111 protein-coding genes and 1 riboswitch (2 of these 112 running past the window's edge) are annotated in these 111,682 nt (G+C 72.1%); of the genes, 56 read left to right on the top strand and 55 right to left on the bottom strand.

Features of this window, described 5'->3' with window-relative positions; all coding sequences use genetic code 11:
* The 3 genes from HD593_RS14555 to HD593_RS14545 all read right to left on the bottom strand — a co-directional run.
* Nucleotides 1-797, bottom strand: partial view of a uracil-xanthine permease family protein gene (locus HD593_RS14555; RefSeq protein WP_312903472.1) — the 5' portion only. The gene continues 511 nt to the left of window position 1, outside the view; the window shows 797 of its 1,308 coding nt (coding positions 1-797); it begins with the start codon at nt 795-797; its stop codon lies beyond the left edge, outside the window.
* Between the two features lie 95 nt (nt 798-892).
* Nucleotides 893-1,105 carry an RNA-binding S4 domain-containing protein gene (locus HD593_RS14550; protein WP_185102679.1) on the bottom strand — a complete coding sequence of 71 codons (213 nt, stop codon included), beginning with the start codon at nt 1,103-1,105 and terminating at the stop codon, nt 893-895.
* 11 nt (nt 1,106-1,116) lie between these two features.
* Nucleotides 1,117-2,727 carry a PucR family transcriptional regulator gene (locus tag HD593_RS14545; protein WP_185102678.1) on the bottom strand — a complete coding sequence of 537 codons (1,611 nt, stop codon included), beginning with the start codon at nt 2,725-2,727 and terminating at the stop codon, nt 1,117-1,119.
* A 130-nt stretch (nt 2,728-2,857) separates the two neighbouring features.
* On the opposite strand from HD593_RS14545, the gene HD593_RS64305 reads away from it, so the two are divergent.
* The 8 genes from HD593_RS64305 (at nt 2,858) to HD593_RS14505 (ending at nt 12,929) form a co-directional block, all read left to right on the top strand.
* Nucleotides 2,858-3,706, top strand: a complete 849-nt coding sequence (locus tag HD593_RS64305; protein ID WP_312903471.1) for an oxamate carbamoyltransferase subunit AllH family protein — start codon at nt 2,858-2,860, stop codon at nt 3,704-3,706.
* The gene (locus HD593_RS14535) at nt 3,703-5,082 is read left to right on the top strand and encodes an FdrA family protein (RefSeq protein WP_185102676.1); all 1,380 of its coding nucleotides are present in this window, start codon (nt 3,703-3,705) and stop codon (nt 5,080-5,082) included. Before HD593_RS64305 ends, HD593_RS14535 begins: the two co-directional genes overlap by 4 nt.
* Nucleotides 5,079-6,458, top strand: a complete 1,380-nt coding sequence (locus HD593_RS14530; protein WP_185102675.1) for a YlbE family protein — start codon at nt 5,079-5,081, stop codon at nt 6,456-6,458. Before HD593_RS14535 ends, HD593_RS14530 begins: the two co-directional genes overlap by 4 nt.
* Nucleotides 6,459-6,588: 130 nt before the next feature.
* Nucleotides 6,589-8,838, top strand: a complete 2,250-nt coding sequence (locus tag HD593_RS14525; protein WP_312903470.1) for a serine/threonine-protein kinase — start codon at nt 6,589-6,591, stop codon at nt 8,836-8,838.
* Between the two features lie 43 nt (nt 8,839-8,881).
* Nucleotides 8,882-9,454, top strand: a complete 573-nt coding sequence (locus HD593_RS14520; RefSeq protein WP_185102673.1) for a TetR/AcrR family transcriptional regulator — start codon at nt 8,882-8,884, stop codon at nt 9,452-9,454.
* 62 nt (nt 9,455-9,516) lie between these two features.
* Nucleotides 9,517-10,716 (top strand): Cmx/CmrA family chloramphenicol efflux MFS transporter, encoded by a 1,200-nt coding sequence (locus tag HD593_RS14515; protein ID WP_185102672.1) that lies wholly within the window; start codon nt 9,517-9,519, stop codon nt 10,714-10,716.
* Nucleotides 10,713-11,582 carry an MOSC domain-containing protein gene (locus tag HD593_RS14510; RefSeq protein ID WP_185102671.1) on the top strand — a complete coding sequence of 290 codons (870 nt, stop codon included), beginning with the start codon at nt 10,713-10,715 and terminating at the stop codon, nt 11,580-11,582. Before HD593_RS14515 ends, HD593_RS14510 begins: the two co-directional genes overlap by 4 nt.
* A gap of 87 nt (nt 11,583-11,669) precedes the next feature.
* On the top strand, nt 11,670-12,929 hold the full coding sequence (locus HD593_RS14505) for an MFS transporter (RefSeq protein WP_312903469.1): 1,260 nt from the start codon (nt 11,670-11,672) through the stop codon (nt 12,927-12,929).
* A 97-nt stretch (nt 12,930-13,026) separates the two neighbouring features.
* On the opposite strand, the gene HD593_RS14500 is transcribed toward HD593_RS14505, so the two are convergent.
* Together HD593_RS14500 and HD593_RS14495 are read right to left on the bottom strand one after the other, a co-directional pair.
* A complete protein-coding gene (locus HD593_RS14500) occupies nt 13,027-14,595 on the bottom strand; it encodes a bifunctional 3'-5' exonuclease/DNA polymerase (RefSeq protein WP_185102670.1) in 1,569 nt (522 codons plus the stop codon).
* Nucleotides 14,596-14,649: 54 nt separating this feature from the next.
* Nucleotides 14,650-15,921: a metallophosphoesterase family protein gene (locus HD593_RS14495; protein ID WP_341850711.1), complete on the bottom strand. Its 1,272-nt coding sequence runs from the start codon at nt 15,919-15,921 to the stop codon at nt 14,650-14,652.
* Between the two features lie 344 nt (nt 15,922-16,265).
* Between HD593_RS14495 and HD593_RS14490 the strand changes: the two genes are divergently transcribed.
* On the top strand, nt 16,266-16,682 hold the full coding sequence (locus HD593_RS14490; RefSeq protein WP_185102668.1) for a hypothetical protein: 417 nt from the start codon (nt 16,266-16,268) through the stop codon (nt 16,680-16,682).
* An 8-nt stretch (nt 16,683-16,690) separates the two neighbouring features.
* Here HD593_RS14490 and HD593_RS14485 read toward each other — a convergent pair whose 3' ends face one another.
* A complete protein-coding gene (locus tag HD593_RS14485; protein WP_185111843.1) occupies nt 16,691-18,313 on the bottom strand; it encodes an FAD-binding oxidoreductase in 1,623 nt (540 codons plus the stop codon).
* Nucleotides 18,314-18,344: 31 nt separating this feature from the next.
* Between HD593_RS14485 and HD593_RS14480 the strand changes: the two genes are divergently transcribed.
* From HD593_RS14480 to HD593_RS14455, 6 genes are all read left to right on the top strand, one after another.
* A complete protein-coding gene (locus HD593_RS14480) occupies nt 18,345-18,854 on the top strand; it encodes a TetR/AcrR family transcriptional regulator (RefSeq protein ID WP_185102667.1) in 510 nt (169 codons plus the stop codon).
* Entirely contained in the window at nt 18,847-20,379 is a 1,533-nt protein-coding gene (locus HD593_RS14475; protein ID WP_185102666.1) for a glycerol-3-phosphate dehydrogenase/oxidase, read from the top strand. Before HD593_RS14480 ends, HD593_RS14475 begins: the two co-directional genes overlap by 8 nt.
* A 103-nt stretch (nt 20,380-20,482) precedes the next feature.
* Nucleotides 20,483-21,352: a sucrase ferredoxin gene (locus HD593_RS14470; RefSeq protein ID WP_312903468.1), complete on the top strand. Its 870-nt coding sequence runs from the start codon at nt 20,483-20,485 to the stop codon at nt 21,350-21,352.
* A 100-nt stretch (nt 21,353-21,452) separates the two neighbouring features.
* Nucleotides 21,453-21,764: a WhiB family transcriptional regulator gene (locus HD593_RS14465; protein WP_080036407.1), complete on the top strand. Its 312-nt coding sequence runs from the start codon at nt 21,453-21,455 to the stop codon at nt 21,762-21,764.
* Between the two features lie 301 nt (nt 21,765-22,065).
* Nucleotides 22,066-23,265: an esterase-like activity of phytase family protein gene (locus HD593_RS14460; RefSeq protein ID WP_185102664.1), complete on the top strand. Its 1,200-nt coding sequence runs from the start codon at nt 22,066-22,068 to the stop codon at nt 23,263-23,265.
* A 122-nt stretch (nt 23,266-23,387) separates the two neighbouring features.
* Nucleotides 23,388-24,041: a hypothetical protein gene (locus HD593_RS14455; RefSeq protein ID WP_185102663.1), complete on the top strand. Its 654-nt coding sequence runs from the start codon at nt 23,388-23,390 to the stop codon at nt 24,039-24,041.
* 99 nt (nt 24,042-24,140) lie between these two features.
* Here HD593_RS14455 and HD593_RS14450 read toward each other — a convergent pair whose 3' ends face one another.
* Entirely contained in the window at nt 24,141-24,374 is a 234-nt protein-coding gene (locus tag HD593_RS14450) for a DUF397 domain-containing protein (protein ID WP_080036405.1), read from the bottom strand.
* Nucleotides 24,375-24,539: 165 nt separating this feature from the next.
* The gene (locus HD593_RS14445) at nt 24,540-25,421 is read right to left on the bottom strand and encodes a helix-turn-helix domain-containing protein (protein ID WP_312903467.1); all 882 of its coding nucleotides are present in this window, start codon (nt 25,419-25,421) and stop codon (nt 24,540-24,542) included.
* 195 nt (nt 25,422-25,616) lie between these two features.
* Between HD593_RS14445 and HD593_RS14440 the strand changes: the two genes are divergently transcribed.
* Nucleotides 25,617-26,024: an ATP-binding protein gene (locus HD593_RS14440; RefSeq protein WP_185102662.1), complete on the top strand. Its 408-nt coding sequence runs from the start codon at nt 25,617-25,619 to the stop codon at nt 26,022-26,024.
* Nucleotides 26,025-26,041: 17 nt separating this feature from the next.
* Here the strand turns inward: HD593_RS14440 and HD593_RS14435 are convergent, their stop codons facing one another.
* Entirely contained in the window at nt 26,042-26,668 is a 627-nt protein-coding gene (locus tag HD593_RS14435) for a phosphoribosyltransferase (RefSeq protein ID WP_185102661.1), read from the bottom strand.
* A gap of 416 nt (nt 26,669-27,084) precedes the next feature.
* Entirely contained in the window at nt 27,085-28,182 is a 1,098-nt protein-coding gene (rsgA, locus tag HD593_RS14430; RefSeq protein ID WP_185102660.1) for a ribosome small subunit-dependent GTPase A, read from the bottom strand.
* Between the two features lie 284 nt (nt 28,183-28,466).
* Here rsgA and HD593_RS14425 point away from each other — a divergent pair, with 284 nt between their 5' ends.
* The 3 genes from HD593_RS14425 to HD593_RS14415 all read left to right on the top strand — a co-directional run bounded on the left by HD593_RS14425 (nt 28,467) and on the right by HD593_RS14415 (nt 31,170).
* The gene (locus HD593_RS14425) at nt 28,467-29,015 is read left to right on the top strand and encodes a sigma-70 family RNA polymerase sigma factor (protein WP_185102659.1); all 549 of its coding nucleotides are present in this window, start codon (nt 28,467-28,469) and stop codon (nt 29,013-29,015) included.
* On the top strand, nt 29,012-29,743 hold the full coding sequence (locus tag HD593_RS14420; protein WP_185102658.1) for an anti-sigma factor family protein: 732 nt from the start codon (nt 29,012-29,014) through the stop codon (nt 29,741-29,743). Before HD593_RS14425 ends, HD593_RS14420 begins: the two co-directional genes overlap by 4 nt.
* Before the next feature lie 206 nt (nt 29,744-29,949).
* Nucleotides 29,950-31,170, top strand: a complete 1,221-nt coding sequence (locus HD593_RS14415) for a CHRD domain-containing protein (RefSeq protein ID WP_185102657.1) — start codon at nt 29,950-29,952, stop codon at nt 31,168-31,170.
* Nucleotides 31,171-31,371: 201 nt separating this feature from the next.
* Here HD593_RS14415 and glyA read toward each other — a convergent pair whose 3' ends face one another.
* The 6 genes from glyA to HD593_RS14385 all read right to left on the bottom strand — a co-directional run bounded on the left by glyA (nt 31,372) and on the right by HD593_RS14385 (nt 37,888).
* Nucleotides 31,372-32,646 carry a serine hydroxymethyltransferase gene (gene glyA, locus HD593_RS14410; protein WP_434094543.1) on the bottom strand — a complete coding sequence of 425 codons (1,275 nt, stop codon included), beginning with the start codon at nt 32,644-32,646 and terminating at the stop codon, nt 31,372-31,374.
* A 1-nt stretch (nt 32,647) separates the two neighbouring features.
* Nucleotides 32,648-32,730: riboswitch (ZMP/ZTP riboswitch) on the bottom strand.
* Between the two features lie 26 nt (nt 32,731-32,756).
* On the bottom strand, nt 32,757-34,274 hold the full coding sequence (locus tag HD593_RS14405; RefSeq protein ID WP_185102655.1) for a serine/threonine-protein kinase: 1,518 nt from the start codon (nt 34,272-34,274) through the stop codon (nt 32,757-32,759).
* Nucleotides 34,275-34,297: 23 nt separating this feature from the next.
* Nucleotides 34,298-35,665 (bottom strand): serine/threonine-protein kinase, encoded by a 1,368-nt coding sequence (locus tag HD593_RS14400; RefSeq protein WP_312903466.1) that lies wholly within the window; start codon nt 35,663-35,665, stop codon nt 34,298-34,300.
* A 39-nt stretch (nt 35,666-35,704) separates the two neighbouring features.
* Nucleotides 35,705-36,637 carry a YihY/virulence factor BrkB family protein gene (locus HD593_RS14395; RefSeq protein ID WP_221524759.1) on the bottom strand — a complete coding sequence of 311 codons (933 nt, stop codon included), beginning with the start codon at nt 36,635-36,637 and terminating at the stop codon, nt 35,705-35,707.
* A 57-nt stretch (nt 36,638-36,694) separates the two neighbouring features.
* Nucleotides 36,695-37,069, bottom strand: coding sequence for a YccF domain-containing protein (locus tag HD593_RS14390; RefSeq protein ID WP_185102653.1), 375 nt, complete (start codon nt 37,067-37,069; stop codon nt 36,695-36,697).
* A 33-nt stretch (nt 37,070-37,102) separates the two neighbouring features.
* A complete protein-coding gene (locus HD593_RS14385) occupies nt 37,103-37,888 on the bottom strand; it encodes a TIGR03084 family metal-binding protein (protein ID WP_185111840.1) in 786 nt (261 codons plus the stop codon).
* A 57-nt stretch (nt 37,889-37,945) separates the two neighbouring features.
* Here HD593_RS14385 and HD593_RS63355 point away from each other — a divergent pair, with 57 nt between their 5' ends.
* The 5 genes from HD593_RS63355 to HD593_RS14370 all read left to right on the top strand — a co-directional run bounded on the left by HD593_RS63355 (nt 37,946) and on the right by HD593_RS14370 (nt 41,679).
* The gene (locus HD593_RS63355) at nt 37,946-38,071 is read left to right on the top strand and encodes a hypothetical protein (RefSeq protein ID WP_281402457.1); all 126 of its coding nucleotides are present in this window, start codon (nt 37,946-37,948) and stop codon (nt 38,069-38,071) included.
* Nucleotides 38,072-38,171: 100 nt separating this feature from the next.
* Complete coding sequence (locus HD593_RS65105) at nt 38,172-38,255, top strand: putative leader peptide (protein ID WP_311132608.1); 84 nt, start codon at nt 38,172-38,174, stop codon at nt 38,253-38,255.
* A 112-nt stretch (nt 38,256-38,367) separates the two neighbouring features.
* Nucleotides 38,368-40,056 carry a nitrite/sulfite reductase gene (locus tag HD593_RS14380; RefSeq protein ID WP_185102652.1) on the top strand — a complete coding sequence of 563 codons (1,689 nt, stop codon included), beginning with the start codon at nt 38,368-38,370 and terminating at the stop codon, nt 40,054-40,056.
* Between the two features lie 136 nt (nt 40,057-40,192).
* Entirely contained in the window at nt 40,193-40,921 is a 729-nt protein-coding gene (locus HD593_RS14375) for a phosphoadenylyl-sulfate reductase (RefSeq protein ID WP_185102651.1), read from the top strand.
* Complete coding sequence (locus HD593_RS14370; RefSeq protein ID WP_185102650.1) at nt 40,903-41,679, top strand: sirohydrochlorin chelatase; 777 nt, start codon at nt 40,903-40,905, stop codon at nt 41,677-41,679. The genes HD593_RS14375 and HD593_RS14370 overlap by 19 nt, the downstream gene beginning before the upstream one ends.
* A 47-nt stretch (nt 41,680-41,726) precedes the next feature.
* Here the strand turns inward: HD593_RS14370 and HD593_RS14365 are convergent, their stop codons facing one another.
* Nucleotides 41,727-42,443: a DUF1707 SHOCT-like domain-containing protein gene (locus tag HD593_RS14365; RefSeq protein ID WP_185102649.1), complete on the bottom strand. Its 717-nt coding sequence runs from the start codon at nt 42,441-42,443 to the stop codon at nt 41,727-41,729.
* A gap of 186 nt (nt 42,444-42,629) precedes the next feature.
* Between HD593_RS14365 and HD593_RS14360 the strand changes: the two genes are divergently transcribed.
* On the top strand, nt 42,630-43,994 hold the full coding sequence (locus HD593_RS14360) for an ankyrin repeat domain-containing protein (protein WP_246546511.1): 1,365 nt from the start codon (nt 42,630-42,632) through the stop codon (nt 43,992-43,994).
* Between the two features lie 76 nt (nt 43,995-44,070).
* Here HD593_RS14360 and HD593_RS14355 read toward each other — a convergent pair whose 3' ends face one another.
* The 3 genes from HD593_RS14355 to HD593_RS14345 form a co-directional block, all read right to left on the bottom strand.
* Nucleotides 44,071-44,646, bottom strand: a complete 576-nt coding sequence (locus HD593_RS14355; protein ID WP_185102648.1) for an HD domain-containing protein — start codon at nt 44,644-44,646, stop codon at nt 44,071-44,073.
* A 141-nt stretch (nt 44,647-44,787) separates the two neighbouring features.
* Nucleotides 44,788-45,678, bottom strand: a complete 891-nt coding sequence (locus tag HD593_RS14350) for a maleylpyruvate isomerase family mycothiol-dependent enzyme (RefSeq protein WP_185102647.1) — start codon at nt 45,676-45,678, stop codon at nt 44,788-44,790.
* 100 nt (nt 45,679-45,778) lie between these two features.
* Nucleotides 45,779-46,336, bottom strand: a complete 558-nt coding sequence (locus HD593_RS14345) for a sigma-70 family RNA polymerase sigma factor (protein ID WP_221524758.1) — start codon at nt 46,334-46,336, stop codon at nt 45,779-45,781.
* 151 nt (nt 46,337-46,487) lie between these two features.
* Between HD593_RS14345 and HD593_RS14340 the strand changes: the two genes are divergently transcribed.
* Both HD593_RS14340 and glgX read left to right on the top strand, forming a co-directional pair.
* On the top strand, nt 46,488-46,913 hold the full coding sequence (locus tag HD593_RS14340) for an OsmC family protein (protein ID WP_185102645.1): 426 nt from the start codon (nt 46,488-46,490) through the stop codon (nt 46,911-46,913).
* Between the two features lie 76 nt (nt 46,914-46,989).
* Nucleotides 46,990-49,116 carry a glycogen debranching protein GlgX gene (glgX, locus tag HD593_RS14335; protein WP_185102644.1) on the top strand — a complete coding sequence of 709 codons (2,127 nt, stop codon included), beginning with the start codon at nt 46,990-46,992 and terminating at the stop codon, nt 49,114-49,116.
* 56 nt (nt 49,117-49,172) lie between these two features.
* Here glgX and HD593_RS14330 read toward each other — a convergent pair whose 3' ends face one another.
* Nucleotides 49,173-49,568, bottom strand: coding sequence for a hypothetical protein (locus HD593_RS14330; protein WP_185102643.1), 396 nt, complete (start codon nt 49,566-49,568; stop codon nt 49,173-49,175).
* A 141-nt stretch (nt 49,569-49,709) separates the two neighbouring features.
* On the opposite strand from HD593_RS14330, the gene HD593_RS14325 reads away from it, so the two are divergent.
* Genes HD593_RS14325 through HD593_RS14315 form a run of 3 tightly spaced genes read left to right on the top strand, consistent with a single transcriptional unit; the run spans nt 49,710 to nt 51,966 of the window.
* The gene (locus HD593_RS14325) at nt 49,710-50,450 is read left to right on the top strand and encodes a pyrimidine reductase family protein (RefSeq protein ID WP_185102642.1); all 741 of its coding nucleotides are present in this window, start codon (nt 49,710-49,712) and stop codon (nt 50,448-50,450) included.
* Entirely contained in the window at nt 50,447-51,598 is a 1,152-nt protein-coding gene (locus tag HD593_RS14320) for an ATP-dependent DNA ligase (protein ID WP_185102641.1), read from the top strand. Before HD593_RS14325 ends, HD593_RS14320 begins: the two co-directional genes overlap by 4 nt.
* A gap of 26 nt (nt 51,599-51,624) precedes the next feature.
* The gene (locus tag HD593_RS14315) at nt 51,625-51,966 is read left to right on the top strand and encodes a hypothetical protein (RefSeq protein WP_185102640.1); all 342 of its coding nucleotides are present in this window, start codon (nt 51,625-51,627) and stop codon (nt 51,964-51,966) included.
* Here HD593_RS14315 and pgeF read toward each other — a convergent pair.
* From pgeF to HD593_RS14280, 7 genes are read right to left on the bottom strand one after another with little or no spacing between them, the layout of a single operon-like run.
* Entirely contained in the window at nt 51,963-52,670 is a 708-nt protein-coding gene (gene pgeF / locus HD593_RS14310; RefSeq protein WP_185102639.1) for a peptidoglycan editing factor PgeF, read from the bottom strand. The genes HD593_RS14315 and pgeF overlap by 4 nt on opposite strands.
* Nucleotides 52,671-52,680: 10 nt before the next feature.
* Nucleotides 52,681-53,451, bottom strand: coding sequence for an enoyl-CoA hydratase/isomerase family protein (locus HD593_RS14305; RefSeq protein WP_185102638.1), 771 nt, complete (start codon nt 53,449-53,451; stop codon nt 52,681-52,683).
* Complete coding sequence (locus HD593_RS14300; protein WP_185102637.1) at nt 53,448-54,938, bottom strand: tripartite tricarboxylate transporter permease; 1,491 nt, start codon at nt 54,936-54,938, stop codon at nt 53,448-53,450. The genes HD593_RS14305 and HD593_RS14300 overlap by 4 nt, the downstream gene beginning before the upstream one ends.
* On the bottom strand, nt 54,938-55,411 hold the full coding sequence (locus HD593_RS14295) for a tripartite tricarboxylate transporter TctB family protein (RefSeq protein WP_185102636.1): 474 nt from the start codon (nt 55,409-55,411) through the stop codon (nt 54,938-54,940). Before HD593_RS14295 ends, HD593_RS14300 begins: the two co-directional genes overlap by 1 nt.
* Nucleotides 55,408-56,364 carry a tripartite tricarboxylate transporter substrate binding protein gene (locus HD593_RS14290; protein ID WP_185102635.1) on the bottom strand — a complete coding sequence of 319 codons (957 nt, stop codon included), beginning with the start codon at nt 56,362-56,364 and terminating at the stop codon, nt 55,408-55,410. The genes HD593_RS14295 and HD593_RS14290 overlap by 4 nt, the downstream gene beginning before the upstream one ends.
* On the bottom strand, nt 56,361-56,747 hold the full coding sequence (locus tag HD593_RS14285) for a thioesterase family protein (protein WP_185102634.1): 387 nt from the start codon (nt 56,745-56,747) through the stop codon (nt 56,361-56,363). The genes HD593_RS14290 and HD593_RS14285 overlap by 4 nt, the downstream gene beginning before the upstream one ends.
* Nucleotides 56,744-57,955 carry a CaiB/BaiF CoA transferase family protein gene (locus tag HD593_RS14280; protein WP_185102633.1) on the bottom strand — a complete coding sequence of 404 codons (1,212 nt, stop codon included), beginning with the start codon at nt 57,953-57,955 and terminating at the stop codon, nt 56,744-56,746. The genes HD593_RS14285 and HD593_RS14280 overlap by 4 nt, the downstream gene beginning before the upstream one ends.
* 135 nt (nt 57,956-58,090) lie before the next feature.
* Between HD593_RS14280 and HD593_RS14275 the strand changes: the two genes are divergently transcribed.
* From HD593_RS14275 to HD593_RS14260, 4 genes are read left to right on the top strand one after another with little or no spacing between them, the layout of a single operon-like run.
* Nucleotides 58,091-58,804: a GntR family transcriptional regulator gene (locus HD593_RS14275; protein WP_185102632.1), complete on the top strand. Its 714-nt coding sequence runs from the start codon at nt 58,091-58,093 to the stop codon at nt 58,802-58,804.
* The gene (locus HD593_RS14270) at nt 58,801-59,190 is read left to right on the top strand and encodes an FAS1-like dehydratase domain-containing protein (RefSeq protein WP_185102631.1); all 390 of its coding nucleotides are present in this window, start codon (nt 58,801-58,803) and stop codon (nt 59,188-59,190) included. Before HD593_RS14275 ends, HD593_RS14270 begins: the two co-directional genes overlap by 4 nt.
* On the top strand, nt 59,187-59,561 hold the full coding sequence (locus HD593_RS14265; RefSeq protein ID WP_185102630.1) for a MaoC/PaaZ C-terminal domain-containing protein: 375 nt from the start codon (nt 59,187-59,189) through the stop codon (nt 59,559-59,561). Before HD593_RS14270 ends, HD593_RS14265 begins: the two co-directional genes overlap by 4 nt.
* Entirely contained in the window at nt 59,561-60,484 is a 924-nt protein-coding gene (locus HD593_RS14260) for a U32 family peptidase (protein WP_221524757.1), read from the top strand. Before HD593_RS14265 ends, HD593_RS14260 begins: the two co-directional genes overlap by 1 nt.
* A gap of 1 nt (nt 60,485) precedes the next feature.
* Here the strand turns inward: HD593_RS14260 and HD593_RS14255 are convergent, their stop codons facing one another.
* Complete coding sequence (locus HD593_RS14255) at nt 60,486-61,559, bottom strand: class I SAM-dependent methyltransferase (protein WP_185102629.1); 1,074 nt, start codon at nt 61,557-61,559, stop codon at nt 60,486-60,488.
* A gap of 116 nt (nt 61,560-61,675) precedes the next feature.
* Here HD593_RS14255 and HD593_RS14250 point away from each other — a divergent pair, with 116 nt between their 5' ends.
* Together HD593_RS14250 and HD593_RS14245 are read left to right on the top strand one after the other, a co-directional pair.
* Complete coding sequence (locus HD593_RS14250; protein ID WP_185102628.1) at nt 61,676-63,109, top strand: aldehyde dehydrogenase family protein; 1,434 nt, start codon at nt 61,676-61,678, stop codon at nt 63,107-63,109.
* A gap of 19 nt (nt 63,110-63,128) precedes the next feature.
* Entirely contained in the window at nt 63,129-64,004 is an 876-nt protein-coding gene (locus HD593_RS14245) for a tetratricopeptide repeat protein (RefSeq protein WP_185102627.1), read from the top strand.
* A 6-nt stretch (nt 64,005-64,010) separates the two neighbouring features.
* On the opposite strand, the gene HD593_RS14240 is transcribed toward HD593_RS14245, so the two are convergent.
* The 3 genes from HD593_RS14240 to HD593_RS14230 form a co-directional block, all read right to left on the bottom strand.
* Nucleotides 64,011-64,877 carry an alpha/beta fold hydrolase gene (locus HD593_RS14240; protein ID WP_185102626.1) on the bottom strand — a complete coding sequence of 289 codons (867 nt, stop codon included), beginning with the start codon at nt 64,875-64,877 and terminating at the stop codon, nt 64,011-64,013.
* A gap of 93 nt (nt 64,878-64,970) precedes the next feature.
* A complete protein-coding gene (locus HD593_RS14235) occupies nt 64,971-65,372 on the bottom strand; it encodes an RNHCP domain-containing protein (protein WP_185102625.1) in 402 nt (133 codons plus the stop codon).
* A gap of 1 nt (nt 65,373) precedes the next feature.
* Nucleotides 65,374-65,721: an RNHCP domain-containing protein gene (locus tag HD593_RS14230; RefSeq protein ID WP_185102624.1), complete on the bottom strand. Its 348-nt coding sequence runs from the start codon at nt 65,719-65,721 to the stop codon at nt 65,374-65,376.
* 323 nt (nt 65,722-66,044) lie between these two features.
* On the opposite strand from HD593_RS14230, the gene HD593_RS14225 reads away from it, so the two are divergent.
* Nucleotides 66,045-68,180 carry an acyl-CoA dehydrogenase family protein gene (locus HD593_RS14225; protein WP_185102623.1) on the top strand — a complete coding sequence of 712 codons (2,136 nt, stop codon included), beginning with the start codon at nt 66,045-66,047 and terminating at the stop codon, nt 68,178-68,180.
* Here the strand turns inward: HD593_RS14225 and HD593_RS14220 are convergent, their stop codons facing one another.
* Nucleotides 68,181-68,882: a class F sortase gene (locus HD593_RS14220; protein WP_185102622.1), complete on the bottom strand. Its 702-nt coding sequence runs from the start codon at nt 68,880-68,882 to the stop codon at nt 68,181-68,183.
* Nucleotides 68,872-69,390, bottom strand: coding sequence for a hypothetical protein (locus tag HD593_RS14215; protein WP_185102621.1), 519 nt, complete (start codon nt 69,388-69,390; stop codon nt 68,872-68,874). Before HD593_RS14215 ends, HD593_RS14220 begins: the two co-directional genes overlap by 11 nt.
* A gap of 164 nt (nt 69,391-69,554) precedes the next feature.
* On the opposite strand from HD593_RS14215, the gene HD593_RS14210 reads away from it, so the two are divergent.
* Nucleotides 69,555-69,749 carry a hypothetical protein gene (locus HD593_RS14210; protein ID WP_185102620.1) on the top strand — a complete coding sequence of 65 codons (195 nt, stop codon included), beginning with the start codon at nt 69,555-69,557 and terminating at the stop codon, nt 69,747-69,749.
* Nucleotides 69,750-69,755: 6 nt separating this feature from the next.
* Complete coding sequence (locus HD593_RS14205) at nt 69,756-70,568, top strand: MBL fold metallo-hydrolase (protein WP_185102619.1); 813 nt, start codon at nt 69,756-69,758, stop codon at nt 70,566-70,568.
* A gap of 20 nt (nt 70,569-70,588) precedes the next feature.
* Here the strand turns inward: HD593_RS14205 and ligD are convergent, their stop codons facing one another.
* Nucleotides 70,589-71,590 carry a non-homologous end-joining DNA ligase gene (gene ligD, locus HD593_RS14200; RefSeq protein WP_185102618.1) on the bottom strand — a complete coding sequence of 334 codons (1,002 nt, stop codon included), beginning with the start codon at nt 71,588-71,590 and terminating at the stop codon, nt 70,589-70,591.
* A 312-nt stretch (nt 71,591-71,902) separates the two neighbouring features.
* Here ligD and msrB point away from each other — a divergent pair, with 312 nt between their 5' ends.
* The gene (gene msrB, locus HD593_RS14195) at nt 71,903-72,304 is read left to right on the top strand and encodes a peptide-methionine (R)-S-oxide reductase MsrB (RefSeq protein WP_185102617.1); all 402 of its coding nucleotides are present in this window, start codon (nt 71,903-71,905) and stop codon (nt 72,302-72,304) included.
* A 174-nt stretch (nt 72,305-72,478) separates the two neighbouring features.
* Here msrB and HD593_RS14190 read toward each other — a convergent pair whose 3' ends face one another.
* From HD593_RS14190 to hemG, 3 genes are all read right to left on the bottom strand, one after another.
* Nucleotides 72,479-73,663 carry a hypothetical protein gene (locus HD593_RS14190; protein WP_185102616.1) on the bottom strand — a complete coding sequence of 395 codons (1,185 nt, stop codon included), beginning with the start codon at nt 73,661-73,663 and terminating at the stop codon, nt 72,479-72,481.
* Nucleotides 73,664-73,819: 156 nt separating this feature from the next.
* Nucleotides 73,820-74,521 carry a hydrogen peroxide-dependent heme synthase gene (hemQ, locus tag HD593_RS14185; RefSeq protein WP_185102615.1) on the bottom strand — a complete coding sequence of 234 codons (702 nt, stop codon included), beginning with the start codon at nt 74,519-74,521 and terminating at the stop codon, nt 73,820-73,822.
* A gap of 5 nt (nt 74,522-74,526) precedes the next feature.
* On the bottom strand, nt 74,527-75,930 hold the full coding sequence (hemG, locus tag HD593_RS14180) for a protoporphyrinogen oxidase (protein WP_312903465.1): 1,404 nt from the start codon (nt 75,928-75,930) through the stop codon (nt 74,527-74,529).
* A gap of 108 nt (nt 75,931-76,038) precedes the next feature.
* On the opposite strand from hemG, the gene HD593_RS14175 reads away from it, so the two are divergent.
* On the top strand, nt 76,039-76,980 hold the full coding sequence (locus HD593_RS14175; RefSeq protein WP_185102614.1) for a DUF4349 domain-containing protein: 942 nt from the start codon (nt 76,039-76,041) through the stop codon (nt 76,978-76,980).
* Between the two features lie 224 nt (nt 76,981-77,204).
* On the opposite strand, the gene hemE is transcribed toward HD593_RS14175, so the two are convergent.
* Complete coding sequence (hemE, locus tag HD593_RS14170; RefSeq protein WP_185102613.1) at nt 77,205-78,221, bottom strand: uroporphyrinogen decarboxylase; 1,017 nt, start codon at nt 78,219-78,221, stop codon at nt 77,205-77,207.
* Between the two features lie 304 nt (nt 78,222-78,525).
* Here hemE and HD593_RS14165 point away from each other — a divergent pair, with 304 nt between their 5' ends.
* The 6 genes from HD593_RS14165 (at nt 78,526) to HD593_RS14140 (ending at nt 83,978) form a co-directional block, all read left to right on the top strand.
* Nucleotides 78,526-78,747, top strand: a complete 222-nt coding sequence (locus HD593_RS14165; RefSeq protein WP_221524756.1) for a hypothetical protein — start codon at nt 78,526-78,528, stop codon at nt 78,745-78,747.
* A 60-nt stretch (nt 78,748-78,807) separates the two neighbouring features.
* The gene (locus HD593_RS14160) at nt 78,808-79,404 is read left to right on the top strand and encodes a DUF3000 domain-containing protein (RefSeq protein WP_185102612.1); all 597 of its coding nucleotides are present in this window, start codon (nt 78,808-78,810) and stop codon (nt 79,402-79,404) included.
* A gap of 45 nt (nt 79,405-79,449) precedes the next feature.
* On the top strand, nt 79,450-80,676 hold the full coding sequence (locus HD593_RS14155) for a ribonuclease D (protein ID WP_185102611.1): 1,227 nt from the start codon (nt 79,450-79,452) through the stop codon (nt 80,674-80,676).
* Between the two features lie 130 nt (nt 80,677-80,806).
* A complete protein-coding gene (locus HD593_RS14150; RefSeq protein WP_185102610.1) occupies nt 80,807-81,952 on the top strand; it encodes a Gfo/Idh/MocA family protein in 1,146 nt (381 codons plus the stop codon).
* The gene (locus tag HD593_RS14145; RefSeq protein WP_185102609.1) at nt 81,949-83,115 is read left to right on the top strand and encodes a dihydrodipicolinate synthase family protein; all 1,167 of its coding nucleotides are present in this window, start codon (nt 81,949-81,951) and stop codon (nt 83,113-83,115) included. The genes HD593_RS14150 and HD593_RS14145 overlap by 4 nt, the downstream gene beginning before the upstream one ends.
* Nucleotides 83,112-83,978, top strand: a complete 867-nt coding sequence (locus HD593_RS14140) for a sugar phosphate isomerase/epimerase family protein (protein WP_185102608.1) — start codon at nt 83,112-83,114, stop codon at nt 83,976-83,978. Before HD593_RS14145 ends, HD593_RS14140 begins: the two co-directional genes overlap by 4 nt.
* Nucleotides 83,979-84,089: 111 nt before the next feature.
* On the opposite strand, the gene HD593_RS14135 is transcribed toward HD593_RS14140, so the two are convergent.
* The 11 genes from HD593_RS14135 to HD593_RS14085 form a co-directional block, all read right to left on the bottom strand.
* Complete coding sequence (locus HD593_RS14135; RefSeq protein ID WP_312903464.1) at nt 84,090-84,719, bottom strand: response regulator; 630 nt, start codon at nt 84,717-84,719, stop codon at nt 84,090-84,092.
* A complete protein-coding gene (locus HD593_RS14130; protein WP_185102607.1) occupies nt 84,695-85,783 on the bottom strand; it encodes a sensor histidine kinase in 1,089 nt (362 codons plus the stop codon). The genes HD593_RS14135 and HD593_RS14130 overlap by 25 nt, the downstream gene beginning before the upstream one ends.
* A gap of 7 nt (nt 85,784-85,790) precedes the next feature.
* The gene (locus HD593_RS14125) at nt 85,791-86,489 is read right to left on the bottom strand and encodes an ABC transporter permease (RefSeq protein ID WP_185102606.1); all 699 of its coding nucleotides are present in this window, start codon (nt 86,487-86,489) and stop codon (nt 85,791-85,793) included.
* Nucleotides 86,486-87,199 carry an ABC transporter ATP-binding protein gene (locus HD593_RS14120; RefSeq protein WP_185102605.1) on the bottom strand — a complete coding sequence of 238 codons (714 nt, stop codon included), beginning with the start codon at nt 87,197-87,199 and terminating at the stop codon, nt 86,486-86,488. Before HD593_RS14120 ends, HD593_RS14125 begins: the two co-directional genes overlap by 4 nt.
* 83 nt (nt 87,200-87,282) lie before the next feature.
* Nucleotides 87,283-87,897, bottom strand: a complete 615-nt coding sequence (locus HD593_RS14115; protein WP_312903463.1) for a class I SAM-dependent methyltransferase — start codon at nt 87,895-87,897, stop codon at nt 87,283-87,285.
* 52 nt (nt 87,898-87,949) lie between these two features.
* On the bottom strand, nt 87,950-90,535 hold the full coding sequence (locus HD593_RS63350; RefSeq protein WP_185102604.1) for a PEP/pyruvate-binding domain-containing protein: 2,586 nt from the start codon (nt 90,533-90,535) through the stop codon (nt 87,950-87,952).
* Between the two features lie 75 nt (nt 90,536-90,610).
* The gene (locus tag HD593_RS14105; protein ID WP_185102603.1) at nt 90,611-91,531 is read right to left on the bottom strand and encodes an alkaline phosphatase family protein; all 921 of its coding nucleotides are present in this window, start codon (nt 91,529-91,531) and stop codon (nt 90,611-90,613) included.
* 49 nt (nt 91,532-91,580) lie between these two features.
* Nucleotides 91,581-92,354 carry a sugar phosphate isomerase/epimerase family protein gene (locus tag HD593_RS14100; protein WP_185102602.1) on the bottom strand — a complete coding sequence of 258 codons (774 nt, stop codon included), beginning with the start codon at nt 92,352-92,354 and terminating at the stop codon, nt 91,581-91,583.
* 60 nt (nt 92,355-92,414) lie between these two features.
* Nucleotides 92,415-93,407, bottom strand: a complete 993-nt coding sequence (locus HD593_RS14095; RefSeq protein ID WP_185102601.1) for a LacI family DNA-binding transcriptional regulator — start codon at nt 93,405-93,407, stop codon at nt 92,415-92,417.
* Between the two features lie 237 nt (nt 93,408-93,644).
* Nucleotides 93,645-94,910 (bottom strand): hypothetical protein, encoded by a 1,266-nt coding sequence (locus HD593_RS14090; protein ID WP_185102600.1) that lies wholly within the window; start codon nt 94,908-94,910, stop codon nt 93,645-93,647.
* 110 nt (nt 94,911-95,020) lie between these two features.
* Complete coding sequence (locus tag HD593_RS14085; RefSeq protein ID WP_185102599.1) at nt 95,021-95,596, bottom strand: TetR family transcriptional regulator; 576 nt, start codon at nt 95,594-95,596, stop codon at nt 95,021-95,023.
* 75 nt (nt 95,597-95,671) lie between these two features.
* On the opposite strand from HD593_RS14085, the gene HD593_RS14080 reads away from it, so the two are divergent.
* The gene (locus HD593_RS14080) at nt 95,672-96,403 is read left to right on the top strand and encodes an SDR family NAD(P)-dependent oxidoreductase (protein ID WP_185111833.1); all 732 of its coding nucleotides are present in this window, start codon (nt 95,672-95,674) and stop codon (nt 96,401-96,403) included.
* A gap of 75 nt (nt 96,404-96,478) precedes the next feature.
* Here HD593_RS14080 and HD593_RS14075 read toward each other — a convergent pair whose 3' ends face one another.
* Nucleotides 96,479-98,011, bottom strand: a complete 1,533-nt coding sequence (locus HD593_RS14075) for an LCP family protein (RefSeq protein WP_312903461.1) — start codon at nt 98,009-98,011, stop codon at nt 96,479-96,481.
* Nucleotides 98,012-98,217: 206 nt separating this feature from the next.
* Between HD593_RS14075 and HD593_RS14070 the strand changes: the two genes are divergently transcribed.
* The 4 genes from HD593_RS14070 to HD593_RS14055 all read left to right on the top strand — a co-directional run bounded on the left by HD593_RS14070 (nt 98,218) and on the right by HD593_RS14055 (nt 102,760).
* A complete protein-coding gene (locus tag HD593_RS14070) occupies nt 98,218-98,946 on the top strand; it encodes a hypothetical protein (RefSeq protein WP_185102598.1) in 729 nt (242 codons plus the stop codon).
* A 61-nt stretch (nt 98,947-99,007) separates the two neighbouring features.
* Nucleotides 99,008-100,171 carry a thiolase family protein gene (locus HD593_RS14065; protein WP_312904437.1) on the top strand — a complete coding sequence of 388 codons (1,164 nt, stop codon included), beginning with the start codon at nt 99,008-99,010 and terminating at the stop codon, nt 100,169-100,171.
* Nucleotides 100,168-102,255 carry a 3-hydroxyacyl-CoA dehydrogenase NAD-binding domain-containing protein gene (locus HD593_RS14060; RefSeq protein WP_185102596.1) on the top strand — a complete coding sequence of 696 codons (2,088 nt, stop codon included), beginning with the start codon at nt 100,168-100,170 and terminating at the stop codon, nt 102,253-102,255. Before HD593_RS14065 ends, HD593_RS14060 begins: the two co-directional genes overlap by 4 nt.
* Nucleotides 102,256-102,376: 121 nt before the next feature.
* Nucleotides 102,377-102,760 (top strand): SSI family serine proteinase inhibitor, encoded by a 384-nt coding sequence (locus tag HD593_RS14055; protein WP_185102595.1) that lies wholly within the window; start codon nt 102,377-102,379, stop codon nt 102,758-102,760.
* A 14-nt stretch (nt 102,761-102,774) separates the two neighbouring features.
* Here HD593_RS14055 and HD593_RS14050 read toward each other — a convergent pair whose 3' ends face one another.
* A complete protein-coding gene (locus HD593_RS14050; protein WP_312903460.1) occupies nt 102,775-104,247 on the bottom strand; it encodes an amino acid permease in 1,473 nt (490 codons plus the stop codon).
* Nucleotides 104,248-104,349: 102 nt separating this feature from the next.
* On the opposite strand from HD593_RS14050, the gene HD593_RS14045 reads away from it, so the two are divergent.
* Nucleotides 104,350-104,985 (top strand): DedA family protein, encoded by a 636-nt coding sequence (locus HD593_RS14045; protein WP_185102594.1) that lies wholly within the window; start codon nt 104,350-104,352, stop codon nt 104,983-104,985.
* Here the strand turns inward: HD593_RS14045 and dxs are convergent.
* On the bottom strand, nt 104,933-106,813 hold the full coding sequence (gene dxs / locus HD593_RS14040; RefSeq protein ID WP_185111830.1) for a 1-deoxy-D-xylulose-5-phosphate synthase: 1,881 nt from the start codon (nt 106,811-106,813) through the stop codon (nt 104,933-104,935). The genes HD593_RS14045 and dxs overlap by 53 nt on opposite strands.
* Nucleotides 106,814-106,946: 133 nt before the next feature.
* Here dxs and HD593_RS14035 point away from each other — a divergent pair, with 133 nt between their 5' ends.
* From HD593_RS14035 to HD593_RS14025, 3 genes are read left to right on the top strand one after another with little or no spacing between them, the layout of a single operon-like run.
* Nucleotides 106,947-107,834 (top strand): neutral zinc metallopeptidase, encoded by an 888-nt coding sequence (locus HD593_RS14035; RefSeq protein WP_246546510.1) that lies wholly within the window; start codon nt 106,947-106,949, stop codon nt 107,832-107,834.
* Nucleotides 107,835-107,888: 54 nt separating this feature from the next.
* Nucleotides 107,889-108,698 (top strand): neutral zinc metallopeptidase, encoded by an 810-nt coding sequence (locus HD593_RS14030; protein WP_185102593.1) that lies wholly within the window; start codon nt 107,889-107,891, stop codon nt 108,696-108,698.
* Between the two features lie 36 nt (nt 108,699-108,734).
* Nucleotides 108,735-109,484 (top strand): neutral zinc metallopeptidase, encoded by a 750-nt coding sequence (locus HD593_RS14025; RefSeq protein ID WP_185102592.1) that lies wholly within the window; start codon nt 108,735-108,737, stop codon nt 109,482-109,484.
* Between the two features lie 6 nt (nt 109,485-109,490).
* On the opposite strand, the gene HD593_RS14020 is transcribed toward HD593_RS14025, so the two are convergent.
* Entirely contained in the window at nt 109,491-110,696 is a 1,206-nt protein-coding gene (locus HD593_RS14020) for an ROK family transcriptional regulator (RefSeq protein WP_185102591.1), read from the bottom strand.
* Nucleotides 110,697-110,731: 35 nt separating this feature from the next.
* Nucleotides 110,732-111,682: the 3' portion of a sugar ABC transporter permease gene (locus HD593_RS14015; RefSeq protein WP_185102590.1), read on the bottom strand. 312 nt of this gene lie beyond the right edge of the window; 951 of the gene's 1,263 nt are visible here — the last part of the coding sequence; its start codon lies off the right edge, out of view; the stop codon is at nt 110,732-110,734.

Raw genomic sequence — 111,682 nt, 5'->3', positions numbered from 1 at the left:
TCGGCGATCAGCGCGATCACCACGGGCAGCACCAGCACGATGGCCGACACCTCGAACACGGGCCCGTGCAGCGACGGCAGCCCGATCCAGTCGGCCTGCGCCACCGCTTCCAGGCTCACCCGGAAGTGCTCGGTCACCCGGCCGCTGTCGTCGGGCGCCGTGATCGGCCCGCCCACGAGGTCCCAGGCCCAGGACAGCAGGAACCCGAAGACGAGCCCGAGCAGCACGCCGATCCGGCCGAGGAAGCCCTTGAACACCCCGATGAAGACGAACGTGGCCGCCATCGTCAGCAGCGCCACCCACGGGTCCTTCGGCCAGTAGACGTCCGCCGCCACGTACGCCATCCCGAACCCGATGAGCATCACCACCCCGCCGGTCACGATCGGCGGGAACACCCGGTGGATGACGCCGACGCCCAGCTTGTGGATGGCGAACCCGCACGCGGCCAGCACCAGCCCGACGACGAGCAGCGCCCCGGTGACGGTCGCGTCGCCTCCCCCGGCCGCCCTGATCGCCACGACGGCGCCGACGAAGGACGCGCTCGACCCGACGTAGCTGGGCACCTTGCCCTTCACGATCAGCAGGAACAGGATCGTCGCGACGCCGGACATCATCACGGCGAGGTTCGCGTCCAGGCCCATGACCAGCGGGAAGACAAACGTCGCGCCGAACATCGCGATCACGTGCTGCGCCCCGATGCCCACCATCCTGGGCCAGCTCAGCCGCTCGTCCGGCTTGACCACCTCACCCGGCGTCAGGCGCTTCCCATCGCCGTGCACCTTCCACCCCAGCGCCACGAACACACCTCGATCTCCCGCCTGAACTGCGGGTATGTCTCCTGTTTGATGCTGGAGAGCACAATAGAGGGTGCCGTCGCGTGCTCACGCACCGGCTAGGCGACGTGGATCTCGAACCCGTCGCCGCTGACCACCTGCCCCGCCCTGATCTTGGCGCGCTTGCGCAGCTCCACCTCGCCGTCCACCTGGACGAAGCCCTCGTCGATGAGCTGCTTGGCCATCCCGCCGGTCTCGGTGATGCCGCAGTACTTCAGCAGGTCGCACAGCGGGATGTACTCGTCGCGCAGCTCGAATTCCAGTGATTCCACAAGGCAGCAGCCTAGATGCCCCGCATCCGCAGCACGTGCAGGGCCAGCGTGAGATTGAGCCGCAGGTGCGGGTCGTCGGTGAAGTTGCCGAGCAGGCGCTCCAGCTTGCCGATCCGGTAGCGCAGCGTGTTGTAGTGGAAGTGCAGCCGCCTGGCCGTCTCCGCGACGTTCAGGTTCGTCTCCAGCAGCGACTGCAGCGTGCGCCGCAGGTCGGCGTTCTCGGCGTCGTCGTCGGAGGCCAGCGGGCCCAGCGTCTCGCGGACGAACGCGTGCAGCTCCTCGGTGTCGTTCACCAGCGACAGCAGCCGGTAGACGCCGAGCTGGTCGAAGTGCGCCACCGCCCCCGGCCCATGCAGCTGCCGCCCCACCCTGGCAGCCTTCAGCGCCTGCGAGTACGCCTCCGGCAGCGTCTCCGCGCCGGGGCTGGGCCGGGAGGTGCCGGTGGAGAACGTGGCGGGCGGCACGTCGGCGAAGGCGGAGGCGGCGTCCTTGGCCACCCGGGCGGCGTCGAGCGCGGCGTCCACGACCGCCACCACCTCGTGCGAGAAACCGGCGACGGCGCCGTGCGGGTCGTGCCGCCTGATCGAGGCCGTCCAGCAGGAGACGAGGCGGTCCTGGGCGCTGCGCTCGTCGCCGTCGGGGTCGAGCTCGGCCACCAGCACGGTCACCGGCCGCGCCAGGTCCCAGCCGAACGCCCGCGCGCGGGCGGTGACCCGCTCCGCCGTGCCGGCCCTGCCGGTGAGCACGTCGCGCAGGAAGTCGGCGCGGTACTTGCTCTCGACGGCGTTGACCGCCTCCTGCCGGGTGACGACGAGGGCGGCGACGGTGGCGGCACGTTCCAGGATGCCGACGTCGCTGTCCCTGATCGCCGCGGCGGGGCTGTAGGCGACGATCCTGCCGTGGTGGTGGCCGCCGGCGAGCACGGGCACCGAGGCGAACGAGCGGGCGCGCGCGGCGGGCGTACGGGGAGGCGAGGTGGGCGGCCCCTCGCGGGAGATGGACTCGCGCAGGACGGTCACGTGGTCGCCGGGCCCTGCGGTGGCCAGCACGCGGCCGGAGCCGTCCACGGCCGCCACCGCCACGTCGAGGAGCTGCGCCACCTCCGCGGTGACCTCGTCCAGGCCGCCGCCGGCCAGCACCACCTGGACCAGCGCCCGGTGCGCCTCCTCGGCGCGGGCGAGCACGGCGGCCTGGCGGTTGAGTATGTCGGTGAGCACCTGGTTGAGGATGTCGTCGAAGCCGACGTCGTTGGGCAGCAGGATGAGCGGGAAGCCGAGCCTGTCGGCCTGCTCCACCATCTCGGCGGGCAGCTCGTCGACGTAGCGGCCCAGCTTGATGGCCAGCGCCGCCAGCCCGCGCTCGTCGAGGTCGGCGACCAGCCGGCCGAGCGACTGCGGCGTGTTGCGCAGCGGGTAGCCGGTGGTGAGCAGCAGCTCGTGCGGCTTGACCCAGGCCAGGATGTCGGGCACCTCCATGACGTTGAGCCGCTGCACGATGCGGCCCAGCCCGCTCTCCCCCGCGATCAGCCTGGCCTCGGCGAGGGTGGACACGCCGAGCACCTCTCCCACGGAAACGCCGTGGATGATCGTGCCGGTGCTGGCGAGACGGACGGGGGGCTCCATGAGGAAATTGTGACCCCGGAAGCCGTCTGTCAGGAAGAGCCAACCAACCCGCTGACTGTTGGCAAATTTACCCGTACGGAGGGTTCACCGGCCGTTCTACGGTCAGGTCCAAGGTCGGTTGGGAGGTCCGGTGACCGTCAGTACTTCCGCGCGGCGTACCCGCGTCCACGTCACGGGCGCGGCCAGCACCTCGGTCCGCCCCGTCCTCGAAACCCAGCGGCGCCCCGCGCGCGTGCTCGCGGCGTTCCCCGCGGGCGTGTACCTGGAGGTCAGGACCGATCTGGAGCCCTCGGTGATCGCCGTCATCACGGGCGAGGCCACGCGGCTGCCGAACTCGGTGCTGCTCGCGGGGCCGCTGCCGCACCTCACGGTGGGTGACGACGCCTCGGTGGGCGACCGGCTGATCGAGCTCGGCCCGCTGAGCCTGAACGTGCGCCGCTGGTGGGATCCGGCCCCGCCGCTGGGGCGGCTCGATCCGGCCCGGCTGGAGGACCAATTGCCGGCGGACCCGCCGGGCGCCGGGCTGGCGGGCAACGGCGCCGTGGCCATGCTGGCGAGCAGCTGCGCGAAGGGCTGGCTGCTGGGAGCGGTGACGGCGGCGGAGCAGCTCGTCGGGCTCGGCCCCGGGCTGACGCCGAGCGGCGACGACGTGCTGGCCGGGCTGCTGGTGACGCTGCGGCGCCTGGGCACGGCGGCGGCCTGCGAGAAGGCGGTCTGGCTGGCCGGCTGGCTGGCGGCGACCGTGACGTTCGACGCGCGCACGCGTACGACGCCGATCTCGGCCACGCTCCTGCACTGCGCCGCCAGGGGCGAGGCCAGCCCCGAGGTGACCGGGGTGCTGCGCGGCGTCGCGGGCCGCCAGGCGCTCGAACCCGCCCTGCGCCGCCTGCACCGCCTCGGCCACACCTCGGGCGCCGACCTGGCCCAGGGCATCGCCATCGGCGTGGCCGCCGTCCGGTCGCTGAGCGGGGCGCGATGACCGGCCTGCCGCAGGCGGTGCTGGTACGGCGGGGGGCCTACCACGACTCGGTCACCCTCATGCGGGTCAGCCGGGCGCTGTCGGAGCTGCCGGGCGTGGAGGCGGCCATGGTCGCCATGGCGACGGACCTCAACGTCTCGATCCTGCGGGAGATGGGCTTCGGCGTCCCGGAGACCGATCCGGGCGACCTGCTGATCGCCGTACGGGCGAAGGACCCGGACGCGGCCGCCGAGGAGGCCGAGCGCCGGCTCACCGAGGTGGACCGGCCGGGAACCGGCTCCGACGAGCAGCCGCCGCTGACCACCCGCTCGGCCGCCGCCCGCGGCCCCGCGGACCTCGTGCTGGTCTCCACCCCCGGCGAGTACGCCTTCTTCGAGGCCCTGGACGCCATCGAGGCCGGCCTGCCCGTCATGATCTTCAGCGACGGCGTCACCGTGGCCCAGGAACGCCGGCTGAAGGAGCTGGCCGAGGCCAGGGACGTGCTGGTCATGGGCCCCGACTGCGGCACCGCCGCGATCGGCGGCGCCGGGCTCGGCTTCGCGAACGTGCTCACCCCCGGCCCCGTCGGCGTGGTCTCCGCGTCCGGCACCGGGGCGCAGCAGGTGACGTGCCTGCTCGACCGGGCCGGCGCCGGCGTGAGCCACGTGCTCGGGGTGGGCGGCAGGGACCTGTCCGCCGAGGTGGGCGGCCTGTCGGCGGCGCGCGCGCTGCGCATGCTGGACGAGGACCCGGCCACGGAGCTGATCGTGCTCGTCTCCAAGCCGCCCGCTCCCGAGGTGGCCCGGGCGGTGCTGGGGCAGCGGCTGCGCACGCCCGTGGTGCCCGTCCTGCTGGGCACACCCGCGCTCGCGCAGGCGGGCGGCCTCGCGCCGGCCGGGGATCTCACGCAGGCCGCCGAGCAGGCGTTGCGGGCCCTCGGCAGGCCCGTCCCCGAGTGGCCGTCCTGGCCCGCCCCGCCAGGCACGCGCCCCGCGCCCAAGCGGATCAGGGGCCTGTACTCGGGCGGCACGCTGGGCACCGAGGCCGCGCTGGTCGCCGGCCAGGGCGACTTCGTCGACTACGGCGACGACGCCTACACCAGGGGCAGGGCACACCCGATGATCGACCCGACCCTGCGGGCGGAGGCGCTGGCCCGCGCCGGCGAGCGGGACGTGGTGCTCATGGACGTGGTCCTGGGCCACGGCGCCGACCCCGACCCGGCCGCCTCGCTGGCCCCCGCGGTCGCCGGCACCCCGGCCACGGTGGTGATCGCCCTGATCGGCACCGAGGGCGACCCCCAGGACCTGCACCGCCAGGCCGCCGCCTTCCGCGAGGCGGGCGCCGCCGTCTTCACCTCCAACGCCCAGGCCGCCCGCCACGCCAGGAGCCTGGTATGACCTCACTGCTGACCTCCTCCCCGCGCGTGATCACCGTCGGCGCGGGCCTGCTCGACGAGGCGCTGCGCGCGCAGGCCGTGCCGACGGCCCCGGTCGCCTGGCGCCCGCCCCTGCCCGGCACCGCCGAGGCCCTGGCCACGGTGCTGGCGGACCCGCGCCGCCAGGCGGCCAACGAGCTGGCCGTGGGCAGGCTGACCTCGGCCCGCCCGCACCTGGTGGGCGTGCGGCGCGCCTCGGAGCTGCTCGGCGCGGACACGTTCCTGCACGCGGGCCCGCCCATCACCTGGGAGCGCGCCTCGGGCCCGATGCGCGGCGCGCTGATCGGCGCCATGCTCCTGGAGGGCAGGGCCGCGGACGAGCACGAGGCCGCGGACAGGCTGGCGGCGGGCGCGGTCGTGCTGCGCCCCTGCCACGAGCACGGGGCGGTGGGCCCGATGGCGGGCGTGGTGAGCCCGTCGATGTGGCTGTTCGAGGTGCGCGACGACGAGCACGGCGGCACCGCGTACTGCTCGCTCAACGAGGGCCTGGGCAAGGTGCTCAGGTACGGCGCGTACGGCCCGGAGGTGCTCGACCGGCTGCGCTGGATGGACCGGGTGCTCGGCCCGGCGCTGGCGGCGACGCTGGAGCGTACGGGCCCGATCGACCTGCGCTCGCTGATCGCGCAGGCCCTGCAGATGGGCGACGAGCTGCACAACCGCAACAGGGCCGCCACCTCGCTGCTGCTGCGCGAGCTGGCCCCGGCCGTGGTGGAGGCGGCGCCGGGCGCGGCGGCCGGGGTGCTGCGCTTCGTCAACGGCAACGACCACTTCTTCCTCAACCTCGGGATGGCCGCGGCCAAGGCCGCCACGGACGCGGCCCGCGACGTGCCCGGCTCGTCCCTGGTCGTGGCCATGGCCAGGAACGGCACCGACTTCGGCGTCCAGGTGTCGGGGCTGGGCGGGCGCTGGTTCACGGGCCCGGCGGGGGTGCCTGACGGGCTCTACCTCGGCTCGTACGGCCCGCAGGACGCCAACCCGGACATCGGCGACTCCACGATCACGGAGACGTCGGGGCTGGGCGGGTTCGCGATGGCGGCGTCGCCGGCCATCGTGCGGTTCGTCGGCGGCGAGGTGGCGGACGCGGTGCGGGCCACCCGCTCCATGTACGAGATCACGCTCGCCGAGCATCCCGTCTACCAGATTCCCGGCCTCGGTTTCCGCGGCACACCGGTCGGCATCGACGTGACGCTGGTGGCGCGGACGGGCCTGCTGCCTGTGGTCAACACGGGCATCGCGGGCCGGATCGCGGGGACGGGCCAGGTCGGCGCGGGCCTGGTGGAGCCGCCTGCGGAGGCGTTCACCAGCGCGTTGCTGGCCCTGGCCGAGGCGCATAAGTGATCCATTTTAATGCCGACATATCCCCACGTCAGTGGTGATGTAAGACATCATCACCTTCCCTTGCGGATTCGCCGCCGATATCGTAACGAACCTCATAATCTGCAAGTAGCGTGATGAACGCACGTGACGGATGAGGCGAGATGGGGGCGGGAACATGGCAGCCGACCGCTTGCTCAGCGGGCCCGGCTCAGAGGGAGGTGCCACGGGGGGCGCTCCGCAGAGCCAGGGACGCCTGATCGGCAGGCGCTACCGACTGATGTCGCCCGTAGGCAGAGGCGGCATGGGCATGGTGTGGCACGCCCACGACGTGCTGCTCGACAGGGACGTGGCCGTCAAGGAGCTGATCCTGCCCTACGGCCTGGACAACGCGGGCAAGCAGGTGGCCCACCGGCGCATGCTGCGCGAGGCCCGGTCGGCCGCGCGGCTGACGCACCCGGGCATCGTGACGGTGCACGACGTGGTCGAGGAGGACGGCCGGCCCTGGATCGTGATGGAGCTGGTCCGGGCGTGGTCGCTGGAGCAGGCCGTACGCCAGAGCGGGCCGCTCCCGGTGATCCAGGCGGCCGAGATCGGCATCCGGGTGCTCGACGCGCTCATGCACGCGCACGCCGCCGGGATCCTGCACCGCGACATCAAGCCGGGCAACGTCCTGCTGACCCAGGACCGGGTGGTGCTGACCGACTTCGGCATCGCGGCCATCGAGGGCGACGTCTCGATCACCCAGACGGGCCTGCTCATGGGGTCGCCGGCGTACATCCCGCCGGAGCGCCTGTCCAGCCAGCCGATCACGCAGGCGGCGGACCTGTGGTCGTTCGGCGCGACCCTGTACGCCGCCGTCGAGGGCCGCCCGCCGTACGAGGGGCCCGACCCGGTGGCGGTGCTCGGCGCGGTGCTCACCCAGGACCCGATCAGGCCACAGCGGGCCGGCTCGCTGATGCCCGTGATCGAGGGCCTGCTGCGCAAGAACCCGGCCGAGCGGCTCACCGCCACGCAGGTGATCGAGATGCTGGAGGCGGTGCTGCGCGCGCACGGCGCGCCCAGGCCGCGCGCCCCCGAGACGCTGCCCAGCCAGTCCGACCCGACCCCGGCCGGGCTGCTGCCCCCGCTGGAGACCCCGTCGGGGCCGATGCCCTCGCGCATCGTGGAGACGCCGTCGGGGCCGGTGCGGGTGCCGTACGACCCGCTGAACAGCCCGTCGGGCGGCCACTCGATGCCCTACGACGGGATGACGAGCCCGTCGGGCAGCCACCGCACCGACCAGCTCCCCCCGCTGCCGCGCACCCCCGGCCAGCAGCAGGGCCCGTACGACTCACTGGCCAGTTCGTCGGGTCCGTACGACTCGCTGAGCAGCCCGTCAGGTCCGTACGACTCACTGGCCGGCCCCTCGGGGCCGTACGACTCACTGGCCGGTTCCTCGGGGCCGTACGACTCGCTGAGCAGTTCCTCCGGTCCGTACGACTCGCTCGTGGCCCCGTCCGGCCCGCAGCAGCCGCCGTTCGGCGCGCCGACCGGCCCCCGGGTGGGCCGCCGCGGCGCCGACGACCTGGACGACCCGAGCGGCCCGCACCCCCAGCCGATCCTGCCGCTGACCACGGACAGCCGGAACTCCTCCGCCACCCCGTGGCCGCTGGCCTCTCCCGACGACCTGCGCGAGCAGTCGCGCGACCTGTCGCACGACGTCTCCCGCAGCCGCCTGGCCTCGCTGCCCGGCGGGGGCCCGCGGCCCGGCAAGAGCCGGCGCCGGGTGGAGGACGACGAAGGCGGCCCGTGGATCCGCGACGGCCGGCCCACGCCGCTCACGATCATCAGCTCCCTGGTGGCCGTGGCCGTCGTGGCGGGCGCCGTGTGGATCGTCCTGACGGGCGGCTCGCCGCAGACGCCGGTCACCGCCTCCGCCACCGTCTCCGAGAGCGCCACGACGGAGAACGCGACCGAGCCGTCGATCATCCCCGAGGGTTACGTGGAGCACACGGGCCCCGGGTTCTCGGCCGCCGTGCCCGACGACTGGAAGCTCGCGACGTCCGGCGGCGTGGCCACGTTCAGCGGCCCGAAGGACTCCGGCATGCGCATCCTGGTCGAGCGGGCCGCCCCGCAGAGCGACGGCGGGCTGTCGGAGCTGGGCAGGCTGGAGGCGGACGGCGGCATGGAGAGCTACATCCAGGTGCAGCTCCAGACCGTCCGCTACCGCACCTGGCAGGCCGCCGACTGGGAGTACACCTACACCACCCCCAACGGTGTCCCCATGCACGCCCTGACCAGGTACGTCTCCATCGACGACACCGCCGCCTTCAAGATCACGATGGATCTGCCCGACCTGAAGTGGGACGACCAGGCCGACACGCGCAAGGTGTTCCTCAACACGTTCCGGCAGGCCACCTGACCCATATTGCACCAACCGTTCCAAAACGTGTAGCGTGCCTGACATGGCACGACCGCGGAAGTTCGAGGAGGACCTGGCGATCGAGGCGGCCATGCGCGCGTTCTGGAGCGCGGGCTACGAGGCCACCTCGACGCAGGACCTGTGCGCGGCCACCGGGCTCGGGCGCAGCAGCATCTACAACACCTTCGCGAGCAAGCACGACCTGTTCGAGCGATCGCTGCGGCACTACATGGACGAGCGCAACGCCGGGCTCGCCGAGCTCATGGAGGGCGAGCTGCCGATCAGGGAGAAGATCAGGACCGTGCTGTGGTGGGCGGTCGAGCCCGATCCCCGCGACCCGGCCGGCTGCCTGGTGGTGAACTCGCTGGTCGAGCTGGGCCCGCGTGACCCGGAGATCGCGGAGCTGCTGCGCCGCGACAACGACAAGCGGGTCGGGATCGTCAGGACCGCGCTCGAGGCGGCCCGCACCCGCGGCGAGCTCGACGCGGACCGGGACCCGCTCGCCCTGGCCCGCTTCCTGGCCGCGACGGTCAGCGGCCTGCGCGTCACGGCCCGCGGCGGGGCCGACCGGGCCACGCTCGAGTCGATCGCGAACACCGCGCTGTCCGCCTTCTGACTTCTTCGTGCCCGCGTTTTGAACTGATCAATCTAAAACTGTTTCCGAAGGAGGAGGTCGCCATGCCGTTGGCGGTCTACATACTGGGGCTCTCGATCTTCGCTCAGGGCACCTCCGAGCTCATGCTGGCCGGGCTGCTCCCCGAGCTGGCGCGCGATCTCGGGGTGTCGGTGCCGGACGCGGGGCTGCTGATCTCGGCGTTCGCGATCGGGATGCTGGTGGGCGCGCCGGTGCTGGCCGTCGTCACGTTGCGGTGGCCGCGCCGTACGGTGCTGCTGGCGTTCCTGGGGCTGTTCGCGCTGTCGCACGTGGCGGGCGCGCTGACGTCCAGCTACGGCGTGCTGTTCGCCACCCGCGTGGTCGGCGCCTTCGTCTACGCGGGCTTCTGGGCCGTGGCGGCCAGCACCGCGATCGGACTGGTGCCCGCGAACGCCCGCGCCAAGGCGATGAGCGTGCTGGCCGGAGGGCTCACCGTGGCCACCGTCATCGGCCTGTCCGCGGGCACGGTGATCGGGCAGCACCTGGGCTGGCGGGCGGCGTTCTGGGCGGTCGCCGCGCTGTCGGCGCTGGCCGGCATCGGCGTGTTCGCCACGATCCCCGGCGGCCGCCCCGACCGGGACGGCACGCCCCGCGTGTCCGACGAGCTGCGCGCGCTGTCCAGGCCCGCCCTCTGGCTCGCCTACGGCACCACCGCGCTGACCACCGGCGCGCTGCTGTCGTCCTTCAGCTACCTCAGCCCGCTGCTGACCGAGGTCACGGGCCTGGACCCGGCCTGGGTGCCCGCCGTGCTCGGCCTGTACGGGGTGGGCGCCCTGCTCGGCATCACCGTCGGCGGCCGGATCGCCGACGCGCGGCCGTACCCGCTGCTGTACGCCGGCGTCACCGGCCTGATCCTGACCTCGGCCGCCCTGGCCGCGTCCGCGCCCGTGGCCCTGCTCGCCATCCCGCTGATCTTCCTGCTCGGCGCGTTCGGCTTCGGCACCAACCCCGCCCTGAACTCCCGCCCCTTCGCCCTGGCCAGGAACGCCCCCACGCTGGCCGCCGGCATGAACGTGGCCTCCTTCAACGTCGGCATCACCGCCGGCCCCTGGGCGGGCGGCCTGGCCATCGAGGCCGGCCTCGGCTACGCGTCCGTCGCCTGGATCGGCGCCGCGATCGGCGTGGCGGGCCTGGCCGCCGTCGCGCTCGGCGCCACCCTGCACCGCCGGAGCACGCTCGTCCAGGAGCTGTCCGGAACCCGTGAGATACGGTCAGCCGTATGAAGCTGGCGAGCATCTCCCGCTACCCCGTCAAGTCCACCTCGGGGCACGAGGTCACCGAGGCCGAGGTGCAGCCGTGGGGGCTGGCCGGCGACCGCCGCCACGTCATCACCGACGAGAGCGGCGCGGTGCTCACCGCCCGCCAGGAGCCGCGCCTGCTGGCCTGCGTGCCTGTGCTCAACAGCGGCGTGCTCGACGGCGGCGTGCTCGACGGCGGCGTGCTCGACGGCGGGGTGCTCACGCTGACGGGCCCGCACGCGGAGCCGCTGACGGTGGCGCCCACCGGCCCGAGGTCTGTCGTGCACCTGCCGAGGACGTCCGTGGAGGTCACCGACTGCGGCGACGCCGCGGCCGCGTGGCTGAGCGGGCTGGCGGGGCGGCCGGTGCGGCTCGGGTGGCTCGACGACCCGGCCCGCCGCCCGGTCGACCCGGCGTACGGCAGGCCGGAGGACCGGGTGAGCCTGGCCGACGCGTTCCCGCTGCTGCTCACCACGACGGCCTCGCTGGCCCGCCTCAACGACTGGATCGCCGGCACCGCGCTGGAGCTCGGCGAGGAGCCGCGGCCGATCCCCATGCGCAGGTTCCGGCCGAACGTGGTGATCGACGGCGTGACGGAGCCGTTCGCCGAGGACGAGTGGAAGCGCCTGCGCATCGGGGAGGTGGAATTCCGCGTGAGCAAGGGGTGCGATCGCTGCGTGCTGACCACGGTCGACACCACGACCTACCGCAAGGGCAAGGAGCCGCTCAGGACGCTCGCCCGGCACCGCAGGCGGAACGGCAAGGTCTGGTTCGGCGTGAACCTGATCCCCGACCTGATTCCCGGAACGTACGGGCGCCTGGCCCAAGGCGATCCCGTTCTCGTGCTCTGAAAAATCATGGCGAAAATCCTAATTTCCCGATAAATCAGATCACCGTCCTCTTTGGGGCATTGTTGGGGGTTATGCGAGACTTCACGGGTGACCAGTGCCCCCACCAAGCCCGCTGTCTCGCCCCCTGACCGGATTCAGCACGTACAACGGCGGACCCTGGCGGTCCTGTCCGCGGCGCAGATCGTGGGAGGCGTGGGCGTGGCCGTCGGGCTGGCGCTCAGCTCGGTCGTCGTGGACGAGCTGTCCCGGTCGACGGTGATCAGCGGCTTCGCGGGCACGGCCACCGTGCTGGGCGCGGCGCTGCTGGCCCTGCCCGCCGCCAAGGTGTCGAGCAGGGGCGGGCGCCGGGCGGGGCTGTCGCTGGCGTACACGGCGGCGCTGGTGGGCTGCGCGGTCTCGGTGCTGGCCATCAGCCTGCGCAACTGGCCGCTGCTGCTGGCGGGCCTGGTGCTCGTCGGCGGCGGCAGCGCGGGCAGCCTGGCGGCCCGCTACTCGGCCACCGACCTGTCGCCGAAGGACCGCTCGGCCCGCCACCTGTCGCTGGTCGTCTGGGCCTCGACCATCGGCTCGGTCGCCGGCCCGAACCTGGCCGAGCCCGCCGACCGGATCGGCATGAGCCTCGGGCTGGTGGAGAAGGCGGGGCCGTTCGCGTTCGCGGCCCTGGCGTTCGCGCTGGCGGTGGTCGTCATTCTCTGCTTCCTCCGCCCCGACCCGCTCAAGCTCGCCCGGGCCGGTACGCGCGAGGAGGACCCCGGACGCAACCGCACGATCCGCACGGCCTGGACGACCCTGCGCACCACCCCCATGGCCCGCCGCGCCCTGGTCATGATCGCCGTCAGCCACACGGCGATGGTCTCCGTCATGTCCATGACCCCGGTCAAGCTCCACCACGACGGCTCGAACCTGGACGTCATCGGCCTGGTGATCAGCCTGCACATCGCCGGCATGTACGTGCTCTCGCCGGTCGTGGGCTGGCTGGCCGACAAGGCGGGCAAGGTGCCGGTGCTGGTGCTCGGCTCGGCCCTGCTGCTGGCCTCCGCCGCCCTCGCCGGCACGGCGGGCCACCGGGTGTGGCAGGTGACCGCGGCGCTGATACTGCTCGGCCTGGGCTGGTCGTGCGGCCTGGTGGCCGGCTCGGCGCTGGTCACGGAGTCGGTGCCGATCGAGCGCCGCCCGGCCGTGCAGGGGCTGTCGGACCTGCTGATGAACGTCTGCGGCGCCACGGGCACGATCATCGCCGGCGCGATCGTCGGGCTGCTCGGCTACGGCATGCTCGGCCTGGTGGTCGGCATCATGGTCGCCGTGGCCGGCGCCTGGCTGACCGTCGTCTGGCGCCGCACGCCCTGACGGCGCCGCTCTCTGACCACCGCTGCTCCCTGACCACCACCGCTCCCTGACCACCACCGCTCTGTGACGGCCTCCGCTCCCTGACGAGCCGGTGAGGTCACTTCGCGTCCGCGTAGGACTTGACCGCCACCGCCTCCATCGGGAACCGCACCGGCGTCGCGCCGAACAGCAGCCGGCTGGCCTCGGCCGCCGAGGCCGCCACGGCCGCGATCACCTCCTCGGCCAGCTCGGCCGGGCAGTGCACCATCACCTCGTCGTGCTGGAAGAACACCAGCCGGGCCGGCTCGGGCAGCCGCCCCCGCAGCACGGCCAGCAGCGCCAGCGCCCACTCGGCCGCCGTGCCCTGCACCACGAAGTTGCGCGTGAACCGCCCGCGGTCCCTGGCCGCCCGCCCGCCCTCGGGCCCCGACACCAGCTCCTTCCACCGCTCCGACGGTGGCGGGCTGGTGCGACCGAGCCAGGACCGCACGATCCGCCCCTCCTCCCCCGCCTTGGCCGCGTCCTCCACGAACTGGTACGCCTTCGGGAAGCGCTGCCGCATCACGGCCAGCAGCTTGGAGGCGTCGCCGCTGGTGCCGCCGTACATCGCGGACAGCATCGCGATCTTGGCGTTGGCCCGCTCGCCGCCGAACGACTGCGCCAGCGCGGAGTACAGGTCGATCTCCCCCGCGGCCCTGGCCAGCCCCACGTCGCCGGCCATCGCCGCCAGCACCCGCGGCTCCAGCTGCGCCGCGTCCGCGACGATCAGCATCCACCCGTCGTCGGCCACCACCACCCGCCGCATCACCTTGGGGATCTGCAGCGCCCCGCCCCCGTTGGTGGCCCACCGCCCGGACACGACGCCGCCCACCACGTACTCGGGCCTGAACCGGCCGCCGCGCACCCACTGGTCGGCCCACGTCCACCCGTGGGCGCTGAACAGCCTGGCCAGCTCCTTGTAGGCCAGCAGCGGCGCCACCGCCGGATGGTCGATCTGCTTGAGCTCCCACTGCCTGGTCGTCTTCAGCGCCACGCCCGCGCCCTTGAACGCCTTGACGAGCTGCTGCACCGAGTCGGGGTTGACCGGGTGCCCGAACGCGGCCGCCACCTCGTCGGCCAGCGCCTGCAGCCTGGCCGGGCGCATGCCGTGCACGGGACGCGGCCCGAGCAGGTCGGTCAGCAGCGCGTCGTGCACGTCCCTGCGCCACGGCATGCCCTCGTGCGACATCTCGGCCGCGACCAGCGCGCCCGCCGACTCGGCCGCCACCAGCAGCCGGAACCGGCCGGGCTCGGGCAGCCCGGCGATGCGCCGGAGCTGGTCGGCCAGCACCTCGGCGACCGCCTCGGCGCCGAGCGGCTCGGGCGCGAACAGCGTGCCGGGCGCGCTCGGCTGCTCGTCCGGCACGGGCAGCCCGCGCAGCCTGGCGTGCGCGGCCCTGGCCGAGCGCGGCTCGCCGTAGCGGCCCTCGTACGCCAGCAGCAGCCCCTCGGTCAGCGCGAGGTCGTGGCAGCGCGCGACCCGCACCCCCCGTTCCAGCAGCGGAGGGTACGACTCCCGCGCGTCCGCCCAGACCCACCGCGGCCCCTCGGCGGCCTCCAGCTCGCGCACCTCCCGCGCCAGATCGGCGGGACGGCGCGCCGCGCCACCGACCGGCAGCACCGTCTCCCCTGCGACCACGACGTACACGTGGTCAAGGGTGCCAAACGGCCCCGACAAAACGGCACGCGGTCAGCCACGGGGTCAGGTGAGGCTGATGCGCACCTCGTCCTCCAGCGGCGGCTCCAGCTCCTGCGCCAGGCAGCCGGTCGCCGCGAAGCAGCGCAGGGTCAGCTCCTCGGGGGTGACCGTGGCGTGCAGGAACTGCTTGAAGAACGGCGGCGTGTCCCAGTCGGACAGCTCGGACAGGTAGCGGTGGAACACCCGGTCCACGGGCAGCCGCAGCGGCCACGGCCAGGCGCCGAGCAGCCGCGCCGCCCACCGCATCCGCCGCGTGATCTTCACGGGCCCTTCAGGGGTCCTGACGGGCTCGTTCCTGATGTGCTCCGACATGATGCACAGCGCCTCGGAGGGCGTCAGGTAGAGCCACTTCATCCGCAGCCGTTTGGCGTAGAGCTGGCTGTAGAAGGACAGCGAGTCGCCGCGCAGCGGGTAGCACTTGAACGCGTCCTCGTGCACGCCTCCGACGTCCACGCGCCCGATGGTGTGCGTGGCGTGCATGAACGCCCCGCCGCCGCCCGACACGACGTACTGGATGACCCGGTCGCCCACCTGGACCGGATAGCGCTGGTAGTTGTGCACGTCGCCGCCGATGGCCGCGACGTACCGGTGTGCCGGGTCGCGCACGATGTCGTCGATCGTCCCGCCGCCCTCCAGCGGCGACGGCTTGTAGGCGTTGCCGGTGTAGATCGGCTTACCGGTCACCAGGACCTTCGGCCTGGGGTCGAGCGAGACCGCCCGCAGCCAGGCCGTCTGCCGCTGGTCGAGGACGTTCCTGATGCCGGTGTCGACGCCCACGATCAGCAGGCTGTCGCTCTCGATCGTCCAGTACGGGCCCGGCTGCGTCGCCTGCTGCGACGGCCTGCCCCTGAGCTTGCGCGCCTCGGCCAGCTTCGCCTCGTCGACGGTCTCCGGCTTGCGCCACAGCAGGCCGCGCAGGCCCCGGTCCGGCTTCGGCTTGAGCGGCGGCGCGTCGCAGAAGACCCGCATGAAGCCGCCGAGGCCGTCGTACCAGTCGTGGTTGCCGGGGATGGCGTAGATCGGCGCGTCGTAGTCCTGGTACGGGCGGAAGAACTTGTCTCCGTACTCGTTGCCCGATCCGGTGGGGTAGACCACGTCGCTGGCGATGATGGCGAAGGAGGTCTGTTCGCCGAGTTTCAGCATTCCGGGAACAACGGCGTACTGGGAGGCGTCACCTTCTCCGGTATCGCCCAGCAGAAGGAAACTGAAATGAGTCCCGACAGCCGGTTTGATGCGAAATTCCGGATCAATCCCGCGCGCTTCCTGGGACTCCACCCAGCGTGCCCGCACCTCCCCTGACGGATCCCCGAACAACCCGGCCAGGATCTCGTTGCGGGACAGCCACAGCGTCCGTACATTCAACCAGGTAAAGCCCTGCTTGTCGGGTCTGAGCTGCGCAAACGCCCCTGGTTGCACACAGGCCCAACCGGCACCCTCCTCCGAGACCCGGGAGGAAACCTGCTTTCCACGTTCAGCCGCGACTTCCACCATGACCACATCTTTACCGCGATCTACCAATTGCGCATCCTGAACGCTCCGTACCGCTCGGAACACACAAGGTGTGCAATGGTGTAGCCTCACCCCCCAAGCAAGCGGTTGGGACTGCCTAGGAGGCTCCCATGACCCGTAACGGCCCGGACGACGCGACCCGCAGAGGCACCTCCGCCGTGGCGGCCATCGAGGGCCTGCTCGCGTTCGCCACGACCCGCCCGCGCTGGGCGGGGGGCGCGGCGCTCAACAGCGCGAGCGAGGCGATCGCGAGAAGCCGGGCGCTGGCCGCGCAGTCGCCGGGCGAGCACACCCCGCTGCTCGCCCGCTGCCTGCTCACGACCGCGAGGCTGTTACTGGCGCGGGGGCGCGCCACGGAGGCGCTGCCGCTGGCGCAGGAGGCGGTGGCGCTCAGCCGCCCGGACGGCGGCGCCGCGCTGTCGATCTCGCTGCGGCGGCTGGCCGAGGTCCAGGAGGCCCTGCACCGCTACAGCGACGCCGCCGCCACCCTGGCCGAGGCGGACGAACTCCCGCCCCCGCCCGGCTGATCCCCGCGCTACGAGGCGGGCGGCGGGATCAGCGCGCCCGGGTTGAGTATCCCGGCGGGGTCGAGCTCGGCCTTGACCGCGCGCAGGATGCCCGCGCCGACGGGCCCGAGCTCGCTCGCGTAGGCGTCCAGGTGGTCGCGGCCGACGCCGTGGTGGTGGGTGATCGTGCCGCCCGCCTCGACGATGGCCGCGTTCACCGCCGCCTTGGCCCGATCCCACTGCGCCACGGGGTCGGCGTCCTGCGGGGTCACGACGGTGAAGTAGAGGGAGGCGCCGGTCTCGTACACGTGCGAGATGTGGCACATGACGAGCGGCGAGCCGAGCGCGCCGAGCAGGGCCAGCCGGACCGCGTCGTACAGGCGCGGCAGGTTCGCCCAGAAACCGGCCGTCTCCAGCGTCTCGACGGTGGCCCCGGCGGCGAGCAGGGAGTCGCGCAGGTACGGGGCGGAGAAGCGGCCGTGCTCCCACGACTCCCCCGGCCCGGGCCCGAGCGGCTCGCCGCCCATCCGCGCGAGCACGGCGGACGCGGCGGCATGCCGGCTCCCGACCCGCGCCCCCTCGAAACCGGCGATCAACAGGCACCCGGAGCCACCCGCGCCACCCGACCCGGCCGCTGCGTCCGAGGCGCGGGAGGCGTCCGCCTGTCCCGTGCCGATCTCGTCCGGCTTGGCGAGGCCGATCATCGTCTCGGTCTCGTCCGAGAGGCGCAGCACGGTCGGCAGCGGCCCTTCCTGGGCGAGCGCCCGCACAGCGGCGGATCCCTCCGCGAACGAGGCGAACCGCCACCCTTCGTACCGCCGCTCGGCCGGAGCCCGCCGCACCCGCAGCCGCAGTGACGTGATCACCCCGAACGCCCCCTCCGAGCCGAGCACGAGCTGCCGCAGATCGGGCCCGGCGGCCGACTTGGGAGCGCGCCCGAGCTCCAGCGTGCCCGACGGCGTGGCCAGGGTGAGCCCGACCACCACGTCGTCGAACCGCCCGTACCCGGCCGACGCCTGCCCGCTGGACCGGGCGGCGGCGAAGCCGCCGAGCGTGGCGTACTCGAAGGACTGGGGGAAGTGCCCGAGCGTCAGCCCGCGCCCGGCGAGCAGCCGCTCGGCGTCGGGAGCCCGCACCCCCGGCTCGAACCCCGCCACCATGGACTCCTCGTCCACGAACAGCAGCCGGTCCAGCCTCCCCAGATCGAGCGCGATCACCCCGGCGAAGCCCTCACGGGAGGCGGCCAGCCCGCCCACCACCGAGGTGCCGCCGCCGAAGGGCACGACAGCGACGCGCTCGCGCGAGCACAGCCGCAGCAGCTCGGCCACCTCCTCGTGCGAGCCGGGCAGCACCACGGCGTCCGGCGCGTCCGAGCCGTCGCCCGCGCGCATGCGCAGCAGGTCGGGCGTGGACTTGCCGCGCGTGTGGCGGACGCGGTCCTCGTGGCCGGTCAGGACGTGCCCGTCGCCGACGACCTTCGCCAGCGCGCCGAGCAGCGGCTCCGCCAGCGCGACCGCCGGGAGGACGACCTGTTCGAGCGAGGCGGCGGGGGTGCCGGGCGCGCGTACGCCGAGCAGGTCGCGCAGCAGCGCCCGCACCGGCTCGGGCAGCTCGCGGGCCTTGGCGGGGTCGCCCCACCCCGACCACGACATCGGTTCTCCAGTCACGCTTACACTGTGACACATGACGTCGATTCGTCACAATGAGGGCGTGCTGGACGCGGCGCGCGACTGCGTGCTGGCGTACGGGGTGCGCAGGACGACGCTCACGGACGTGGCCCGGCGGGCGGGGGTGTCGCGGATGACGATCTACCGCCGCTGGCCCGACGTGCGCACGCTGGTGGCCGACCTGATGACCAGGGAGTGGGTGCGGGTGATCGAGGGGCTCGACCTGTCGGACCCCGTACGGGCCGTCGTGGCGGGGGTGCGGGGGCTGCGCGGGCACCCGTTGTGGCGCAAGATCGTGGAGGCGGATCCCGAGCTGCTGGTGCCGTACCTGCTGGATCGGCGCGGCGCGAGCCACGAGGCCATCCTGGCGGTGCTGGAGCCGGCCGTCGGCGATCCGGCCAGGGCCAGGGCGGTGCTGCTCGTGGCCCAGTCGTTCCTGCTGTCCGCTCCGACCATGCTCGACCCCGTCACGCTGGACGAGCTCGACGCCGAGCTCGCCGCCCTGCTGGAGGCCTACCTTGGATAGCTCGCTGAACGCCGCCCGACGCTCCCGGGAGCTGCGCCGGGTCGCGGAGGAACGGGTGGACGTGCTCGTGGTGGGACTCGGCGCGACGGGCGCGGGCGCCGCGCTCGACGCCGCGTCCCGGGGGCTGAGCGTAGCGGCGATCGACGCGCACGACCTGGCCTTCGGCACCTCCAGATGGAGCTCCAAGATGGTGCACGGCGGCCTGCGCTACCTGGCGAAGGGTCAGGTGGGCGTGGCGTACGAGAGCGCGGTCGAGCGCGGGATCCTGCTCCGCAGGACCGCTCCGCACCTGGCCAGGGCGCACCCGTACATGCTGCCGCTGACCCCGGAGGTCTCGCGCGGTCAGGCGGCGCTGGTGATGACCGGCTACCGGCTGGGCGACGGCCTGCGGGCCGCCGCGCGCACGCCGCGCCGCATGCTGCCCGGCCCGTCGCGGCTGAACGCGGCCCGCGCGCGCACGCTGGCGCCCGTCCTGCGCTCCGGCGGGCTGCGCGGCGCGCTGCTGTCGTGGGACGGCCGGCTGCTCGACGACGCCCGCCTGGTGGTGGCCATCGCGCGGACCGCCGCCGCGTACGGGGCCCGCGTGCTGACCCGCTGCCGCGCGCTGCGGCTGACCGGCCAGAGCGCCGATCCAGGGGCCGATCCCGGGGCCGGTCCGGGGGCGGACGTGCGCGACGAGCTGACGGGCGAGGAGTTCACGATCCGCGCCAGGGTCGTGATCAACGCCACCGGGGTGTGGGCCGGCACGCTGGACCCCCAGGTGAGCCTGCGCCCCTCGCGCGGCAGCCACCTCGTCCTGGAGCCCGGCACGCTGCCGGGGCTGATCGCGGGCATGCACGTGCCACTCCCCGGCGAGAGCAACCGGTTCGCGCTCGTGCTGCCGCAGCCCGACGGCCGGATTTACGTGGGTCTGACCGACGAGCCGGTGGACGGGCCGGTGCCGGACGTCCCCGAAGTGCCCGAGGAGGACGTCAGAACGCTCCTGGAGGTGCTGAACGGGGTTCTTGAGGTTCCAGTGGCCAGAGAGGCGGTTGCGGGCGCGTACGCGGGCCTCAGGCCGCTCCTGGCCGCCGACGGCAGGACGGCCGACCTGTCGCGGGAGCACGCGGTGTTCTCCGAGGGCGGTGTCGTGACCGTCGTGGGGGGCAAGCTGACGACATATCGCCGCATGGCGGAGGACGCGGTGGATCGAGCGGTCTCGTACGGGAACCTCCGGGCCCGCCGCTGCCGCACCCGGCGCATCCCGCTCGTGGGAGCGGGACCGCGGCCGTCCGGGGTGCCGCCGCGCCTGGCCGAGAGGTACGGCTCCGAGGCCGAGGCCGTGCAGGAGCTCGTCAAGCGGCACCCGGAGGAGGTCGGGCTCGGCTTCACCGAGGGCGACCTGCTCTGGTCGGTGCTGCACGAGGGCGCGCTCGACGAGGGCGACCTGCTCGACAGGCGGACGAGAATCGGCCTGGTCGGGCGGGACAGGGATCGAGCCCTGCCCGCGACACGGGAGGTACTGGAGCGATTGTCCCGCGCCTGAACCCGCCGATCCGTTAGGTTAGTCTTACCTAAGTCGGATCGAGAAGGGGGCAGGGGCGTTGGCGAGGGGCTGCGAGCACCCGATGGGGTGTCACACCGGCGAGGTGCCCACACTGGCCAGTGCCACCGTGGGAGCCCGCCTGTGGCTGCTCATCGAATACACCGGAGCCTGGCCCTCGCGCCTGGAAAACTTCGAACTTCCCTCAGAAATCTCGAAACTCGTCCGGCGGGCGCTCGAACGCGGTATCAGGCCCCAGCTCATCCGCCGCCCCGGCAAGCGGACCCGCCCACGGGAGCAGGGGATCCGTGTGCTAGTGGGCTACGCGACGGGAGAGAACCCCTGGATAGCGCAGGGCGTCATCGCAGGTCCCGACGATCTTGACCTGGACGCGCTCGTGGCCGGAGTGGTCCCGGAGTCCTGCATACTTGAAGACGAGCCGGTATTTCTGGTCTGCACGCACGCCAAGCGCAATGTGTGCTGCGCCCGCATTGGACTACCCCTCGCTCGCCACCTGGCAGAAATCTTGCCGGACAGAGTGTGGGAAACGTCACACGTTGGCGGCGATCGCTACGCCGCCAACCTCGTGTGCTTGCCACACGGAATTTTCTACGGCAGCATGTCTCAGGCTGCTGCATCGGCAGCGGCTAACGCGTACCGGTCGGGCGAGATCATTCTCGACCGCTACCGGGGACGCGCAGGCATCCCTGAGCCATTGCAGGCCGTCGAGCACTTCGCCCGAGCCCATACGGGAGAGTGCTCCGTCGGCGCGGTGGCCGTGGAATCCTCCAGGACGGACGGCGACGTCACCGAAGCCATTGTGCGCTGCGGCGACGTCCGGCTCCAGGTTGTGATCGAGCCATCGGCGTTCACCGCGCCGTGTGGTACGGCTTGCGCCGAGACGATCACTACCTACCGGCTGGTTTCGCTGGACAGGCTCACGCCTGTGCGGTACGCCACGCCCGCTCTCGCCTGAACAGGGAACATCACGGCCCGACGTTGCGTTGGAACAGTGACGCCAAAAGCGTCCAATGCGGCTCAATTACCGAAATACCTCTCACGAAGGTGGTTTTCTCATGTCTCAGGTACGTCGGCAGCTCGCCCGCCCGCGCCCCAGCTGGGGTTGGCAGGATGATGCCGCGTGCCGGGGTGAGGACCTCGTGCTCTTCTTCGGCCCCGATGGGGAGCGGCAGCCCGAGCGTGACGTACGAGAGCGGAAGGCCAAGGCGATCTGCGCCCAGTGCCCCGTCCGCAACGAGTGCCTTGACTACGCGCTGTCCCGGCCGGAGAAGTACGGCACGTGGGGCGGTCTCAACGAGGACGAGCGCGCCAGCGAGCGTCGCCGTCGTATGCGCCGCGCGGCCAGCGCCGGCATCTCCGCCGCCTGACACACCCGGCAGCATCACCATCATCGCGTGATCACGCAGTTGTCCCGATGAGCCGGAGCCTGGACCACCTTGCCAGGCTCTGGTGAACCCGGTCGGGACAACTGCCTGATCAGGCTCCGGATGGTTCACCCCAGCACGTGACTTCACCGACTTCGCACCGCGGGCGCCAACCGCGGTGGCGAAGTCTTCACATTTTCCCTCCAGATTTCCGGACATTTCAGGACCTGCCGGACATCTGGTTGTCATCGCCCGTTGCCGTGCGTTCGAGATCGCGTCATGTGCCCGCCCTAGGGTGCCCGGCATGAAACGCATCGCGATCCTGATGTGCGCCGGCGCGCTGACCCTCGGTCTGGCAGCCGCCCCGGCCACCGCGGACCCCGGCCGGTCCTCCTCCTTCGGGCAGGCCACGCTGACCGGGTTCGCCTCCCTGCCCGCGCTGACGTTCGTCCCGGGCAGCGAGCCGTCGGGCTCCCTGCTGGGCACGGCGCCGGTCAACGGCGTCACCCCGCCGTTCGCCGGCCAGCCGGTGCAGGGCTTCAGCGGCATCGCGCGCCGCCACGACGGCACCTTCGACGTGCTCTCCGACAACGGCTACGGCAACAAGGCCAACAGCTCGGACTTCCTGCTGCGGATCCACCGCATCGAGCCGGACTTCCGGTCCAAGACCGTCAAGGTGCTCGGCGGCTTCAACCTCACCGACCCGCGCGGGCTCGTCCCCTTCGCCCTGACCCGCCAGGACCGCACGCTGACCGGCGCCGACTTCGACGTCGAGTCGATCGTGCGCGCGACGGACGGCACGTACTGGATCGGCGACGAGTTCGGCCCGTACCTGCTGCACTTCGACCACAAGGGCCGCCTCCTGGAGGCCCCCACTCCGCTCCCCGGCGTCCAGGCCCCCGAGAACCCGGACCTGAACGGCCGGCAGCCCAACCTGGCCAGCAGCAAGGGCTTCGAGGGCATGGCCAGGGCCGTGGACGGCCGCCGACTCTACCCGCTGCTGGAGGGCACGGTCAGCGGCGACCCCGCGGGCACGCTGCGGATGTACGAGTTCGACCTGCGCAAGCGCGCCTACACCGACCGCAGGTGGACCTACCGGCTGGAGGACCCCTCCCACGCCATCGGCGACGCCATCGCGGTCGACGAGAACCGGTTCCTGATCATCGAGCGGGACAACGGGCAGGGCGACGCCGCCAAGGTCAAGCGCATCTACCTGGCCGACAAGCGCGACCAGGACCGGGACGGCGCCCTGGACAAGACCCTGGTCGCCGACCTGCTGAACCTCGCCGACCCGCGCGGGCTGGGCGGCGCCCCGGGCACGTTCCGGTTCCCGTTCCAGACGATCGAGGACGTGATCATCCTCGACGACCGCACGCTGGGCGTGCTCGACGACAACAACTTCCCCTTCTCCAACGGCCGGACGGCCGGCAAGCCGGACGACAACGAGTTCATCACCGTACGGCTGACGCGCGGCCTCAAGGCCGACCCCCGCGTGTACCGCTGACAGCCCACGCCTTCGAGGGCCGCACGCGCGTGCGGCGCTGACCCACGGCGCGGTGGCCGCCTGTCGCCGAGGCCGGCGGGCACCGCGTCGACGGGCCGCCCGGCGTGGATAGGGTGCCTGCCATGTCAGCACCACAGCCCACGCCGGCGGCCGCCGCGGCCGACCTCGACGAGATCGTCCGCCTCGCCGTCGAGACACTCCGGCAGGCGCCGGAGCCCGCCTGGGACGCCGGCGCGGGCTCGCTCGACTGGACCTGCTGGGAGACGGCCGAACACCTGGCCGACGACCTGTTCGCCTACGCCGTCCAGCTCGGCCTCACGACGCCGCCGCTGGACGTCAACGTGCCGTTCGCCCTGGACAGCCGCCGCCCGGGCGGCCCCGGCGTCGCCGTGCGCGCCGACCGCGCCGCCGGCGTCACGGGCCTGATGCAGGTGCTGCAGTCGAGCGGCGCGCTGCTGGCCGCGATGGTACGCACCGCACCGCCGCACGCCCGCGCCCACCACGTCTTCGGCCCCGCCGACGCCACGGCCTCCGCCGCGATGGGCCTCACCGAAACCCTCGTCCACGTGCACGACCTGGCCGAGGGCCTGGGCCTCACCTGGAACCCGCCCGCCGGGGCGTGCGCCCGAGTGCTCGCCCGGCTCTTCCCGGACGCTCCCCGCGACACCGACCCCTGGACGACCCTGCTGTGGGCCACGGGCCGCGCCGAACTTCCCGGCCGTCCCCGCCTGACACGCTGGCGCTGGCACAACGCGCCCCCGTCACAACCTCGGTGACCGAAAACCCGCGCCGCCGGGACCGTAACCCGGCGGCCGGATGGCGGTCCCAGCCTGCCTCGGACGACCTCAGACAACGGCGGACGCCCTCGGACGGCCTCAGACAATGAGGTCGTCGAACTCCCCGTCCTTCGCCCCGAGGACGAACGCGGTGATCTCGGCGCGGGTGTAGACCAGCGCCGGTCCTTCGGGAAAGCGTGAGTTACGCATGGCGATCTCCCCCGTGGGCAGGTTCGCGACTTCGACGCAGTTGCCGTTGGGGTTGCTCCGCTTGCTCTTGCGCCAGACGACGGGAAGGCGGCCGGCGGGCGTTCCGTTCCGGAACTCGTGCATGGGGGCAGCTCCTCGCGATCTTACGGATGCACGTGCATCCGCGTTTGCGAGGTGACAATACGGCAACAGGCAGAGCTCCATATACCGGACGACCAAAAATCCCGGTATGGAGTGGATCACAGGGAAATCAGCAGCTCATCCGGACTTATCCGGACTCATCCGGGCTCATTCGGATAGGAGGCGCTCCAGGAAGCGTCTGGTCGCCTTGGGCTCCTCCGCCTGGATGCTCAGCCGGTCCATGACCTCCATGTAGTGGTCGGAATCGGCGGGCTTGTCCAGGTAGAGGGCACTGGTGAGCTGCTCCATGTAGACGACGTCCGGCAGCTCGGGCTCGGGGAAGCGCAGGATGCTGAACGGGCCGCCGGCCGCCGCGTGGCCACCGCGGTCGAACGGCATGACCTGCACGGTGATGTTGCGCTCGGCCGTGATCTCCAGCAGGTGCGCGATCTGCTCCCGCATGGTCTCGGAGCCGCCCAGCGTGCGGCGCACCACGGCCTCGTCGATCACGGCCCAGATCGTCAGGCCGCTCTCCAGCCGCTTCTGCCGGGTCATGCGCAGCGCCACCCGGCGCTCCAGCTCCGACTCGGCCGCCTTCTCGTGTGCCAGCTCGATCACCGCCCTGGCATAGGCGGGTGTCTGGAGCAGACCGGGGACGAACTGGTTCTCGTAGGTACGGATGCCGGCCGCGGCACCCTCCAGGCCGATGTAGACCTCGAACCAGGCGGGCAGCAGGTCGCCGTACTGGTGCCACCAGCCGGGGGCGTTGGCCTGCTTGGCCAGGGCCAGCAGCGGCTCGCGTTCCTCGGGGTCGGTGACGCCGTACAGGGTGAGCAGGTCGGCCACGTCGCGCTGCTTGAAGCTGACCTGGCCGAGCTCCAGTCGGCTGATTTTTGCGTGAGATGCCCGAATCGAGTATCCGGCGTCCTCGCGGGAGATACCCTTCTCCGTACGGAGCCTGCGCAGTTGCGTCCCCAGCAGGATCCGCAGCACCGTCGGGCTTCCCGGCGAATAGCTGAGAAGCTTCCCTTCCGTGCTCTGTGCGCTCACTCCGCCGCTCCTAGGTCATCTGCACGTGCAGATGCGGTTCGCATCCGTAAACTACGAAAAGTCTTGCATCGGTAAGCACTCCCCGTAAAGATGGGCATTGGATCACCAGACCGCGCTTCGGGGGCCAGAATGACGACTTTCGACGCTCGGCCGCAAGCCGCCATCGGTGCCCGGCCACCACGATGGCTTTCCACCGTGCTGGTGGAAGGACGTGCCGGTGCGTGCGACGCCGTGTTCCCCTTCCACCGCGGCACCGCGCTGGAGCCGTCGTGCGTCGCGACGGCCCGCCGGTTCGTCGATCAGACGCTCTCCTCGTGGGGGAACCTGGAGCACGCCTTCGACGCCCAGCTGGTGGTCTCCGAGCTGGTGACCAACGCGATGCGCCACGGTGGCGGGGCCGCGCAACTGCGGCTGTTGTCACACGAGGCGGAGCTGGCTTGCGTGGTGACCGACTACAGCCACAGCGTGCCCGTGACGGCCGCGCCGGACGTCTTCTCGGAGTACGGGCGGGGGTTGCGGCTGGTGGACGCCCTGTGCACGGCGTGGGGCTGGCTCTCACCGGAGGGCACCCGCAAGATCGTCTGGGCGATCATCACGACCTGAGGCGTCGCTGGAGGGGCTCAGTCGCGGCCCAGCAGGTGAAGTACGTCGGCGTCGCTGAGCTGGTCGAAACGTTCGTACCACTGGCCCACCGCCCGGAAGTCGAGCGGCGTCCTGAGCACGACCACCTCGTCCGCCTCCTCCAGCATGGACTGCACGGTCTCGCGGGCCCCGACCGGCACGGCCAGCGTCACCTTGGCGGGCTTCATCGTGGCCACCGCCCTGAGCGCGGCCCTCGCGGTGCCGCCGGTGGCCAGGCCGTCGTCCACCACGATCACCTCCCTGCCCTCGAGCGGGGGCAGGGGGCGGTCGCCGCGGTAGGCGCGTACCCGCCGGGCGAGCTCCAGCCGTTCCTCCTCCACCACGTCGGCGACGTCCTCGGGGGTCATGCCGAGGCGTCGCAGCAGCAGCGGGTCGAACACCGGCTCGCCACCCTCCGCCACCGCCCCGACGCCCAGCTCGGGGGTCGGCGGGTAGCCGATCTTCCTCGTCACGAGCACGTCGAGCACGGCGTCGAGGCGGCGCGCGATGGGCACCGCCACCGCCACACCGCCGCGCGGCAGGGCCAGGATCACGGGGTCGTGCGCGTCCCGAAGCCGCTCGGCGAGCTGCGCCCCTGCGTCTGCCCGGTCTGCGAAGAGCTCCATGACCTGTGCCTACCCCCTGACGCCCGCTCCTCGCCTCCCCAGCCACGCCCTTTCACCCACACCCGCACGACCAACGCCCACCCAACACCACCCGGCTGAGCACCGCCCGCATCGCGCCGGGCTCCACCCCGCCGACGCGGCGTCCCGAAGTGCCAGGCGCCCTGAGGCGGCCGCGCACGCGAATGCGATCACGAGCCCGCGCCCGCACAGCGTGGTCGGCGCGCGACGGACGCTATCGCAAGCCTGCGGCCCTTGCCCGGCGCCACCCCAGCGCCACCCCAGCGCGAGCCCGCGGGGTGCGGGCCCGGCGGGGGCAGGCACGACGGGAGGGCACGGCGGGAGTGGGCATGGTGGCGGTGGGCCCGGTTAGGTGGGCCGGGGTGCGGGCAGCGGGCAGGCGGTCGGGCGGGGTGCGGTCAGGGGCGGTTGCGGCCTGAGCGGCGCATCTCCTTGGTGATGATCTTCCACTTGTTCTGCTGTTCCTTGCGCAGCCGAGCGTCAGTCCTGGAGGCCATCCACGCCGCCTCCCGCTGCAGCTTGCGCCAGCTCTCCAGCCGCCGCTCCGGCAGCTCCCCCCGCTCCAGGGCGGCGAGCACCGCGCAGCCCGGCTCGCCGTCGTGGCCGCAGTCGGCGAAGCGGCACTGGCCGGCGAGGGCCTCGATGTCGGAGAAGACGAGGTCGACGCCCTCCCCCATGTCGTAGAGGCCGATGCGGCGGATGCCCGGGGTGTCGATGACGAGCCCGCCCCCGGGCAGCGGGATCAGCTCCCGGTGCACGGTGGTGTGGCGGCCGCGGCCGTCCGCGGCGCGTACCTGCTGGGTCTCCATGACGGTGTCGCCGGCCAGGGCGTTGACCAGGGTGGACTTGCCGGCGCCCGACGGGCCGAGGATGACGGCCGTGCGGGAGCCCTCCAGGTGGTCGTGGACGAGCCGGACCCCGTCCCCTTGGAGGGAGGAGACGGCGTGCACGGCCACGCCGGGCGCGGTGCCGCGGACGTCGGCGAGGAGGTCGTCCAGGCCGCTCTCGAACAGGTCGGACTTGGTGATGAGGACGACGGGCGTGCCGCCGGACTCCCAGGCGAGGGCGACGAGGCGCTCGATGCGGCCGAGGTCGGCGAAGTCGGTGGCGTGCATCGACGGCTCGGCGACGAAGACGACGTCCACGTTGGCCGCGAGCACCTGGCCCTGGCCGTCGCCCGACAGGCCGCCGACCGAGTCGCGGCTGACGCCACCCCGGACGAAGGCGGTCGTGCGGGGCAGGACCTCGTCGAGCTCGTAGCGGCCCTCGGGCAGCCATCTGAGCGCGGCCCAGTCGCCGACGCAGGGCAGCGCCACCGGGTCGGCGGCGGAGGCGCGGCGTACGCGGGCGCCGTACCTGGCCTGGTGCTGGCCGTCGGCGGCGATGACCTCGGCGGCGCCGCGGTCGACGCGGGAGACGCGGGCCGGGACGGTGCCGTCAGGCAGCTCGGCGGCGCGGAAGGCGGTCCAGCCGAGCAGGGAAAGATCGTAAGACAACGTAGTGAAACCTTTGATCGAGAAGGAAGAACGGGCTGGTCAGATGAGCGCCCGGAGGTGAGCTGAGGACACGTTGAACAGGACGGCCCGCATAGTCCTCACCTCCTCGATCAGTTGCTGGAGCGACTCTACGCACGGTGTCCCCGGCGATGCAATCGGATTATCTTCCGCGATCTGTTGAACCGTGCCAGGGCGGCCTCCCGTACCACCTCTCGACGGACTGAGAAAGGGGAATGATGCGAATCAGCACGTATCCCCCGCCCTCGGCCGAGGGAGCCGCCCCGATGGGCAAGCCGCGCTTACGACACTGGATCCGGCGCGTACGCCCGGACGACGAGGTGGTCGTGTCCGCGCTCTACCGGGAATACCACAGGCCGCTCCTGGCCTTCGTGATCCGGCTGACCGCGGGCGATCGGCAGTGGGCGGAAGACGTGGTGCAGGAGACCATGATCCGGGCCTGGCGGAGTGCGGAGCAGCTCGACCCCGACTCGGTCTCGCTGATGCCCTGGCTCGCCACGGTCGCCAGACGTATCGTGATCGATGACCGGCGGCGCAGGGACGCCCGCCCCCAGGAGTCGGGCGACGGGCCGCTGGAGAGCGTGCCCGTGCCTGACGAGATGGAGGGACTGCTGCACCAGGTGGTCGTGTCCGAGGCGCTGAAGGCGTTGTCGCCGGCACACCGCGAGATCCTCAACGAGACGATCCTGCGGGACCGGTCGGTCAACGACGCCGCGGCGGCGCTCGGCATCCCGGTGGGCACCGTGAAGTCCCGGGTCTACTACGCGGTCCGCGCGTTGCGCATCGCGCTGGAGGAGAGGGGGGTGAAGGCATGACGTCGAGAGTCGAGCACACGGACGTGGGAGCGTACGCGCTCGGGCTGCTGGACGAGGACGACCGGCTGGCCTTCGAGGCCCATCTCCTCGGCTGCTCCCCCTGCCGGTACGAGCTGTCGGACCTGGCGGGTGTGGCCAGCGTGCTGCACGGGATCGCCCCCGTGGAGGACCTCGGCCCTCCTTCCCTTGAGCCCCAGGGCGACGTGGTGGACCTGCTCCGGCGGAAGAAGGCGGCCGACAGGCGGACGCGCAGGGGCACGTTCGTGATCGGGATGGCGGCGGCGGTCACGCTGGTGGCCGGCGGGCTGACGATCGGCACGCAGCTCAGCGCGGGCGACACGCCGCATGTGGCGCAGGGGCACGGCGGTCACATGGGGACGAACATGGGCCCGGCCGAGCAGTTCTACGCCGACGGCAAGCCCATCGAGGGCACGGGCGTGGCGGGCGTGACGGGCGGGCTGGTCGTGGAGTCGAAGGGCTGGGGCACGCACGCGGCGCTCAAGCTGTCGGGGGTGAAGGGGCCGCTGGAGTGCGAGCTGATCTCGGTCGGCAAGTCGGGCGAGAGACGGGTGATGACGGGGTGGTCCGTGCCTCCAGCCGGGTACGGAGTGCCGGGGTCGCCCGATCCGCTCTACATGCACGGCGGCAGCGCCACGCAGTTGCGGGACATCGATCATTTCGAGGTGGTCACGTCGGCGGGCAGGAAACTGCTCACCATCAAGGCCTGACCCTGCTCGCCGGATGCCCTCTCACCACCGGTGGGAGGGCATCTTCGCGTGCCCGTGCGAAGGTGGGGAAATTACCGGCCCATGGATTGAACCTCCCCGGCTCCCGGCGCGTACTGCCTGCCGTACCGACCGGAATATCGAGCCTTTTATGAGGTTTCATGATGTATATCGCAAAGATCGCTCTTTGCGGGGTTTTAGGGGCAGGTGTGCTTGCCGCTCCCGCGCACGCGTCCGGTGACGAGGTCTATCTCGCGGCGGGGCTGCGCGGCGCGAACGAGGTGGGCGCCCCCGGCGACCAGGACGGCCGCTCGACGGTCGTGCTGAAGATCAGCGGGAACGAGGTGACGTTCGCGGCCCGGTGGCACGAGATCGGCACGCCTACGGCCGCGCACGTCCACGCCGGGGCCAGGGGCGTCGAGGGTGACGTCCGGCTCGACCTGCTCACCGCGTCCCCGCCGTCCTCCGTACGCGGCGTCACCGGCACCGTCAGGGCCGGGGACGACCTCGTCCAGGCGCTCCTCGCCGACCCCGGCGGCTTCTACGCCAACCTGCACGACGCCGCCCACCCCAAGGGCGCGGTACGGGGCCAGTTCCACCGGCTGAGCAGGCCCGTCGACCTCCTCGGCGTGCTGCACGGCGGCGACCAGGCCACGCTCTCCTCCCAGGCCGACGGCGGCCAGGAGGTGCCGGCGAACCGCGGCGACGCGGACGGCAGGGCGGTGTGGTGGCTGCGGCCCGCGGGCTCCTCGATCGCCTACACCGTCTCCTGGAGCGGCCTGGGCCGGGTGAGCGCGGGACACCTGCACAAGGGCGCGCCGGGCAGGAACGGCGCGGTGGTGGCCCGCCTGTTCACGGCCCCGCTCGGGCTGCCCGAGAACCTGACCGGCGTCGCGGGGGTGACGCCGGTCAGCGCCAAGGTCGCCGGGCGCATCGCCGCGAACCCGGGCGCGTACTACTCGAACCTGCACACGCGGGACCTCAGGGACGGCGCGGTCCGCGGCCAGGTCTCGGGCGAGCCGTTCACCCACCCGCGCGCGCTCACCGCGGACGTGCTGCGCGGCTCGCAGATCTACGCCTGCACGCAACTGCCGTCAGGCGGATACGGGTTCACCCAGCTCGGCGTGACGGCCACGCTGCGGCGCGGCATCGACCACTCGTTCGTCACGCCCGGCTCGGGGCCGCCGCAGTGGATCGCCCCGGACGGCAGCGCGGTGCGCGGCTCGGTCGTGAGCAGGACGCCGAACGGCGGCCACATCCCCGAGCTGCTCCTCGACGCCGCCCAGGCGGGCGCCGGCAGCGGCCTGCTCGCCCACGCCACCCAGATCCTGCGCCTCAACACGACCGGCGGCACCGCGCCCGCGGGGGCCTGCGAGCCCGGCACGGAGGCCAGGGTGCCGTACGGGGCCGACTACGTCTTCCTCGGCTGAGTGGCCTTCCCGGGGGACGATTCGGTCCCGTCCCCTGAGAAGGCCGTCCCCGGCCGATCCGGACCAGTCCTCCGGGCCGGGATCGGCCACCGCGACGGGGTACTCCGGCCCACCCCGCTCGCACCCGAAGCACCCCACCGCGCACCGGGAGCCCGTGCGGTGGGGTGCTTCTCCGTGGCCGGGAGTCTCCGTGGCCGGGAGTTACAGACCCGGGGCGGGGAACTGGGCGGTCAGCTCGCTGACCTCGTGGTGGACGCGGGTGATCACGTCCTCCGCGTCGCCCTTGGCCAGGGCGGTGACGACCTCGTCCATCCAGGCGCCGATCTGGCGCATCTCGGCCTCGCCCATGCCGCGCGAGGTCACCGACGGCGTGCCGATGCGGATGCCCGACGGGTCGAACGGCTTGCGGGTGTCGAACGGCACCGTGTTGTAGTTGGTCTCCAGGCCCGCGCGGTCGAGCGCCTGCGCGGCCGGCTTGCCGCCGATGCCCTTGGGCGTGAGGTCGAGCAGGATCAGGTGGTTGTCGGTGCCACCGGAGACCAGGTCGAAGCCGCGCGAGGACAGCTCCTCGGCCAGCGCCTTGGCGTTGCGCACCACCTGGTGGGCGTACTCCCGGAAGGCCGGCTGGGCGGCCTCGTGCAGGGCGACGGCGATGGCGGCGGTGGTGTGGTTGTGCGGGCCGCCCTGGAGGCCGGGGAAGACGGCCTTGTTCAGCGCCGTGGCGTGCTCGTCGGCCGTGGCCATGAGCATGGCGCCGCGCGGGCCGCGCAGCGTCTTGTGGGTGGTCGTGGAGATCACGTCGGCGTGGCCCACCGGGGACGGGTGCGCGCCGCCCGCGACCAGGCCCGCGATGTGCGCGATGTCGGCGGCCAGCACGGCGCCGACCTCGCGGGCGATGGCGGCGAAGCCCTCGAAGTCGATCGTGCGCGGGATCGCGGTGCCGCCGCAGAAGATCAGCTTCGGCCGGTGCTCCAGGGCGAGCTGGCGGACCTCGTCGAGGTCGATGCGGCCGGTGTCCTTGCGTACGCCGTAGCGGACCGGGTTGAACCACTTGCCCGTGGCCGAGACGGACCAGCCGTGCGTCAGGTGGCCGCCGAACGGCAGGCCCATGCCCATCACGGTGTCGCCGGGCTGCAGGAACGCCATGTAGACGGCGAGGTTGGCGGGCGAGCCGGAGTAGGGCTGGACGTTGGCGTGGTTGACGCCGAACACGGCCTTGGCGCGCTCGATGGCCAGGGTCTCGATCTGGTCGATGACCTGCTGGCCCTCGTAGTAACGCTTGCCCGCGTAGCCCTCGGAGTACTTGTTGGTCAGGACGGTGCCGGTGGCCTCCAGCACGGCCTTGGAGACGTAGTTCTCCGAGGCGATCAGCTTGACCGTGTCGGACTGGCGGCGCTCCTCGGCCTTGATGAGCTCGGCGATCTGCGGGTCGACGCTAGCGAGAGAACTCATGACTCTCCTGTCATCGTTGACGATGTGCGAAGACCCAGGCGCACGGCCTCCGCTCCTTTCGCTCCCTGGTGGTCGATCCCACCCAATGCGCCAGTCGCGTCTCGTTCCTAGACCTTATCGGATGCGCCAGGGGCTTATTTCTTCGTGATCAGCAGGTTCGCGAAGTGTCCGAGGTTCTTCATGTCCAGGTCGACCGTCGTCGCGGTGGCGGGCACGGCGCGGAAGACGGCGAAGAAGCGCCGCTCCTGGCCGGCGGGGATGAAGTCGCCGGGAGCCAGGCCGGAGCAGGCACACCGGTCGTCCTGCCACAGGGGCCTGACGGGCAGCGGATCATCGGGCAGGACCAGCTCGATGTCCCCCAGGTTGGAGGCGTTGGACTCGGTGAGGCCGTAGACGCCGAGCGAGTTCTGCGAGTGGTCGTTGCGGATGGTGAACTCGAGCCGGACGTTCTCCCCCTGCCGGCGCAGCGAGGCGATCCTGATGACGGCCGGGTACTTGGTCCAGCCGTCGCTGATCTTCTTGGACACGGCCGCCTGCTCGCTGCCGGGGGTGACGGTGGCCGGCGGCTCGGCGGCCGCGGAGGAGGCTTGTGTGTCCGCCGGGCCGGATCCCGCCGTGGTGGTGACGGTCTCCTGGACGGTGCGAAGGACCGTGGGGGTGCCCGCGCCCGCCTGCCACGGCCGCCACATCGCCAGCGCGCCGCCCATCGTCAGCGCGGAGGCGAGCACGGCCGCGACCGCGGGCGCGACCCAGCGCCCGCCCTGCCGTCTCGCCGGCGCCGCGGGGGGCGGGGGCGGCGCCTGACCGTTCAGGAGCGGCGTCCAGGCGTCGCTCACCGCGCGGGTGGCCGAGGCGACCGTGGCGCGCTCGCGGCCGAGCAGCCGGTCCAGGAGCTGCTGGGCGGTCGGCCGCCTGGCCGGGTCCTTGCGCAGCGCCTGCTCCACCAGCTCGCGCAGCCGCTCGTCGAGCCCGTCGAGCCGGGGCTCGTGGTGCGCCACCCGGTACAGCACCTCCGGCACCTGCCCGGTGCCGAACGGCGGGCGGCCCGTCCCCGCGTACGTGACGACGCCGCCCCAGGCGAACACGTCGCTGGCGGCCGTGATCGGCCCGCCGCCCGCCTGCTCGGGCGCCATGTACGCGGGCGTGCCCACGACGGCGGCGGACTGCGTGGCGTCCGGCTCGGCGAGGCGGGCGATGCCGAAGTCGATGACCCGGGGCCCCACGGCGCTGAGCAGGATGTTCGACGGCTTGAGGTCGCGGTGCACGACACCGGCCTCGTGGATGGCGGCCAGCGCGGTGGCCACGCCGACGGCCAGCGCCTCCAGGTTGGCGCCGCGCATGGGGCCGCGCGTCTCGATCATGCCCGTCAGGTCGGGGCCGTCGACGTACTCGGTGACGAGGTAGGCGGTGTCGCCCTCGATGCCGGCGTCGAGCACGGGCGCGGTGCAGAACCTGGCCACCTGCCTGGCTGCCTCCGCCTCCCTGGTGAAGCGGCGGCGGAAGTCCTCCCGGCCGGCCAGCTCGGGCCGCAGCACCTTGAGCGCGACCGGGGTGAAGCGGGGGTCCTGGGCGAGGTAGACGATGCCCATGCCGCCTTCGCCCAGCTTGCGCACCAGCGTGTACGGCCCGATTCGTCTGGTCTGATCGTTCATGCTGTCCCTAGCGAGAGTGCCGGTCACGCCTCGGTGACGGCCACGTTCCTGATCGAGCCGAGCGGCCCCAGGTTGACGTCCACCCGGTCCGCGCTCTCGGGCAGGCCGTCGAAGACGGCCCAGAGCTGGAGCTGCGCGCCCTCGCCGAACGCGGCGTTGGGGACGGTGAAGCACTGGCAGGCGCCGTCCTTGACGGCCGGATAGAGCGGATTGCCCACCCCTGGCGGGACGAGGCTCACCCGCGAGACGGTCCCGTCGAAGACGTTCGCGCCGAGCTTGCCGTGCAGGGGCGCGTTCCCGGTGCCGACGTTCCTGACCGTCCACTGCAGGCGGACCCTGGTGCCCTGCCGTACCAGGGAGTCGATCCGCACCTCGAGCCGGCTGCCCAGGGCGTCGATCGTGCTCGCGGCCGCCGGGGTGCCGGGATCGGCACCCGGCCGCTCCCAGGGGCGTACGGCGGCGAGGGTGACGCCCGCGCCGACGGCGGCGGCGAGCACGCCGACGACGATCGGCAGCCAGGGGAGCCTGCGCCGCGGAGGGGACGGCGGCACGACGGGGGTCCAGGTCTCCGAGACCGCCCTGGTGGCGGCGTCCACCGGCACGCCCGTGCGGCCGAGGAGCCCGTCCACGAGCTGCTGGGCGGTCGGGCGGCGCGCCGGGTCCTTGTCCAGCGCCCGCTCGACCAGCGGCCTGATGCGCTCGTCGAGCCCGTCGAGCTTGGGCGCGTGGTTGATGACGCGGTAGACGACCTCCGCGACGCCGCCGGTGCCGAAGGGCGGCCTGCCGGTGCCCGCGAACGTCACCAGCGCGCCCCAGGAGAAGACGTCGCCCGCGGGCGTCACGTGCTCGCCCCTCGCCTGCTCCGGCGACATGTACGCGGGTGTCCCCATCGTCGTCGCGATCGTCGCGACCGCGCCGGGGGTGTCGGCGAGCTGGGCGACGCCGAAGTCGATGACCCGCGGCCCGACGGGGCTGAGCAGCACGTTCGACGGCTTGAGGTCGCGGTGCACGACCCCTGCCTGGTGGATGGCGGCCAGCGCGGTGGCCACGCCGACGGCCAGCGCCTCCAGGTTCGAGCCGGTCAGCGGCGCCCGCGCGACCACGGACGACAGGTCGGGGCCCTCGACGAACTCGGTGACCAGGTAGGCGGTGCCGTGGTCGAACCCGGCGTCCAGCACGGGCGCGGTGCAGAACCTGGCGACCCTCCTGGCGGCCTCGGTCTCCTTGCCGAACCGCCGCCTGAACTCCTCCCGCCCGGCCAGGTCGGGCCGCATGGTCTTCAGCGCCACGCGCCGCCCCGAGGGGTCCTGCGCGAGGTGGACGACGCCCATCCCGCCCTCCCCGAGCTTCCTGAGGAGGGTGTACGGCCCGACTCGCTGCTGCACGTTCACCGGTGGGATTATTCCGGACATGATCCGGCCGGGGAATGGCTATCTGGTACGGCTCACGCCCGGCCAGAGCCGGTCCACCTCGGCGTTCAGGATGGCCCCGATGAGCACGGCCAGCGCGGTGATGTAGAGCCACAGCAGCAGCGCGATGGGCGCGGCCAGCGAGCCGTACACCGAGACGGGCGAGAACCAGGCGGCCAGTACGGCACGCAGCACGGCCGCGCAGACGATCCACAGGAACAGCGCCAGGATGGCCCCGGGCAGCTCGCGGTACCACTTGGTGCGCACCGGGACGCTGACGTGGTAGAGCACGGTGAGGAACAGCACCGAGCCGATGATCACGACGGGCCAGTAGAGCAGGTCGATGAGGATGCCGTAGTCGGCGGGCAGCGCGTCCTTGATCAGGGTGGGGCCGACGACGAGGATCGGCATGACGATGATGCCGATGATCAGGCCGATGACGTACAGGCCGAACGACATCAGCCTGGTGCGGATGATGCCGCGCTCCTCCCCCAGCCCGTAGGCGACGGAGATGAGGTCGACGTAGACGTACAGCGCCCTGGAGCCGGACCAGAGCGACAGCAGGAAGCCCAGCGAAATGATCGACACCTTGCCGGCGTCGTCGCTGAGCACGTCGGTGATGAGCGGGTTGACCACCTTGTTCACCGCGTCGTCGGTGAACAGCAGCCCCGCCTGCTCCATCACCCAGGTCTTCACCTGGGTGACGACGGTGGGGCCCAGCCAGGTGCCGAGCTTGCCCAGCACGCCGATCAGGCCCAGCACGAACGGCGGCAGCGACAGCAGCGCGAAGAACGCCGCCTCCCCGGCCAGGCCGGTGACGCGGTAGGTGACGCCGGCGTTGGTGGACGCGCGCACGATCGCCCACGTGTTGGTGTCGAGCACCCAGTTCAGCCTGGCCCGGGCATGGGAGACGAGCCCGCGCTTGGGCCGGGGAGGCGCATCGGTGGACGTCATGGCACCCAACGGTATTTCGCAGTGACTCTTCGGGACAGCTTACGTCCCGGTGCCGCTCTAGTCGTTGTCCACGATGCGCGCGCCCAGCGGGAGGAGGGAGACGGGGATGAGTTTGATGTTCGCCACGCCCATCGGGATGCCGATGATCGAGATGAACAGCGGGATGGAGGTGACGACGTGGCCGATGGCCAGCCAGATGCCGGCGACCACGAACCAGATGATGTTGCCCAGGAGGGAGAAGACGCCGGCGTCGGGGTCGCGGACCACGGTGCGGCCGAAGGGCCACAGCGCGTACCTGGCGATTCTGAACGAGGCGATGCCGAACGGGATCGTGACGATGAGGATGCAGCAGATGACCCCCGCCAGCGCGTAGCCCATCGCCAGCCAGATCCCCGCGAACACCAGCCAGATGACGTTCAGGATTGTGCGCATGCTCACAGCATGTCACGGATCATGACGCCAGCGTCATCCGGAATCACCCTGATTCGCCCCTGACTTGGGGCTTCTGCCCTTTCCGGGTGGCCCGGCGAAGCACTGCGCGATCTCCATCCAGGCCCGCGCGGGCTCCCCTTCCCGCTCCAGCCCGGTGTCCGACAGGTGGATGCGCTGGGTGACGACCAGGCAGAAGTCCAGGGCGGTGCCGCGGACGAACGACGGGGCGTCCGGAGGGCCGGCCGTCCAGGTGCCGCCGCCGGGCATGGCCAGCTCCACGCGTACGGGCTCGGCGGAGACGGGCAGGCCGCGGACGGCGAAGCTGTACGGCCTGGCCCTGAAGCCCATCATGGCCACGTGCCGCAGCCGCGCCGTCGGCTCCCTGGTGACGCCGAGCGCGTCGGCCACGTCCTGGCCGTGCGCCCACGTCTCCATCAGCCGCGCGGTGACGAACGAGGCGGCCGACATGTCCGGCCCGAACCACGGCAGCCGGTCGCGGGCGCCGAGCGTGGCGAACACCTCCAGGCTGCGGGCGCGGGACGCGCGGAACCAGGCGTGCAGCTCCGCCGGCGCCGTCCCGCGGGCCCGTGCCGCGACGTCGTCCACGGACGTGAAGGCCGCCAGCGAGGCGCGGTAGCCGCCGGGGTCGGTGGCGGCCAGGACGGCGGCGTCGTCGAACCACGCCAGGTGGCTGACCTGGTCTCGGACGGCCCACCCCGCGGCCGGCGTGGGCCGGTCCCAGTCGCCGTCGCGCAGGTCGTGCAGCAGGGTTTCGAAGGAGGCGGTCTCGGCGCGCAGATCGGTGAGCAACTCGGCCATGAGGTCCACGCGCGTCAGCCTAACCGGAGCAACGTTCTGGGAGAATAATGTCGTAACGTGATCTGCGAGAGCTGCAAGGACAAACGCCACGAAGACTGCCGCGGCGGCTCGTGGTGCGACTGCCAGCACAAGGAGCAGGCGCTGCCGGAGGAGTCGGACCTCGACTGGCCGCGCCAGGGCTGAAGGCAGGCCGCATCGGGCCGAAGGCCAGGCAGAGGGCGCCACTATCCCACACTCTGGACCCGGTATTGGACATCTCGGACAGCCAGAGTACCCTCGAAGCATGCCAGCGGACCCCATGCTCGTCGGTCGACGCCACGTCGACCTCCAGCGTGTCCGCAGTGCCATCTGTTGCGACGCCCGCTAACCCACATCGATTTCTACCGCTGAGCGCGTCGCACTCCATCCTCTCCAGCCCTGCCCTTCGACGATGAAGGCAGGAGGAACGTTGCGCGCGCCCATGATCCGAAGGACGCGCAATGAGCACCCCTGCCAGCCGCACTCCTGCCAGCCGGCACCACAAGCGCCCGCGCGGCGAAGGCCAGTGGGCCCTCGGTTACCGTGAGCCGCTCAACAAGAACGAAGAGAACAAGAAGAACGACGACGGTCTCAACGTCCGCCAGCGCATCATCGACATCTACTCCAAGCGGGGCTTCGACTCGATCGACCCGGCCGACCTGCGTGGCCGCATGCGGTGGTACGGCCTCTACACGCAGCGCAAGCCGGGGATCGACGGTGGCAAGACGGCGATTCTCGAGCCGGAGGAGCTCGACGACCGCTACTTCATGCTGCGGGTGCGCATCGACGGGGGCCAGCTCGACCTGGCCCAGCTCCGTACGATCGCCGACATCTCCAACGAGTACGCCCGCGGCACGGCCGACATCACCGACCGCCAGAACATCCAACTCCACTGGGTGGAGATCGAGTCGGTGCCCGACATCTGGGAGCGGCTGGAGGCCGTGGGGCTGTCGACCACCGAGGCGTGCGGCGACACCCCGCGGGTGATCATGGGGTGTCCGCTGGCCGGGATCGACGTGGACGAGGTGCTCGACGCCAGCCCGCAGGTCAGCGAGATCTACGACCGGGTCGTCGGCAACCCCGCCTACTCGAACCTGCCGCGCAAGTTCAAGACGGCGCTCAGCGGCTGCCCGGCGCACTGCACGGTGCACGAGATCAACGACGTGGCGTTCGTGGGCGTGGTCAACGAGCACGGCGAGGCCGGCTACGACCTGTGGGTGGGCGGCGGCCTGTCGACCAACCCGATGCTGGGCAAGCGGCTGGGCGTGTTCGTCAGCCCCGAGAAGGCGGCCGACGTGCACGAGGGCGTCGTGGGGATCTTCCGCGACTACGGCTACCGGCGGCTGCGGCACCGGGCGCGCATCAAGTTCCTGGTCAACGACTGGGGGCCGGAGAAGTTCAGGGACATCCTGGAGACCGAGTACCTCAAGGAGAAGCTGCCCGACGGGCCCGCCCCCGAGCAGCCGCGCAGCAACCGGCGCGACCACGTGGGCGTCTTCCCGCAGAAGGACGGCAACTTCTACGTCGGCTTCGCGCCCAAGGTGGGCCGGGTCGACGGCGACACGCTGCATTTGATCGCCGACATCGCCGAGCGGCACGGCTCCGGCCGGGTCCGCACCACGGTCGAGCAGAAGATGGTCGTCCTCGACATCGCGCCCGACCGGGTCGACTCGATCGTGGCCGAGCTGGAGGCCAACGACCTCCAGGTCAAGCCCTCCACGTTCCGCCGCCAGACGATGGCCTGCACCGGCATCGAGTACTGCAAGCTCGCCATCGTCGAGACCAAGGCCACGGCCATGGACCTGATCGAGGAGCTGGAGCGGCGGCTGCCCGACTTCGACGAGCCGCTGACGATCAACCTGAACGGCTGCCCCAACTCCTGCGCCCGCATCCAGGTCGCCGACATCGGCCTGAAGGGCCAGCTCGTCGTGGACGAGAACGGCGACCAGGTCGAGGGCTTCCAGATCCACCTCGGTGGCTCGCTCGGCGTGAACGCCGGGTTCGGCAGGAAGGTGCGGGGCCTCAAGACCACCGCCAAGGCGCTGCCCGACTACGTGGCGCGCGTCGTGTCCAACTACGACAGCCAGAAGAAGGAAGGCGAGTCGTTCGCCGACTGGGTCCAGCGAGCAGACGAGGCCGACCTGAAATGACCACACGAGCGGTTCCCTTCCACTGCCCCTACTGCGGCGAAGAGGATCTCGAACCCTACGAGGGTGATGGCGGCTGGTACTGCCGCGCCTGCGCTCGTGCCTTCAAGCTGAAATTCCTTGGAATCGGAGTGAAGATATGACGCTGGTGGACATAGAGGTCGGTCTGAGACAGCAGCGCGGCACGCTCGACCTCCAGGACATCGTCGAGTCCGCCGCCAAGTTCCTGGAGGACGCCCCCGCGCGCGAGATCATCCGCTGGGCGGCGGCCACGTTCGGCGACCGGCTGTGCCTGACCTCCTCGATGAGCGACGCCCTGCTCATCGACCTGGTCAGCCGGGTCAAGCCCGGCGTGGACGTGTTGTTCATCGACACCGGCTACCACTTCGCCGAGACCATCGGCACGCGGGACGCCGTGCGGCAGGTCTATGACGTCAACGTGATCGACATCAAGCCCTCGCGGACGGTGGCGGAGCAGGACCGCGACCTCGGGCCGCGCCTGTTCGGCCGCAATCCCGACCTGTGCTGCTACCTACGCAAGGTGGAGCCGCTGAACCGGGCGCTGGAGCCGTACCTGGCGTGGATCTCCGGCATCCGCCGCGACGAGTCGTCCAGCAGGACGGACACCAAGGTCGTGGAGTGGGACGCCAAGCGGCAGATGGTGAAGGTCAACCCCATCGCCGCCTGGACTCAGGAGGACGTCGACAACTACATCGCCGACAACGGGGTGCTGATCAACCCGTTGCACTACGACAACTACCCCTCGATCGGCTGCGCGCCGTGCACGCGGCAGGTCGCCGAGGGTGAGGATCCGCGCAGCGGACGCTGGGCGGGCCTGGGGAAGGTCGAATGCGGCATTCACCTGTGATCCCCAGCGGGGGATCCGTCCCGTTGGCAGGCGGGACGGCCCCCGGCCGCGTGCCACTGGTGGCGGTGGCGCACGGGTCCCGTGACCCGCGAGCCGCCGCCACCGTGGCCGCGTTGCTCGGCCGGGTACCGCTCGACGTGCGGGTGGCGTACCTGGACCACAGCGCCCCGACCCTCGGGCAGGCCCTGGCCGGCCTGCGTGAGGCCGTGGTGCTGCCGCTGCTGCTCACCGAGGCGTACCACAGCCGGGTGGACCTGCCGGCGGCGCTGAACGAGGCGCGGGCGCGCGAGCCGCGGCTGCGCGTCCGCTACGGGCACACGCTGGGCCCGCATCCGCTGTTGCTGACCGCGCTGGAGCGGCGGCTGGGCGAGGCGGGCGTGCCGGCGGGCGACCCGGACACCGCGGTGGTGCTGGTCTCGGCCGGGTCGAGCGACGCGCGGGCGAACGCGGTGATCGCGGAGATGGCGCGGGTGTGGCGGCGGTCCGGCTGGTGGACCGTCACCCCCGCGTACGCCTCCGCCGCCTCGCCGACGCCGGCCGAGGCGGCCGCCTCGCTCGTCCGGGCGGGGGCGCCGCGGGTGGTCGTGGCGCCGTACCTGCTGGCTCCCGGCTACTTCGCCGACAAGGTGCGGCGCGACTCGCTGGCCGCGGGCGCGTCGGTGGTGGCCGACGTGCTGGGGCCGGCGCCCGAGCTGGTGGACGTGCTGATGGAACGTTACGAGGCCGCCCGGCGCGAGCCGGTCACCCTGGCCGGCTGAACGCCCGCCCCACGGCCTTCATCGGGACCGCGGTGGCGGGTGGCGGGTCAGTAGCCGAGGTGGCGGCGGTCCTCGCGGAGCTGGCGGCGGATCTCGCGGCCCTCGGCGCGGACCTGGCGGCCGATCTCGCGCCAGTCCTCGCCGTGCAGCCGCCGCCAGTGCTCGCGCCAGGCCGCGAAGCCGCGCTGGAGCGGCGGCACCTGCGAGTCGCCGATCACCTTGACGTCGCCCATCACGGCGTACGCCTGCACGCGCACCACGGGCACGTTCATGCCGGGCGGCGCCTGCATGACGTTCACCTTCTTGTCGCCCATGATCGCCATGCCGTCGAGGTCCACGTACACGCCGTCGGGCACGATGATCTTGACGTCGCCCATCACGGAGACGGCCAGGATCTCCACGCGGTCCGTACGCACCTCCGCCTCGCGCAGGTCGAGCAGCACGTCGCCCATCACGGCGACGGCGCCCAGCTCCTGGTCGATGCGCCAGGTGCCGCGGCGCTTGGAGTCGCCCATGACGCCGACGAACCACCGCCGCTTCTTGCGCTCCGGGGCCGGGGCGGCTACGGGGGCGTAGCCGCCCGCGGCGGGCAGGTCCTGGGTCAGCATGGCCAGCTCGGCCTGGGTGGTCGCGGTGTACGCGGCCTCAGTGCGGTCGGTCAGCTCGGCGAGCGTCAGCCGGCCCTCGACGGACGCGACACGGAGCTGCTCGACGACGGCCTCGCGCTCGGCGTCCGACGCGCGGACCTCACCGGGTTCAGTCATACTCGCAACATATCGCGTTTGCGCCCCGCTGAAGCTCCTCCTTGCGGAGGAATCCAGCCATCCATCGAAACATGCACATTCGGGTTGAAATCTGAACCGGTCCGCCAGTGGGGCGCGTACCACGCCATGACACGGGGCCCCGGCCTTGGTCCGGGGCGCGGCCGGACCAGGCTAGGGTCCCTTGTCATGCATGCAGAACAGCTCTACCGCGCGGCGTTGATCGGAGACATCGAGACCGTGGGCAAGCTGCTCGCCGGCGGGCTCGACCCCAACACGCCCAGCGAGGGACCGGAAGAAGGCGGGTCGGAGGGCGGGCTCGCCCTGTGCGCCGCGGCGTCCCGCGACCGCACCGAGGTGGTCACGGCGCTGCTGTCCGCCGGCGCGGACGTCAACGCCCGCGAGGACGGCGGCTGGACGGCCCTGCTGTGGGCCTCCGCCAACGGCCACGCCGACGCCGCCAGGCTGCTCATCGAGGCGGGCGCCGACGTGAACGCCACCAACGAGGTCGGCGACACCCCGCTCACGCTCGCCGCCAGCCGCGGCGCCCCCGGCGTGGTGCAGGTGCTGCTGGAGGCGGGCGCCGACCACGAGAAGTACGACGGCGACGGCGACACGGCGCTCGAGGTCGCGCTCGGCTGGGCGGGCGTGCACCTGGAGACCGCCCTGCTGGAGCAGATCGAGCAGGAGGGCTGGGAGTACGTCGTGGCCCGCCAGTACGCCAAGGACGGCACCGAGCTGATCACCGTGGCCGGCCGCTCCCCCGACGGCGAGGAGAGCGAGCAGGTGCAGGCCCAGCGCGGCCACGCCGCCGTCGCGACCCTGCTGGAGGACGCGGCGGGCGTCTACACGCCGGTCGAGCAGCTGGTGGCCAGGGCCCTGGCGCACCGCGACGTCGACGAGGACGCCGAGACCTGGTGGATCGTGGCCGACTCGCTGGGCAGGCGGGCCGACGAGGAGACGTACGAGGCGCTGGCCAGGCTGTGCGTGAGCGAGGACGCCAGGGAGCGGGAGTTCGGCGTGGACGCGATCGCGCAGTTCGGGTTCGCCGACGGGGAGAAGCCGTACCTGGAGCGGACCCTGCCGCTGCTGCAGAAGATGGTCACCACGGAGGGCAACCCGCAGGTCCTGCGCTCGGTGCTGGCCGGGCTCGGGCACCAGGGAGACCCGCGGGCGCTGCCGTCCGTGCTGGACGTGCTCCGGCGTCCCGGGCACAAGCGCACGATGACGGACCCGATCGCGCTGGCCGACGTGCTGCCGCCGGACCACGAGGAGGGGCTGGCGCTGCTGATCTCCATGACCGAGGACGAGGACTCGGAGATCCGCGACTGGGCCACCTCCGGGCTCGCCGGGCTGGCCGCCGACACGCCGCGGATCAGGGAGGCCCTGGCCGCCCGGCTGTCCGACTCCGACCTGCGTACGGTGGCCGAGGCCACGCGCGGCCTGGCCGACCGCGGGGACGACCGGGCCGCGCAGGGGGTCTCGCGGGTGCTGGCCGAGAGCGACGACGAGTACGCCAGGGAGCTGGTCACCCGGCCCGCCGCCGAAGCCTGACGCCCCCGCGCGGGCTCGGTCGCCGCCGAAGCCTGAGCCGTCGTCACCGCCGCCCGGGCCCCCTCCCCCGGAAGGTTCAGTCGCCGTTGAGCACGCGGGTCACCCAGTCGAGCGTCCCCGTGCTCAGGGCCTCCTCCGCCAGGCGCTTGCCCGTCTCGGTGGTGATCAGGGCCAGCGAGCTGTCGATCCACCCCTGGACGTTCTGGTGGCCCTGCTCGCGGTACTCGACGGCCTGGATGAGGCATTCCAGCTTGTCGGCGTCGCGGGCGCAGACGGCTTCGAGGGTGGCCTTCTCCTCGTACTCGGCCACGGCGTCGCCGACGAGGGAGGCCACCTCCGCCGGCAGGCCGCGGACCTGGTCGGCGGTGACGTCCTCGTTGGAGGCGGCCGTGAGGTAGCGCTTGCCGATGTACGGGATGTCGGTGATGCGGGTCTCCTGCGTGTCGTGGAAGAGGCTCATGAACGCGGCCCGCTCCGGGTTGCCGCCCTCCAGCCCGGCGATCACGGCGGCGATCACCGCCGCGCGGAAGGAGTGCTCGGCGATGCTCTCAGGATCGCGTACGCCCGCGACCAGCCAGCCGGTTCGCTTGTAGCGCTTGAGCAGCCCGAACTCGTACAGAAACCCCGCCAGACCCGTCACATCACCCGCCACGAGGACCCCCTTCTCGTCATGCGCAGAGTCTGATTCCTCCCCCGAAATCACGCGGCGAATGCCGCGACCCGGCCGGGCGGTCACGGCAGGGGTCGTCCCTGACCGGCTCGTGTCCGCGCGGGAATCGATCCCTTCTGCGGGTTACGGGGTCGAGAGCGCGGGGGCGGTGGCCAGCACGTCCCTGGCGAGGGCGAGATCGCCCTCCAGGTCTGCGGGGAAATCGGCGGGATCGCCCCTTCCGCCGAGCAGGAAACAGAATTTCTTCACGTCCGCCGTGATGTGCGCGTCGGGCTCGCCCGGCCCGGCGTCCTCCACGCCCAGCGCGACCCGCCACTCTCCCCCGCCCTCGCCGGTCAGCGTGAGGTGCAGGGTGCGGCCCGCGCCGTCCACGCCGCCGAAGAGCATCGTGAAGGGCAGCAGGCGGGCGCACAGGTCGGCGGTGGGGTGGATGTGCTCCGCGATCGGGTCGGGCAGGCGGATCCGCGCCGTCTCGGCCGCGTCGGAGGTGTGGATCCACGTCTCCAGGCACCTGGCCAGGATGTGGTCGTTGACGGGCGCGTCCAGGCCGTCGAGCGTGGCCGGGGTCGTGGGGGGCAGGTCCGCCAGGTGGCGGCAGAGGGCGTCCGCCTGCGCGCGCCAGTCCCTGCGCGTCTGCTCGGGGCTGCGGGCCCGCTCGTACGCCTGGACGTCATGCGTGCGCGACGTCGAGTCCGCGGCACCGATCGGCGGGCCCAGCACGGGAGCGCCGACGGAGGCGGCCAGCAGGCCGTCCTTGGCGGCCAGGTGGGCGACGAGCTCCTGGAGCGTCCAGCCCTCGACGATGATCCGCGACCAGTCGTCGTCCACCGCCGAGGCCAGCAGCGCGTCCATGGCCGCCACCCGGCCGGCGTACGGCTCCGCCCAGGCGGCGGTGGGTGCCGCCGGCCGGCGCCTGGCCCGGGCCCCGGCGAGGAGCTGGGGCCGCAGCGAGCGGGCCGGCACCTCGGGGTCCTCCATCAGCGCGTCGAGGTAAAGACGCTCGACGGGGTCCATCACACCTCTTCCTGAGTATGCGGGTGCGCCTCGGCCGTGTGCGGCGGCCGGGCGTCCATCACACTTCTTCCCCTGACCGTGTGCGGCGGCCGGGCGTCCATCAGACTTCTTCCTCTGCCAGCGCGTCCGCCAGGCGCCGCAGCGCCAGCCGGATGCGCGATTTGGCCGTTCCCTCCGGCACGCCGAGCTCCTCGCCGACCTGCCGGTAGGTCCTGCCGCCGAAATAGGCGAGCTCCACCGCCTCGCGTAAGCCGTCGGGCAGGGACGTCACCGCCCGGCGTACCCGCTGGGCCTCGTCGGCGGCCAGCACGGTGTCCTCGAGCCTGACGGGCTCCCGTTCGAACAGCCTGGGCCCGAGCGCCGACACCCGCCTGCGTTCCTCGGCCCGCACGTGATCGACCGCGCGCCGGTGGGCTATCGTGGCCAGCCACGCGCGCAGCGTGCCGCGTTCCGGGTCGAAGGCCAGCGGACGCTCCCAGAAGACCAGGAAGACCTCCTGCGTGATGTCCTCGGCGATCACCCGGTCCCTGGTGACCCGCAGGGCGAGACCGAAGATCAGCGAAGAGAGCCGATCGTAGACCTCCCCCAGCGCGGACTCATCGCCGCCGACCACCCGCTGGTGCAGCAGGCGGTCGTCGTACGGTGCCTCCACTGGCACCACACTCCCGTTTGTTCCGGACCAAGGCGGCGGGTGCGCCGCGACCCGAGCATGTCACTATTCGCACCAAATGTAGAGCCGGATGACCGGCGGGCAAGACTCTTTCGCGCCACGATAAGGTCGAAAGGTAACAACGGAGGGAGCATTCGCCATGGCCACCACCCGCACCGCCACTACCCAGTGGAAGGGCGCCCTGCTCGACGGCTCGGGCACCGTCTCGCTCGACACCTCTGGTGTCGGCACGTTCGAGGTCTCCTGGCCGTCCAGGGCCGAGTCGGCCAACGGCAAGACCTCCCCCGAGGAGCTCATCGCCGCAGCCCACTCCTCGTGCTTCTCGATGGCGCTCTCGCACGGCCTCGCCGGCGCCGGCACGCCGCCCGAGTCGCTGCAGACCAGCGCCGACGTGACGTTCCAGCCGGGCGAGGGCATCACGGGCATCGTGCTCACGGTCAAGGGGCACGTCCCGAACATCACGGCCGAGCAGTTCCAGGAGGCGGCCGAGACGGCCAAGGCCAACTGCCCGGTGAGCAAGGCCCTGGCCGGCACGACGATCAGCCTCAAGGCCGAGCTTCTCTAGCCCCCTCCCGCGCGCGGAAGCGGCGATCTGGTCATTGGAAGACCAAGACCGCTTTCGCGTGCGACAATCGGGTCACATGCGCGAGGTCTGGCCGGGCGAGCCCTATCCACTCGGCGGCACCTGGGATGGCGTTGGCACCAGCTTTGCGGTGTTCTCCGAGGTCGCCGAGCGGGTCGAGCTGTGCCTTTTCCACGATGACGGCTCCGAGGAACGCGTCGACCTGCCCGAGGTCGACGGGTTCGTCTGGCATGGCTACCTGCCGGGCATCCAGCCGGGGCAGCGGTACGGCTACCGGATCGACGGGCCGTACGAGCCGTCGCAGGGTCACCGGTGCAACCCGGCCAAGCTGCTGCTCGACCCGTACGCCAAGGCGATCGACGGCGACCTGGAGTGGAACCAGGCGCTGTTCCCCTACTACTTCACCGACCCCACCAGGCGCAACACCGAGGACAGCGCGCCGTACATGCCGAAGAACGTGGTGATCAACCCGTTCTTCGAGTGGGGCAACGACCGGTCGCCGCGCATCCCGTACCACGAGACCGTGATCTACGAGGCGCACGTGCGCGGGCTCACCATGCGCCACCCCGACGTGCCGCCAGACCTGCGGGGCACCTACGCCGGGGTGGGGCATCCGGCGATCATCGAGCACCTGCTGTCGCTCGGGGTGACGGCGGTCGAGCTGATGCCGGTGCACCACTACATCCCCGAGCACTTCCTGGTGGCGCGCGGGCTGACGAACTACTGGGGCTACAACACCATGGCCTACCTGGCCCCGCACGGGCGCTACTCCAGCGCCGGCACCAGGGGGCAGCAGGTGCTGGAGTTCAAGGCCATGGTGCGGGCGCTGCACGAGGCGGGCATCGAGGTCATCCTGGACGTGGTCTACAACCACACGGCCGAGGGCGACCACATGGGGCCCACGCTGGGGTTCAGGGGGATCGACAACACCGCCTACTACCGGCTGCACGACGGCGACCGGCGCTACTACCTCGACTACACCGGGTGCGGCAACTCCCTCAACGTGCGCTCGCCGCACGCCCTGCAGCTCATCATGGACTCGCTGCGTTACTGGGTGCTGGAGATGCACGTCGACGGGTTCCGCTTCGACCTGGCCTCGGCGCTGGCCAGGGAGCTGCACGACGTCGACCGGCTGAGCGCGTTCTTCGACCTGATCCAGCAGGATCCGGTGATCTCGCAGGTCAAGCTGATCGCCGAGCCGTGGGACGTCGGCCCGGGCGGCTACCAGGTGGGCAACTTCCCGCCGTTGTGGACGGAGTGGAACGGCAAGTACCGCGACATCGTCCGCGACTTCTGGCGGGGCACCCACTCCGCGCTGCCGGAGTTCGCCTCCCGCCTGACCGGCTCCGCCGACCTGTACGAGTCCTCCGGCCGCCGCCCCGTCGCCTCGATCAACTTCGTCACCTGCCACGACGGTTTCACGCTGACGGACCTGGTCTCCTACGACCACAAGCACAACGAGGCCAACGGCGAGGACAACCGCGACGGCACCAACGACAACCGCTCCTGGAACTGCGGCGCGGAGGGCCCGGTCGAGGACCCGCAGATCGTCACGCTCCGCCGCCGCCAGCGCCGCAACTTCCTGGCCACGCTGTTCCTGTCGCAGGGCGTGCCGATGCTCTCCCACGGCGACGAGATCGGGCGCACGCAGCGCGGCAACAACAACGCCTACTGCCAGGACAACGAGCTGGCCTGGGTCGACTGGTCGCTGGTGAACGCCGAGTCGGAGCTGCTGGAGTTCGTGCGGGCGCTGGCCAAGCTGCGCCGCGAGCACCCCGTCTTCCAGCGGCGGCGCTTCTTCCACGGCCGCCATCCCGACAACGGGGCCCGCGACCTGGTCTGGCTGACGCCCGGCGGGCGGGAGATGACGGCCGGCGACTGGCACATCAGCTACGCCAAGTCGCTGATGGTCTACCTGAACGGCGAGGCGATCACGGAGATGGGGCCGCGCGGCGAGCGGATCGCGGACGACTCGTTCCTGCTGCTGATCAACGCTCACCACGAGAGCCTGCCGTTCACGCTGCCGGGCGAGGAGTTCGGCACGCGCTGGCTGCCCGTGCTCGACACCACCCATGACGTGGTGGAGGAGGGGTTCGCGGACGACGGGTGGCAGGCGGGCGACCTGGTGGCCGTCACGGCGCGCTCGCTGCAGGTGCTGCGCCGGCCCAGGGGCGCGAAGCCGTAGGAGCTGCGCCGTCCCCAGGGCCGCCGAACCAGGGGCCGCGAAGCCGTAGGGGCGGCTCAGAAGACGCGGGCGGCGCTGGCCGTGAGGAAGACCAGCGTGAACGCCGTCACCCCGGCCAGGCCGTGCAGCGTCACGGCGAGGACGGGGAAGCGGCGGCCGGCCGGCTGGTGGCGACCGGCGCCGAGCCAGCGGGTGAACATCGCGAAGCCGAGCAGGGCGGCCGCCGCCAGGCCGGCGAAGGCGGCCCAGGCGAGCGCGCGGCTGCCCGTGGCGAGCCCGGCCGCGTAGCAGGCCAGCGCCGACACGGCCAGTGCCGGGTGGGCGAAGACGAGAGCGGCGGGGAAGCGGGTGACCTTGGCGCGGCGCAGGCCGCCGCCGGCCAGCCACAGGGAGAGCAGGTAAACGCCGGCGAGCGCGGCGACCGTCCATGCCACGGCGGTGAGCAGGCCCACGGCGCGTCTCCCCTCGATCCCCTTCCCTATCGTCACGTTAAGCGGAGAATCGCCGGTACGTCCGCCGATCCGGAAAAAGCGGTATCCGTCCGCAAAACCCCTGGCCGATCGAATGTCGGTGGCGTGTGCCAAGGTAGAGGGGTGCGGCGCATCTATCCCGACATACAGGACAACCCGGACATCGTGCAGGCCTACGCCTACCCCGTGGACCGGCCATGGCTGCGGCTCAACATGGTCGCCAGCGCCGACGGCGCCGCCTGGCTGAAGGGGCGCTCGGGCCCGCTGTCGAGCAAGGGCGACAAGCGCATCTTCCAGACCCTGCGCGGGCTGGCCGACGTCGTCGTCGCGGGCGCCGCGACCGTGCGCAAGGAGGGGTACGGCCCCGTCCCGCCGCGCGACTGGTGGGCGGAGATCAGGGAGGGGCGCCCTGAGGTGCCGCCCATCGCCGTGATCACCCGCAGCCTCGCGCTCGACCTCGACGGCGACCTGTTCTGCGACGCCCCCAGCAGGACGATCGTGATCACCTGCGAGGCCGCGCCGCACGAGCGGCGCAAGGAGGCGGCCAAGCTCGCCGACCTGATCGTGGCCGGCGAGGAGAGCGTCGACATGCGGCAGGCCGTGGCCGAGCTGCACCGGCGCGGCCTGACCAGGGTGCTGTGCGAGGGCGGCCCCCGGATCAACGCCCAGCTCTCGGCCTGCGACCTCGTCGACGAGCTGTGCCTGTCGATCAGCCCGCTGCTGGTCGGCGGCGGTGCGGCGCGCATCCAGAACGGCGAGCCCGCACAGGTCACACTGGATCTCAGCCAGGTGCTGGAGGAGGATGGCGTCCTCTTCTGCAAGTACACCAGGGCCACCCACGGGGAAGAGGGAGCACAGACATGACCGACGAGCCGACCGCACCGGAGGTGGCCGAGGAGCCGGAGCCGGTGCCCAACCTGCCGGTGCGGCCGCCGGTGGCGCCGATGCTGGCCAAGCCGGTCAAGGCGATGCCCAAGCAGGACGGCACCCTGCTCTACGAGCCGAAGTGGGACGGGTTCCGCTGCATCATCTTCCGCGACGGCGACGAGGTCTACCTGGGCAGCCGCAACGAGCGGCCGTTCACCCGCTACTTCCCCGAGCTGGTCGAGGCGGTCAGGGCCGAGCTGCCGGACAAGGTGGTGATGGACGGCGAGATCGTGCTGCCGGTGGGCACGCAGCTCGACTTCGACGCCCTGCAGCAGCGCATCCATCCGGCCAAGTCGCGGGTGACGATGTTGTCGGAGCGCACGCCGGCCCAGTTCATCGCGTTCGACCTGCTGGCGCTGGGCGACGAGTCGCTGATGGAGACGCCGTTCTCCGAGCGGCGGGCGCGGCTGGAGGGCCTGTTCGGCGAGAAGGCCGGCTCCGTGCGGCTGACGCCCGTCACGACCGACTACGAGCAGGCGCTCGAATGGTTCGAGACGTTCGAGGGGGCCGGGCTCGACGGCATCATCGTCAAGCCGGGCGACCAGCCGTACGTTCCGGACAAGCGCACGATGTTCAAGGTCAAGCACGAGCGCACCGCCGACGTGGTGATCTGCGGCTACCGCGAGCACAAGACCGGGCCGATCGTGGGGTCGCTGCTGCTCGGCCTGTACGGCGACGACGGGCGGCTGCACCATGTGGGCGTGGCGGCCTCGTTCCCGATGAAGCGCAGGGCCGAGCTGGTCGAGGAGATCAAGCCGTACCTGGCGGAGCTGAGCGAGCACCCCTGGGGCCACTGGGCGGAGCAGGCGCAGGCCAATCTCGGCCAGCCGGCCGCCGGGCCCGCGACGGGCGGGCAGCGGGTGCCGGGGGCGGTGTCGCGGTGGAACGCCAAGAAGGACCTGTCGTTCATCCCGCTGCGGCCCGAGCTGGTGATCGAGGTGGCCTACGACCAGATGGAGGGCGACCGGTTCCGGCACACGGCGCAGTTCCGGCGGTGGCGGCCCGACCGTACGCCCGAATCGTGCACTTATGAGCAGTTGGAGCGTCCGGTTAGTTACAACCTTGACGACATCCTTGCCCGCTGACGTCGCATCCCGTTATATCTCGACATATGAGTACAGGGGATGAGTTAAAGGCGGCCGTGTCCGCGCGGCGCGATCTGGGGCCCGAGTTCGAGGACGCGGTCGTGGAGTCGTTCCTCGACAAGATGGGGCAGGAGATCGACCGGCGGGTGGACGAGCGGCTGGCCCAGGCCGCCCCCAAGGGGGGCCAGGTGACCAGGCCCGGCCCGTCGGAAGGTCAGCGGCTCGCCCTGGCGATCGTCTCGCTGGCTCTGGCGACGCTCTCCACCGTGCTCTTCGTCCTGGTCGACGATGGCGCGGGAGCGGGGTTCTTCATCTGGCTCGGGGTCCTCATCGTCAACGGCATCTACAACGCGCCGCGCAAGGGCTAGGCCAGCCAGATCAGCCCGGCGAACCGGCCGCCGGGCTGCTCCCTGCGATGGGAGTAGAGCTCCTGCGCCTCGATCGTGCAGCGCGCGTCGTGGCGCACGTCGGCCAGGCCCGCTGCCCGGAGCTGGGCCTCGATCCCAGCGCGCAGGTCGAGCGCCGGGGTCTGCCATGACGTGGTGGACCACGTCTCCGGAACCCTGGACGCGACCTGCTCGCGCAGGCCGGCGGGCACCTCGTAGCAGCGGCCGCACGCGCCGGGGCCGATCAGCGCGACCATCCTGCCCGGCTCGGCGCCCTTGGCGGCCATGGCCTCGACCAGGGCCGTGGCGATGCCCGCCTCGGTGCCGGGGCGGCCGGAGTGCGCCGCGCCCACCATGCGGGCCACCGGGTCGGCCACCAGCACCGCGGGGCAGTCGGCGCCCAGCGAGGCCAGCGCCAGGCCGGGCTCGGTGGTGAACACGCCGTCGAGCGGCGGCGGGTCGTCGCCGAACGGCTCGCTCACGTACGCGACGTCGGCGCTGTGCACCTGCCGCATGAACACCACGGCCCGCACGCCCAGCTCGTCCCTGACCCCGTCGCGGTTGGCGCGCACGTTCGCCGGGTCGTCGCCGACCAGGCCGCCGAGGTTGCGCGAGCCGTAGGGCGGGGCGCTGACGCCGCCGTGGCGGTCGGTGACGGCGACGTGGACACCGGGGGCGAGCTCCATGCCCCCGATCTTAGAGCCCCTGCCAGGTCACCTCCTCCTTGGAGAGGAAGGCGGGGACCGCGGCGTGGAAGTCGGCGCTGCCGAAGACCGTGGCGACGAGGTCGTCGCCGTCCGGCAGGTTCGCCACGCGCAGCCGCCGCACCGCCTCCTTGGCCGCCCACATCGACAGGGGCGCGTGGGACAGCAGCCGCTCCTCCACCTCCGCCTGCCGGGCGGCCAGCGCGTCCGGCTCGCACAGCTCGGCCACGAAGCCGGCCGCGTGCGCCTCCTCCCCGGTGAACATCCGGGCCCGCAGCAGCATGTCCAGGGTCCTGGCCGGGCCGAGGTGGTGGACGAGGAGGGAGTAGGTGTTCATGGACAGGCAGTTGCCGAGCGTCCTGGCGATCGGGGCGCCGAACCGCGAGCCGGGCACGGCCAGCCGCAGGTCGCAGGCTGCGGCCACGACGAGGCCGCCGCCCACGCAGTAGCCCTCGACGACGGCCATGGTGGGCGCCTTGACCCGCTCCAGCCGGTCGATGATCCGCTGGACCTTGCGCTCGTAGGCGATGCCGTCGTCCCCGTCGGTGAACGAGGTGAACTGGGCGATGTCGGTGCCGGCCACGAAGGCCCTGCCGCCGGCGCCCGACAGCACGAGCAGCTTGATCGACGGGTCGGCGTCGGCGCGTTCGCAGGCGTCGTACAGGCCGTCCCACATGGCCCAAGTCAGCGCGTTGTGCTGGGCGGGCCGGTTGAACACCACCCGCAGCACGGGCCCGTCCGCGGTGACGAGTAGCTCGCTCACACGGTCTCCTTCTGCCTACGAGGAATGAGCTTGAGCAGGGTCGGCCCGGCCAGCAGCAGGGCGGCCAGCAGGAACACGACCAGGGCGATCGGCCGGGTGAGGATGATCGTCAGGTCGCCGCCGCCCATGGCCGAGGTCTGGACGAGCGCCTTCTCGAACAGCGCTCCGACGACGAGCCCGAGCACGAGCGGCGCCATCGGCAGGTCGAACTTCTTCATGAAATATCCGACGAGGCCGAAGACGAACACCACCCAGACGCTGAACATGTTGTTGTCGATCGAGTACGCCCCCACGAAGCTGGTCACCAGGATCAGCGGATACATGTACCCGTACGGGATCCGCAGGAGCTGCGCGAACATCGGCGCCAGCGGCAGGTTCAGCACCAGCAGCATGACGTTGCCGAGGAAGAACGAGGCCAGCAGCCCCCACACCAGCTCCGGCTGCTCCTCGAAGAGCAGCGGCCCCGGCTGGATGCCGTACATCATGAACGCCCCCAGCAGCACGGCCGTGGTCGCGCCGCCCGGGATGCCCAGGGCCAGGGTGGGCACGAAGTTGGCGTTCGCGGCTGCGTTGTTGGCGCTCTCCGGCGCGGCCACCCCCTCGATCGCGCCCTGCCCGAACTCGTGCCGGTTGCGCGAGACCCGCTTCTCCACCCCGTACGCCAGGAACGAGGCCAGCGTGGACCCGGCCCCGGGCAGGCAGCCGAGCAGGTAACCGATCACGCTGCCCCGGGCGATCGCCCCCGTGGAGCGGGACAGCTCCGCCTTGGTGATCATCAGGTCCTTGAAGCGGGCCCTGATGGGCGCGGCGGCGCCCTGCCGGATCTGGAAGAGCACCTCCCCCACCGCGAACAGCCCGATCATCACCTGCACGAACGGCAGCCCGGACAGCAGATCCACGTCGCCGAAGGTGTAGCGGGGCAGGCCGGTGGCCGCGTCCACGCCGACGGTGGCCAGCAGGATGCCGAGCACGGCCATGGCCAGGCCGCGCAGCCGGCCGCCGGCCGAGGAGAAGCTGACGATGGTGGCCAGGCCGAGGACCATGACGGCGAGGTTCTCCGGCGGCCCGAAGCCGAGCGCCAGCTCGGCGAACGGCGGCGCCATGGCCACCAGCAGCACCAGCGAGACGATGGCGGCGGCGAACGAGCCGATGGCGGCGATCGACAGCGCCGCCCCCGCGCGGCCCTTGCGGGCCATCTGGTAGCCGTCGATCGCGGTCACCACGCTGGCCGCCTCGCCGGGCGTGGAGATCAGCACGGAGGTGATGGTGCCGCCGTACTGGGCGCCGTAGTAGATGCCGGCGAGCATGATGAGCGCGGTCAGCGGCTCGAACGAGAGCGTCAGCGGCAGCAGCACGGCCACGCCGGTCGTCGAGCCGAGTCCCGGCAGCAGGCCGATGACGGTGCCGGCGAGCACGCCGACGAAGCACCACAGCAGGTTCGCGGGGGTGAGGGCGGCGCCGAAGCCCATGATCAGGTTGTCCAGCATCAGCCGTCGCCTCCGATCCCGAGCAGCCCGCCGGGCAGCGGCACGGCCAGGAACAGCACGAACACCGCGTAGATCACCAGCGTGGCGGCGGCCGCGATCCCGGCGGCCGGGACGAGCGGCTGCTTCTCCACGAACGCGGAGACGGCGAACACCAGCAGCCCGAACGCCACCAGGAACCCGGTCAGCGGCACCAGCAGCAGCGCGACCAGCAGCAGGCCGAACACGGTCCACAACGTCCTGACGCGCCCCGGGTCCGCCTCCTCCCGCTCGGCGGCCTGCCTGCGTACCGACTGGAGCAGGCAGGCGGCCGACAGCAGCGCCAGCGCGACGCCGCTGACCAGCGGCAGGAAGCCCGGGCCGATCTCGCCGCCGTCCTTGGTGACGCCGTAGCCGAACGAGGCGCCCGCCATGGCGACCGACAGGCAGACGAGCAGCGCCCAGACGGCGCCCTCGCCCCGGATCAGCCCTCTCATGACGGCTTCTTCAGCACCGGCGCGAGCGCGGTGTCGAGCTGTTCGAGGTACGTGCCGAAGTCGTCGCCGTACAGCTCGGCCTGCTGCAGGTAGTTGTCCTTGAGCCACTTCTGGAACTCGGGGGTCCTGGTCACGCCCCTGGCGGCGCTCTCCCAGTAGGCGCGCTCGCGCTCGTCCAGCCCGCCGGCCGCGAGGATCCCCCTGAACTGCACGTACGAGACGTCGATGCCCTGCTCCTTGGCCGTGGCCAGCGCGGAGAACTCGGGGTAGGTGTAGCGCTTTTCGGTGGTGACGCACAGGCCCTTGAGGTCGCCGGACCTGAGCTGGCCGATCACCTCGCCGGGGTTGAGCAGCGCGGCCTGGATCTGGCCGCCGAGCACGGCCGGCACCAGCTCGCCGCCCGACTCGAACGGCACCCGCTGGAACTTCGCGCCGGTCTTCTGCTCGATCATCGTGAAGATCACGTTGTCGACGCCGTACGCGCCGGACATGCCCACGCTGACCCGGCCGCCCTTGGCCGCGTTCACCACGTCGGTGCAGCTCTTGAACGGCGAGTCCGGCTTGACCACGACGATGCCGCCGTCCTCGGCCAGCTTGGCGACGGGGGTGAAGTCCTTGCGGGTGAAGGAGACCTGGCCGCTGAGCGGCAGGGACAGGATGGCGTTCTCGGTGGCGATCAGGTAGTTGCCGTTGCCCTTCTTGCCGAGCAGGCCCGAGTAGCCGACCGCGCCTGAGCCGCCGTCGCGGTTCTCCACGGTGACGGTGAGGCCGGGCTGGGCCTTCTCCAGCGCGGCGGCCACGGCCCGGCCCGCCAGGTCGCTGCCGCCGCCGGCGGCGAACGGCACGATCATGCGGACGTCGCCGCGCGGCTTCCACGCGCCCCCTGTCGTGCCCGCGTTCGCCCCGCAGGCCGCCGCCCCGAGGAGCAGCACGGCGGCCAGCAGCGCCCTCATGACGCCAGTCCCCGCAGCTTGGCGGCGAACCTGTCCAGGTCGATGACGAACCGCTCGTGCGTGCCCTCGCCGACCCTGCCGTTCTCGTCCTCGGCGACCACGGAGAAGGCGACGCGACGCCGGTCCACCTCGGTCACCGTGGCGGTCGCGGTCACCTTGCCGCCCTTGAGCGTGGGCGCCACGTGCGCGATCTCCACCTTGCTGCCGACGCTGCCCTGCCCCTCGCCCAGGCAGGGGGCCAGGGCCTCGATGGCGGCGTCCTCGATCAGGTGGACCAGGTTGGGGGTGGAGAAGATGTCGTGCTCGCCGCGGCGGGTGCAGTGACGCTCCGCCACGACCCAGGTGAGCGTGGCGCTCACGCCCGGGGTCAGTCGGTCGCTCATGTGCTCTCCAAGGGGGTGGGGGATTGGGCCGCGGCGCCTTCGGCGAGCAGCCGGTCGATCTCCTGCCCGGTCAGGCCGCACTCGCGCAGCACCTCGACGGTGTCCGCGCCGAGCAGCGGTCCCGCGGGGCCGCGCCTGGTGGGCGTGGCCGAGAACCGCATGGCCGAGCCGAGCTGGCGTACGGGGCCCATCTCGGGATGCTCGGCATCCCAGAAGAACCGCCGCTGTTCGAGGTGCTCGTCGTTGAACACCTGGGAGTAGTCGGAGATGGGCGCGCAGGGCACGCCGCGGGCGTCGAGCGCGGCCACGACGTCGGCCGTGGTGCGCGTGGTGGTGACGCGTTCGATGGCGGGGATCAGCTCGTGGCGCAGGCCGTGCCGGTCGTGGGCGTCGGCGTACCGCTGGTCGGCGAGCAGTTCGGGCAGGCCGAGCGCGGCGCACAGGCCCTGCCAGGTCTTGGGGGTGACGGCGCCGACCGTGCACCAGCCGTCCGCGGTGCGGATGGCCTGGTACGGCGCCGTGCTCTGGTGGGCCGAGCCGAGCGGCCCGCCGACCTCGCCGGTGGCGAAGTACTTGCCCGCCTCCCAGATCGCGAACGACACGGCCGACTCCAGCAGCGACACGTCCACGTGCTGGCCCTGGCCGGTCGCGTGGCGGGCCTGGAGGGCGGAGACGGCGCCGAGGGCTCCGTACAGGCCGCAGACCAGGTCAGCGATCGGCACGCCGACCTTGACCGGGTCGCCGCCGGGCATGCCGGTGACGCTCATCAGGCCGCCGCGGGCCTGGGCCATGATGTCCAGGCCGGGCAGGTTCGCCAGGGGGCCGTCCTGGCCCCAGCCGGAGGCGGAGACGTACACCAGGCCGGGGTTGAGGGGGCTGAGGTCGTCGTAGCCGAGGCCGAGCTTGCGCATGGCGCCGGGGCGCAGGTTCTCCACCAGCACGTCGGCGTGCTGGACGAGGCGGCGGAAGGCGGCGGCGCCGGGCTCGGACTTCAGGTCGAGGGCGACCGAGCGTTTGTTGCGGTTGAGCCTGGCGAACGGCGAGCTGTGCCCGGCCGTGAACGGGCCGATCGCGCGCACCTGGTCGCCGCCCTCGGGGTTCTCGACCTTGATGACGGTGGCGCCCAGGTCGGCGAGCTGCATGGTGGCGAACGGGGCGGCCATGAAGGCGCCGACCTCGACGACTCGAATTCCGGACAAGGGGCTCATATGTTACGAAAACCTCACTTCCGGCGGGGTTGGTCTATTGTCTACAGAAGACAACTGAGCTAGACAAGGGTTCTGCCGGAAGTTCTTCGGCACTATGGCGGCAGACACTGATCGCCTTCGACAAGAGAGACCGCGATGCGCATCGAGGCACCCCCAAGCATGGTCCAGCTCGCCACAGAGGCCCTGATGCGCATGCTGCTCAGCGGCAGGCTGCGGCCCGGCGACCGGGTGGTGGAGAACCAGCTCACCCAGGAGCTGGGCGTCAGCCGGCCGCCGCTGCGCGAGGCCATGCGGGTGCTGGAGCAGCAGGGGCTGATCACGCAGCTCCCGCGCAGGGGCGCGTTCGTCACCCAGCTCACGCTGCACGACATCTACGAGATCGTCACGCTGCGCCGGGAGCTGGAGCGGATGGCCGTCGACCTCGGCGTCCCGGTGCGCGAGCCGGCCCGCCTCCAGCGCTGCCACGCCGCCCTCGACCGGCACGGCGCCTGCGCGCGGGCCGGCGACTGGCTGGGGGTGCTGGAGCACGCCGTCGAGTTCCACAGCTCGGTGATCGGGCTGTCGGGGCACCGGCGGCTGGAGGAGGCCTACCGCTCGATCCAGCTCCAGATGCTGCTTTGCATGGGCATGAACCGGCAGGCCAGGGCCTCCGACGAGTCCCTGGTGGACGACTGGGAGCGGCACCGCCGCCTGCTGCAGGTGATCGAGTCCGGCTCGCCGGCGGCCGTGCACGAGGAGCTGGCCGGGCACGGGGACATGACGTTCCTCGACGGCATCGAGGAACGGGTCGGCGGCCACTCCCCCGAGTCGCTGGCCTGGCTGGAGCGGGTCAGGAAAGGAGAGCCATGATCGAGGAGTTGCGGGAGGCGGTCGGCTGGACCGGCCCCGAGCGCGAGGACGTCGTCGAGCGGCGCCACCTGGAGTTCTACCGGCACGCGATCGGGGACACGTCCGAGGACGTGCCGCCCACGTTCACGGCCTGCTTCCTCGACGAGCCGCCGTCGCTGCCCGCCGCGGCCTCGTACGGGTCCGGGTGGCTGAACGGCGGGGACCGGTTCGAGTACCACGCGCCGCTGCGCGAGGGCGACGTGCTGGTCTCGCGGCCCCGCTTCACCGGGGTGGTGGAGAAGGACGGGAAGGCGGGGCCGATGGCGCTGCTGACGTTCGAGACGGAGTTCCGCCGGCCGGACGGCGAGCTGGTGGTCAGGCACGTCGGCACGAGGATCAGGACATGATCCTCACGGAGACCACGACCCTGCGCAGGCTCGTCGAGTACGCCGGCGCCTCGGGCGACTTCTACGAGATGCACTACGACCTCGACTTCGCCCGCTCGCTCGGCCACCCCGAGCTGGCCGTGCACGGGCTGCTCAAGGCGGCCTACCTGGGGCGGCTCGTCACCGGATGGCTGGCCGGGCGGGGGCGGCTGGCCGTGCTGGAGGTGAGCTACCGCGGCATGGACTTCCGGGACCGGGCGCACACGTGCCGGGGGCGGGTGATATCGACGGAGGGGAACCGGGCAGAGCTGGAGCTGTGGGGCGAGGACGACACCGGCCGTCGTACCACGCTCGGCCGCGCCGAAGTGATCTATTTCGAGGAGCCTTCCTGATGACCAGCCTTGCCGACCTCCATGCCCTGATGTCCCGGCTCGGCCACCCGGTGGTGCAGAGCGCTCCCGGCTCCGGGGCGCGGTTCCCAGACGGGGCGCCGTACCGGTTCGAGATCCCCAGCGTGGAGGGGCCCGAGGTGCTGGAGGCGGTGGTCGCGGAGGCCGACCGGCTCGGCGTGCCCGTCGCCAGGACCTCCCAGGGCAGCGGCGTGATGATGCTGACCGACGAGGAGATCACGCGGATGGCGCGGATCGGGGCCGAGCGGGGCATCGAGGTGAACCTGTTCCTCGGCCCGCGCGCCGCCTGGGACACCGGCGGCCAGGCCAAGCTCACGCAGGCCGTCGGCGCCGCCGCGCGCGGCAACGCGATGGTGGCGGCGTGCCTGGCGGACGCGCTGCGGGCCTGCTCGCTGGGCATCCGCAGCCTGCTCGTCGGCGACCTCGGGACGCTGGACGTGCTGCGCGAGCTGAAGGCGGACGGGACGCTGCCCGCGAACCTCGTCCTGAAGACGTCGGTGCTGATGCCGCTCACGAACGGCCCGACCGCGGCCCTGTACGAGCGGCTCGGCGCGACCACCGTCAACGTGGGCACCGACCTCACCGTGCCGCACCTGGCCGAGATCCGGGCCGCCACCGGGCTGCCGATCGACCTCTACCTGGAGGTGCCGGACGACCAGGGCGGGTTCGTGCGCTTCTACGAGGCCGTGGAGATCGTCCGGGCCGCCGCTCCCGTCTACCTGAAGATGGGGCTGCGCAACGCGCCCAACATCTACCCCTCGGGCGGGCACCTCGGGGTGGTGCCCAAGGAGCTGGGACGGGAACGGGTCCGGCGCGCTGCGCTGGTGCAGCGCTTGATCGAGCAGCTCGACCCGGCACTCGCCAAGCCGTCACAGACCTCCGGCCTGGGCGTGCCGGAGCTCTGAGTCAGGAGTGCAGGCGGTGGACCGTGAGCGGTCCGCCGCCCCAGCGGCCGATCGCCTCCTCGTCGGCGAAGGCGAGCACGCGCATCATGTTCCCGCCGTCGCTCAGCTCCACGTTGCGGCGCAGCCGGGCGACCAGGTCGGCGGGCAGCCTGGTGGTGCCGGCCTCGATCGTGTCGCCGTAGTGCGGGGCGAAGGCCACCCCGGCGAAGCCGCTACGGCCGAGCAGTGTGCGCACGGTCTCGGAGGAGTAGAACATCAGGTGGTTCTTGGTGAAGCCGCTCCAGGCGCTCCCGTACGCCTTGAGCAGCAACGAGCGAGCGTTCACCGTCAGGATGAGCAGCACGCCGCCGGGCGCCAGCAGGCTGCGGAAGCGCTGGAAGTCCTCCAGCGGCCTGGGCAGGTGCGCCAGCACCGACCAGAGGGTGATCACGTCGAAGCCGCCCGCCGCGATCTCGGGCACGTCCTCGGGCGCCCCGAAGTAGGTGCGGGCCCTGCTGAGCCGCTGGTTGGCCTGCTCGACCGACTCCGGCGACAGGTCCACCCCGTAGGCGTCGAACCCGCGCTGCTCGGCCAGCTCCAGGAACAGCCCGACGCCTGAGCCGAAGTCGAGCAGCCGCCGCTCCTTGCCCTCGTCGAACACCGGGGCGAACGATCTCATGGTGAGGTCGTAGCGGCGCTGCCGGTTGGCGGCGTACTTGCCGGTCAGGAAGTTGCTGTAGCCGGTGGCGTACAGGTCGCCGAGCCGTTCGGGCCGCACGTTGGGGTTGCGGTAGAGGAAGCCGCAGGACGGGCAGCGGACGACGTGGTAACGCCAGCCCTTCCCGCCGGTGGGGGTGAAGAGCGGCTGCTGGCGGGACTCCCCGCACATCATGCAGCTCAGGAACTCCTCGATCTCGCCCAGCGGCCGCTGCCGCTGGTACTCCGCCAGCGACATGATCGGCGCCTGCCGGAGGAGCAGGCGCCACTGCGCCTCCCGGACGAGCCGTTCCCCTGGACGGACATAGACCCGCTGCCCCCACGGGACCTTGTTGTAACGAGAGCCGTACGCCAGCCGGCCGAGCAATTTGTATGCCATTGCCACCACCCTTTGTGCGTTTGTGCCCGGGCATTTCCCGGCTATGCCCGCGAATCCGGCGCTTTACATGATCTTTGGGCTGGCCGGGTGAATTGAGCAAGCATATGCTTGGTCGCATGCCTGAGTTCCGCAACCTCATCGGCGGCGAGCTGCTCCCCGCCGCGCGCACGATGGACACGGTCAACCCGGCCACGGGCGAGGCGTGGGCCACGATCCCGGCCGGCGGCGCCGCCGAGGCCGAGGCGGCCGTCGAGGCAGCCGGGCGCGCCTTCCCCGCCTGGTCGGCGCTGCCCGCCCTGGCCAGGGCGCACTACCTGCGCAAGGTCTCGGAGGTGTTCGGCCGGCACGCCGAGGAGCTGGCCAGGCTGGAGACGCGCGACAACGGCCGGATCCTGCGCGACACGCTCAAGCGGGACCTGCCTGGCATGGCGCACCTGTGGCAGCTCGCCGCCGGGCAGTGCCTCGACGCGGTCAAGGGCGACACCGTGCTGCTGGGGCCGGACACGCTGGGGCTGACGCGGCGCGAGCCGTACGGGGTGGCGGTCTGCGTCATCCCGTGGAACTCCCCCATCTCCACCTTCTCCGCCAAGGCCGCCTACGCGCTGGCCGCCGGCAACACGGTCATCGTCAAGCCGGCCGAGCAGGCGAGCGCGTCCGTGCTGCGGCTGGGCGAGCTGCTGGCGGAGGTGTTCCCGCCCGGGGTGCTGAACATCGTCAGCGGCCTGGGCGAGGAGGTCGGCGAGGCCCTCGTACGGCACCGCGGCGTCGGCAAGATCAGCCTCACCGGCTCCACCGCCACCGGCCAGGCCATCACCCGGGCCTCGGCGGACGCGCTCAAGCCGATGACGTTCGAGCTGGGCGGCAAGTCGCCCAACATCGTCTTCCCGGATGCCAACCTGGACGCCGCCACCCAGGGCGTCACCGTGAACTCCGTCTACACCGGCAACGCCGGGCAGGTGTGCGTGGCCGGCTCGCGCATCCTCATCCACCGCTCCATCTGGGACGAGATGCTCGGGCGCATCGAACGGGCCTGCGCGGGGCTCGTCCTCGGGGACCCGCTCGACCTGGCGACTACGATGGGGCCGATCGTGTCGGCCGGCCAGTACGAGCGGGTCACCTCGTACCTGGAGCTGGCCGAGAAGGAGGGCGCGCGGCTCGTCTTCGGCGCCCGGACCGGCGCGGACGTGGTGCCCGCGCTGCCCGGGGGCTACTGGGTGGCGCCCACGCTGTACGCGACCGAGGACAACGCGCTGCGCGTGTGCCAGGAGGAGATCTTCGGGCCGGTGGCGGTGGCCATCCCGTTCTCCTCCGAGGAGGAGGCGGTGGCGATCGCCAACGACTCCGTCTACGGGCTGGCCGCCGGGGTGTGGACGCGCGACCTGGGCCGGGCGCACCGGCTCGTCCGGGACCTGCACAGCGGTACGGTGTGGGTGAACACGTTCAGGCAGATGCCGCCGGGGCTGCCGTTCGGCGGGGTCAAGGACAGCGGGTACGGCCACGATTCGGTCCTCGAGTACACCCGCGAAAAGGCGGCCATTATCCAGATCTAGTTGGATAGATTTACCCCTCATGAGCGAGGGGATCAAGGACCATTCCGAGCTGTCCGAGGCGGCCGCCCAGTCCCGGGCCTCGGTGCTGCGCAGCCGGGCGGAGTCGTACGTCGCGCTGTCGCGGCACGACGCCGCGATCGCGGACCTGACCGAGGCGATCGCGCTCGCCCCGGACAACGCCCGCGCCTGGCGGCTGCGCGGGGAGAGCCACCGGGTGACCGAGCGGTACGAGGCCGCGCTGGAGGACTTCGGCGAGGCGCTGCGGCTGGAGCCCGACAGCGCGTACGCCCTCGGCTCGCGCGGCCAGACCTACGCCGCGATGGGGCGCCTGGACGAGGCCATGGACGACTTCGAGCACGCGCTCACCCTCTCGCCCGACTCATTGTGGATCCTGGAGGCGAAGGCGGACGCCCTGGTGGACCTGGACCGGCTGGACGACGCCCTGGCGGAGCACTCCAAGATCATCGCTCTGAACGAGGAGCTCGCGTACTCGTGGGTGGCGCGCGGCGACCTGTACCAGCGGATGCAGCTCTACCCGGAGGCCGTGGACGACTACACCAGGGCGCTGGAGGCGGACGCCGACTACGTGCGCGCGCTGAGCCGGCGGGGGGAGGCGTTGCGGATGATGGACCGGTACGAGGAGGCGCTGACCGACCTGAACCGGGCGCTGGAGCTGGAGCCGGGCAACGATCGGGCGCTCGGGAGCCGGGGGGCGGTGCTGAGCGAGCTGGGGGACAACGAGGCGGCGCTGAAGGATCTGGACGCGGCGATCGAGCTGGATCCCGAGTACGTGTGGGCGTTCCGGGTGCGGGGGGAGATCCTGCAGGAGCTGGACCGGCACGAGGAGGCCATCTCGGACTTCACCCGGGCGCTGCACCTGGACTTCGGGGACTGAGCGGGCCTACTCCGAGCGGCGGCGGCCTTCGACGGCGAGCCATTCGACGGCCCCCGCTCCCGCCGACGGCAGGATCGAGATGTGGCCGTCGCCGGGTGACAGGCGGAGCTCGGCCGTGGGGCAGTGCCGGGCCAGCCACTCGCCATGGGCGGCGGGCACGACCCGGTCCCGGCCACCGTGGACGAGCAGGATCGGGGCGGTGACGGCGGCCGGGTCGCAGCCCCACGGCGTCACGTACGCCACGTCGTCGTCGATCAGCCCGCCCGGCCCCGTCGCCACCGCGGGGCCGACCACGCTGTCGAACCAGGACCACTCCCCCTCGAACGCCGCATGGTCCTCGGGGGTGAACATCTCCGGGTCGTACGCGGTCGTGGCCTCGTGGCGTTCCTTGGCCGCGCGCCCCTGGGCGGCGGCGCGCAGGGACGCCTCGCAGGAGGGCGCCATGCCCGCGAACCAGTCGAAGGCGTGGGGTGCGGCGCCTCCCGGGGTGTAGGGCGCCAGGGCGGACACGCTCAGTACGGCCAGCACGCGCTCGCCCAGCAGGGCCGCGCAGGCCAGGGCGTGGGAGGAGCCGCCCGAGTGGCCCATGACGGCGAAGCGGGCCAGGCCCAGCGCGTCGGCGATCCGGCTCGCGTAGCCGGCCGCCGAGGCCAGGGTGCGGCCGGGCTCGGGGGTGGAGCCGCCGTAGCCCGGGCGGTCGTAGGAGATCCAGCGCAGGCCGAGGCGGTCGTCGAAGAGCGGCTCCGGCGGCGCGCCGATGTTGGGCGTGCCGTGGTGCCACAGGACCGGCAGGCGGTCGGTGGCGCCCGGAGCCGTGTCGTAGACGTGCAGGATCCGGCCGTCACCGATCGTGAGTTCGAATTCCTTCGTCACAGGACAAGCCTAGCCGCCGCCGGGACCGCGTTCGACGGCATCCCCTCATGAGGGGAGCCGGAGAACGACGGGTGCGGTCCCGGCGGGCGGTCGTCACAGGGCCAGCAGGGCGCTGACCGGGAGGCGGGAGTCCGACAGGGGGCGGATGGCGATGCGGAGCAGCGCCAGCGCGTTGTCGTCGCCCGCGATGCGGTTGGCGCTGAGCCCGCCGCACGACTGGCAGCAGTGGATGATCAGCCACTCCCCGTCGCGCCGGACGGTGACGCTCAGCGCCGCCATCCGGCCCCGGCAGCCCGCCCGCCGATCCCCCGGGATGCGGTGATCGACGTGCAGGCTGGTCAGGCAGTGCGGGCAGTGGTTGCGGTGCGCGGTGCCCGGCGCGATCATCGGCACGTCCATGCGGCATCCGACGCAGCGGAACGCGTCGCCGGGCTCGCCGTGATGTGCCTGCTTGCGCCGTTGTGGCCGTTCCCGGCCCGGGTTCCTCCTGGGCATGTCACAGATCGCCGAACGCCTCGAGCGGGAACGGCGGCTGCGCCAGCGGCCGTACGGCCATGCGCATGAGGATGAGCTGGTTGTCGTCCCCGCAGATGGGGTTCGACGTCAGCTCACCGCACCGGGTGCAGCGGTGGATGAGCATCCACTCTCCGGTACGCAGGACGGCGATCGAGATGGGGATCATCCGTGACCTGCATTCGCCGAGCAGGTGCAGCGAGTGCAGGCAGCTCGGACAGTGGTTGCGGCGAACACCGTCCGGCGCGTTCGCGGTGACCGTCAGGCCGCAGCGGACGCACTGGAAAGTCTCGGTGCTCGCGATGGAACGGGATTTGCCGTTGGCAGACAACCTGGGTACTCCTTGCCGGAATGGTCTTTCTCAGGACAGCAAGGGAGCCCTGGCGTGCCTCGCGGGCATGCTCTGGGTACGGCGGCCGGTCGGTTAAGGGCAGGATCCGCCAATGACACAGCGAGGCGCGCAGGGCGCGGTGCCAGGCATAAATCCCCCTCCTTGACGGGCACGACAGGCCCGGATCTCTCCACCGAACGGACGTGTGCGAGCGTAACGGGGCACGACGACCGATCGCCAACCATTTTCCGGTGGCCACTGACTTTCCGGTGGCCATTGACTTTCCGGTGGCCATTGACCGAACGAAGTTCTAGGGTCGGCCCATGGGCATCGGGCTGACCGAGGAGCACGTGGCGCTGGCGGCCTCCGTACACGGGGTGGCCGGGCGGGGCGCCGATCACGCGGCGCTGGCGGGGCAGGGGCTGCTGGGGCTGCACCTGCCGGAGGACGGTGGCGGGCAGGGGTTCGGGCTGCTGGAGTCGTGCGTGGCGCTGGAGGCGCTGGGCGAGCGGCGGGTCGGCGGGGCGTACCTGCCGGCGGTGCTGGCCTCGGCGGTGCTCGGCGCGTACGGCGCGGAGCTGCCCGGAGGGACGCGGCTGGAGTTGCTGCGCGGGCTCGCCGGCGGCTCCCTGACCGCCGCCGTGGCGCTGCTGCCCGGGTGCGCGATCGGGCCGGCGCAGGCCGAGCTGTTCGTCGTACCGGCGGGTGACGGCGGGTGGGCGGTGCTCGATCGGGGCGACGTCACCGCCGATCCCCTGGAAGGGATCGATCCGGACCGGCCGCTCTGCTCCGTCACCGCACGCGACGTGCCCGCCGACCGGCTGCTCGGGGCGGCGCCGGTACGTGAGCTCGCCGCTGTACTGCTCGGCGCGGATGCGTGCGGGGTCGCGGCGTGGGCCGTGGCGACGGCGGCCGGACACGCCAGGGTACGCGAGCAGTTCGGGCGGCCGATCGGGCAGTTCCAGGGGGTCAAGCACCGGGTGGCGGGCGCCCTGGTGGCCCTGGAGCAGGCACGGGCCGCCGTGTGGGACGCCGCCAGGGCCCTGGACGAGGCCCGCGGTACGAGCACCACTTCCAGCGTGCCGCCGGACGCTGGGCCGGGTGCCGGGCCGGGTGCTGGGCCGGGCGCGGGGCCGGGCGCGGGGATGCCGGACCCCCGGCTGGCCGATGAGGTGCGGCTGGCCGTGAGCGTGGCGGCCGTGCTGGCCCCGGACGCCGCCGTCCGGAGTGCGGCCGACGCGATCCAGGTGCTGGGCGGCATCGGCTACACCTTCGAGCACGACGCCCACCGCTACTACCGCAGGGCCCTGTCCGACCGCATGCTGGCCGGCGACCCCGGCCCGTGGGCCGAGGAGGCGGCGCGGATGGCGGTGGCGGGGGTCCGGCGGCGGATGGAGCCGGACCTGCCGGAGGAGGCGGCCCCCGTCAGGGACGCCATCCGGGCGGAGGCCGCGTCGCTGCGCGCCGAGGAGCAGGCGGCCAGGCGGGCCAGGCTCGCGCGGGAGGGCTGGATCATGCCGCACCTCCCCCGTCCCTGGGGCCGGTCCGCCACACCGCTGGAGCAGGTGATCATCCACCAGGAGTTCCGCGACCTCGGCCGCCCGAACCTGGGCATCGCCGCCTGGGCGGCCCCGTCCATCGTCCGCTACGGCACCCGCGAGCAGCAGGAACGTTTCCTCCCTGGCACGTTCACCGGTGAGATCGTGTGGTGCCAGCTCTTCAGCGAGCCCGGCGCGGGCTCGGACCTGGCGGGGCTGGCGACGAAGGCCGTGCGGGTGGAGGGCGGCTGGTCGCTGACCGGCCAGAAGATCTGGACGTCCCTGGCGCAGTACGCCCATTGGGGCATCTGCCTCGCCCGCACCTCCCCGGACAGGCCCAAGCACGACGGCATCTCGTACTTCCTGGTGGACATGTCGTCCCCCGGCGTCACCGTCAGGCCGCTCAAGGAGATCAACGGGGACGAGATCTTCAACGAGGTGTTCCTGGACGACGTGTTCGTGCCGGACGACCTGGTCGTCGGCGAGGTGGACCAGGGCTGGCGGGTGGCCCGCGACACGCTCTCCCACGAGCGGGTCGCGCTCGGCGACTCCTGGGGGCCGGGGTCGCGGCACACCGATCTGGCCCGGCACCTCTCCCGGCTGCCCGGACTCAGGGAGGCGCAGCGCGAGCAGGCGGGCCGCCTGTGGGCCGAGGGCCAGGCCATCTCGGCGCTCGGGCTGCGGGTGACGCTGTCGCAGCTCGCCGGCGCCGATCCGGGCGCGGCTCCGAGCGTACGCAAGCTGCTCGGCATGCGGCACGCGCAGGCGGTCTCGGAGTTCTGCTGGTCGCTGGACCCGCAGGACCGTTACTGGAGCCGCATGATCCTCGCCACCCGGGCGTTCACGATCGGCGGCGGCACGACGGAGGTGCAGCTCAACATCATCGCCGAGCGCGCGCTCGGCCTTCCCCGGGATCCGTGATCAGCGCCGGGGATAGTACGGGGCCGCGAGGTGGGCGTACACGATCGTGTTGTCCTCGTAGCTGTGCGCCTGCCGGTCGAACGCGCCGCCGCAGGTCACCAGCCGCAGCCCCGGATAGCGGAGCTTGGCGTAGACCTTCTTGGCGGGGAAGGCGCCCTTCGGGGTGTGCTCGACCTTGTCGACGACGAAGACGGCCACCGAGCGGTCGGCGCGCAGCACCTGCACCTGGGCGCCGCGCTTGACCTCCTTGAGCCGGGCGAAGACGGCGGGGCCCGTCCGCGTGTCCAGGTGGCCGGTGATCACGGCGGCGCCGCGCTGGCCGGGGACGGGGCCGTAGCGGTACCAGCCGGCCAGGTTCGGCGGGTCGAACGGCGGGTTCTGGATGGCACCCCTGTCGTCCAGGCCCAGCTCCATCAGCGGGGCGGCCACGCCGATGGAGGGGATGTAGACGGCGGTGGGCCGGGCCGCGCGCATGGGCCCGGCCACCTTGGACGCCGGCACGCCGGGCAGTTCCTTGAGCGGCTCGGCCGGGCCGCTGGATGGACGGGCCGCCGGGGCGGGGGCCGTGTCGCCGCCTCCACCGAGCGCGCCGCCGACGCCGAGCACGATCAGCAGCACGCCCGCCATCGACACGGCCACCGCCCCGCCGAGCACGAGCCGGTTTCCCGGTGTTCGCCGGGGCGGGGGCAGGTCAGCCGACATCCCTGCGGCGCCGTGCCGCGAGGCCGGTCAGGCCCGCGCCGGTCAGCAGCGCCGCCCCGCCCACGGCGAACGGCCACACCGGCCCGCCCGCCGCGAGCCCGCCGCCGCCCGTCTCCGGGTGGCCCTTGGGCACCCGGTGCTCGTCCTCGCCCGCCGGCCGCCACGGAGGTTCGTCCCCGGCAGGCCAGGAGTCGGTGGGGACGGGCGCGTTCGACCAGGACTCGTTGGGCTCGGGCGCGTTCGACCAGGAATCATGGGGTTTTGGCGCCTCGGAGTGTCCGGGCGCGCTGGACGAGTCGCCGGGTTCGGCGTCGCCCGACCAGGAGTCGTCCGAGGGCTCGTCGCAGAGGATCGGCAGGTGCACCAGGCAGGCGGACTCCGTGCCGGGGATCTGGGGATCGGTGCCGGCGGCCCAGGCGGGGCCGCCGAGGCCGACCGCCAGGCTCACTCCGGCCACCGCGAAGGCGGCCGCCGCTCCAGCCGCCGCGAGACGTCGCGCTCTTGCCATGAGAAGGCTCCAGACTCGGTTGTCGCCCCCCGATGCACAAGAGAGCCTTGCGAACTATTAGACCGCCAGTCAAGTAATGTGACCGAAGTGAAACCGTCCAGACACGGAGGGTTTAGCTCTGGTGCGGCGTGGCAGGGATATCCCACAAAGGGGGACATATCGCCATGAGCAATCCGCAACAGCCAGAGCTCCGCAGGTCGGGCAAGGCCAGCACCGACTCCAAGTCCGCGGACGCCGCCAGGGAGACGAAAAGCGGAGCCCGGCGCTCGGGCCGCCCGCACGGCACGGACAAGGGCCGCAAAGGCGGCGGCAAGGGCGGCGGCGTGCCCCCGGCCCAGCGACCACAACACCCGGAGTGAGATCACGTGAGAGGAAGCCTGCAGTTCATCGGGAACGCCACCACGCTGATCCGTTACAACGGCTTCACGCTGCTGACGGACCCCAACTTCCTGCACCGGGGGCAGCGGGCGTACCTGGGGTACGGCCTGTCGTCGCGGCGCCTCACCGACCCCGCCGTGGAGATCGAGGACCTGCCGCCGCTGGACGCGGTGCTGCTGTCCCACATGCACGGCGACCACTGGGACAGGGTGGCGCGGCGGGGCCTGGACAAGGCGACGCCGATCATCACGACCACGGCGGCGGCCGGCCGGCTGCGCCGCCGCGGCTTCCGCAGGAGCGTGGGGCTGGAGAACTGGCAGCAGCACGAGCTACGCCGCGCCGGCGGCACCGTACGGATCACCGCGCTGCCCGCCAAGCACGCGCCCGGCGTGGCGGAGGCGCTGCTGCCGCCGGTGATCGGCACGATGGTGGAGTTCTGCAACCAGGACGAACGGGTCGAGCTGCGCCTGCACATCAGCGGTGACACGCTGCTCGACCGCCGCCTGGACTCGATCCCGCGCCGCTTCCCCGAGATCGACGTGGCCCTCGTGCACCTGGGCGGCACGAAGCTGCTCGGCACCCTGCTCGTGACCATGGACGGCGAGCAGGGCGCCGCGTGGGTGGACCTGATCAACCCGCACACGGTGGTGCCGGTCCACTACGACGACTACACCGTCTTCAGCTCGCCGCTGGACGACTTCCGCCATCACATCGAGCAGTCCGGGCTCGCCGATCGCGTCGTCTACCTGGACAAGGGCGAGACCCGCGAGCTGCTGCCGCACCACCTGGCACGCCACTGACCCCGGGATCGACACCCGAGTTACGTGTCGGACCGGGCCTTGCTCGGCTGGACGCGCTTGGGCTCGCCGGGCATCTTCGGGTAGTTCGGCGGGTACGGCAGGTCACCCCGCTCGTCGCCGGCGTACAGGTCGAGCAGGGGCTCGATCGAGTACGCGCGGTCGTCGATGGCCGCGTGCACGTCGCCCAGCTTCGCGAAGCGGGCGGGCACCGTGCGGATGTCGAAGTCGCGCGGGTCGGCGTCGGCGAGCTCGTCCCAGGTCAGCGGCGTCGAGACGGGGGCGTGCGGCTTGGCGCGGATCGAGTACGCGCTGGCGACGGTGCGGTCCCTGGCGTTCTGGTTGTAGTCGATGAACACGCGGTCGCCGCGCTCCTCCTTCCACCAGGCGGTGGTCACCAGGCTCGGGTCGCGGGCCTCGACGGCCCTGGCCAGGGCGATGCCCGCGTGGCGTACCTGGATGAAGTCCCAGCGCGGCTCGATGCGGACGGCGATGTGCGCGCCGCGGTTGCCCGAGGTCTTCACGAAGCCCTCCATGCCCAGCTCGCCGAGCACGTCCCTGGTCAGGAACGCGGCCCTGCGCGCGGCGTCGAACTCCAGCCCCGGCTGCGGGTCCAGGTCGATGCGCAGCTCGTCGGGGTGCTCGACGTCGGCCGCCCGCACCTGCCAGGGGTGGAAGTCGATGGTGCCGAGGTTCGCGCAGTAGGCGATGGCCGCCACCTCGGTGACCCGCAGCGACTGCGCCGTGCGCCCGCTGGGGAAGGTCACGGTGACCGATTCCAGCCAGTCGGGGTGCTTGGGCGGCATGCGCTTCTGGTAGATCGCCTCCGTCTGCACGCCGTCGGGGTGGCGCTTGATGTTCGTGGGCCGGTCCCTGAGCGCGCGCAGCGCCCCCTCGCCGACGCTCACGTAGTACTCGACCAGTTCCCGCTTGGTGGCGCCGATCTCAGGAAAGTAGACCTTGTCGGGATTGGTGACCTTGACGGTCCGCTCCCCCACCTCGAGCTCTATGTACGGCGATGCCATGCCCCCGAACCTACTCCAAGCGGGGTGGGCCCGTCCCGGAGCCGCCTCGGTGGCGGGACCGAGGGCTCGACAGGACGGGCCGCGAGACCATCCGCCGCCGTTCCGGGCGCTGGCGCGCCACCCGGCCGGCCGTGGCGATCCCCAGCGGCGCCAGCACGGGCGTGGGCTGTGCCGCTCGGCGGGATCTGCGGATGATCACCCCTTGGCAAGGAGGCGATGACACCCCCTTGCCTACAAAGACGCAAATTCACCCCAGAACAGATGCTTCACCCTGCGGAGATCTCTTTTTGCACGATCTCGTACGCTGGACACATGGACAAGGTGGTCAAGAGCGAGGCCGAGTGGCGGGCCCAGTTGTCGCCCGAGGAGTTCCAGGTCCTCCGGGAGGCCGGGACCGAGCGCCCGTTCACGGGGGAGTACGTCGACACCAAGACCGAGGGCGTGTACTCGTGCCGCGCCTGCGGTGCCGAGTTGTTCCGGTCCGACACGAAGTTCGAGTCGCACTGCGGGTGGCCGAGCTTCTTCGAACCGTCCGAATCCGACGCGGTGCGGCTGATCGAGGACCGCAGCCACGGCATGGTGCGGACCGAGGTGCGGTGTGCCCGGTGCGACTCGCACCTGGGGCACGTGTTCCACGGCGAGGGCTACCCGACGCCGACGGACGACCGCTACTGCATCAACTCGATCTCCCTGCGCCTCGAACCCAAGGGGTGATCAAGCAGCGACGCGGCGTATCGATCGCCTTCCACGGGTACGAGTGCCGCGTGCGCTTTGTCCACCTTCGCCACCGGTGGGTAACCATCGAAGCCATCGGGCGCGTTGTCACCCAGCGGTGTGAGGTCTGCGCCAAGACGCGGGTCCGGGTCCGGTGACCCGGACCCTCCCACGTCACCCTGGGGCCGGGTGGGTGACGCGGCAGCTCCGGTCGGAGGGGCCGAGGAGGTTGGCGAGCACCGGGTTGCCGTTCCCGCCGAACTCGGCCTGCACGAACACCACCGGATCTTCGACGCCTCGGCTGCGGAGGTAGGCGAGGCCGCGCTCGCAGAGGATGATCGCGGTCAGCGAGTTGTCCGCCGATTCCGGCAGGTCCGTGTAGATGCGCAGATATCCGCCGACGCTGCGGACGTCCTTCAGGCGTTTCAGTGCCTTGTCGTCCGGGCCCCAGTTCGTCCGGAAGTACTCCGCCGCCTGGTGGTCCGTGTGCCGTGAGGGGCCGTCGGCCCTGTAGTCGTCGCCGTCGCCGGGGTCGGGGCCGCCCGCCAGCACGTCCTCCGGGGCCGTGGTGCCGGGCACCGTCCCCGGGCGGGGGCCTCCCGTCCGGCCGGGGGTGGCCGCCGGCTTCGGCGCCTGGGTCCGCGGGTCCTCCCGCACGCTCGCTTCCGCACCCGCCTCCGGGCCGGTCCCGCCGTCCCCTCCTTCCCCGCCGGGCGCCGCCGTCCCGCCCGTCCCGGCCGCCCTCGCGGTGCCCGCCCCGCCGTTCGCACTGCCCGCCCCAGGAGAACCGGCGCCGTCACGGTCCTGCCCCGCCCCCCGCTCACCGCCCTGCCTGCCCGCCGCACCGGCCACAGGCGGCGCTGCCCCGAACCCGCCGAGCAGCGCGCCCGGCCCGACCCCGCCGAGCAGCACGACCACCCCACCGGCCAGCACCAGCGCCACCGCCGCCACCCGGCCCTTCCGCGCGCCCAACCGGCCTTGCCGCACCGGCCCGCCCAAGTAGCCCGCACGCGCGCCCGGCGCATCCTTCCGCGCCGCCGGCCGCCGCGATCCGTCGGCTGGCCCGCCGCCGCCCGGCACGCCGCCGCCCGGCACGCCGCCGCCCGGCACGCCGCCGCTCAGCGCGCCGCCGCTCAGCGCGCCGGCGACCGGCGCATCGGCGACCGGCGCGTCGGCGATCGGTCCGCTTCCGATGACCAGCGGCCCCGTTCCCGCCCCGCCGTCCTCCGGGGCCTGACGCCCCTTCCCCGTCGCCGCCCAGCCGCTCCCCGTACGGCGCCGGGCGTGCCGGGGGCGGTGGCCCGCGGCATGGCGTCCCGCCGCGTGCCGACGGCGGCCTCGTCCTCCGGTCTCCTCCACCCCGATCGACCTCCCCGCAATAGGCCCGTTCCCTAGACGCCCACCCGCCTTGGAACGTTCACAAGGCACGGGAATCGCCCGCTGGGAGCGGGGAACACGACGGGGCGCCCGGCCCCAAGCGGCCGGGCGCCCCGTCGAGCGGTCGTCTGCGAGGTGTTACGGAAGGGCGGCGACGAGCTCCGGCAGCGGCTTGCGCGCCCCGGTGTAGAACGGGATCTCGACCCGGGTGTGCCGGCGGGCCTGCGCCCCCCGCAGCGTACGCATGAGGTCGACGATCCGGTGCAGCTCGTCGGCCTCGAACGCCAGCATCCACTCGTAGTCGTTGAGCGAGAAGCACGCCACCGTGTTGGCCCGCACGTCGGGATAGTCGCGCGCCATCCTGCCGTGCTCGGCGAGCATGGCCCGCCGCTCGGAATCCTCCAGCAGGTACCACTCGTAGGAGCGCACGAACGGGTAGACGCTCACGTACGCCCGCGGCTCCTCCTCGGCGAGGAAGGCCGGGATGTGCGACTTGTTGAACTCGGCGGGCCGGTGCAGCGCCATCGCCGACCACACGGGCCTGGTGTGCCGGCCCAGCCGGGTGCGGCGGAACCTGGCGTACACGTCCTGGAGGTCCTCGGGCGTGGGCGCGTGCCACCAGAACATGAAGTCGGCGTCGGCCCGCAGCCCGGCCACGTCGTAGACCCCCCTGGTCACGACGTCCTTGCCGGCGGCCTGGTCGAGCAGCTCCTGGACCTCGGCCGCGAGCCCGTCGCGGTCGCCAGGACACGGCTCGGTCACCTGGAAGACCGACCACATCGTGTAACGGATCACCTGGTTGAGATCGCGGGCCTTCGGCCGCGGAGCGCCCTCTGTCATGGTGACTATTGTCCTCGCCTGGTGAGGTGGTCCATAATCCGGGCGGCGGCCGTGCGCGCCGTTCCGACGCAGGCGGGGATGCCGATGCCGTCGTAGGCCGCCCCGCACACCGCCAGGCCGGGCTCGACCGACACCGCGGCCCGCACCCTGGCCACCCGGTCGAGGTGACCCACGTTGTACTGCGGCAGCCCGCCGCCCCACCGCGTCACCCGGGTGTCGATCGGCAGCCCGCGCACGCCCATGACGTCGCCCATCTCGGCCGTGGCCAGCGACACCAGCTCGGCGTCGTCGCGCTGGAGCAGGTGCTCCTCGCCGATCCTGCCGATGGAGCAGCGCAGGATGACCAGGTCCTTGGTCAGGTGGGGCCACTTCACCGAGCTGAACGTGACGGCCTTGACCGGCCGCCCCTCCACGGGCGGCACGAGGTAGCCGCTGGTGGCGGGCTGCTCGGGGAAGGCGTCCACGGGGTAGGCCAGCGTGACGACGGCCATGCTCGCGTACTGGATCCTGGCCAGCTCGGCGGCGGCCTTCGGCACCTCCTGCTTGAGCAGCCGGCTGGTGGCGGGCCCCGGCGTGGCCAGGATCACCGCGTCGGCCTCGATCACCTCCGGACGCGGCACGGGGCCGGTGACCAGCCGCCAGCCGGCCTCGGTGCGGTGCAGCTCGCGGACGGTGACGCCGGTCCTGACGTCCGCCTCCGACGCCTTGGCGACGGCCTCGGGCAGGGTGCCGACGCCGCCGCGCAGGGAGGTGAAGACCGGCCCCGCGTCCTTGGGCGTCTCCGCGACGAGGTGCCTGGCGGCGCTCAGCAGCGAGCGCTCGGAGCGGGCCACCGCCGCCACGCGCGGCATCGTGGCCTCCAGCGACAGCATGTCGGCCCGGCCGGCGTAGACGCCGCCGAGCAGCGGCTCGACCAGCCGGTCCACGACCTCGCCACCCATCCTGGCGCGGATGTAGGCGGCGACGGACACGTCGGTGCGGACGAGGGTCGGCGGCAGGATCTGGTCGAGCGGCACGCGCAGCAGGCCGCCCGGCGACACGATGCCCGACTTGGCCAGCTCGGTCAGGTCGGACGGCACGCCCATCACCTGGCCCTTGGGCAGGTGGCGCAGCTCGCCCCTGCTGTAGACGGCCGAGCTCAGCGTGCCGGGGAAGACCAGGTCGTCGCCGAGACCGACGGCTCTGGCCAGCTCCTTCCCCTCGGGCCGCCTGGCCAGCATGGACTCGGCGCCCGCGTCGACGCTCACCCCGGCGACCTCGGAGGCGTGCAGCTTGCCGCCGATGCGCGGCGCCCCCTCCAGGACCGTCACCCTGACGTGATCGCCCGCGCCCTGGCGGAGATACCACGCGGCGGCGAGGCCGGAGATCCCCGCGCCGACGATGACCACGTGCGCCCGATTCCCTTCCACGCCTCCTGACGCTACCGCCTCAACGGCTCGGCCAGCCGCGCGGGGCACGTGACCGTACCGTGATTCCCCCTGTCAAACCGGGGCGGTGCGCCACCCGTCATAAGGGGCATGACGAGATTCCGGTACGGCCTCGCTCTCACGGCGGCCTGCTCGGCCGTGTTACTGACCGCCTGCGGTGGCGGCGCATCCCTCAACTCCGGCGCGGCACCGGCCTCCGCGCCCCATCCGGTTGCCGAGAGCGCCGCCCGGGACGAGAGCCAGGTCAAGGAGCCCCAGGCCCAGCGGACCCGCCAGAGCCAGGCGGGCGGGGTCGTCTCTGGCGTCGAACCGGCCCAGCAGGCGCGGCAGGTCATCTACACCGGCAGCATGACCGTGCGGGCCGATAAGGTGACCCCTGCCGTCCAGCAGGCCAAGCAGATCGTCACCGAGGCCGGCGGCTACCTGTCGCAGGAGGAGAGCAACTCCTCGGGCGACACCGAGGCGTCCGCCCTGCTGGAGTTCAAGATCCCCACCGCCAAGTACGCCGAGGTGCAGAAGCGGCTCGGCGGCGAGCTGGGCAAGCAGCTGTCGCTCAACCAGAACGCCCAGGACGTCACGCTGAAGGTGGCCGACGTCGAGAGCCGGCTGAAGTCGGCGCAGCAGTCGCTGGAGTCGCTGCGCGAGCTGCTGAAGCGGGCGGACACGATCGGCCAGGTGCTGGACGTCGAGCGGGAGATCTCCTCCCGGGAGGCCGACCTGGAGTCGTTGCAGGCCCAGCAGAAGGAGCTGGCCACGCAGACCGCCATGGCCACGCTGACGTTGCGGCTGGTGGGCCCGGTGACGGTGGTCGAGGACCCGGCCGACGAGCCCGCCGGCTTCCTCGGCGGCCTCAAGGCGGGCTGGCAGGCCCTGGTCTCGTTCACGAAGACGGCCCTGACGCTGATCGGCGCACTGCTCCCCTGGGTGGTCGTCTCACTCCCCCTGATCGCCCTGGTGGTCTGGCTGGTCCGCCGCGACCGCCGCCGCCCGCCGGCCCCCACGCAGCCCACCCCCGACACCGAACCCGCCTGAGAACCGGAAGCCAGGACGGGCGGCCACCACCACGCGGCCGGACCGGATGTGAGAACTACGGCGAGCGCAGCGGGTCTCCGACACGCATGACGGCGGCCGGCCCGTGGGGGTTCCCAAAGAGGCTTGTAGCTTGTGACCTTGTGCTTGCGACCTTGTGCTTGCGACCTTGTGCTTGCGACCTTGTGCTTGCGACCTTGTGCTTGCGACCTTGTCTTCTGCGGGGGTCAGTGCTCGTGGACGAGGTCGGTCAGGCGCTTGAGCTGATCCGGGTCGGTCGAGGGCAGCACGCCGTGCCCCAGGTTGAACACGTGCCCCTCGGCCGACTCCCCACGGCGCAGCACTTCGCGCGCCTTGCGCTCGACGACCTCCCACGGCGCGAGCAGGATCGCCGGGTCGAGGTTGCCCTGCAGCGCCTTGCCTGGCCCGACCCGCCGCGCGGCCTCGTCGAGCGGCACCCGCCAGTCGACGCCCACCACGTCGGCGCCCGCCTCGCCGAGCACGCCGAGCAGCTCTCCCGTGCCCACCCCGAAGTGGATGCGCGGCACGTCGGCCACGCTCTCGAAGATGCGCCGCGTGTACGGCAGGATGAGCTCGCGGTAGTCGCCGGGCGCCACCGCCCCCACCCACGAGTCGAACAGCTGCACGGCCGACGCCCCGGCCGCGATCTGGATGCGCAGGTGCTCGGCCACGATGTCCGTCAGCCGCTCCATGAGCTGGTGCCACAGCTGCGGCTCGCCGTACATCATGGCCTTGGTGCGGTCGTGGTTCTTGGAGGGGCCGCCCTCGATGAGGTACGAGCCGAGCGTGAACGGCGCGCCGGCGAAGCCGATCAGCGGGGTGCCGCCGAGCTCCCCGGTGAGCGCCTGGATCGACTCGGTGACGTACGGCACGTCGCCGGGCTCCAGCGGCCGCAGTGCCTCCAGGCCCTGGGCGTCGCGGATCGGGTCGGCGACGACGGGGCCGACGCCCGGCTTGATGTCGAGGTCGACGCCGATGGCCTTGAGCGGGACCACGATGTCGCTGAAGAAGATGGCCGCGTCGACGCCGTAGCGGCGGACGGGCTGCATGGTGATCTCGACGATGAGGTCGGGCGTCGCGCACGCGGTGAGCATCGGCACGCCCTCGCGGACCTTCAGGTATTCCGGCAGTGACCGCCCGGCCTGGCGCATGTACCAGACAGGGGTGTGCGGGACGGGCTGGCGGCGGCAGGCACGCAGGAAGGCTGAGTCGGCGAGGTTCACCTCACCAGGGTAGTGGCTGCGGGCATAGGCCCGGGGTGTCGGAAAAAGATGCATTGGACACCCCAAATCATGATCAGATAGCCAGATGAAGGTTTACCGGTCTGCTCGGCATCGGCACCGCACACGGGTCGAACACACCCCATGTCCGGCCAGAGAGCCGGTCTCGACTGGGCCAAATGTTCCCCAAGCCACCGCGCGGCATCGATTCAGCGACCACTTTCGGGACACGCCGAGCGCGTTGCGGGGAATTGTCAGCGGCTCGTGCCAACGTCGGAGCCACGACCCGAAGAAAGGCCCCGGTTCGATGACTCGTGCGATGACCGCGTTGTGGAGTTCCCCAGAGCGCCGCAGTGAGCGCTGCCCTTCCTGCGCCGAGGAGCGGGCGTTCGAGCAGCCGCCGTGCGCGGAGGGGCACGAGCCGGGCCAGTGCCCCGAGTGGGCCTGCGTCGACTGCGGTCACGCGGTCATGCTCGCGGCCGCCGAGACCATCCGCCCGGCCCGCCAGCTCGTTACGGCATCGGCTTGATCACGAAGGATGAGCACCCCCGTGGTCCCCTTCCGCCCGTCTTCGACCTACGCTTCCGCTATGACACTCGGTGACCAGCCACCGCCTCCGGCCGCGTTCACGCGCGCCGCGGAGAGCCTGCGGCGGGCCGAGGTCAGGCCGGAGATCGAGCTCGAGGACCTGCCCGCGCCGCAGCGGCTGGCCCCCTACTCGGCCGCCATCGGCGCGTCGGTCTACCGCGACGACGACGAGCTCGCGGTCGGCCGGCTGATCCTGCTCTACGACCCCGACGGCCAGCGCGGATGGGAGGGCCCGTTCCGGCTGGTGGCCTACGTCAGGGCCGACATGGAGCCGGAGATCACCTCCGACCCGCTGCTCGGGCCGGTCGCGTGGAGCTGGCTGACCGAGGCTCTCGACGCGCATCAAGCCGACTACTCCGCCGCTGGCGGTACCGTGACAAGAGCCGTGTCCGAGGGGTTCGGCAACAAGGCCGACGACCCGGTCACGACGGAGCTCGAGCTGCGGGCGTCGTGGTCACCCGCGCAGGAGGACCTGTCCGGCCATGTCGCCGCGTGGTGCGACCTCATGTGCCTGGCGGCGGGCATGCCGCCGCTTCCCCCCGACGTGGCCGCCCTGCCCCGCCGACGTGATGATCCGGAGAGTGACCGAACGAAGTGAGGGCACCAGTCAAGACAGCACCAGCGTCATGAGGTCGGTGAGCTCATGACAGAAGAACGCACAGTGGAGCCGCTGCTGGAGCCGCGTGACGGCATACCCGCGGTCATCGCCGACGCCGCCGGGCTGGCGGAGGTGGTGGCGAGGTTCGCCGCCGGCAGCGGTCCCGTCGCGGTGGACGCGGAGCGGGCCTCCGGCTACCGCTACGGCAACCGGGCCTATCTCGTGCAGCTGCGCCGGGCCGGTGCCGGCACGGCGCTGATCGATCCGATCGGGTGCCCCGACCTGTCGGCGCTCGACGAGGCCGTGGCCGACGCGGAGATCGTGCTGCACGCCGCCTCGCAGGACCTGCCGTGCCTCATGGAGGTGGGGTTCAAGCCGCGGGTGATGTTCGACACCGAGCTGGCCGGGCGGCTGCTCGGCTACGAGCGGGTCGGGCTGGGCACGATGGTGGAGACCGTGCTCGGGCTGCGGCTGGAGAAGGGCCACTCGGCGGCCGACTGGTCCACCAGGCCGCTGCCGGAAGACTGGCTGCGCTACGCCGCGCTCGACGTGGAGGTGCTGGTCGAGCTGCGCGACGTGCTGCACCAGGAGCTGATGGAGTCCGGCAAGCTGGAGTGGGCGCGCGAGGAGTTCGCGGCCGTGCTCGGCACCCCGCCGCCCGCGCCGCGCTCCGACCCGTGGCGGCGCACGTCGGGCATCCACAAGGTGCGGAACGTGCGCGCGCTGGCGATCGTGCGCGAGCTGTGGAACATGCGCGACCGCATCGCCCGCGAGGCCGATCTCGCCCCCGGGCGGGTGCTGCCCGACGCGGCGATCGTCACCGCCGCGCTGGAGGGACCCCGCACCAAGAAGGCGTTGACCGAAATTTCGGCATTCACCGGGCGAAGCGCGCGAAGGCACATGAGCGACTGGCTCGCCGCCGTGGCCAGGGCCCGCAATCTGCCCGACGGGCAGCTCCCCCAGCCCAGCACGCCCGGCGACGGCCCGCCGCCGCCCAACCGCTGGGCCGACCGCGACCCGGCCGCCGCCAAGCGCCTGGCCGCGGCCCGCGCCGTGGTCGCCGCGCTGTCCGAGGAGCACCACATGCCCACGGAGAACCTGCTGCAGCCCGACGCCGTACGCAGGCTCACCTGGGAGCCGCCCGCCGAGATCACCGAGGAGAGCGTGACGGCCAGGCTGCGCGAGCTCGGTGCCCGCGAGTGGCAGCTCTCCCTGGCGGCCGCTCCCATCGCCAAGGCTCTGGCCAGGCTGGGGACGCGCGGCGAGTCCTGATCCGGGCACCGGGCGCCCCGGCCGGAGGTCCGGCAGGCCCACCTGAGGTTCGCGCTACTTGACGCCTTCGGTGGCCCGGCCGTACGGTTCGGGAAAGCGCTTTCCGCATGTTGTGCCTGAAGGGATCCTCATGAGCGTGCGCACCATCGGCGTCGTGATGAACGGCGTCACCGGACGGATGGGCTACCGCCAGCACCTGGTCCGGTCCGTCCTGGCCATCAACGAGCAGGGCGGCGTGACGCTCTCGGACGGTTCCAGGGTCAAGCTCAAGCCGGTACTGGTCGGCCGCAACGCCGACAAACTTGCAGATATCGCAGCAAAGCATGAGATTTCGGATTTCACCACGGACCTCGACGCGGCGCTCGCCGACGACGGCAACCTGATCTACTTCGACGCCCAGGTCACCAGCGCCCGGGTCAAGGCCGTGCTCAAGGCCATCGAGGCCGGCAAGCACATCTACGCCGAGAAGCCGACGGCCGAGTCGACGCAGGAGGCCATCGAGCTGGCCGAGGCCGCCGCCGCCAGGGGCGTCAAGAACGGCGTCGTGCAGGACAAGCTGTTCCTGCCCGGCCTGCTCAAGCTGAAGCGGCTGATCGACGGCGGCTTCTTCGGCCGCATCCTGTCGGTGCGCGGCGAGTTCGGCTACTGGGTGTTCGAGGGTGACTGGCAGGAGGCCCAGCGCCCGTCGTGGAACTACCGGTCCGAGGACGGCGGCGGCATCGTGCTCGACATGTTCCCGCACTGGCACTACGTGATGGAGAACCTGTTCGGCCGCGTCACCTCGGTCTACGCCCGGGCCGTGACGCACATCCCGGCCCGCGTGGACGAGCAGGGCAAGGAGTACGCGGCCACCGCCGACGACGCCGCGTACGGGATCTTCGAGCTGGAGGGCGGCATCGTCGCCCAGATCAACTCCTCCTGGACGGTCCGCGTGAACCGGGACGAGCTGGTCGAGTTCCAGGTGGACGGCACGCACGGCAGTGCCGTCGCGGGCCTGCGCAACTGCCGCGTCCAGCACCGCTCCGCCACCCCCAAGCCCGTCTGGAACCCCGACCTGCCCGCCACGGCGCGCTTCCGCGACGGCTGGCAGGAGGTGCCGGACAACGCCGAGTTCGACAACGGGTTCAAGATCCAGTGGGAGGCGTTCGTCCGGCACGTTCTGGAGGACGCGCCGTTCCCGAACGACTTCGCCTCAGGTGCCCGCGGCGTGCAGCTGGCCGAGCTGGGGCTGCGCTCCAACGCCGAGGGCCGCAGGATCGAGGTGCCGGGGCTGTGAGGATCGAGCTTCCCGGGTTCGGCTCGTACCCGCTGAGCGAGCCCACGACCTGGCCGGCGGTCGACCGGCCGGCGACCAGCCGCATCGTGTACGCCGCCGCGCACGTGGTGGCCGACCCGCTGGGCGACAACACGCCCGGCTCCCCCGCCGCCGTGGACTGGGAGGCCACGCTGCGCTTCCGCCGCCACCTGTGGTCGCTGGGCCTGCGCGTCGCCGACGCCATGGACACCGCGCAGCGCAACATGGGCCTGGACTGGGCCGCGACCAGGGAGCTGATCCGGCGCAGCGCCGCCGAGGCCCGCTCGTACGGCGACCCGGCCACGCTCGTCTCCTGCGGCGCGGGCACCGACCACGACCCGGACGCCGGCACCCTGGACGCGATCACCGCCGCCTACGCCGAGCAGATCGAGACCGTGCAGTCCGCCGGCGCGGGCGTGATCGTCATGGCCTCCCGCCAGCTCGCCCGGGTCGCCTCGGGGCCCGGGGACTACCACCGGGTGTACGGCAAGCTGTTCGGCGTGGCCGAGCGGCCGGTGATCCTGCACTGGCTGGGCGAGATGTTCGACCCGAACCTGGCCGGCTACTGGGGCTCGCGCGACGTGGCGGCGGCCACGGAGTCGTTCCTGGAGCTGATCCACGCCAACGCCTCGATGGTGGACGGCGTGAAGGTGTCGCTGCTGGACGAGGAGCACGAGATCGGCCTGCGCGCCGCGCTGCCCGAGGGCGTCAAGCTCTACACCGGCGACGACTTCAACTACCCGTCGCTGATCAGGACGGGCTCGCACGCGCTGCTGGGCATCTTCGACGCGATCGCCCCGGCCGCCGCGGCGGCGCTGCAGGTGCTGGACGCGGCCGAGGCGTCCTGCACCGACGAGGGCAGGGAGCGGCTGCTGGCCCAGTACGACGAGATCCTCGCGCCGACCGTCCCGCTGTCGCGCAAGATCTTCGAGACGCCGACGTACAACTACAAGACCGGCATCGTCTTCCTGGCCTGGCTGAACGGCCACCAGGACGCGTTCGCCATGGTGAACGGCGCCCAGTCGGCCCGCTCGCTGCTGCACCTGTCGGAGGTGTTCCGCCTGGCCGACCAGGCCGGGCTGCTCGCCGACCAGGAGCTGGCGGTGCGCCGCATGAAGGCGCTGCTGGCGGTGAACGGCCTGTGAGCCTTTCGCTGAACCAGTGGACGACCCGGCAGTGGACGCTGCCCGAGGCCGTGGACGGGTGCGTCAGGCACGGCCTGGAGGCGATCGGGCTGTGGCGGGAGAAGGTCGCCGAGACGGGGCTCGCGCAGAGCGTCAAGCTCGTGCGGGCGGCAGGGCTGCGGGTGTCGTCGCTGTGTCGCGGCGGCTTCCTCACCGCGGGCGGGCTGCCGGGCGAGGACGGCCGTGCGGCCTTCGCGCGGGCGCTGGAGGACAACAGGCGGGCCATCGACGAGGCGGCCGAGCTGGAGGCGGCCTGCCTCGTGCTGGTCGTGGGCGGGCTGCCGGGGGTCAGGCCCGGCGAGCCGCTGCCCGCCTCCGGCTTCACGCGTGACCTGGCCGGGGCCCGCGAGCGGGTGGCCGAGGCGCTGGCGGAGCTGGCGCCGTACGCCGGGGAGAGGGGGGTCAAGCTGGCGCTGGAGCCGCTGCACCCGATCTACTGCCCGGACCGGGCGGTGATCTCCACGCTCGGCCAGGCGCTGGAGCTGAGCCTTCCCTACCCGGAGGAGCAGGTCGGCGTCGTCGTGGACACCTTCCACGTGTGGTGGGACCCGCGCCTGTTCGAGGACGTCGCGCGGGCCGGCAGCCGGATCGCCTCCTACCAGGTGTGCGACTACCTGCACCCGCTGCCCGAGGACGTGCTGCTCGGGCGGGGCATGATGGGCGACGGCGTGATCGGCTTCCGCCCGATCACGTCGGCGGTCCAGGCCGCGGGCTACAGCGGGGACGTCGAGGTGGAGATCTTCAACGCCGACGTCTGGGCCGCCGACCCCGACGAGGTCGTGGCCACGATGAAGGCCCGCTACGAGGAGGTCGTCCTCCCCTGACGGGACGGACCGGCGTCGGACGAGGCGCCGCACGCGACGGGGCGGCGTCGGACGAGGCACCGCACGCGACGGGGCGGCGTCAGATGAGGCGCCGCACGCGACGGAGCGGCGTCAGATGAGGCGTCGCTCCATCGCCGCGACCACGGCCGCCGCCCTGTTGTCCACGCCCAGCTTGGCGAAGACGTGCTTGAGGTGCGTCTTCACGGTGGTCTCGCTGATCAGCAGGGCCCGCGCCACCTCCTTGTTGGCGGCCCCGCGCGCGATCAGCCTGAGCACCTCCAGCTCCCGCGGGGTGGGCGCCGCCGCGGGCTTGCGGCCCAGGCCGTCGATGAGCTGCGAGGTGATCCGCTGGGCGAGGACCCGGCCGCCGGCCGCCGCCGTACGCACGGCCGCCTGCAGCTCCTCGCGCGGCGCGTCCTTGAGCAGGTAGCCGGCCACCCCCGCGGCCAGCGCCCGCGACACGTCGGCATCCGTGTCGTACGTGGTCAGCACCACCACCCTGATCTCCGGATGGCCGGCGGACAGCCGCTCGATCGCGCCGACCCCGTCGAGCCCCGGCATGCGCAGGTCCATCAGCACCACGTCCGGCCGGGCGGCCCTGGCCTGGGCGAGAGCCTCGTGCCCGTCGCCCGCCTCGGCCACCACCTCGATGTCCGGCACGCCGTCGAAGATGCCGCGCAGCCCGTCGCGGACCACGGGGTGGTCGTCGACGATCATCAGGCGCAGGGGATGCTCACGCACAACGCGGTCCCCTCTCCCAGCGCCGACTCCACGGTGACGGTGCCGCCGGAGCGCGCGGCCCGCTCGCGCATCGCGACCAGCCCGTAGCCGCCTCCCGTGCCGGCCGGGTCGAAGCCCGCGCCGTCGTCGAGCACGTCCAGGGTGACCTCCTCCTCCATGTACGACAGCGTCAGGACGGCACGGCCGGCCCTGGCGTGCTTGGCCACGTTCGCCAGGCCCTCCTGGGCGGCGCGCAGCAGCGTGGCCTCCACGTCCTCGGGCAGCCGCCGCGGCTCGCCGTCCACCGAGACGGTCGCCGTCACGCCGGTCGCCGCCGACCAGCGCTCGGCCACGCCCTTCAGCGCCTCGTGCAGCGGGGCCCGCTCCAGCGGCTCGGGGCGCAGCGCGTCGACCGAGCGCCTGGCCTCCTTGAGGCTGTCGCGGGCCAGCTGCTTGGCCTGGGCGATGCGCTTGCGTACCGCCTCGGGGTCGTCGCCGCCCTGCTCGGCCGCTTCGAGCTGGGCGATGATGCCGCTGAACCCCTGGGCGAGGGTGTCGTGGATCTCCCTGGCGAGCCTGGCCCGCTCCTCCAGCGCGCCCACGATCCGGCTCTGCTCGCTGTGCCGTACGAGGTCCTTCGTGAAGAGCCCCATGATGAGCGTCAGCGCCATGTTGCCCACGACGAACGCCAGCAGGGACGGGTCCTCCGGGATGGCCTGGAACGCTCCGGTCGCGGCGACGCTCGACAGGACGAGCAGCACGGCTCCGGCGTAGCCCCAGACACCGGGCAGCAGCAGGTAGGGCAGCGCGACCATGCCGTACACCATCGACTGGTAGGCGGAGTTGGCCATGACGAGGGCGCAGTTCAGCCCGGTCAGCACCAGGAAGTGCAGGGCCATGGGGTTGAGGCGTTCGAGATGCGCGGGCTTGCGGACGATGAAGAACGCGTACCAGCCCGCCATGAGCGCCGTCAGCGTGAGCGCGGCGACATCCAGGCCGTCCCGCAGGGCCGCGATCGTGGCCGCCATCGCGAGGCAGGTGTAGAAGAGCAGGTGGAAGACCCGGGGCCAGCCTGCCTCGTCCAACGTCCGATCACTCCCAGCGGAACAGCGCGACCGCGATGGCGGTGCCGAGCACGATTATCGCCGAAACGATGAGGAAGGGCATCGCCGAGGGGACGCCGAACCAGCTCTCCCGCAGCACGGTGACGGCGTGGGTGAGGGGCAGGTACTCGCCGATCTCGCGCAGCTCGCCCGGCAGGCCCTCGCGCGGGATGGCCGCACCCGCGAGGAAGATCATCGGGAACATGACGAGCAGGCCCATCAGGTCCGCCGTCCTGGCGCGGGGTGCGAGGGCGGCCAGCACGAAGCCGATGGCGTAACACATGAGCGCGCACAGCACGAAGGACAGCAGCAGCGCGGCCGGATGCGTGGGCAGCGCCACCCTGAACCCGAGCACCGCCACCCCGATGAGGATGGCGGCCCCCGCGAGCGCCATCACGAGCTGGGCCGCGATCTGGGCGGTGAGCAGCAGGAACGGCGAGACGGGGGTGGTGGCCATGCGGCGCAGCACCTTGCGCTCGCGGTAGCTCGCCATGACGCCGGGCAGCGTGGAGACGCCGCCGATGGCCAGGACCATCGCCAGGTAGCCGGGCACGAAGACCTCGAGGTTGTCGTTGCTCCCGTTCAGGAGCAGCAGCATGGCCGGGAAGGCGACCATGAAGAACAGGGTGCCCGGGTCCCTCGACAGCAGCCGCAGCTCCGACGCCGACAGGTGCGTGAACGCCTTCATCGGCCCTCCTCCGCCAGCGCCAGGTACGCGTTCTCCAGGGAGTCCGTCCCGGTGCGGCCGGTCAGCTCGCGCGGGCTGCCGAGCGCCACGATCCTGCCCTTGCGGAACACGGCCACCCGGTCGCACAGCTCCTCGGCCTCGTCCATGTAGTGGCTCACGAGCACCACCGTGGTGCCGGCCGCCTTGAGGTCGCCGACGAGCGTCCACGTCTCGCGGCGGGCCACCGGGTCGAGGCCGGTGGTCAGCTCGTCGAGCACCACCAGCTCCGGCCCGCCGACCAGGGCCAGGGCCAGCTTGAGCCGCTGCTTCTGGCCACCGGACAGGTCGCCGTACGCCTTGGCCGCGATGGGGCCGAGGTCCCAGCGCTGCAGCACCGCCTTCCAGTCGTCCGGCCGGTCGTACAGGGCGGCGAACAGCCGCATGGCCTCCGCCACCTTGAGCCGGTCGGGCAGCTCGCCCTCCTGGAGCTGCACGCCCATGCGCTGGGCCAGGGCCCGGCGGCGGCGGGCGGGGTCCTGAGCGAACACGCGCACGGTGCCGGAGTCCGGCTTGCGCAGGCCGGACAGGCATTCCACCGTGGTGGTCTTGCCCGCGCCGTTGTGGCCGAGCACGCCGAACGTCTCGCCCTTGTCCACCCTGAACGAGACGCCGTCCACGGCGCGGTTGTGGCCGTATGTCTTGTGGAGGTCCTCGACCTCGATCACCGTCATGCTTCCGAGCCTCGCGGGAGGCGGCTTCGCGCGGCATCGCCCGATCGTGCGCGCGGCATCCTCCTTCCGGAGGATGGGCCCCATCAGGCGGGTTTGTCCCAGACCAGCAGGTAGCGGCGCAGCAGCAGGCGGCGGAACCGGCATCCCGGCAGCACCCGGCGGGCCAGCCGGCCGGTCTCGCCCCAGGACAGGACGGGGTCCATGGCGGGCACGGCCCTGCCGGGGCCGGTCTTGGGGCCGTGGCGCAGGCGCAGCGCGCGGGAGGCGACCTGGCCGGCGCCGCTGATGATCCAGTCGAGCGGCGAGCGGTTCCTGGCCAGGCCGACCACCACCAGCCGGCCGCCCGGGGCGAGCAGGCGGGTCAGCGCCCCGGCGGCCTCGGTGAAGTCGGCGTGGTGGATGACGGCGACGGCGCTGACGAAGTCGTACTTGCCCTCGGGGAGCAGGCCGCGCGGGTCGTCGAGGTAGTCGGCCGTGACGAACTCGACGTTGTCCAGGCCGCCGTGGCGCTCGCAGGCCATGGCGACCGCCTCGGGGGCGCGGTCGGCGGCGGTGACGTGGGCGGCCCGGGTGGCCAGCTTGCTCGCCAGCAGCCCGTCGCCGCAGCCCAGGTCGAGTGCCCGCTGGCAGCCCGCGGGCATGAGCTGCAGGACCAGGCGCTGGTAGTGGACGTTGTGGTTCCAGTACGGCACTGACACATGATCACGTTAGCGCCGCGGCTCACGCCAGCGCCTGGCTTCTGGCGATTTGTCATGATTTTTCGGAGATTGTCACCGTTCCGGCGGCGCCGTTCACCGTGATCTCCTGTCCGGACGTGATGCGCTGGGTGGCGCCGGGCACGCCGACGACGGCGGGGATGCCGTACTCCCTGGCCACCACCGCGCCGTGCGACATCGCGCCGCCCATCTCCATCACCAGGCCGCCCGCCGTCAGGAACAGCGGCGTCCAGCCCGGGTCCGTGGAGGGGCAGACGAGGATCTCGCCCGGCTCCAGGTGGGCGCCGATCGGGTCGAGCACCACCCTGGCCACGCCCGTGACCGTGCCGGGCGAGGCGGCGGTGCCGGTGAGCGCGCCGTCCGCCGGGGGCTCCTGGAGGGCCTCGGGTTCGGTGCCGTCGGAGAGCAGCACCCGGGGGACGTGCCTGCGGCGCCGCTCCCGCTCGTACGTGGCGCGCCGCCCGGCCACCAGCTCCCGCAGGTCGCCGCCCGCGAGCGCGGCCCTGGTCTCCCGCAGGTCCAGGAAGAACACGTCCCCGGCCGCGTCCAGCACGCCCAGGCCCACCAGGTGCTCGCCCACCACGAGCAGGCTGCGCCGCACCGCCGCGAGCGTCTTGACCAGGTAGAACTTGGGCAGCTCGCGCAGCCCGGCGTACCGGCGGGTGCGGCCGAGGCCGAAGCGCACGACGGCGGCCCGCCACCGGCCCCTGAGCCGGGCGCGGGCCGCCACGTGCGCGATCGTCGCGCGCGCCTGCCTGACCCCGTCGGCGAACTGCTCGGAGGGGGCCAGCCCCTGGTCCAGGCGCAGGTAGTTGGCCAGCACGCCGAGGATGTGGCCGGGCTCCTCCGACCAGCGCGGCACGCCCAGGTCGATCTCGGCGATGCCGCGGTGGCCGTACTCGTCCAGGAACGCGGTGATCTCGCGCTGGGCGACCGGCGGGAGCCCGCCCGCGCGGTAGCGGGCGACCAGCTCGGGCACGGACAGCGCCCTGAACGGCTCCGGCTCGATGCGGGTGGCCAGCTCCCACAGCGCCAGGTCCATCTCGGTGGTCGGGTTGTGGGGCAGGCTCCGCAGCACGTCGCTCATCTCGGGCACGGGCACGCCGGAGAGCCTGGAGGCCAGCGCGAACAGGGCGTAGCCGGTGATCACGTTCGGCATGATCGAGATGATCAGCGGGAAGGTGCCGGCCAGGACCCGTTCGGCGTGGTCCAGGCGCTGTTCGGGCGTCGCGGAGGCGGGCACCCTGAGCCTGGCGTCCAGCACCTCGCCGGTCCGCACGGTGGCGGCCACGGCCCTGTCCGGCCTGGTGAGGGCCGTCAGGACGCGGCTTGGCAGGCGGAGGTTGCCGGCGAACCTGGCGAATCCCCGCAGGAAGGGCCGCAGGGACGTGTGCGCCGGAGCCAGGCGCGGGTCCTCGAAGAGCCCTTCGACGACGCTCACGGCGCGGGCCTCGCCGAGCGCCAGCATGCGCGGGAGGATCGCGCGGCCCGGGCGGCTGCGCACGGCGGTGGTGAGGTCGAGCCAGAGCCGCTCCCCCGAGACCGTCACGAAGCCGGCCCCGCCGAGAGGGTCGGCGGGCCGGTGGCCGGCCAGGCCGGCGCCGCCCCCGCTGATCACCCGGAACGCCGACTGCCCCATCGGGGTCAGCGGCCCCATGACGCCCTGGACGACGTTGACCGAGAAGTACACCCGCAGGCCCGGCCTGGTGGGCTCGGGCAGCGGGTAGAGCGTGGTGATCGGCCTGGCCTGGGTGAGCCAGAGCGTGCCGTCGTGGTCGATGGCCCATTCGGTGTCCTGCGGGGCGCCGTAGTGGGCCTCGACGCGGGCGCCGAGGCCGGCCAGCTCGCGTACCTCGTCGTCGGTCAGGCAGAGGCCCTGGCCGCCGGTCTCGACGCGTTCGGTTCCGCCGCCGGGCAGGGGGCGGATGGCCAGCCGCTTGTCGCCCGCGTGGCGTTCGAGGATCCGGCCGTCGTGGACGCGGAAGCGGTCGGGGTTCACCGCGCCGGAGACGACGGCCTCGCCGAGCCCGGGGCTCGCGTCGATCACGCTCTCGCGCCGCCTGCCCGTCACCGGGTTGGCGGTGAACATCACGCCCGCCACCCGGGCGTCCACCATCACCTGGACGACCACGGCGAGCCGGACGGCGGCGTGGTCGATGCCGTTCGACTCGCGGTAGGCGACGGCCCGGTCGGTCCAGAGCGAGGCCCAGCACTTGCGTACGGCCAGCAGCACCTCCTGCGTGCCCACCACGTTCAGGAACGTGTCCTGCTGGCCGGCGAAGCTGGCGAACGGCAGGTCCTCGGCGGTGGCGGAGGAGCGCACGGCCACGGGCACGTCGTGGCCGAGCGCCTCGTACGCCTTCACGATCTCCTCCCGCACGGCGTCCGGCACCGGCGCCTCCATGAGGTGCCGCCTGGCCCGCTCGGCCAGCCCGTCGCCGCCGGCCTCACCCTCGATGCGCAGGCCCTGCGCGACCTGCCGGTAGGCGTCCGTGGTGAGCACCCAGCCCGGCGGCACCGGCAGGCCGGCCCTGGTCAGCTCGCCGAGGTTGGCCGCCTTGCCGCCGGCCTCGGCGAGCATTCCCGCGTCGATCTCGGAGAAGTCCAGGGCCGTCTTCATGGTGCGTACTCCTGCCGTTCAGCGTCCTGTCTCCCAGTGTTCCGCGATCCAGACAAAAATTCAACACCTGATGAATCAGAGGTCCAGCGGGGCGCCGTCCAGGTCCCAATCCGGGTCGATCGGCACGCCGAGCGCGGCCAGCGCCGTCGGCCCCACGTCCACCAGCCGGGGCCCGTCGAGCGGGCGCCCGCCGAGGTCCGCGCCCAGGCGGGCGGCGATCACGAAGACCGTGCGCTCCTCGTCCGAGGTGCCGCCGTGCCCGCCCTCGTCCACGTGGCCGTGGTCGGTCGTGACCAGCACCGTCCAGCGCTCGTCCCGGTACGAGGGGCGGGCGCGGATCGTGTCGAGGAGGCGGCCGAGGTAGGCGTCCTGGGTCTGGAGCGCCGCGGCGTACTCGGGGCAGTGGGGGCCGAGGTCGTGGGCCACCTCGTCGGTGTCGCCGAGGTAGACGAAGATCGCGTCCGAGTCGTCCTCGGCCAGGTGGCGCTCGGCGGCCTCGGCGACCTGCTTGTCCGCGGTGGCCCAGCCGACGGCGTACCCGTCGAGCACGAACCGGTGGTCGATGGCCGGGCCGAACGCGCCGTGCTCGGCCAGGGCGGCCCAGGAGAAGAACGCGGAGGTGGTCAGGCCGGGGCGGGCGCGCTTGGCCCGCGTCAGGAAGTCCGGAAATTTCTGGAACTGCGGGCTTCCAAAGCCGTTGTCCACGACGCCGTGCTTGTCCGGCCAGGCCCCGGTGGCGATCGAGGACCAGCCGGGGCCGGAGTCGGTACGCGACCTGATCACCCGGCCGCCGTCGCCCGGCTCGGGGGTCTTGGGGACGACCTCGCCCGGGGACTCGGTGCGGGGGGTCCCGGCTTCGCCGTACGGGAGCCTGCTGGTGCCGTACGCACCGGTGGACCTCAATCCGGCCAGGACGGGGGCGTCCAGGGCGAGCAACCGGTCGAACCTCAGCCCGTCCATGCCGACGACGAGCACCTTGCTTCTAAATGCGGACATCCCCCCATCTAAGCGACCCGCCACACCTGCCGCATCCGGCCGGGAACGGTCAGGGGGCGAAGCGCCGCACCCACTCGGCGGCGCCGGGCAGGATCTCCTCGACCGGGGCCACCTGCGGGTACCAGGTGCGCTCCCACTCCAGCGACACCCATCCGGCGAACCCGGCCGCCCGCAGCAGCTCGCCCGCCTCCTCCAGCGGCACCGAGCCCTCCCCCATGGGCACGGGCGTGGTGTCCTGCGCCGAGACCGCGTCCTTGACCTGCACGTAGTCCAGGTACGGCGCCAGCGCCGCCAGCGTCCGCGCCGGCGGCTCGCCGTGCCGCCAGGGGTGCAGCAGGTCCCAGATCGCACCGGTGGTCCCGGGACAGGCGGCCTCGGCGAGCAGCGCGGCCACGGCCTCGCCGGTCGCCATGCGGTCGTGCGTCTCGACGAGCACGCGGCGGCCGAGGTCGCCGGCCGTACCGGAGACGGCCTTGAGGCGGCGGGCGCCGATGGCGAGGTCGTCGCCGCGCGGGAACACCCGCACGCCGGGCGCGCCGAGGTCGGCGGCGAGCCGCAGGTCGGCGAGGAGCGCCTCGACGACCGGCTCGTCCGGGCCCGGCTCGCAGATGCCGGCGTAACCGGCCAGAGCGGAGATCTCCAGGCCCGCCCGCCCGACGCGCTCCCGCACCGAGCGCCGGCCCGCCGCGTCCAGGCTCGCGTGCACGCCGGTGTCCGGGTGCAGCCGCAGCTCCAGCCCCTGGCAACCGTGCCCGGTCGCGATCTCGATCGCCCTGTCCAGCCCTTCGCCGGGCATCCCCAGCGTGCTGACCGCCAGCTTCAACCCATCCTCCACATCACGTCGTCGGGCCGGCGAACAGAACCTGGACGCCGGGCGGAGGCGTCACGCCATTCTCCGGACGCTCTCCCGCAGCACGACCTCGCCGGCGACCTGCTCGACCACGACCGGCTCGTCCTCGTTCAGCGCCAGCTCCAGCGCCCGCGCCCCCATGTCCTTCAGCGGCAGCCGGACGGTCGTCAGCGCGGGCACGTGATCACGCAGGGTGACGATGTCGTCGAAACCGGCCACCGAGACGTCCTCCGGCACCCTGACCCCGCGCTCCCTGTAGGCCGCCAGGGCGCCGACCGCCATCACGTCGTTGACGGCGAACACGCAGGTCGCGTCCCCCACCTGCTGGGCGGCCGCGTAGCCGCCGTCGCGGTCGAACGGGCCGTGGATCACCTGAGGGGCGGGCAGCCCGAGCTCGTCCAGGGCCCCGGCGAAGCCGGCGCACCGGTCGGCCGCCGTCACCAGGTGCGGCGGGCCGGCCAGGACCGCGAACCTCGTGTGGCCGAGCCCCGCCAGCGCCCTGGCCAGCTCGGCGGCGCCCTCCCTGTTGGCGGGCGCGACGGTGTCGACGCCGAGCAGGTCCTGGCCGACGCAGGCCGCCCGGCCGCCGCCCGCCTGGTAGCGGACCAGCTCCTCGCGCAGGCGCTTCGTGACGCCCTGGTCGGCGACGCGGGAGCCGACCAGCAGGACGGCGCGCACGCGCTGGGCGTGCAGCGTGGCCAGGTAGGCGATCTCCTGCTCCGGGTCGCGGTGCGTGGTGCCCACCATGACCAGCAGACCCTCGGTGGCCGCCGCCCGCATGGCGCCGTCGGCGAGTGCCGCGAAGTAGGGGTCGGTGAGGTCGTGCACGACGATGCCGATGACGTTGCTCGCCCCGCGGGCCAGCGTCTGGGCGGCGATGTTGGCCCGGTAGCCGAGCTCGTCCGCGGCCCGCTCGACGCGCGCCCGCAGGGTCGCGCCCACCTGGCGGGTGCTGCCGTTGAGCACCCGCGAGGCGGTCGCGAGCGAGACGCCCGCCTGCTTGGCGACGTCTTCAAGCGTGACCACGAGACCTCCCGGAAAGCGGTTTCCAAGTCTGCCAGACCGGCACCTGGATCCGCATCCTGCCATGCCCGCGCCCCCGGCGACAGAACGCCCGGCCCGGCGACGGACTCAGCCGTCACCGGGCCGGCGCCAAGAGAGCCGGGGGGACGAACCGGCAGGCCCGCGCGCGCGGGCTCGGGGGCGCCGGGCTCGCGGGCGCGCGCCGGGCTCGCGGGCGTCAGGCTCGCGGGCGCCGGGGCGTCAGGCCCAGGGGAAGAGGATGTCGAACAGGCCCTTGCGCTCTTCCTGCGTCGGCGTGGGAGCCGGCGCCTGGGTCGTGGCCGGCGGCTGGGTGGCCGCCGAGCCGCCCGAGTCGCCCGAGCTCTCCTCCTCCTGCTGCTTCTTGGTGGTGGCCGTGGAGTCGCCGCCGCCGTCGTCCTGCCCGCCGGAGTCCGCGGTGTCGTTCATCGTGCTCTGCGGCTCGCGCGTGGGCTTGCGGGTCGGCTCGGCGGTGGTCCTGTCGCGGGTGGGCGTCGCGCGCGACTCGGGCTCGCGCGTGGGGCGGGACTGCGCCTGCGTCGGGGTCGGGATTGCGGACTCGGGCTCGGCCGGCCCGTCGGTGACCGAATCCGTGGGGTCGGGGGTCTCCTCCGTCGCCTCCTCGACCGGCGTGTCCTCCGGCGCGGCGGACTCGGACGGCGAGGTGACCTCACCCGCGCTCGCGCAGTGGGCGCCCGCGCAGGGGTCGTCGGACGAGGTGCCGGTGAGCATCCAGCCGGCGCCCACGCCGACCAGCACCACCGCCACGGCCGCCACCAGCAGCACCCGGGTGCGCCGCCGCACCTCCCCATCGCCTCCGGACGAGCGCCCGTCGTAGGAGTCGCCGGAGTCACCGGAGTCGCCGGTCCAGCCCGAGCCCAGGAAGCCGCGCTTGGGGCGGTCCTCCTCCGCGTCCTCGTCGCGGGCGTAGCTGCGGTCCAGCGGGAGGTAGGGGTTGTCGTCGTCGTCCTCCACCCGGTGCGGCCCGCTGTGGTCAGCGAGCTCGTCGTAGGGGGATCGCGTGTCGTGCGGCTCGCTCAGCTCGTCGTAGGAGGCGCCGGTCCGCGCGTCGCGCGCCGCGCTCAGCTCGTCGTACGCCACCCCGCCCGCTACGTCGTGCGGCCCGCTCGCCCCGCCGAGCTCGTCATAGGAAGCCCCACCGGACCCGTAGGAGCCCAGCACGTCGTGCGGCCCGCTCTGGCCACCGAGATCATAGGAGGCGGACGTGCCGAGCAGCGGGTCGCCGGCCAGCACGTCGCGCGCCGGGGCGGGGTCGTCGAGCACGTCGCGCGGGGTCTCACCGATCAGCTGGGGCGTGCCCCTGTCGGGCGGCAGGATGTAGGTCTCGTTGCCGACGACCTGGATGGCGGGCTGCTCGTCCGTGTCGTCGGTGCTCCACCGCGGAGAGAGCACGTCACCCGTCATCTCCGGGTTTAACGACTTACCCTGCCCGTCCTCGTATGGCCTGTCGTTCTCATCGCGTGCCACGGTGGAACCTCTCTAGTACGAATAGTAACCGCGCCCCTTCCTACCACTACTTGTCCGGAAATTTCACTTGTTTCCCTAAAATCACTCTGAGTAACAATCGCACCAGAGTGTCACCGGGCGAGCACGCCCGCGAGCAATTCGTCGAGCGCGGACTTCACCCGCTCGACCGCCACCCCGCACCCCCTGAGCCGTTGCGCGAGCAGCGGCGCGGCGAGCGGCGCCAGCAGCGCGTCGGCCAGGCAGTAGGCGTCGGCCTCCGGCCGTGCCAGCCCGATCAGCATGACGAGGTGCGCGTGATAGGCGTCGTACGCGCCGCCGAAGCGCGCCGTCGGCCCCGCCGTCTCCGCCATCAGCAGCAGGTCGAGCTGCTCCACGGTCCGGTCCGTCAGCGCCCGCAGGAACGCCCGCGCCCGCTCGGCCGGCTCCGCCCCCGGGCCGAGCGGCGGCGGCCCCTCGACGAATGCCGCCTGGAACTCCCGCTCCCGCGCGTCGATCAGCGCGTAGGCCAGCCCGGAACGGTCGCCGAAGCGCCGGTAGAGCGTGCCGACCCCGACCCCGGCCGCCGCCGCCACCTCGGCCATGGACAGGCCCTGCACCCCGCGGGCGGCCACGATGGCCTCGGCGGCGGCGAGGATCTTGGCGCGGTTGCGGGCCGCGTCGGTGCGCTCGCGTCTCACGATCACCATCCTTCCATCGCTTGCATCCGGAATGCGTTCCGCTTAATCTCTGAAACGGAACGCATTCCGGATAAGGAGGTCATGATGACGAGGAGAGTCGCCCTGGTGACGGGGGGCAGCAGGGGCATCGGCGCGGCCGTCGCGCGGCGGCTGGCCGGTGACGGGTTCGACGTGGCGATCACGTACCGGAGCGCGGGTGACCGGGCCGCCGGCGTGGCGAAGGAGGTCGAGGCGGCGGGCGGGCGCGCGCTCACCGTGCCCGCCGAGGCCGCCGACCCCGAGGCGATGGTGGCGGCGGTCGAGCGGACGGTGCGCGAGCTGGGCCGCCTCGACGTGCTGGTGAGCAACGCGGGCATCGCGCCTTACGGGGCGCTGGAGGACGTGACGCTGGCCGAGGTGGACGAGCTGCTGGCCGTGCACGCGCGGGCCTCGTTCGTGCTGGCCCAGGCGGCGGCGCGGCACATGGGAGCCGGCGGGCGCATCGTGCTGATCGGCAGCAGCCTGGCCGAGCGGGTGCCGTACCCGGGCTGGACGGCGTACGCGATGAGCAAGTCCGCGCTGATCGGCCTGGCCAAGGGCCTGGCCAGGGATCTGGGCCCGCGCGGCATCACCGCGAACGTGATCAATCCGGGCTCAACCGACACCGAGATGAACCCGGCCACCGCGCCCGAGGCCGGCGAGGAGCGGCGGCTCACCGCGCTGGGCCGCTACTGCGACCCCGGGGAGGTCGCCGCCGCCGTGTCCTACCTGGCGGGCGAGGGCGGCCGGGCCGTCACGGGCGCGTCGATCCCGGTGGACGCGGGCGTGACGGCCTGAGCACCGCCCCGATGGGCGGGGTGTGACGGCCTGAGCACCGCCCCGGTGACGCGGGCGTGGCGGCCTGAGCACCGCTCACTTGCAGGGGTTGGTGTTGCTGTCGACGACCTTGTCCTTGAGGGCGTCGGGGATCGCCGACTGGACCCGCACGCCGGGCCAGTCCTTGCCGATGACGAGCTGGATGACCGGCCCGTCCGGCGCCTGGGCGGGCGGGGTCTTGAGCTCGTACGGCTGCGACGTGGCGGCCTTGACCTTGCCCTGCACGGGCGTGCGCTTGTCCTGCGACAGCCGCGCGGCCACCGCGTCGCCGTAGGCGGGGCCGTCCTGGGCGTCCTTCTTGGCGTACCGGATCGTGGTGGTGCCGGTGGTCGCGGCGTTGCCCACCTGCGTGACCACGAACCCCTGCGCGGCCAGCGCGTCCGCGACCTGGAGGGCCTTGCCCTGCTCGCCGGTGCCGTTGAGCACCTGGAGGCGCACCTGCTCGTGCTCGATCTTGGGCGCGCTGGACTTGCCGGGGGCCGGGCTGGTCCTGATGTCGGTGTCGTTGCGCACGGCCTCGAAGAAGTCGCGCGCCGCCGGCTGGGCGAACTGCACCCTCGCCTTGTCCTCCGGGTACGGCTCCACCGGCACCGTGATGCCCTTGAGCTCCTTGGCCGTCAGCCCGCTGACGCTCCTGCCGATCTCCAGCATGCGGTCGAGGCCGAGACCCTCGTCCACGGTGACGGCCTGGACGGCGGCCTGGAGGAAGGAGTTGAGCTTGCCGGGGTCGGTGAGCAGGCCGCCGTCGGTGACCTTCTTCATCACCTGGGTCAGGAAGATCTGCTGGCGCTCGATCCGGCCGAGGTCGCTGCCGTCGCCCAGGGAGTACCTGGTCCGTACGTAGCCCAGCGCCTGCTCGCCCTTGACCACGTGCTTGCCGGGGCCGAGCACGAACTTGGCCTCCTTGTCGTTGACGGCCTTGGGCAGGCAGATCTCGATGCCGCCGAGCGCGTCGACGATGCCCTTGAATCCGGTGAAGTCCACCTTCACGAAGTGGTTGATCTTGATGTTGGTGAGGGACTCGATGGTCTTGATCGTGCAGTTGATGCCGCCGTCGTTGAAGGCGGAGTTGATCTGGCGGAGGCCGCCGGGCAGCACGGCCCCGTTCCTGCCCTCGCAGTCGGGGACCATGACCATCGAGTCGCGCGGGAAGCTGATCATGGTGGCGGCGTCGCGGTTGGGGGCGATGTGCAGGACCATGATCGTGTCGGTGCGCTCCCCCGCCCCGACGGTCGTGGCGCCGTACTTCTTGTTGGTGCCCTCGCGGGAGTCGGAGCCGACGAGCAGCACGTTGAGCGCGCCGGTGTCGGGCGGGCGGGTCGTGCCCGGATCGATGGGCACGCGCGGGATGCGGTTGTCCAGGTAGCGGTAGTAGCCGTACGCGCCGAGCGCGACGGCCACCAGCACCAGCGTCAGCGCGACGCTCACCCAGCCGAGCGGGGTCAGCGGGTTGCGCCGCGGCGTCGATCGGCGCGAGCGCGGGGAGTGCGGAGCCGGCATCGGGGTCTTGGGCTGCGGAAACGGGGCGACGCGCCGTCCGTGACCACCCTCGTTCCGCCGCTCTCTCACGCGGTCCACCCCTTGCGCCATGATCGCGAAGCATAGCTACAAACTGGTATACGCAAGATAAGTACTGTCATCTCGGCTTGTTCGCCTGTTCATCATCGGCGAGACGATGGCCTCACGGATAGTCCCTTCTCACCCCGATCGAGGGCTCCATCCAATGCGCGGGAATCCGGGGCGTCGCCACGTACGGTGACGCCATCATGACGGTCATGCTGTTGACCGAGATGGCCCCTCCCCCGGGCGCCCAGGAGCTGGCCGGGCTGCGCGCCAGGGCCAGGGCGGCCCGCCGCGGCGCGCTCGTGGCGCTCACCTCCTCGATCGCGCTGCTGACCACCGCGCAGCTGCTCGCCGACCGGGCCGCGACCAGGGAACAGACGCTGCCGCTGGCCGTGCTCTCCCTGGCGCTCTTCGCCGCCGCCCTGCCCGTGATGGCGATCACCCAGTACGCCTGGGGCGCCCGCGCCCGCCTGGTACGCCGCCGGGAGCTGGAGCTGTACGCGGCGGCCCGCTCCGGCAGGGCGCGCCCGCTGACCCGGCTGGCCGTGGCCGGCTGCTGGGCGGTGACGCTCCTGCTCGGCTGGACCGTTCCGCGCCTGTTCCGCGAGGCCGCCCTGTACGGCTTCGCCGGCACCCTGAGCTGGGCCGCCGAGGCGCTGTCGTTGATCAGCGTCGCGGCGGGGGTGTTGTTCCTCCTGTGGTGGGCACGGGACGCCGTGGGGATGCTGGCGCGTGCCCTGCGCTCGGGGGGATCACCTGGCGATCCGTGGGACCCGGGCGCCGGCACGCGTCCCGGCGAGGGCGCGGCGCTCTGGACGGGCGCGGCCGTGGCGGTCGCGGCCCTGCTCGGAGCCCGCGCCCACCTGTGGGAGCCGGCCACCGGCGTCGTCTACGCGCTGCTCACCGCCGCCCTCGTCTGCGGGGTAGTTACTGACGAGTAGCATGGGCACGGAACCCCTTCCATCAATGAGGAGCGAATCCGTGCCTTCCTCTCGTGACGTCGTGTTCGTCGACGGCGTACGCACGCCTTTCGGCAGGTCAGGGCCGAAGGGACTGTACGCGGAGACCCGCGCGGACGACCTGGTCGTCCGCGTCATCCGCGAGCTCATCCGGCGCAACCCCGGCCTGCCGCCCGAGCGCGTGGACGAGGTGGCCATCGCCGCGACCACGCAGATCGGCGACCAGGGCCTGACCATCGGCCGCTCGGCCGCCGTGCTCGCCGGGCTGCCCAAGACCGTGCCCGGCTACGCCATCGACCGCATGTGCGCGGGCGCGATGACCGCGGTCACCACGGTCGCGGGCGGCATCGCGTTCGGCGCGTACGACGTCGCCATCGCCGGCGGCGTCGAGCACATGGGCCGCCACCCCATGGGCGAGGGCGTCGACCCGAACCCGCGCTTCCTGTCGGAGAAGCTGGTCGACCCGAGCGCCCTGGTCATGGGCATGACGGCGGAGAACCTGCACGACCGCTACCCCACGATCAGCAAGGAGCGCGCCGACGCGTACGCGGTGCTCTCGCAGGAGAAGGCCGCCAAGGCGTACGCCGACGGCAAGATCCAGCCCGACCTGGTGCCGACCGCGATCAGGACGGCGGAGAAGGGCTGGGGCCTGGCCGTCGAGGACGAGGCGCCCAGGCCGGGCACCACGATGGAGGGGCTGAGCGGGCTCAAGACGCCGTTCCGCCCGCACGGTCACGTCACGGCGGGCAACTCCTCCGGCATCAACGACGGCGCCACCGGCTGCGTCGTGGCCGCTCGCGAGGTCGCCGAGGAGCTGGGGCTGGCGCCGAAGATGCGCCTGGTGTCGTACGCCTTCGCGGGCGTGGACCCGGAGGTCATGGGCGTCGGGCCGATCCCGTCCACCGAGCGGGCCCTGCGCCTGGCGGGCCTGGACATCTCCGACATCGGGCTGTTCGAGATCAACGAGGCGTTCGCCGTCCAGGTGCTGGCGTTCCTGGAGCACTTCGGCCTCGCCGACGACGACGCCCGCGTCAACCCCTACGGCGGCGCGATCGCCTACGGGCACCCGCTCGCCTCCTCCGGCGTGCGGCTGATGACGCAGCTCGCCCGGCAGTTCGGCGAGCGTCCCGACGTGCGTTACGGCATCACCACCATGTGCGTCGGCATGGGCATGGGCGGCACCGTGATCTGGGAGAACCTGGCATGAGCAACATGGAGACCTGGCGCGCGCTGCTGAGCGAGCGCAACACGGACGAGGTCGTCACCAAGGCGCTGGTACGCGACGTGCAGCTGCCCTACGGGGCCGGCACGATGGCGCTGATCACCCTGGACAACGGCTTCGACCACACCAAGCCCAACACGTTCGGCCCGCACGGCCTGTTCGCGCTGAACGGGGCGCTGTCGGAGATCGCGCAGCGCACCGACCTGGCGGCGGTGGGCGTGACCGGCAAGCCGTTCATCTTCGCCGTCGGCGCCGACCTCAAGGGCGCGGCCGCCGTGACCTCGCGCGAGGAGGCGCTGGCCATCGGCGCGCTCGGCCACCACGTCTTCCGCAGGCTGGGCGAGCTGCCGATCCCGTCGTTCGCGTTCGTCAACGGCGCGGCCATGGGCGGCGGGCTGGAGATCGCGCTGCACTGCACGTACCGGACGATCTCGGCGGGCGTGCCCGCGGTGGCGCTGCCGGAGTGCTTCCTCGGCCTGGTGCCGGGCTGGGGCGGCACGCAGCTGCTGCCCCGCCTGATCGGCCCGGCGAACGCGGTCAAGCTCGTCATCGAGAACCCGCTGTCCAACAACCGCATGATCAAGGGCAGGGACGCGTACGAGCTGGGCGTCGCCGACGCGATGTTCGAGCCCGCCGACTTCCTGGAGGAGTCGCTGCGCTGGGCGGCCCGCGTGGTCAGCGGCGAGGTCGCCGTGGAGCGCGCGGAGCACGACGGCTGGGAGAAGGCCGTCGCCGACGCCCGCTTCCTGGTGGACATGAAGCTGCGCGGCGCCGCGCCGGCCCCGTACCGGGCGCTGGACCTGATCGCGCTGGCGGAGACCGCCACCCGCGACGAGGGCTTCGCCGCCGAGGACGAGGCGCTGGCCGACCTGCTCATGGGCGACGAACTGCGGGCCGGGCTCTACTCCTTCGACCTGGTGCAGCGCCGCGCCAAGCGGCCCGCGGGCGCGCCCGACAGGTCGCTGGCCCGCAAGGTCACCAAGGTCGGCGTGGTGGGTGCGGGCCTGATGGCCTCGCAGATGGCGCTGCTGTTCGCCCGCCGCCTGGAGGTGCCGGTGGTGCTCACCGACCTCGACCAGGCCCGGCTGGACAAGGGCGTCGGGTACGTGCACGCCGAGGTGGACAAGCTGCTCGCCAAGGGCCGCGTGTCGCAGGACCAGGCCAACCGGCTCAAGTCGCTGGTGAGCGGCTCGCTGACCAAGGACGCCTTCGCCGACGCCGACTTCGTGATCGAGGCCGTGTTCGAGGACCTGGCGGTCAAGAAGCAGGTGTTCGCCGAGGTCGAGGCCGTGGTGCCGGCGGAGTGCGTGCTGGCCACGAACACCTCCTCGCTGTCGCTGACCGAGATGGGCGCGGGCCTGGCCCACCCCGAGCGGCTGGTCGGGTTCCACTTCTTCAACCCGGTCGCCGTCATGCCGCTGCTGGAGATCATCAGGGGCGCCTCGACCGACGACGCCACGCTGGCCACGGCGTTCGCGGTGGGCAAGTCGCTGAAGAAGTCGTCGGTGCTGGTCAAGGACGCCCCGGCGTTCGTGGTCAACCGGCTGCTGACCTGCTTCATGGGCGAGGTCGTGGCGGCCGTGGACGAGGGCACGCCGCTGGAGACGGCCGAGCACGCGCTGGACGGGCTCGGGCTGCCGATGACGCCGTTCGCGCTGCTGCAGCTCGTCGGCCCGGCGGTCGGCCTGCACGTGGCCGAGACGCTGCACGAGGCGTTCCCCGACCGCTTCGGCGTCTCGGAGAACATGGCGAAGCTGGTCGAGTCGGGCAAGCCCGGCGTGTACCGGCCGGACTTCACGCTCGACCCGGAGGCGGTGGCCCTGTTCGCGGGCGGCACCTCGCCGTCCACCGCCGAGCAGGTACGCGAGCGCGTGCTGAAGGCGCTGGCCAGGGAGATCCGGATCATGCTCGACGAGGGCGTGGTGGCCGCGCCGCAGGACATCGACCTGTGCATGATCCTCGGCGCCGGCTGGCCGTTCCACCTGGGCGGCATCACGCCGTACCTGGACAGGGCCGGCCTCGCCCAGCCGCGCTTCCTCCCGCCGGGCGTGGCGTCCGTCCCCGCCTGACTCATGGCGTCCGTGCCCGCCTGACTTTGCGGACTCTTTGAGGAGGTCCTGACCGGACCTCCTCACCTCCGCGCGCGCTCCGCCGTAGCCTTTGGTGCCGTCCTACGAACGGAGAGTAACCATGATGAGAGCAGCCGGCGCCCTCGCGCTCTGCGCCGCCCTCCTGGCGGGCGCGTCCTCGCCCGTGCAGGCCGCGCCGCCCCCGAAGGCGAAGCTCAAGATCGTTGACGGGATGAAGGGCGGGCCCGTGAAGTCGGTCTGGCTCCACTGCGCGCCCGTCGGCGGCACCCACCCGAACGCGCGCGCCGCCTGCCGCCTGCTGCGGCAGGTGAACGGCGAGCCGTCACAGCTCAACGTCACCCCGAAGGCCTCCTGCACGCAGGAGATCAAGCCGCACGCGGTCGTCATCGCGGGCACCTGGTACGGCAGGAAGGTGCACTGGGCGAAGTTCTTCGCCAACGCCTGCCACATGCGGGCGATGACCGGCCCGGTCACCGCTCTCTGAGCATCCCCGTGCGGTCAGCGGCGGGCCTTCTGCCGGGAGAAGGCCTGCCTGCTGTTCCAGTAGCCGAAGCCGAAGTAGACGACCAGGCCGATCACCATCCAGACGACGAAGCGCAGCCACGTCTGCGCCGGCAGGTTCAGCATCAGGTAGAGGCAGGCCAGCACGGACACGATCGGCAGGAACGGCACCAGCGGCGCCCGGAACACCCGCGGCAGGTCGGGCCGCGTCCGCCGCAGGATGATCACCCCGATCGACACGACCACGAACGCGAACAGCGTGCCGATGTTGACCAGCTCGGCCAGCTCCCCGAACGACACGAACCCCGCCAGCACCATCGTGACGAGCCCGATGATGACCGTGAGCCGGGCCGGGGTGCCGTAGTGCGGGTCGACCTTGGCCAGCCAGCGCGGCAGCAGCCCGTCGCGGCCCATCGCGAACAGCACCCGGGTCTGGCCCAGCATCAGCACCAGCACCACGGTCGTCAGGCCCGCGATCGCGCCCACGCTGATGATCGTGGCCAGCCAGGCGTGCCCGACCGAGATGAAGGCGTCGGAGAGCGGGGCGGCCGTGCTCAGCTCGCTGTAACGCTGCATGCCGACGACGACCAGCGAGACGGCGACGTACAGGACGGTGCAGATGGCCAGCGAGCCGAGGATGCCGCGCGGCACGTCGCGCTGCGGGTGGATGGTCTCCTCGGCGGCGGTGGCCACGATGTCGAAGCCGATGAAGGCGAAGAACACGATCGCCGCCGCGGAGAAGATGCCGATCACGCCGAACGCAACGGGCGTGATGCCGAAGATGAGCTGGATGAGCGGAGCCTTGAGCCCCTCCACCCGCGCCGTGGACGTCGCCTCGGGGATGAACGGCGTGTAGTTGGCGGCCTTGACGAAGAACAGCCCCGCCACGATGACCAGCAGCACCACCGCGATCTTGGTGATCACCAGGACCAGGTTCACCCGCGAGGACACCTTGATCCCCGCCACCAGGATCGAGGTGAGGAGCAGCACGATGAGAATCGCCGGGACGTTCACCACCGGGTCCTCTCCCGCGATCGAGGCGGGCAGCTCCAGGCCGATGGAGGCCAGCATGGAGGCGAAGTACCCCGACCAGCCGACCGACACCACGGCGGCGGCCAGCGCCAGCTCCAGGAACAGGTCCCAGCCGATGATCCAGGCGGGGAACTCGCCGAGCGTGGCGAAGGAGAAGGTGTAGGCGGAGCCGGCGACCGGGATCGTGGAGGCGAACTCGGCGTAGCACAGCGCCGCGAGCCCGCACACGATGCCCGCCACGACGAACGACACGGCCACCGCCGGGCCCGCCATCTCCTTGGCCACCTGGCCCGTGAGCACGAAGATCCCGGTGCCGACGATCACGCCGATGCCGAAGACCGTCAGGTCCGTGGCGGTCAGGCGTTTGCGGAGCTGGTGCTCGGGCGCTTCGGTGTCGCGGATCGACTGCTCGACGCTCTTCGTGCGAAAGATGTCCACGCTCAGTGATCCTTCCCATGCCAGGAGTGATCATGCCCGTTTCAGGATGGGATCGGGGACGATCCCGGTGGTGTTCCGCGATCTGGGTAGCTGGCTGAGGCTATGCTCAACGATCTGCTCGACGCCCTGGCCGGGCAAGACCTCGGCGTGGTGCTACCACTGTTGCTGGTCTTCCTGACGCTGGACGCCTCGGTCGGGATCGGCCTGATCACTCCCGGCGACGGGCTGCTGCTGGTGGCGGGCGCCACGGCCGACAGCGTGGGCGAGGCGCTGGCCCTGATCGGGGCGGGGCTGGTGGCCTGCTTCGCGGGCGCGTCGGGCGGTCACTGGCTCGGCCGGCGCTACGGCTCGCGGCTGCGGCACGGCAGGCTGGGGCGGCGCGTCGGGGAGCGCCGGTGGGTGCTCGCGGAGCAGTTGTTCGAGCGGAACGGGTGGGCGCTGGCGCTGGCGTACTTCCTGCCGGTGCTGCACGCGCTGACGCCGGCCGTGGCGGGCACGGTGGGCATGCCGTACCGCAGGTTCATGCCGTGGGCGATGCTGGGCAGCGCGGCCTGGGTGAGCACGTACGTGACGCTCGGCGCGCTCGCCGGGGAGGCCGTGCGGCGGCACGCGGAGTGGCTGCTGCCGGTCGTGGCCGCGGCGGTGATCGTGGTGCTCGGGATCACCGCCGCGGCCCGCAGGCTGGTCAGCGGCGGGCGGGCTCCACGGAGGAGGTCCGCTTCGCGACCGCCTCGGTGATCTGGCGGGCGAGGTCCTGGCCGGTCAGGCCGATCCTGCCGAGGATCGCGGCCCGCTTGGCGTGGTCGAGGAACTGCTGCGGGATGCCGAAGGTGCGTACGGGCACGTCGACGTCGCCGTCGCGCAGCAGCCGGGCCACGGCGTCGCCCACGCCGCCGACGCGGCCGTTGTCCTCGACGACCGCGACCAGCTTGTGCGCGCTCGCGGCCAGCACCAGCGCCTCGTCCAGCGGCTTGACCCAGCGCGGGTCCACGACGGTGGCCGGGATGCCCTGGGCGTCGAGCAGGACGGCGGCGTCCATGCAGACCTGGGCCATCGGGCCCACGCCCACCAGCAGCACCCCGGGGTCGCCTTCCGCTGCCCGCAGGAGGTCCATCTGGCCGAGCCTGCCGACCGGCTCGATCGGCTCGGCGACCGGGCCCTTGGGGAAGCGCAGCACGGTGGGGCCGTCGGTGACCTCCACGGCCTCGCGCAGCAGCTCGGTGAGGCGGTCGCCGTCGCGCGGCACCGCGATCCGCAGCCCGGGCACGACCTGGAGGATCGACAGGTCCCACATGCCGTTGTGGCTGGCGCCGTCGTCGCCGGTGACGCCCGCCCGGTCGAGCACCACGGTGACCGGCAGGCGGTGCAGGGCGACGTCCATGAGGAGCTGGTCGAAGGCGCGGTTGAGGAAGGTGGCGTAGACCGCCACGACCGGGTGCATGCCGCCCAGCGCGAGGCCGGCGGCGCTGGTCAGCGCGTGCTGCTCGGCGATGCCGACGTCGTAGATGCGCTCGGGGTAGGCCTCGGCGAAGGCGTTGAGTCCGGTCGGGTGGAGCATCGCGGCGGTGATCGCGACCAGGTCGTCGCGCTCCTTGCCGAGCCGGACGAGCTCCTCGCTGAAGACGTTGGTCCAGATGCGGCCCTTGGGCTTCTCCGCGCCGGTGGCCCGGTCGAAGGCGCCGGGCGAGTGGAACTGGTCCTCGTCGTGGTTCTCCGCCGGGCTGTAGCCGCGGCCCTTCTGGGTGAGCGCGTGCACGATGACCGGGCCGCGGAAGTCGCGGGCCTGGCGCAGCGCCGCCTCCATGGCCTGCTCGTCGTGGCCGTCGATGGGGCCGACGTACTTGAGGCCGAGGTCCTCGAACATCACCTGCGGCGACAGGACGTCCTTGACGCCCTTCTTGAAGCCGTGCAGGGCGTCGTAGAGGACGGGAACGTTCCCGATCTTGTCCTTGACGAAGTCGAGCATGTCCTCGTAGCGGCGGTTGACCCGCAGCGAGGACAGGTGGGAGGCCAGGCCGCCGATCGTCGGCGAGTAGGAGCGGCCGTTGTCGTTGACCACGATCACGACCGGGAGGTCCTTGAACGCGGCGATGTTGTTGAGCGCCTCCCAGGCCATGCCGCCGGTCAGCGCGCCGTCACCGATGATCGCCACGACCGTGCGGTCGTGCTCGCGGCGCAGCTTGAACGCCTTGGCCAGGCCGTCGGCGTAGGACAGCGCGGTCGAGGCGTGGGAGTTCTCCACGAAGTCGTGGTCGGACTCGGCCTGGCTCGGGTAACCCGACAGGCCGCCCTCCTGCTTGAGCGCCTCGAAGCCGGCGGCCCTGCCGGTGAGGATCTTGTGCACGTACGCCTGGTGCCCGGTGTCCCAGACCACGGGATCGCGGGGCGAGTCGAAGACGCGGTGAACGGCGATGGTGAGCTCCACCACACCGAGGTTGGGGCCGAGGTGACCGCCGAACCTGGCGCACGAGTCGACGAGCACGTCGCGGATCTCTCCCGCCAGCCGCGGCAACTCCTCGACACTGAGCCGTTTGACGTCCTGCGGTCCCTTGATCGAGCCCAGCAACCCGCTCACGGATGCGTCTCCCCTCTGCTCTTTTGCGCCGATCCCACCGAGTCTAGTTCGCGAAGGCCCCACTGACTCCATCGAGTCAAATCCACCCACATATGTCCGATCTTGACCTAGTCTTTCGGTACCTATGAACTCCGTCCCCAAAAGCAGACTCCTGACCCTCGTGGCGGCCGTGCTGGCGCTCGCCCTCGCCGCGGCCGCGCTGGTGATGGTGCTGGCGGACGTGGCCACGACGTCCACGGGCGCCGTCAACGAGGCCCAGCAGTACGCCTCCCCGCCCGCGAAGGTCTCCAGCGAGAAGACGGGGACGGGCCTGGCGTCCAGGAAGCTGGCCGTGGCCAACCCGCTGTACAAGACCGGGCGGCTCACCGACGTGAACTGCTCGCCGGGCGACCTGCCCGCCGGCAGCATGACGGCCTACCGGCGCTTCCTGACCCGCGTGACGGCCTGCCTGAACAAGGCGTGGGCCGCGCAGTTCCGCAAGGCGGACCTGCCCTTCACCAAGCCCCGGCTGCGCATCATCACCGGCAAGGTGCGGACGCCCTGCGGGGCCTGGAACACCGGCGCGGACGGGGTCTACTGCTCCACCGACCGCACGATGTACCTGATGATCAGCAAGGCGCAGCTGCGCAACCCGTTCCCGCTGGGGATCACCCGGCTGGTCGCCCACGAGTACGGCCATCACGTCCAGCAGGTCTCCGGCGTCTGGAGTTACTACTGGACCGCGCGCACCACCGCCGGGAAGGCCAAGAGGCTGCAGTTGTCGCGCAATTCGGAGTTGCAGGCCGAGTGCTTCTCCGCGGTCTTCATGAGCACGATGGACGGCACGCCGCTGGTCACTCCGGATGACTGGGCGTACACGGTGAACTGGTTCAGGAAGAACGGCGCCAAGGGCTGGCCGCAGAACGACCACGGCAGGGGCCCTACGCAGGCCGCCTGGATGACCCGCGGCTTCGAGCGCGGCTCTCCCGGCGCATGCAACACCTGGGCCGCAAATCCGCGAAATGTCACCTAATAGCTCTTTAGTCTCGCTTTACCTGGAACTCCCTCTTTAATAGGGTGCGTTCTCATGCGTATCCCTCGATTGGCGCTCATGGCGGGCGCTATGGCCGGCGTGCTGTTCGCCGGCACGGCCCCCGCGGCCGCCTCTTCGGCCCCGTCGTACAAGCCGGTCCTGACGAAGAACGCCCTGTACAAGACGGGCAAGCTGGGTGTGACGGCGTGTGAGGAGCCGCAGGTCCAGAACGGGACGGTCGAAGAGGCCGAATACTACTTCCAGGCCGTGATGGAGTGCCTGGACAAGGCCTGGAGCCCCATCGTCAAGAAGGCGGGTTACCGCTTCACGAAGTCGAAGCTCACCGTGTTCACCAAGCTCGGGGTGAACACCCCCTGTGGCCGCTTCGAGGCGGGGGCGCAGGCGATGTACTGCGAGAAGAACAAGGGGATGTACTTCTTCCTGAGCGAGGACATCGTCGAGGAGCCGACCGACCTCGCACTGATGCAGGTGCTGGCCCACGAGTACGGCCACCACGTCCAGGAGCTCACCGGCATCGGCAAGGAGACCACCAAGCGCTTCTACTACAAGACGAAGGTCAACGACTCGATCATGGAGGGCGTGCGCCGCTCCGAGCTGCAGGCCCAGTGCCTGAGCGCGGCGTTCGTCGGCCGCGTGTGGAACTCGCTCGGCCGCCCCGACACCGACTGGAGCATCCTGCTCAAGGGCAGCCACAACCCGGTCGCCGCCCTCGGCGTGCGCAACGGCGGTGACGAGAGCCACGGCTCCCAGGCCGGCAACAAGTACTGGCTGGAGCGGGGCTTCAAGGCCCAGTCGGCGAGCGCCTGCAACACCTGGACCGCACCCAAGAAGCGGGTCTACTAAGGCAAAACCGCATAAGAAGGTCTAAGATCCGCGATCGTGCGCATTCCCCTCACGGCGTTCGCCGTGTGCATGGTCGCGGGTCTCGCCTTTCCCGCGCCGGCCGCCGCCGCGGGACGGGTCGGGCAGAGCGGGCTGATGGGCGCGATGGGCGGCGAGGTGGTGCCGCAGAAGTGTGCGGTCCCGGCGATCCGCGTGGGGAGCGTGGCCTCGCTCAGGTCCTTCCACGAGGCGATGGCGAAGTGCGCCGACACGTTCTGGGCGGGCAGGTTCGCGGCGGCGGGGCTGCCGTACAGCTCGCCCGAGGTGACGATCACCACCGGCGGCGACTCGGTGTGCGGGGCGATCACCAGCAGTGGCGCGCAGTACTGCCCCGACCAGCGCACGATCGTCATCCGGATCACCAAGCAGGACCTGCGGGACCCGTTCAGGATGAACATCGCGCACTCGGTCGCCCACGAGTGGGGCCACCACGTGCAGCAGCTCATCGGCGTGCTGGCCGCGCAGGCCGCCCTGTACGAGCCCGCCACCGAGGGGGCGCGCAAGCTGCTGAGCCACCGGCTGGAGATGCAGGCCGAGTGCTTCGCCGGGGTGTTCTACAGCGCGACGCTGAAGTCGATCAGGCCGGGGATCTCGTGGAAGGACTGGCTGTCGGCGGTGCGGAACGCCGACGAGAGCGACATCCACGGCAAGCCGCGCAACCTGGCGCTCTGGCAGGACCGGGGGTACCGGGGCGGGGCGACGGGGTTCTGCAACACGTGGACGGCGAGCAGAGGCAAGATCGCCTGAGCCGGGTCAGGCGTTGGCGCGGGCGAGGACTTCCAGGGGGTCGGACAGCACGTGGGCGAAGGCCAGCTCGGCGGCGCCCACCAGGGTGGCGGCGTCCCCGAGCGCCGAGGTGCGCAGCCGTACGCGCTCCCGCTGGGGCGCCATGGCGTGCAGCGCGAGCTGCGAGCGGACCTGGGCGGCCGAGCCCAGGTAGATCTCCCGCAGCATCCCCCCGAAGATCACCATCTCGGGGTTGAAGATGTTGACCAGGTTCGCGACGCCGAGGCCCAGCCAGTCGCCGACGCGGCTGAGCGCCTCCTGGGCCACGATGTCGCCGCGGTCGGCCGCGTCCACGACGGCGCGCACCGCGTCGCGGCCCTGGTGACCGGCCGAGACCCGGCCCGCCGACTCCAGCAGCGCCCGCTCCCCCACCTCCGCCTCCAGGCAGCCGTGCGAGCCGCAGCCGCAGGCGCGCCCGCCCGGGTTGACCACCATGTGGCCGACCTCGCCGCCGTAGCCGTCGTGGCCGCCGAGCAGGTGGCCTGCGGCGATGATGCCGCCGCCGATGCCGACGTCCCCGTGCAGGTAGATGAGGTCGCGTACGGCGATGCCGACGCCGCGGCTGTGCTCGGCCAGGGCGGCCAGGTTGGCGTCGTTGCCCACGCTGACGGGCAGGCCGAGGCCGAGGCGGCGGCCCAGCTCCTCGCCGAACGGCACCTCCTCGGCCTTCAGGTTGGGCCCGAACGTGACCACCCCGTCGGCCTTGCGCACGCCGCCCGACACGGCCGCCGCCGCGCCGACGCAGACCGTGTCGTCCCTGGTCTTGCGGCGCATCTGCCGGGCGAACCCGGCCAGCGTGCCGGTCAGCTCGTCCACCTCGAAGCGGCCGCGGTCGCGTACGGTCTCGCGGCGGTCGAGTATCACCCCGCCCAGCCCGACGCGCGCGACCGCCAGCCGGTCGGGGCCCACGTCGAAGGCGAAGACGTAGACCCGCGCCGACTCCGGGCGCACCACGAGCGAGGGCCGGCCCGCGCGGCCCGTCTCGCGCGGCAGCTCCTCGCGTACCAGGCCCGCGGCGGTGAGATCCGACGTCAGGGCCATGATCGTGCTGCGGTTGAGCCCCATCTTCGAGGTCAGCTCGGCGCGCGAGATCGGCCCGCCCAGGTGGACATGGCGGAGCAGCGCGCCGAGGTTGTGGCGCCTGATGTCCTCTTGGGAGGGGCCGGCACGCATCGTCTGGGGTTCCTTCAGGGGCTGTGAGTCGCTGATCACCTTAGACCAGCGGCAGCCGCCCGCTTGCGCGCCAGGGCGTCGACACCCGCGGCGAGCAGCAGGACAGAACCCGTGACCAGGTACTTCACGCTGGCCCCGTACCCCATCAGACCCATGCCGTTCTCGATCACGGCCACCACGGCGCCGCCGAGCACGGCGTCGAGCACCCTGCCCTTGCCGCCGAAGAGGCTGGTGCCGCCGATGACCGCCGCGCCGACCGCGTACAGCAGGACGGAGCTGCCGCCCGTGTTCGGGTCGACGGAGCTGGCCCGCGACGCGGCCACGATGCCGCCGACGGCGGCCATCGAGGAGCAGATCACGAACGCGCTGATCTTGATCCGGTCCACGGGGATGCCCGCTCGCCTGGCCGCCTCGGTGTTGCCGCCGACCGCGTACAGGTGACGGCCGAACGCGGTACGGCGCAGCACCAGCGTCCACACGACGAGCAGCACCAGGATGACCGGCACCACGATCGGCACGCCGGTGAGCGAGACCAGGGCGGGGTTGCGGCTGCGCTCCAGGTTGAGCGCGGCGACCGCGAGGCCGGCGAACAGCGCCAGCATGCCGACGCGGAAGGCGATCAGCGACAGGGGGTCGGCGACCAGGCCGCGCTTGGTGCGGTTCCTGGCCCTCCTGAGCTGCACGGCGGCGAAGACGGCCACGCACAGCAGGTAGAGCGCCCAGCCGAGCCACGGCGGCAGGTTCCTGTTGGCGATGGCGACGACCACGTCGTCGCGGATGGAGATGTTCGTGCCCTCGTCCACCAGCACCAGCACCAGGCCCTGGAAGGCCAGGAAGGCGGCCAGCGTGACCACGAACGACGGGATGCCGACCTTGGCGACCAGCGAGCCGAGCACGGTGCCGATGATCACGCCGGTGAGGATGGCGGCCGCCATGCACACGTACCAGGGCAGGCCCGCACTGGCCAGCGTGACGGCGAGGACGGC

This window comes from Nonomuraea rubra (genome assembly GCF_014207985.1).
In the GTDB taxonomy this organism is placed as follows: domain Bacteria; phylum Actinomycetota; class Actinomycetes; order Streptosporangiales; family Streptosporangiaceae; genus Nonomuraea; species Nonomuraea rubra.
This window is presented reverse-complemented; position numbering and strand designations above follow the sequence as displayed.

Excerpts from the sequence above, each read along its gene's own strand:
- HD593_RS65105 (WP_311132608.1), top strand. The coding sequence starts at position 38,172 with ATGCCAGCGGACCCCATGCTCGTCGGTCGACGCCACGTCGACCTCCAG.
- HD593_RS14485 (WP_185111843.1), bottom strand. The coding sequence starts at position 18,313 with ATGTCGTGGTCGGGGTGGGGCGACCCCGCCAAGGCCCGCGAGCTGCCC.
- HD593_RS14515 (WP_185102672.1), top strand. The coding sequence starts at position 9,517 with ATGCCGTTGGCGGTCTACATACTGGGGCTCTCGATCTTCGCTCAGGGC.
- HD593_RS14255 (WP_185102629.1), bottom strand. The coding sequence starts at position 61,559 with ATGGCATACAAATTGCTCGGCCGGCTGGCGTACGGCTCTCGTTACAAC.
- glgX (WP_185102644.1), top strand. The coding sequence starts at position 46,990 with ATGCGCGAGGTCTGGCCGGGCGAGCCCTATCCACTCGGCGGCACCTGG.
- HD593_RS14290 (WP_185102635.1), bottom strand. The coding sequence starts at position 56,364 with ATGAGGGCGCTGCTGGCCGCCGTGCTGCTCCTCGGGGCGGCGGCCTGC.
- HD593_RS14125 (WP_185102606.1), bottom strand. The coding sequence starts at position 86,489 with ATGAAGGCGTTCACGCACCTGTCGGCGTCGGAGCTGCGGCTGCTGTCG.
- HD593_RS14490 (WP_185102668.1), top strand. The coding sequence starts at position 16,266 with ATGACCCGTAACGGCCCGGACGACGCGACCCGCAGAGGCACCTCCGCC.
- HD593_RS14235 (WP_185102625.1), bottom strand. The coding sequence starts at position 65,372 with ATGCCCAGGAGGAACCCGGGCCGGGAACGGCCACAACGGCGCAAGCAG.
- HD593_RS14070 (WP_185102598.1), top strand. The coding sequence starts at position 98,218 with ATGCTGTTGACCGAGATGGCCCCTCCCCCGGGCGCCCAGGAGCTGGCC.
- HD593_RS14510 (WP_185102671.1), top strand. The coding sequence starts at position 10,713 with ATGAAGCTGGCGAGCATCTCCCGCTACCCCGTCAAGTCCACCTCGGGG.
- HD593_RS14045 (WP_185102594.1), top strand. The coding sequence starts at position 104,350 with ATGCTCAACGATCTGCTCGACGCCCTGGCCGGGCAAGACCTCGGCGTG.
- HD593_RS14295 (WP_185102636.1), bottom strand. The coding sequence starts at position 55,411 with ATGAGAGGGCTGATCCGGGGCGAGGGCGCCGTCTGGGCGCTGCTCGTC.
- HD593_RS14425 (WP_185102659.1), top strand. The coding sequence starts at position 28,467 with ATGGGCAAGCCGCGCTTACGACACTGGATCCGGCGCGTACGCCCGGAC.
- HD593_RS14020 (WP_185102591.1), bottom strand. The coding sequence starts at position 110,696 with ATGCGTGCCGGCCCCTCCCAAGAGGACATCAGGCGCCACAACCTCGGC.
- pgeF (WP_185102639.1), bottom strand. The coding sequence starts at position 52,670 with ATGGAGCTCGCCCCCGGTGTCCACGTCGCCGTCACCGACCGCCACGGC.
- HD593_RS14460 (WP_185102664.1), top strand. The coding sequence starts at position 22,066 with ATGAAACGCATCGCGATCCTGATGTGCGCCGGCGCGCTGACCCTCGGT.
- HD593_RS14080 (WP_185111833.1), top strand. The coding sequence starts at position 95,672 with ATGACGAGGAGAGTCGCCCTGGTGACGGGGGGCAGCAGGGGCATCGGC.
- msrB (WP_185102617.1), top strand. The coding sequence starts at position 71,903 with ATGGACAAGGTGGTCAAGAGCGAGGCCGAGTGGCGGGCCCAGTTGTCG.
- HD593_RS14340 (WP_185102645.1), top strand. The coding sequence starts at position 46,488 with ATGGCCACCACCCGCACCGCCACTACCCAGTGGAAGGGCGCCCTGCTC.
- HD593_RS14210 (WP_185102620.1), top strand. The coding sequence starts at position 69,555 with ATGAGCAATCCGCAACAGCCAGAGCTCCGCAGGTCGGGCAAGGCCAGC.
- HD593_RS14480 (WP_185102667.1), top strand. The coding sequence starts at position 18,345 with ATGACGTCGATTCGTCACAATGAGGGCGTGCTGGACGCGGCGCGCGAC.
- HD593_RS14055 (WP_185102595.1), top strand. The coding sequence starts at position 102,377 with ATGATGAGAGCAGCCGGCGCCCTCGCGCTCTGCGCCGCCCTCCTGGCG.
- HD593_RS14535 (WP_185102676.1), top strand. The coding sequence starts at position 3,703 with ATGACCGGCCTGCCGCAGGCGGTGCTGGTACGGCGGGGGGCCTACCAC.
- HD593_RS14225 (WP_185102623.1), top strand. The coding sequence starts at position 66,045 with ATGGGCATCGGGCTGACCGAGGAGCACGTGGCGCTGGCGGCCTCCGTA.
- HD593_RS14435 (WP_185102661.1), bottom strand. The coding sequence starts at position 26,668 with ATGGAGCTCTTCGCAGACCGGGCAGACGCAGGGGCGCAGCTCGCCGAG.
- HD593_RS14315 (WP_185102640.1), top strand. The coding sequence starts at position 51,625 with ATGAGTACAGGGGATGAGTTAAAGGCGGCCGTGTCCGCGCGGCGCGAT.
- HD593_RS14525 (WP_312903470.1), top strand. The coding sequence starts at position 6,589 with ATGAGGCGAGATGGGGGCGGGAACATGGCAGCCGACCGCTTGCTCAGC.
- HD593_RS14465 (WP_080036407.1), top strand. The coding sequence starts at position 21,453 with ATGTCTCAGGTACGTCGGCAGCTCGCCCGCCCGCGCCCCAGCTGGGGT.
- HD593_RS14105 (WP_185102603.1), bottom strand. The coding sequence starts at position 91,531 with ATGTCCGCATTTAGAAGCAAGGTGCTCGTCGTCGGCATGGACGGGCTG.
- HD593_RS14350 (WP_185102647.1), bottom strand. The coding sequence starts at position 45,678 with ATGGACCCCGTCGAGCGTCTTTACCTCGACGCGCTGATGGAGGACCCC.
- HD593_RS14545 (WP_185102678.1), bottom strand. The coding sequence starts at position 2,727 with ATGGAGCCCCCCGTCCGTCTCGCCAGCACCGGCACGATCATCCACGGC.
- HD593_RS14530 (WP_185102675.1), top strand. The coding sequence starts at position 5,079 with ATGACCTCACTGCTGACCTCCTCCCCGCGCGTGATCACCGTCGGCGCG.
- HD593_RS14260 (WP_221524757.1), top strand. The coding sequence starts at position 59,561 with ATGACCAGCCTTGCCGACCTCCATGCCCTGATGTCCCGGCTCGGCCAC.
- HD593_RS14385 (WP_185111840.1), bottom strand. The coding sequence starts at position 37,888 with ATGGCCGAGTTGCTCACCGATCTGCGCGCCGAGACCGCCTCCTTCGAA.
- HD593_RS14120 (WP_185102605.1), bottom strand. The coding sequence starts at position 87,199 with ATGACGGTGATCGAGGTCGAGGACCTCCACAAGACATACGGCCACAAC.
- HD593_RS14280 (WP_185102633.1), bottom strand. The coding sequence starts at position 57,955 with ATGAGCCCCTTGTCCGGAATTCGAGTCGTCGAGGTCGGCGCCTTCATG.
- HD593_RS14455 (WP_185102663.1), top strand. The coding sequence starts at position 23,388 with ATGTCAGCACCACAGCCCACGCCGGCGGCCGCCGCGGCCGACCTCGAC.
- HD593_RS14030 (WP_185102593.1), top strand. The coding sequence starts at position 107,889 with ATGCGTATCCCTCGATTGGCGCTCATGGCGGGCGCTATGGCCGGCGTG.
- HD593_RS14245 (WP_185102627.1), top strand. The coding sequence starts at position 63,129 with ATGAGCGAGGGGATCAAGGACCATTCCGAGCTGTCCGAGGCGGCCGCC.
- HD593_RS14285 (WP_185102634.1), bottom strand. The coding sequence starts at position 56,747 with ATGAGCGACCGACTGACCCCGGGCGTGAGCGCCACGCTCACCTGGGTC.
- HD593_RS14450 (WP_080036405.1), bottom strand. The coding sequence starts at position 24,374 with ATGCACGAGTTCCGGAACGGAACGCCCGCCGGCCGCCTTCCCGTCGTC.
- HD593_RS14265 (WP_185102630.1), top strand. The coding sequence starts at position 59,187 with ATGATCCTCACGGAGACCACGACCCTGCGCAGGCTCGTCGAGTACGCC.
- HD593_RS14520 (WP_185102673.1), top strand. The coding sequence starts at position 8,882 with ATGGCACGACCGCGGAAGTTCGAGGAGGACCTGGCGATCGAGGCGGCC.
- hemQ (WP_185102615.1), bottom strand. The coding sequence starts at position 74,521 with ATGACAGAGGGCGCTCCGCGGCCGAAGGCCCGCGATCTCAACCAGGTG.
- HD593_RS14320 (WP_185102641.1), top strand. The coding sequence starts at position 50,447 with ATGACCGACGAGCCGACCGCACCGGAGGTGGCCGAGGAGCCGGAGCCG.
- HD593_RS14270 (WP_185102631.1), top strand. The coding sequence starts at position 58,801 with ATGATCGAGGAGTTGCGGGAGGCGGTCGGCTGGACCGGCCCCGAGCGC.
- HD593_RS14175 (WP_185102614.1), top strand. The coding sequence starts at position 76,039 with ATGACGAGATTCCGGTACGGCCTCGCTCTCACGGCGGCCTGCTCGGCC.
- HD593_RS14390 (WP_185102653.1), bottom strand. The coding sequence starts at position 37,069 with ATGCGCACAATCCTGAACGTCATCTGGCTGGTGTTCGCGGGGATCTGG.
- HD593_RS14150 (WP_185102610.1), top strand. The coding sequence starts at position 80,807 with ATGAGCGTGCGCACCATCGGCGTCGTGATGAACGGCGTCACCGGACGG.
- HD593_RS14035 (WP_246546510.1), top strand. The coding sequence starts at position 106,947 with ATGAACTCCGTCCCCAAAAGCAGACTCCTGACCCTCGTGGCGGCCGTG.
- HD593_RS14060 (WP_185102596.1), top strand. The coding sequence starts at position 100,168 with ATGAGCAACATGGAGACCTGGCGCGCGCTGCTGAGCGAGCGCAACACG.
- HD593_RS14085 (WP_185102599.1), bottom strand. The coding sequence starts at position 95,596 with ATGGTGATCGTGAGACGCGAGCGCACCGACGCGGCCCGCAACCGCGCC.
- HD593_RS14370 (WP_185102650.1), top strand. The coding sequence starts at position 40,903 with ATGCGGCATTCACCTGTGATCCCCAGCGGGGGATCCGTCCCGTTGGCA.
- HD593_RS14420 (WP_185102658.1), top strand. The coding sequence starts at position 29,012 with ATGACGTCGAGAGTCGAGCACACGGACGTGGGAGCGTACGCGCTCGGG.
- HD593_RS14215 (WP_185102621.1), bottom strand. The coding sequence starts at position 69,390 with ATGGCAAGAGCGCGACGTCTCGCGGCGGCTGGAGCGGCGGCCGCCTTC.
- HD593_RS14155 (WP_185102611.1), top strand. The coding sequence starts at position 79,450 with ATGACAGAAGAACGCACAGTGGAGCCGCTGCTGGAGCCGCGTGACGGC.
- HD593_RS14275 (WP_185102632.1), top strand. The coding sequence starts at position 58,091 with ATGCGCATCGAGGCACCCCCAAGCATGGTCCAGCTCGCCACAGAGGCC.
- HD593_RS14365 (WP_185102649.1), bottom strand. The coding sequence starts at position 42,443 with ATGACTGAACCCGGTGAGGTCCGCGCGTCGGACGCCGAGCGCGAGGCC.
- HD593_RS63350 (WP_185102604.1), bottom strand. The coding sequence starts at position 90,535 with ATGAAGACGGCCCTGGACTTCTCCGAGATCGACGCGGGAATGCTCGCC.
- HD593_RS14250 (WP_185102628.1), top strand. The coding sequence starts at position 61,676 with ATGCCTGAGTTCCGCAACCTCATCGGCGGCGAGCTGCTCCCCGCCGCG.
- HD593_RS14380 (WP_185102652.1), top strand. The coding sequence starts at position 38,368 with ATGAGCACCCCTGCCAGCCGCACTCCTGCCAGCCGGCACCACAAGCGC.
- ligD (WP_185102618.1), bottom strand. The coding sequence starts at position 71,590 with ATGGCATCGCCGTACATAGAGCTCGAGGTGGGGGAGCGGACCGTCAAG.
- HD593_RS14395 (WP_221524759.1), bottom strand. The coding sequence starts at position 36,637 with ATGACGTCCACCGATGCGCCTCCCCGGCCCAAGCGCGGGCTCGTCTCC.
- HD593_RS14300 (WP_185102637.1), bottom strand. The coding sequence starts at position 54,938 with ATGCTGGACAACCTGATCATGGGCTTCGGCGCCGCCCTCACCCCCGCG.
- HD593_RS14220 (WP_185102622.1), bottom strand. The coding sequence starts at position 68,882 with ATGTCGGCTGACCTGCCCCCGCCCCGGCGAACACCGGGAAACCGGCTC.
- HD593_RS14405 (WP_185102655.1), bottom strand. The coding sequence starts at position 34,274 with ATGAACGATCAGACCAGACGAATCGGGCCGTACACGCTGGTGCGCAAG.
- HD593_RS14160 (WP_185102612.1), top strand. The coding sequence starts at position 78,808 with ATGACACTCGGTGACCAGCCACCGCCTCCGGCCGCGTTCACGCGCGCC.
- HD593_RS14360 (WP_246546511.1), top strand. The coding sequence starts at position 42,630 with ATGCATGCAGAACAGCTCTACCGCGCGGCGTTGATCGGAGACATCGAG.
- HD593_RS14165 (WP_221524756.1), top strand. The coding sequence starts at position 78,526 with ATGACTCGTGCGATGACCGCGTTGTGGAGTTCCCCAGAGCGCCGCAGT.
- HD593_RS14375 (WP_185102651.1), top strand. The coding sequence starts at position 40,193 with ATGACGCTGGTGGACATAGAGGTCGGTCTGAGACAGCAGCGCGGCACG.